This window comes from Streptomyces sp. NPDC034037 (assembly GCF_055575715.1).
Window position 1 is genome coordinate 279323 of record NZ_JBVISC010000001.1, and the last position, 113120, is coordinate 392442.

Annotated in this window: 107 protein-coding genes and 1 riboswitch (1 of these 108 cut by a window edge); of the genes, 35 read left to right on the forward strand and 72 right to left on the reverse strand. The window is 72.3% G+C overall.

All coding sequences use genetic code 11. The annotated features are described in order from the left end of the window. The 6 genes from trpC to hisI form a co-directional block, all read right to left on the reverse strand. Window positions 1-127: the 5' end (the start) of an indole-3-glycerol phosphate synthase TrpC gene (trpC, locus tag ACZ516_RS01300; RefSeq protein ID WP_358583088.1), read on the reverse strand. The gene continues 683 nt to the left of window position 1, outside the view; only the first 127 of its 810 coding nucleotides appear in the window; it begins with the start codon at window positions 125-127; the stop codon falls past the left edge of the window. A gap of 142 nt (window positions 128-269) precedes the next feature. After that, window positions 270-713, reverse strand: coding sequence for a DUF2752 domain-containing protein (locus ACZ516_RS01305; protein WP_361081621.1), 444 nt, complete (start codon window positions 711-713; stop codon window positions 270-272). Window positions 714-839: 126 nt separating this feature from the next. Beyond that, complete coding sequence (locus ACZ516_RS01310) at window positions 840-1064, reverse strand: HGxxPAAW family protein (protein WP_358583091.1); 225 nt, start codon at window positions 1062-1064, stop codon at window positions 840-842. Between the two features lie 106 nt (window positions 1065-1170). After that, a complete protein-coding gene (locus ACZ516_RS01315; protein WP_358583092.1) occupies window positions 1171-1836 on the reverse strand; it encodes a TIGR02234 family membrane protein in 666 nt (221 codons plus the stop codon). Window positions 1837-1843: 7 nt separating this feature from the next. Then, window positions 1844-3352 carry an anthranilate synthase component I gene (locus ACZ516_RS01320; RefSeq protein WP_358583093.1) on the reverse strand — a complete coding sequence of 503 codons (1509 nt, stop codon included), beginning with the start codon at window positions 3350-3352 and terminating at the stop codon, window positions 1844-1846. 11 nt (window positions 3353-3363) lie between these two features. Further along, window positions 3364-3750, reverse strand: a complete 387-nt coding sequence (gene hisI, locus ACZ516_RS01325) for a phosphoribosyl-AMP cyclohydrolase (RefSeq protein ID WP_358583094.1) — start codon at window positions 3748-3750, stop codon at window positions 3364-3366. An 82-nt stretch (window positions 3751-3832) separates the two neighbouring features. On the opposite strand from hisI, the gene ACZ516_RS01330 reads away from it, so the two are divergent. Next, the gene (locus ACZ516_RS01330) at window positions 3833-4468 is read left to right on the forward strand and encodes a TIGR03085 family metal-binding protein (RefSeq protein ID WP_358583095.1); all 636 of its coding nucleotides are present in this window, start codon (window positions 3833-3835) and stop codon (window positions 4466-4468) included. A gap of 30 nt (window positions 4469-4498) precedes the next feature. Here ACZ516_RS01330 and ACZ516_RS01335 read toward each other — a convergent pair whose 3' ends face one another. The 10 genes from ACZ516_RS01335 to hisD all read right to left on the reverse strand — a co-directional run bounded on the left by ACZ516_RS01335 (window position 4499) and on the right by hisD (window position 12221). Then, complete coding sequence (locus tag ACZ516_RS01335; protein ID WP_469007954.1) at window positions 4499-5764, reverse strand: MFS transporter; 1266 nt, start codon at window positions 5762-5764, stop codon at window positions 4499-4501. An 11-nt stretch (window positions 5765-5775) separates the two neighbouring features. Next, the gene (locus ACZ516_RS01340) at window positions 5776-6381 is read right to left on the reverse strand and encodes a helix-turn-helix domain-containing protein (RefSeq protein WP_469007956.1); all 606 of its coding nucleotides are present in this window, start codon (window positions 6379-6381) and stop codon (window positions 5776-5778) included. A gap of 89 nt (window positions 6382-6470) precedes the next feature. Continuing rightward, a complete protein-coding gene (gene hisF / locus ACZ516_RS01345; RefSeq protein WP_358583099.1) occupies window positions 6471-7226 on the reverse strand; it encodes an imidazole glycerol phosphate synthase subunit HisF in 756 nt (251 codons plus the stop codon). Further along, complete coding sequence (locus ACZ516_RS01350) at window positions 7223-7633, reverse strand: RidA family protein (RefSeq protein WP_358583101.1); 411 nt, start codon at window positions 7631-7633, stop codon at window positions 7223-7225. Before ACZ516_RS01350 ends, hisF begins: the two co-directional genes overlap by 4 nt. Further along, entirely contained in the window at window positions 7630-8367 is a 738-nt protein-coding gene (gene priA, locus ACZ516_RS01355) for a bifunctional 1-(5-phosphoribosyl)-5-((5-phosphoribosylamino)methylideneamino)imidazole-4-carboxamide isomerase/phosphoribosylanthranilate isomerase PriA (RefSeq protein WP_361081634.1), read from the reverse strand. Before priA ends, ACZ516_RS01350 begins: the two co-directional genes overlap by 4 nt. After that, window positions 8364-9005 (reverse strand): imidazole glycerol phosphate synthase subunit HisH, encoded by a 642-nt coding sequence (gene hisH / locus ACZ516_RS01360; protein ID WP_358583104.1) that lies wholly within the window; start codon window positions 9003-9005, stop codon window positions 8364-8366. Before hisH ends, priA begins: the two co-directional genes overlap by 4 nt. A gap of 17 nt (window positions 9006-9022) precedes the next feature. Continuing rightward, on the reverse strand, window positions 9023-9187 hold the full coding sequence (locus tag ACZ516_RS01365) for a hypothetical protein (RefSeq protein WP_358583106.1): 165 nt from the start codon (window positions 9185-9187) through the stop codon (window positions 9023-9025). A gap of 3 nt (window positions 9188-9190) precedes the next feature. Then, a complete protein-coding gene (gene hisB, locus ACZ516_RS01370; RefSeq protein ID WP_030783956.1) occupies window positions 9191-9784 on the reverse strand; it encodes an imidazoleglycerol-phosphate dehydratase HisB in 594 nt (197 codons plus the stop codon). Continuing rightward, on the reverse strand, window positions 9781-10893 hold the full coding sequence (locus ACZ516_RS01375; protein WP_358583107.1) for a histidinol-phosphate transaminase: 1113 nt from the start codon (window positions 10891-10893) through the stop codon (window positions 9781-9783). The genes hisB and ACZ516_RS01375 overlap by 4 nt, the downstream gene beginning before the upstream one ends. Continuing rightward, complete coding sequence (gene hisD / locus ACZ516_RS01380) at window positions 10890-12221, reverse strand: histidinol dehydrogenase (protein WP_469007960.1); 1332 nt, start codon at window positions 12219-12221, stop codon at window positions 10890-10892. The genes ACZ516_RS01375 and hisD overlap by 4 nt, the downstream gene beginning before the upstream one ends. Window positions 12222-12456: 235 nt before the next feature. Here hisD and ACZ516_RS01385 point away from each other — a divergent pair, with 235 nt between their 5' ends. The 4 genes from ACZ516_RS01385 to ybaK all read left to right on the forward strand — a co-directional run bounded on the left by ACZ516_RS01385 (window position 12457) and on the right by ybaK (window position 16430). Then, window positions 12457-13971, forward strand: coding sequence for an oxidoreductase (locus tag ACZ516_RS01385; RefSeq protein ID WP_358583122.1), 1515 nt, complete (start codon window positions 12457-12459; stop codon window positions 13969-13971). A gap of 209 nt (window positions 13972-14180) precedes the next feature. Continuing rightward, entirely contained in the window at window positions 14181-15152 is a 972-nt protein-coding gene (locus ACZ516_RS01390; protein ID WP_361081879.1) for a hypothetical protein, read from the forward strand. Between the two features lie 2 nt (window positions 15153-15154). Then, window positions 15155-15901 (forward strand): LON peptidase substrate-binding domain-containing protein, encoded by a 747-nt coding sequence (locus ACZ516_RS01395; RefSeq protein ID WP_361081639.1) that lies wholly within the window; start codon window positions 15155-15157, stop codon window positions 15899-15901. A gap of 31 nt (window positions 15902-15932) precedes the next feature. Next, window positions 15933-16430, forward strand: coding sequence for a Cys-tRNA(Pro) deacylase (gene ybaK, locus ACZ516_RS01400; protein WP_469007962.1), 498 nt, complete (start codon window positions 15933-15935; stop codon window positions 16428-16430). A 72-nt stretch (window positions 16431-16502) separates the two neighbouring features. On the opposite strand, the gene ACZ516_RS01405 is transcribed toward ybaK, so the two are convergent. From ACZ516_RS01405 to ACZ516_RS01420, 4 genes are all read right to left on the reverse strand, one after another. Then, window positions 16503-17135 carry a DUF2567 domain-containing protein gene (locus ACZ516_RS01405; RefSeq protein ID WP_361081643.1) on the reverse strand — a complete coding sequence of 211 codons (633 nt, stop codon included), beginning with the start codon at window positions 17133-17135 and terminating at the stop codon, window positions 16503-16505. Between the two features lie 34 nt (window positions 17136-17169). Continuing rightward, window positions 17170-17994 (reverse strand): ABC transporter permease, encoded by an 825-nt coding sequence (locus ACZ516_RS01410; RefSeq protein WP_469007963.1) that lies wholly within the window; start codon window positions 17992-17994, stop codon window positions 17170-17172. Between the two features lie 364 nt (window positions 17995-18358). Continuing rightward, window positions 18359-19393, reverse strand: a complete 1035-nt coding sequence (locus ACZ516_RS01415; protein ID WP_469007964.1) for an ABC transporter ATP-binding protein — start codon at window positions 19391-19393, stop codon at window positions 18359-18361. A gap of 63 nt (window positions 19394-19456) precedes the next feature. Then, the gene (locus tag ACZ516_RS01420) at window positions 19457-20707 is read right to left on the reverse strand and encodes an NYN domain-containing protein (RefSeq protein WP_358583113.1); all 1251 of its coding nucleotides are present in this window, start codon (window positions 20705-20707) and stop codon (window positions 19457-19459) included. 337 nt (window positions 20708-21044) lie between these two features. On the opposite strand from ACZ516_RS01420, the gene ACZ516_RS01425 reads away from it, so the two are divergent. Continuing rightward, window positions 21045-21224, forward strand: a complete 180-nt coding sequence (locus ACZ516_RS01425) for a hypothetical protein (RefSeq protein ID WP_358583115.1) — start codon at window positions 21045-21047, stop codon at window positions 21222-21224. A gap of 69 nt (window positions 21225-21293) precedes the next feature. On the opposite strand, the gene dnaE is transcribed toward ACZ516_RS01425, so the two are convergent. Continuing rightward, window positions 21294-24836 carry a DNA polymerase III subunit alpha gene (dnaE, locus tag ACZ516_RS01430; RefSeq protein ID WP_469007966.1) on the reverse strand — a complete coding sequence of 1181 codons (3543 nt, stop codon included), beginning with the start codon at window positions 24834-24836 and terminating at the stop codon, window positions 21294-21296. 180 nt (window positions 24837-25016) lie between these two features. Between dnaE and ACZ516_RS01435 the strand changes: the two genes are divergently transcribed. From ACZ516_RS01435 to ACZ516_RS01450, 4 genes are all read left to right on the forward strand, one after another. Continuing rightward, window positions 25017-26345 carry a DUF2252 domain-containing protein gene (locus tag ACZ516_RS01435; protein WP_358583118.1) on the forward strand — a complete coding sequence of 443 codons (1329 nt, stop codon included), beginning with the start codon at window positions 25017-25019 and terminating at the stop codon, window positions 26343-26345. A gap of 77 nt (window positions 26346-26422) precedes the next feature. Beyond that, window positions 26423-27109 carry a hypothetical protein gene (locus ACZ516_RS01440; protein WP_469007969.1) on the forward strand — a complete coding sequence of 229 codons (687 nt, stop codon included), beginning with the start codon at window positions 26423-26425 and terminating at the stop codon, window positions 27107-27109. A gap of 45 nt (window positions 27110-27154) precedes the next feature. Continuing rightward, window positions 27155-27955, forward strand: coding sequence for a DsbA family protein (locus tag ACZ516_RS01445; protein ID WP_358699041.1), 801 nt, complete (start codon window positions 27155-27157; stop codon window positions 27953-27955). Between the two features lie 92 nt (window positions 27956-28047). Further along, the gene (locus ACZ516_RS01450) at window positions 28048-29715 is read left to right on the forward strand and encodes an alkaline phosphatase D family protein (protein WP_469007970.1); all 1668 of its coding nucleotides are present in this window, start codon (window positions 28048-28050) and stop codon (window positions 29713-29715) included. A 62-nt stretch (window positions 29716-29777) separates the two neighbouring features. Here ACZ516_RS01450 and ACZ516_RS01455 read toward each other — a convergent pair whose 3' ends face one another. Further along, entirely contained in the window at window positions 29778-30347 is a 570-nt protein-coding gene (locus ACZ516_RS01455) for a dienelactone hydrolase family protein (protein ID WP_358584277.1), read from the reverse strand. 91 nt (window positions 30348-30438) lie between these two features. On the opposite strand from ACZ516_RS01455, the gene ACZ516_RS01460 reads away from it, so the two are divergent. Continuing rightward, the gene (locus tag ACZ516_RS01460) at window positions 30439-31530 is read left to right on the forward strand and encodes a mechanosensitive ion channel family protein (RefSeq protein ID WP_469007972.1); all 1092 of its coding nucleotides are present in this window, start codon (window positions 30439-30441) and stop codon (window positions 31528-31530) included. A 24-nt stretch (window positions 31531-31554) separates the two neighbouring features. On the opposite strand, the gene ACZ516_RS01465 is transcribed toward ACZ516_RS01460, so the two are convergent. The 5 genes from ACZ516_RS01465 to ACZ516_RS01485 all read right to left on the reverse strand — a co-directional run bounded on the left by ACZ516_RS01465 (window position 31555) and on the right by ACZ516_RS01485 (window position 36425). Further along, window positions 31555-33141, reverse strand: a complete 1587-nt coding sequence (locus ACZ516_RS01465; RefSeq protein WP_361081652.1) for a Na+/H+ antiporter — start codon at window positions 33139-33141, stop codon at window positions 31555-31557. A 72-nt stretch (window positions 33142-33213) separates the two neighbouring features. Further along, window positions 33214-33681 carry a GNAT family N-acetyltransferase gene (locus ACZ516_RS01470; protein WP_469007974.1) on the reverse strand — a complete coding sequence of 156 codons (468 nt, stop codon included), beginning with the start codon at window positions 33679-33681 and terminating at the stop codon, window positions 33214-33216. Further along, complete coding sequence (locus ACZ516_RS01475) at window positions 33678-34619, reverse strand: RluA family pseudouridine synthase (RefSeq protein WP_358584281.1); 942 nt, start codon at window positions 34617-34619, stop codon at window positions 33678-33680. Before ACZ516_RS01475 ends, ACZ516_RS01470 begins: the two co-directional genes overlap by 4 nt. Before the next feature lie 69 nt (window positions 34620-34688). Beyond that, window positions 34689-35300: a signal peptidase II gene (gene lspA / locus ACZ516_RS01480; RefSeq protein ID WP_358698068.1), complete on the reverse strand. Its 612-nt coding sequence runs from the start codon at window positions 35298-35300 to the stop codon at window positions 34689-34691. 78 nt (window positions 35301-35378) lie between these two features. Next, on the reverse strand, window positions 35379-36425 hold the full coding sequence (locus ACZ516_RS01485) for a TraR/DksA family transcriptional regulator (RefSeq protein WP_469007977.1): 1047 nt from the start codon (window positions 36423-36425) through the stop codon (window positions 35379-35381). A gap of 592 nt (window positions 36426-37017) precedes the next feature. On the opposite strand from ACZ516_RS01485, the gene ileS reads away from it, so the two are divergent. Then, window positions 37018-40167, forward strand: a complete 3150-nt coding sequence (gene ileS / locus ACZ516_RS01490; protein ID WP_361081658.1) for an isoleucine--tRNA ligase — start codon at window positions 37018-37020, stop codon at window positions 40165-40167. A 186-nt stretch (window positions 40168-40353) separates the two neighbouring features. On the opposite strand, the gene ACZ516_RS01495 is transcribed toward ileS, so the two are convergent. From ACZ516_RS01495 to rsmH, 16 genes are all read right to left on the reverse strand, one after another. After that, window positions 40354-41454 carry a DivIVA domain-containing protein gene (locus ACZ516_RS01495; RefSeq protein WP_358584285.1) on the reverse strand — a complete coding sequence of 367 codons (1101 nt, stop codon included), beginning with the start codon at window positions 41452-41454 and terminating at the stop codon, window positions 40354-40356. 55 nt (window positions 41455-41509) lie between these two features. Then, window positions 41510-41794, reverse strand: coding sequence for a YggT family protein (locus tag ACZ516_RS01500; RefSeq protein ID WP_358584286.1), 285 nt, complete (start codon window positions 41792-41794; stop codon window positions 41510-41512). A gap of 81 nt (window positions 41795-41875) precedes the next feature. Then, window positions 41876-42511 carry a cell division protein SepF gene (locus ACZ516_RS01505; protein ID WP_358584287.1) on the reverse strand — a complete coding sequence of 212 codons (636 nt, stop codon included), beginning with the start codon at window positions 42509-42511 and terminating at the stop codon, window positions 41876-41878. 124 nt (window positions 42512-42635) lie between these two features. After that, window positions 42636-43355: a YggS family pyridoxal phosphate-dependent enzyme gene (locus ACZ516_RS01510; RefSeq protein WP_361081661.1), complete on the reverse strand. Its 720-nt coding sequence runs from the start codon at window positions 43353-43355 to the stop codon at window positions 42636-42638. A 6-nt stretch (window positions 43356-43361) separates the two neighbouring features. Then, a complete protein-coding gene (pgeF, locus tag ACZ516_RS01515) occupies window positions 43362-44093 on the reverse strand; it encodes a peptidoglycan editing factor PgeF (RefSeq protein WP_361081663.1) in 732 nt (243 codons plus the stop codon). Continuing rightward, on the reverse strand, window positions 44090-45328 hold the full coding sequence (gene ftsZ / locus ACZ516_RS01520) for a cell division protein FtsZ (protein ID WP_358584290.1): 1239 nt from the start codon (window positions 45326-45328) through the stop codon (window positions 44090-44092). The genes pgeF and ftsZ overlap by 4 nt, the downstream gene beginning before the upstream one ends. Before the next feature lie 275 nt (window positions 45329-45603). Next, window positions 45604-46392: a cell division protein FtsQ/DivIB gene (locus ACZ516_RS01525; protein WP_361081665.1), complete on the reverse strand. Its 789-nt coding sequence runs from the start codon at window positions 46390-46392 to the stop codon at window positions 45604-45606. Window positions 46393-46406: 14 nt separating this feature from the next. Continuing rightward, window positions 46407-47501 carry an undecaprenyldiphospho-muramoylpentapeptide beta-N-acetylglucosaminyltransferase gene (gene murG, locus ACZ516_RS01530; protein ID WP_358584292.1) on the reverse strand — a complete coding sequence of 365 codons (1095 nt, stop codon included), beginning with the start codon at window positions 47499-47501 and terminating at the stop codon, window positions 46407-46409. A gap of 6 nt (window positions 47502-47507) precedes the next feature. After that, window positions 47508-48818 carry a putative lipid II flippase FtsW gene (gene ftsW, locus ACZ516_RS01535; RefSeq protein ID WP_467464898.1) on the reverse strand — a complete coding sequence of 437 codons (1311 nt, stop codon included), beginning with the start codon at window positions 48816-48818 and terminating at the stop codon, window positions 47508-47510. A gap of 46 nt (window positions 48819-48864) precedes the next feature. After that, entirely contained in the window at window positions 48865-50304 is a 1440-nt protein-coding gene (gene murD / locus ACZ516_RS01540; RefSeq protein ID WP_361081671.1) for a UDP-N-acetylmuramoyl-L-alanine--D-glutamate ligase, read from the reverse strand. Further along, a complete protein-coding gene (gene mraY / locus ACZ516_RS01545; RefSeq protein ID WP_358584294.1) occupies window positions 50286-51356 on the reverse strand; it encodes a phospho-N-acetylmuramoyl-pentapeptide-transferase in 1071 nt (356 codons plus the stop codon). The genes murD and mraY overlap by 19 nt, the downstream gene beginning before the upstream one ends. Further along, window positions 51353-52768, reverse strand: coding sequence for a UDP-N-acetylmuramoyl-tripeptide--D-alanyl-D-alanine ligase (locus ACZ516_RS01550; protein WP_358700233.1), 1416 nt, complete (start codon window positions 52766-52768; stop codon window positions 51353-51355). The genes mraY and ACZ516_RS01550 overlap by 4 nt, the downstream gene beginning before the upstream one ends. A 4-nt stretch (window positions 52769-52772) precedes the next feature. Next, window positions 52773-54440: a UDP-N-acetylmuramoyl-L-alanyl-D-glutamate--2,6-diaminopimelate ligase gene (locus ACZ516_RS01555; protein WP_469007982.1), complete on the reverse strand. Its 1668-nt coding sequence runs from the start codon at window positions 54438-54440 to the stop codon at window positions 52773-52775. 25 nt (window positions 54441-54465) lie between these two features. Further along, on the reverse strand, window positions 54466-56409 hold the full coding sequence (locus tag ACZ516_RS01560) for a peptidoglycan D,D-transpeptidase FtsI family protein (protein WP_469007984.1): 1944 nt from the start codon (window positions 56407-56409) through the stop codon (window positions 54466-54468). A 6-nt stretch (window positions 56410-56415) separates the two neighbouring features. Further along, window positions 56416-57036: a cell division protein FtsL gene (ftsL, locus tag ACZ516_RS01565; protein WP_469007986.1), complete on the reverse strand. Its 621-nt coding sequence runs from the start codon at window positions 57034-57036 to the stop codon at window positions 56416-56418. A gap of 64 nt (window positions 57037-57100) precedes the next feature. Then, window positions 57101-58060, reverse strand: a complete 960-nt coding sequence (gene rsmH, locus ACZ516_RS01570) for a 16S rRNA (cytosine(1402)-N(4))-methyltransferase RsmH (RefSeq protein ID WP_358584299.1) — start codon at window positions 58058-58060, stop codon at window positions 57101-57103. Between the two features lie 419 nt (window positions 58061-58479). On the opposite strand from rsmH, the gene ACZ516_RS01575 reads away from it, so the two are divergent. The 4 genes from ACZ516_RS01575 (at window position 58480) to ACZ516_RS01590 (ending at window position 64088) form a co-directional block, all read left to right on the forward strand. Next, complete coding sequence (locus ACZ516_RS01575) at window positions 58480-59037, forward strand: beta-class carbonic anhydrase (protein ID WP_358584300.1); 558 nt, start codon at window positions 58480-58482, stop codon at window positions 59035-59037. Window positions 59038-59257: 220 nt separating this feature from the next. Then, window positions 59258-60280 (forward strand): AAA family ATPase, encoded by a 1023-nt coding sequence (locus ACZ516_RS01580; RefSeq protein ID WP_358584301.1) that lies wholly within the window; start codon window positions 59258-59260, stop codon window positions 60278-60280. Next, complete coding sequence (locus tag ACZ516_RS01585) at window positions 60280-61638, forward strand: DUF58 domain-containing protein (protein ID WP_469007989.1); 1359 nt, start codon at window positions 60280-60282, stop codon at window positions 61636-61638. Before ACZ516_RS01580 ends, ACZ516_RS01585 begins: the two co-directional genes overlap by 1 nt. Continuing rightward, window positions 61635-64088: a transglutaminase TgpA family protein gene (locus ACZ516_RS01590; protein WP_469007991.1), complete on the forward strand. Its 2454-nt coding sequence runs from the start codon at window positions 61635-61637 to the stop codon at window positions 64086-64088. Before ACZ516_RS01585 ends, ACZ516_RS01590 begins: the two co-directional genes overlap by 4 nt. Window positions 64089-64224: 136 nt before the next feature. Here ACZ516_RS01590 and ACZ516_RS01595 read toward each other — a convergent pair whose 3' ends face one another. From ACZ516_RS01595 to ACZ516_RS01605, 3 genes are all read right to left on the reverse strand, one after another. Beyond that, window positions 64225-64635, reverse strand: coding sequence for a DUF3040 domain-containing protein (locus tag ACZ516_RS01595; RefSeq protein ID WP_358590675.1), 411 nt, complete (start codon window positions 64633-64635; stop codon window positions 64225-64227). A gap of 271 nt (window positions 64636-64906) precedes the next feature. Further along, window positions 64907-65743, reverse strand: coding sequence for a class I SAM-dependent methyltransferase (locus ACZ516_RS01600; RefSeq protein WP_361081684.1), 837 nt, complete (start codon window positions 65741-65743; stop codon window positions 64907-64909). Window positions 65744-65840: 97 nt separating this feature from the next. Beyond that, window positions 65841-66389: an SAV_6107 family HEPN domain-containing protein gene (locus ACZ516_RS01605; protein WP_469007994.1), complete on the reverse strand. Its 549-nt coding sequence runs from the start codon at window positions 66387-66389 to the stop codon at window positions 65841-65843. Window positions 66390-66552: 163 nt separating this feature from the next. Between ACZ516_RS01605 and ACZ516_RS01610 the strand changes: the two genes are divergently transcribed. From ACZ516_RS01610 to ACZ516_RS01630, 5 genes are all read left to right on the forward strand, one after another. Next, on the forward strand, window positions 66553-67347 hold the full coding sequence (locus ACZ516_RS01610; RefSeq protein ID WP_361081688.1) for an ATP-binding cassette domain-containing protein: 795 nt from the start codon (window positions 66553-66555) through the stop codon (window positions 67345-67347). Then, window positions 67319-69403 (forward strand): YhgE/Pip family protein, encoded by a 2085-nt coding sequence (locus ACZ516_RS01615; protein ID WP_469007996.1) that lies wholly within the window; start codon window positions 67319-67321, stop codon window positions 69401-69403. The genes ACZ516_RS01610 and ACZ516_RS01615 overlap by 29 nt, the downstream gene beginning before the upstream one ends. Window positions 69404-69450: 47 nt before the next feature. After that, a complete protein-coding gene (locus ACZ516_RS01620; RefSeq protein WP_469007997.1) occupies window positions 69451-70071 on the forward strand; it encodes a TetR/AcrR family transcriptional regulator in 621 nt (206 codons plus the stop codon). Window positions 70072-70466: 395 nt separating this feature from the next. Continuing rightward, complete coding sequence (locus ACZ516_RS01625; protein WP_361081692.1) at window positions 70467-71081, forward strand: DUF4126 domain-containing protein; 615 nt, start codon at window positions 70467-70469, stop codon at window positions 71079-71081. 45 nt (window positions 71082-71126) lie between these two features. After that, on the forward strand, window positions 71127-72626 hold the full coding sequence (locus ACZ516_RS01630; protein ID WP_358584181.1) for a phytoene desaturase family protein: 1500 nt from the start codon (window positions 71127-71129) through the stop codon (window positions 72624-72626). Between the two features lie 19 nt (window positions 72627-72645). Here the strand turns inward: ACZ516_RS01630 and ACZ516_RS01635 are convergent, their stop codons facing one another. The 5 genes from ACZ516_RS01635 to ACZ516_RS01655 form a co-directional block, all read right to left on the reverse strand. Beyond that, window positions 72646-73521 carry a hypothetical protein gene (locus tag ACZ516_RS01635; protein ID WP_469007998.1) on the reverse strand — a complete coding sequence of 292 codons (876 nt, stop codon included), beginning with the start codon at window positions 73519-73521 and terminating at the stop codon, window positions 72646-72648. A gap of 52 nt (window positions 73522-73573) precedes the next feature. Beyond that, entirely contained in the window at window positions 73574-74491 is a 918-nt protein-coding gene (gene metF / locus ACZ516_RS01640) for a methylenetetrahydrofolate reductase [NAD(P)H] (protein ID WP_358584185.1), read from the reverse strand. A 137-nt stretch (window positions 74492-74628) separates the two neighbouring features. After that, window positions 74629-75282, reverse strand: coding sequence for a thiamine phosphate synthase (gene thiE, locus ACZ516_RS01645; RefSeq protein WP_469008000.1), 654 nt, complete (start codon window positions 75280-75282; stop codon window positions 74629-74631). A 76-nt stretch (window positions 75283-75358) separates the two neighbouring features. Then, on the reverse strand, window positions 75359-75724 hold the full coding sequence (locus tag ACZ516_RS01650) for an Rv2175c family DNA-binding protein (RefSeq protein WP_361081700.1): 366 nt from the start codon (window positions 75722-75724) through the stop codon (window positions 75359-75361). Between the two features lie 77 nt (window positions 75725-75801). Beyond that, window positions 75802-77037, reverse strand: coding sequence for an NAD(P)/FAD-dependent oxidoreductase (locus tag ACZ516_RS01655; protein ID WP_469008001.1), 1236 nt, complete (start codon window positions 77035-77037; stop codon window positions 75802-75804). Window positions 77038-77167: 130 nt separating this feature from the next. After that, window positions 77168-77280: riboswitch (TPP riboswitch) on the forward strand. On the opposite strand from ACZ516_RS01655, the gene thiO reads away from it, so the two are divergent. The 6 genes from thiO (at window position 77278) to ACZ516_RS01685 (ending at window position 83258) form a co-directional block, all read left to right on the forward strand. After that, the gene (gene thiO / locus ACZ516_RS01660; RefSeq protein ID WP_361081704.1) at window positions 77278-78498 is read left to right on the forward strand and encodes a glycine oxidase ThiO; all 1221 of its coding nucleotides are present in this window, start codon (window positions 77278-77280) and stop codon (window positions 78496-78498) included. It overlaps the preceding riboswitch by 3 nt. Continuing rightward, window positions 78495-78707, forward strand: a complete 213-nt coding sequence (gene thiS / locus ACZ516_RS01665; RefSeq protein WP_361081706.1) for a sulfur carrier protein ThiS — start codon at window positions 78495-78497, stop codon at window positions 78705-78707. The genes thiO and thiS overlap by 4 nt, the downstream gene beginning before the upstream one ends. A gap of 7 nt (window positions 78708-78714) precedes the next feature. Beyond that, window positions 78715-79518, forward strand: a complete 804-nt coding sequence (locus ACZ516_RS01670; RefSeq protein ID WP_361081708.1) for a thiazole synthase — start codon at window positions 78715-78717, stop codon at window positions 79516-79518. 130 nt (window positions 79519-79648) lie between these two features. After that, window positions 79649-81595, forward strand: coding sequence for a Stk1 family PASTA domain-containing Ser/Thr kinase (gene pknB / locus ACZ516_RS01675; protein WP_469008004.1), 1947 nt, complete (start codon window positions 79649-79651; stop codon window positions 81593-81595). 168 nt (window positions 81596-81763) lie between these two features. Next, a complete protein-coding gene (locus ACZ516_RS01680; RefSeq protein WP_467464958.1) occupies window positions 81764-82642 on the forward strand; it encodes a deoxyribonuclease IV in 879 nt (292 codons plus the stop codon). An 82-nt stretch (window positions 82643-82724) separates the two neighbouring features. Then, the gene (locus ACZ516_RS01685) at window positions 82725-83258 is read left to right on the forward strand and encodes a DUF4396 domain-containing protein (RefSeq protein WP_469008005.1); all 534 of its coding nucleotides are present in this window, start codon (window positions 82725-82727) and stop codon (window positions 83256-83258) included. A 12-nt stretch (window positions 83259-83270) separates the two neighbouring features. Here the strand turns inward: ACZ516_RS01685 and ACZ516_RS01690 are convergent, their stop codons facing one another. Continuing rightward, window positions 83271-83903, reverse strand: coding sequence for a sulfite oxidase-like oxidoreductase (locus ACZ516_RS01690; protein WP_358584205.1), 633 nt, complete (start codon window positions 83901-83903; stop codon window positions 83271-83273). A 166-nt stretch (window positions 83904-84069) separates the two neighbouring features. Here ACZ516_RS01690 and bfr point away from each other — a divergent pair, with 166 nt between their 5' ends. After that, window positions 84070-84549 (forward strand): bacterioferritin, encoded by a 480-nt coding sequence (bfr, locus tag ACZ516_RS01695; RefSeq protein ID WP_358584207.1) that lies wholly within the window; start codon window positions 84070-84072, stop codon window positions 84547-84549. Window positions 84550-84571: 22 nt separating this feature from the next. Here the strand turns inward: bfr and ACZ516_RS01700 are convergent, their stop codons facing one another. Then, entirely contained in the window at window positions 84572-84805 is a 234-nt protein-coding gene (locus ACZ516_RS01700) for a (2Fe-2S)-binding protein (RefSeq protein WP_358584209.1), read from the reverse strand. Between the two features lie 165 nt (window positions 84806-84970). Then, window positions 84971-86323 (reverse strand): class II 3-deoxy-7-phosphoheptulonate synthase, encoded by a 1353-nt coding sequence (locus ACZ516_RS01705; protein ID WP_358584211.1) that lies wholly within the window; start codon window positions 86321-86323, stop codon window positions 84971-84973. A 340-nt stretch (window positions 86324-86663) separates the two neighbouring features. On the opposite strand from ACZ516_RS01705, the gene ACZ516_RS01710 reads away from it, so the two are divergent. Continuing rightward, the gene (locus ACZ516_RS01710) at window positions 86664-88562 is read left to right on the forward strand and encodes an anthranilate synthase family protein (protein ID WP_469008007.1); all 1899 of its coding nucleotides are present in this window, start codon (window positions 86664-86666) and stop codon (window positions 88560-88562) included. Here the strand turns inward: ACZ516_RS01710 and ACZ516_RS01715 are convergent. The 5 genes from ACZ516_RS01715 to ACZ516_RS01735 form a co-directional block, all read right to left on the reverse strand. Next, on the reverse strand, window positions 88505-89509 hold the full coding sequence (locus ACZ516_RS01715) for a 2-hydroxyacid dehydrogenase (protein ID WP_358584215.1): 1005 nt from the start codon (window positions 89507-89509) through the stop codon (window positions 88505-88507). The two genes, ACZ516_RS01710 and ACZ516_RS01715, sit on opposite strands and share 58 nt — an antisense overlap. 88 nt (window positions 89510-89597) lie before the next feature. After that, the gene (locus ACZ516_RS01720) at window positions 89598-90635 is read right to left on the reverse strand and encodes a 6-phosphofructokinase (protein ID WP_358584217.1); all 1038 of its coding nucleotides are present in this window, start codon (window positions 90633-90635) and stop codon (window positions 89598-89600) included. 134 nt (window positions 90636-90769) lie between these two features. Continuing rightward, a complete protein-coding gene (locus ACZ516_RS01725) occupies window positions 90770-91423 on the reverse strand; it encodes a response regulator transcription factor (RefSeq protein WP_358584243.1) in 654 nt (217 codons plus the stop codon). An 89-nt stretch (window positions 91424-91512) separates the two neighbouring features. Continuing rightward, window positions 91513-92754, reverse strand: coding sequence for a MacS family sensor histidine kinase (gene macS / locus ACZ516_RS01730; protein WP_469008009.1), 1242 nt, complete (start codon window positions 92752-92754; stop codon window positions 91513-91515). Between the two features lie 87 nt (window positions 92755-92841). Continuing rightward, window positions 92842-93597: a lysophospholipid acyltransferase family protein gene (locus ACZ516_RS01735; RefSeq protein ID WP_358584221.1), complete on the reverse strand. Its 756-nt coding sequence runs from the start codon at window positions 93595-93597 to the stop codon at window positions 92842-92844. A gap of 158 nt (window positions 93598-93755) precedes the next feature. Between ACZ516_RS01735 and ACZ516_RS01740 the strand changes: the two genes are divergently transcribed. Continuing rightward, window positions 93756-94535: an alpha/beta hydrolase gene (locus tag ACZ516_RS01740; RefSeq protein ID WP_358584223.1), complete on the forward strand. Its 780-nt coding sequence runs from the start codon at window positions 93756-93758 to the stop codon at window positions 94533-94535. After that, on the forward strand, window positions 94528-95223 hold the full coding sequence (locus tag ACZ516_RS01745) for a hypothetical protein (protein WP_361081723.1): 696 nt from the start codon (window positions 94528-94530) through the stop codon (window positions 95221-95223). The genes ACZ516_RS01740 and ACZ516_RS01745 overlap by 8 nt, the downstream gene beginning before the upstream one ends. A 23-nt stretch (window positions 95224-95246) precedes the next feature. Here the strand turns inward: ACZ516_RS01745 and ACZ516_RS01750 are convergent, their stop codons facing one another. The 6 genes from ACZ516_RS01750 to ACZ516_RS01775 all read right to left on the reverse strand — a co-directional run bounded on the left by ACZ516_RS01750 (window position 95247) and on the right by ACZ516_RS01775 (window position 100144). Then, window positions 95247-96011, reverse strand: coding sequence for an endonuclease/exonuclease/phosphatase family protein (locus ACZ516_RS01750; RefSeq protein ID WP_469008012.1), 765 nt, complete (start codon window positions 96009-96011; stop codon window positions 95247-95249). A gap of 117 nt (window positions 96012-96128) precedes the next feature. Then, a complete protein-coding gene (locus tag ACZ516_RS01755) occupies window positions 96129-97082 on the reverse strand; it encodes an ROK family glucokinase (protein ID WP_358584230.1) in 954 nt (317 codons plus the stop codon). Between the two features lie 52 nt (window positions 97083-97134). Continuing rightward, window positions 97135-97620: a DUF5304 domain-containing protein gene (locus ACZ516_RS01760; protein WP_361081727.1), complete on the reverse strand. Its 486-nt coding sequence runs from the start codon at window positions 97618-97620 to the stop codon at window positions 97135-97137. 34 nt (window positions 97621-97654) lie between these two features. Beyond that, window positions 97655-98815: an ArsA family ATPase gene (locus tag ACZ516_RS01765; protein WP_469008014.1), complete on the reverse strand. Its 1161-nt coding sequence runs from the start codon at window positions 98813-98815 to the stop codon at window positions 97655-97657. A 41-nt stretch (window positions 98816-98856) separates the two neighbouring features. Continuing rightward, entirely contained in the window at window positions 98857-99297 is a 441-nt protein-coding gene (locus tag ACZ516_RS01770; RefSeq protein WP_358584235.1) for an SRPBCC family protein, read from the reverse strand. 76 nt (window positions 99298-99373) lie between these two features. Beyond that, window positions 99374-100144 (reverse strand): metallophosphoesterase family protein, encoded by a 771-nt coding sequence (locus tag ACZ516_RS01775; RefSeq protein WP_358584237.1) that lies wholly within the window; start codon window positions 100142-100144, stop codon window positions 99374-99376. A 298-nt stretch (window positions 100145-100442) separates the two neighbouring features. Between ACZ516_RS01775 and ACZ516_RS01780 the strand changes: the two genes are divergently transcribed. Continuing rightward, window positions 100443-102239 (forward strand): AMP-dependent synthetase/ligase, encoded by a 1797-nt coding sequence (locus ACZ516_RS01780; protein WP_469008017.1) that lies wholly within the window; start codon window positions 100443-100445, stop codon window positions 102237-102239. 351 nt (window positions 102240-102590) lie between these two features. Here the strand turns inward: ACZ516_RS01780 and ACZ516_RS01785 are convergent, their stop codons facing one another. Next, on the reverse strand, window positions 102591-103733 hold the full coding sequence (locus tag ACZ516_RS01785) for a glycosyltransferase family 4 protein (protein WP_469008019.1): 1143 nt from the start codon (window positions 103731-103733) through the stop codon (window positions 102591-102593). 108 nt (window positions 103734-103841) lie between these two features. Here ACZ516_RS01785 and ACZ516_RS01790 point away from each other — a divergent pair, with 108 nt between their 5' ends. Then, window positions 103842-105089 carry a glycosyltransferase 87 family protein gene (locus ACZ516_RS01790; RefSeq protein WP_469008021.1) on the forward strand — a complete coding sequence of 416 codons (1248 nt, stop codon included), beginning with the start codon at window positions 103842-103844 and terminating at the stop codon, window positions 105087-105089. Here the strand turns inward: ACZ516_RS01790 and ACZ516_RS01795 are convergent. The 5 genes from ACZ516_RS01795 to ACZ516_RS01815 form a co-directional block, all read right to left on the reverse strand. Beyond that, a complete protein-coding gene (locus ACZ516_RS01795) occupies window positions 105046-106257 on the reverse strand; it encodes a hypothetical protein (protein ID WP_469008022.1) in 1212 nt (403 codons plus the stop codon). The genes ACZ516_RS01790 and ACZ516_RS01795 overlap by 44 nt on opposite strands. Before the next feature lie 38 nt (window positions 106258-106295). Then, a complete protein-coding gene (locus ACZ516_RS01800; protein WP_469008024.1) occupies window positions 106296-107321 on the reverse strand; it encodes a C40 family peptidase in 1026 nt (341 codons plus the stop codon). A 211-nt stretch (window positions 107322-107532) separates the two neighbouring features. Next, window positions 107533-108579 (reverse strand): C40 family peptidase, encoded by a 1047-nt coding sequence (locus ACZ516_RS01805; RefSeq protein ID WP_361081739.1) that lies wholly within the window; start codon window positions 108577-108579, stop codon window positions 107533-107535. 268 nt (window positions 108580-108847) lie between these two features. Next, a complete protein-coding gene (locus ACZ516_RS01810) occupies window positions 108848-110197 on the reverse strand; it encodes an NYN domain-containing protein (RefSeq protein ID WP_358584054.1) in 1350 nt (449 codons plus the stop codon). A gap of 33 nt (window positions 110198-110230) precedes the next feature. Next, entirely contained in the window at window positions 110231-110470 is a 240-nt protein-coding gene (locus ACZ516_RS01815; protein ID WP_358584052.1) for a hypothetical protein, read from the reverse strand. 156 nt (window positions 110471-110626) lie between these two features. Between ACZ516_RS01815 and ACZ516_RS01820 the strand changes: the two genes are divergently transcribed. Both ACZ516_RS01820 and ACZ516_RS01825 read left to right on the forward strand, forming a co-directional pair. Continuing rightward, a complete protein-coding gene (locus ACZ516_RS01820; RefSeq protein WP_358584050.1) occupies window positions 110627-111361 on the forward strand; it encodes a rhomboid family intramembrane serine protease in 735 nt (244 codons plus the stop codon). Beyond that, window positions 111358-111639 carry an Lrp/AsnC family transcriptional regulator gene (locus tag ACZ516_RS01825; protein WP_125512351.1) on the forward strand — a complete coding sequence of 94 codons (282 nt, stop codon included), beginning with the start codon at window positions 111358-111360 and terminating at the stop codon, window positions 111637-111639. The genes ACZ516_RS01820 and ACZ516_RS01825 overlap by 4 nt, the downstream gene beginning before the upstream one ends. A gap of 17 nt (window positions 111640-111656) precedes the next feature. Here the strand turns inward: ACZ516_RS01825 and ACZ516_RS01830 are convergent, their stop codons facing one another. Beyond that, window positions 111657-113036 carry an aminotransferase class V-fold PLP-dependent enzyme gene (locus ACZ516_RS01830; protein ID WP_469008026.1) on the reverse strand — a complete coding sequence of 460 codons (1380 nt, stop codon included), beginning with the start codon at window positions 113034-113036 and terminating at the stop codon, window positions 111657-111659. Between the last annotated feature and the right edge of the window lie 84 nt (window positions 113037-113120).

The window sequence follows — 113120 nt, forward strand, 5'->3', positions numbered from 1 at the left end:
CGGCCGCGCCGTCCTTCGCCGCGGGGGCCTTCGCCGCGCGTTCCTTGAGCTCGTCGAGGCTGACGCGCGCCTGCCGCTCCGCGAGGTCGGCACGGACTCCGTCGATGATCTCGTCGAGCACACTCACGCGAGCGGTCCCCTTCCCTGACGGTTGAAGCTGACGTTCAAGCTGGTCACTGCGATGGTATCCGCAGGAGGGCGAAGCCCCCGCATCCGGTTGACGCCCGTCCCACGACCTGGACAGGCGTCACCCGCGTGGCCTGCGGGTTCTAGGGACGCAGCCATGACCCGAACGGCAGATTGCGCACGAGGGTGAAGAGCGTGACCACCGCGCCGAGCGCCCACAGGTGCGCCGGGCCGAGCGCGATCCGCGGCGGCCGTCCGCGCACCGCGTTGACCACCCACACGGCCCACCCGCACGCGAAGAGCGCGAAGGCGACGACGGCGAGCGCGTTGGCGCCGAGCGCCGTGGCGAGGTCGCCGTGGACGACGGCGTGGGCGCTGCGCAGCCCGCCGCAGCCGGGGCAGTACAGGCCGGTCAGGCGCAGCAGGGGGCAGACGGGGTAGTGGCCCGGTTCGTTGGGGTCGACGGCGCCGACGTAGGCGAAGGCGCCGCTGACGCAGGCGAGCAGACCGGCGGGCACCAGGAGGCGGCCCAGGACGGCGGGCGCGCCCTTGCGGGCGGTTCCCGCGCTGTCGGTTTCGGCGCTCATCCGTGCATTGTGCCCGGCGCGGGGGCCGGCCGCCCGGTGGGCGCACGCGAGAAGAGGCGGCTCCGGCTGCTGCCGGACCGCCTCTTTTCCGTACCGGGCGTCGTACGGCGGACCGTACGACACACGTCAGCTCTCGGACCGCACGACCTCGCGCTGCGGGCGCTTGTTCGAGCCCAGACCCGCGGCGCGCATGGCGCCACCGACGATGGCGCCGAGCGCGATGAGGGCCATGCCGGCCCAGAACCCGGGCACGTTGGCCATCACCATGAAGGCACCCGCGACGCAGAAACCGATGAAGGCGATGATGACACCGGTCCAGGCGGCCGGGGTGTGTCCGTGGCTACCCGCCATGACTTGCTCCTCGTTGCTGTATGCGTGGTGGTGGGCGCCAGGCCCACCGCGAGTCGGACGCTCGCCGTCATTGTCCCGTACCCGCGCGTAAGGGGTGAGCGCGGGGTCACGCTTCGCGCGTCGGGTCCTCGCCGCGGTCCAGGGCCTTCCACAGTTCCTCGGGCCGCTCGGGATCGGGGGCCCGGCGGGCCTTGCGGGGGCTCGGCGAGCCGTCGCGTTCGTAGCGGCCCGACATCGCGGGCCAGGAGCGGCCGTAGGTGAGGGCGAGCAGCCCGGCGAGCAGGATCAGCACGCCGGCGGCGGCCGCGGCGTACGGCCATCCGGTGTGGCCGAGGTCGCCGATGGTGGCGGCGGCGTCGCCGGACGCGGTGGCGGCCTTCTCGTCGAGCGCGTCGCGGTCGCCCGCGCCGAGCAGGGCGGCGGCCACGATGCCCGCGCCGCTGAGCGTGAGCAGCACGGAGACCAGGGCGCGGCCGGCGCGGCGGACCGCGAAGACGGCGACGAGCGCGGCGAGGCCCACTATCGCGAGGGCCGCGGGCACGCCGGTGACGTCGCTGCCCGTGACGCTCAGGGGCAGCTCGCCGCCCGCCACCGACGCGGTGCCGCGGGCCCAGGTCTGGCGGGAGGCGAGCAGGGCGAGCGCCGCGCCGAGGGCGCCGAGCAGCAGCGCGGCGGCGATGCTGCGCCTGCTGCCGCGCTGTGCCGGGGTCTCGGCGGGTCCGGCGGGCTCGGGAGGAGTCTCGGAAGAGGGCGGTGGTACTGCGGAAGTCACCTGCCCACTATCCCTCACGGCTCGCGGGGGCGTGCAGGCGGTTGGCGGTGTGGATGGCGCGCAGCACGGCGGCGGCCTTGTTGCGGCACTCGGTGTCCTCGGCGACGGGGTCGGAATCGGCGACGACGCCGGCTCCGGCCTGCACGTACGCCGTGCCGTCGCGCAGCAGGGCGGTGCGGATGGCGATGGCGGTGTCGGAGTCGCCCGCGAAGTCGAGGTAGCCGACGCAGCCGCCGTACAGGCCGCGCCGGGAGGGCTCCAGCTCGTCGATGATCTGCATGGCGCGCGGCTTGGGCGCGCCGGAGAGGGTCCCGGCGGGGAAGCAGGCGGTGAGCACGTCGAAGGCGGTGCGTCCTTCGGCGACCTGTCCCGTGACCGTCGAGACGATGTGCATGACGTGGGAGTACTTCTCGATGGACATGAAGTCGACGACCTCGACGGAGCCCGGCTCGCAGACGCGGCCCAGGTCGTTGCGGCCGAGGTCGACGAGCATGAGGTGCTCGGCGCGCTCCTTGGGGTCGGCGAGCAGTTCGTCGGCGAGCGCCTGGTCCTCCCGCGGGGTGGCGCCGCGGTGGCGGGTGCCGGCGATGGGGTGGACCATGGCGCGCCCGTCCTCGACCTTGACGAGGGCCTCGGGGCTGGAGCCGACGACGTCGAACCCGTCGAGGCGCAGGAGGTACATGTACGGCGAGGGGTTGGTGGCCCGCAGGACCCGGTACACGTCCAACGCGCTTGCCGTGCACGGCGTTTCGAAGCGCTGGGAGGGCACGACCTGGAAGGCCTCGCCGGCCCGGATGCGCTCCTTGATGTCCTCGACGGCCTCCTGGTACTGCTCGCCGCCCCACAGCGCGGTGTACGCGGGCAGCTCGGAGGCCGGCAGCGCGGCCGGGGGCTGGGCGACGGGGCGCGAGAGGTCGGCCTCCATCGCGTCGAGGCGGGCGACGGCGTCGGCGTGGGCCTCGTCGACGCCGGTGTCGAGGTCGTTGTGGTTGATCGCGTTGGCGATCAGGAGGACCGAGCCGTCCCAGTGGTCGAGCACGGCGAGGTCGCTGGTGAGCAGCATGGTCAGCTCGGGCAGGCGCAGGTCGTCGCGCTCGCCGGGGCCGATCTTCTCCAGGCGGCGCACGATGTCGTAGCCGAGGTAGCCGACCATGCCGCCGGTGAAGGGCGGCAGGCCGGTGTCGGCGACCAGGTCGCCGGGGGTGTGCAGGGTCTCGATGGTGGCGCGCAGGGCGGCGAGCGGGTCGCCGTCGGTGGGCACGCCGACGGGCGGGGTGCCCAGCCAGTGGGCCTGCCCGTCGCGGACGGTGAGGGTGGCGGCGCTGCGGACGCCCACGAAGGAGTAGCGGGACCAGCTGCGGCCGTTCTCCGCCGACTCCAGGAGGAAGGTGCCGGGGCGTTCGGCGGCGAGCTTGCGGTAGAGGCCGACGGGGGTGTCGCCGTCCGCGAGGAGCCTGCGGCTGACGGGGATCACGCGGCGGTCGCTCGCGAGCTTGCGGAAGGTCTCCAGGTCCATGGCAGCAGACCCTACTGACCGCGGGCCGCTGCGCCGGCCAGCGGCAGCACGTCGGAGTCGAAGCAGGTGCGGGTGCCCGTGTGGCAGGCGGCGCCGACCTGGTCGACCTGGACGAGGACGGTGTCCGCGTCGCAGTCCAGGGCGACCTCCTTGACGTGCTGGACGTGTCCGGAGGTGTCGCCCTTGACCCAGTACTCCTGGCGGCTGCGCGACCAGTAGGTGCAGCGCCCGGTGGTGAGGGTGCGGTGCAGCGCCTCATCGTCCATCCAGCCGAGCATCAGCACCTCACCGGTGTCGTACTGCTGGGCGATGGCGGGCAGGAGGCCGTCTGGGCTGCGCTTGAGGCGCGCGGCGATCTCCGGGTCGAGGCCGCTGCTGGGCGGGGGCACGCTGGTCATGCGCCCATTGTGCCGCGCCGGGGCGGCCGGTCCGGTGGGCGTCCACTGTCCGGACCGGGGGGAGGGCCGTAGGCTTGCCGGTATGTCGACCCATGCGAAGCGTGAACGACTTCTCCTCGCCGACCTGTTGGAGGCGGAGGGCCCCGAGGCGCCGACCCTCTGCGAGGGCTGGCGGACCCGGGACCTCGCGGCCCACGTGGTGGTGCGCGAGCGCCGCGCGGACGCCGCGGGCGGGCTGCTCATCAAGCAGCTGGCGGGGCGCCTGGAGCGGGTGCAGGCCGAGTTCGCCGCCAAGCCGTACGAGGAGCTGATCCAGCTGATCAGAACGGGGCCGCCGCGGTTCTCGCCCTTCAACCTCAAGCAGGTGGACGAGGCGTCGAACGCCGTCGAGTTCTACGTCCACGCCGAGGACGTGCGCCGCGCGCGGCCGGGCTGGAGCCCGCGTGACCTCGACCCGGTCTTCTCGGACGCCCTGTGGTCCCGGCTGGAGCGCACGGCCCGGCTGCTGGGCCGCAAGGCCCCGGTGGGCCTGGTGCTCCGCCGCCCGAACGGCCAGACGGCGGTGGCCCACCGGGGCACCCCGGTGGTGACGGCGACGGGCGAACCGTCCGAGCTGCTGCTGTTCGCGTACGGCCGCCAGGACGTCGCCGACGTGTCCCTGGACGGCGACAAGAACGCGATCGGCGCCCTGCACGAGACCAAGCAGCTGGGGCTCTGAGGAAGCAGCCGGGACGCTGAGGAAGCCGTCTCAGCGCGGGAGTTCGGCGCGGCGCAGGGGGCGTGAGCAGAGGCCGAGCACGCCCCCGGCCGCGCTGAGCGCCGCGCAGCCGGCGAACACGGCCTCGACGCCCCACGCCCCGATCGCGGCGCCCACCGCGGGGTAGGCGAGCGGGGCGATCCCGAGGGTGAAGAGGCTGCCCACCGCGGTGACGCGGCCCAGGTAGGCGGGGTCGGTGACGGTCTGGGCCAGCGCCCCGCACAGGGCGCCGCTCAGTCCGATCAGCAGCCCCAGGAGGACCGCGGCCACGAGGGCGCCCGCCACCGAGGGCACGAGGCCGAGCGCGGCGAGGGCGGCCGTGCCCGGCAGGGCCGCGAGGGGCAGCACGGTTCCGGCGCGGGGCACGCGGCCCCGCACGGCGAGCAGCAGTGAGGCGAGTCCGGCGCCGGCGCCGAAGCCGGCGAGGATCCAGCCCTGCCCGGAGGCGCCCCAGCCGCGCTCCTCGGCGAGCAGCACGAGCCCGATGTTCGCGGGCCCCGCGAAGCCCAGCTCGATGACCGCGGTCACCAGCATCAGCGGGGCGAGGACCCGGTGGCCCCGGATGTAGCGCAGGCCGTCGCCCAACTCCTTTCCCGCGCCCCCGAACCGTCCGCCGGGCTGCGGGTCCCGCGTCCCGTCCCCGGGCAACTCCCCCACCCGTACGGCGAGCAGCAGCGCGAGGGACACCGCGAAGAGCAGGCCGGCCGCCCCGAACGCCGCCGATGAGCCGCTCGTGGCGACCGCGAGGCCGCCCAGCGGGCCGCCGGCCACCGTGGCGACGCGGGCCGCGACCCCGCGCATGCCCTGCACCCGGGCGAGCTGCCCCGGCGCGGTGATGCGGGCCGGCAGTGTGCCGACGCTCGGCAGGAACAGCGCGTCCACGGCGCCGAACACCAGGGCGACCAGGGTCAGGGCCCAGATGCCGGGGACGGTGAGGAGCAGCAGCGCGGCCACGCCCAGGATCACCAGGCACCGGACGGTGTCGCTGGCGATGACGACGCGGCGCGGCCCGAACCGGTCGGCGACGACCCCGCCGCCGAGCATGAGGACGGCGCGCGGCACGGCTCCCACGGCGAGGACCAGGCCCGCCTGCGCGGGGCTGCCGGTGCGGGTGGCCGCCCAGGACAGGGCCACGAAGTAGACGCTGTCGCCGACCATCGAGGCGGTGTAGGCGCCCAGCCAGCGCAGGACGTTGCCGTCGCGGTGGGCGGGGCGCCCGACGCCGGCGGGGGCCGGGCGTAAGCCGGTGGTGGTCATGGGGCGGCCCCTCAGATCCGGAACGGGAAGCCGGCGAGGTGGACGGCGACGTTCTCGCGGTCCTCGGTGTCGCCCGCCGCCTCGGCGGCCTTGCCCCGCTCCTCGTACGTCTTGATCAGGGCGTGGATCTCCGCGGTGAGGGCGGTGAGTTCGGCCGGGTTGAGCCGGGCCAGGAAGTCCGACTGGTCCGCTGCCCCGCGCCACCGCTCGCCCCAGGCCGCCTGCTGGTCGAGGTAGGTCTCGTACTGCTCGTTGCGGTGGGCGATCAGGCCGCGGACGACGGCCGTGTGCGTGGCCACGCCCTCGGGGGTGTCCTTGAAGTCCTCGTGCCGGAAGCTCAGGGTGTCCTGCGCGGCCTGCCACCAGCGCTCCCGCGCGTCCGCGCTGCGCGCCTCGGCCTCCTCGATCAGGCCGTGCTCGGCGAGCTTGCGCAGGTGGTAGCTGACGAGCGAGACGGCCTCGTCGACCTGCGCGGCGAGCTGCGAGGCAGTCGCGGGTCCGGCCACCCGCACGGCGCCGTACAGCTTCATCCGCAGGGGGTGGCCGAAGGCCTTGAGCGTGCCGACGTCGGTGATGCGGCGGGCAGGGCGGGGCGAGGGCTGCTGAGCGTCGTCCATGACGTCACCGTAGGTACGAAAGAAAAGTTGCGCAATTTATATTGCGCAACTTTTCTTTCGCAGCTCGCCCTGGGGCCTTGGCGTCCGCGCTAGCGCACCGGGTGTCCGGCCTCCCGCAAGGTCTCCTTGACCTCGCCGATCCGCAGGTCGCCGAAGTGGAAGACCGACGCCGCGAGGACCGCGTCCGCGCCCGCCGCGATGGCCGGGGGGAAGTGCTCCAGGCGGCCCGCGCCGCCCGAGGCGATGACCGGCACCGTGACGTGCTTGCGTACGGCCTCGATCATCTCGATGTCGTAGCCGTCCTTGGTGCCGTCGGCGTCCATCGAGTTGAGCAGGATCTCGCCCGCGCCCAACTCGGCGGCCTGATGCGCCCATTCGACGGCGTCGATGCCGGCCGACTCGCGGCCGCCGTGCGTCGTCACCTCGAAGGAGCCGGACGGGGTACGGCGCGCGTCCACGGACAGGACGAGCACCTGCCGGCCGAACCGCTCGGCGATCTCGCGGATCAGGTCGGGGCGGGCGATCGCGGCGGTGTTCACGCCGACCTTGTCCGCGCCGGCGCGCAGCAGCTTGTCGACGTCCTCGGCGGTGCGCACACCGCCGCCGACCGTGAGCGGGATGAAGACCTGCTCGGCGGTGCGGCGGACCACGTCGTAGGTCGTCTCGCGGTTGCCGGAGGAGGCGGTGATGTCCAGGAAGGTCAGCTCGTCGGCGCCCTCGGCGTCGTACACCTTGGCCATCTCGACGGGGTCGCCCGCGTCGCGCAGGTTCTGGAAGTTGACGCCCTTGACGACGCGGCCGTTGTCCACGTCGAGGCAGGGGATCACGCGTACGGAGAGGGTCACCGCGCCTCTCCCCCGGTCGTGGGGGCGTACGCCTCCACCTCGACCTCCACGACCAGGCTCGGGTCGACGAACCCGGAGACGATCAGCATCGAGGCGGCCGGGCGGACCGCGTCGAAGAGTTCCTTGTGGGCACGGCCCACGTCCTCCACGTCGCGCGCGTGCGTGAGGTACATGCGGGTGCGCACGACGTGCTCCCGGCCGAGGCCGAGCTGCCCGAGGGCGTCGAAGGCGACCTGGAAGGCGTTGCGGGTCTGCTCGTAGGGGGTGCCGGCCTCGATCACGCCGTCCACCACGGACGTGCAGCCGGAGACCAGGACGAGACCGTTCGGCAGCGCGACGGCACGCGAGTAGCCGATGGCCTCTTCCCACGGGCCGCCCGAGCCGACGCGGCGTACGACGTCGCTCATGACGACGCCACCGCGGCGAGCGCCTCTTCCAGCGTGAACGCCTTCGCGTACAGCGCCTTGCCGACGATCGCGCCCTCGACGCCGAGCGGGACGAGCTCGGAGATCGCGCGCAGGTCGTCCAGGCTGCTCACACCGCCGGAGGCGACCACCGGGCGGTCCGTGGCCGCGCACACGTCGCGCAGCAGCTCCAGGTTGGGGCCCTGGAGCGTGCCGTCCTTGGCGATGTCGGTGACCACGTAGCGCGCGCAGCCCTCGGAGTCCAGGCGCGCCAGCGTCTCGTAGAGGTCGCCGCCGTCGCGGGTCCAGCCGCGGCCGCGCAGCGTCGTGCCGCGTACGTCGAGGCCGACCGCGATCTTGTCGCCGTGCTCGGCGATGACCTTGGCGACCCACTCGGGGGTCTCCAGGGCGGCGGTGCCGAGGTTGACGCGGGTGCAGCCGGTGGCGAGGGCGGCGGCCAGCGAGGCGTCGTCGCGGATGCCGCCGGACAGCTCCACCTTGATGCCGTCGCCCGCGAGGCTCCCCGCGACCTCGGCGATCAGGTCCCGGTTGTCACCCGTGCCGAACGCGGCGTCCAGGTCGACCAGGTGCAGCCACTCGGCGCCCGACCGCTGCCAGGCGAGGGCGGCCTCCAGCGGGGAGCCGTAGGAGGTCTCCGAGCCGGACTCGCCGTGGACGAGGCGTACGGCCTGGCCGTCACGGACGTCGACGGCGGGAAGGAGTTCGAGGATGCTCACAGGGTTCCGATCCAGTTGGTGAGGAGCTGGGCGCCGGCGTCGCCGGACTTCTCGGGGTGGAACTGCGTGGCGCACAGGGCGCCGTTCTCCACGGCCGCCACGAAGGGCTCGCCGTGCGTGGACCAGGTGACGTGCGGGGCGCGCATCGCCGGGTTCGCGACTTCGAAAGACCAGTGGTGCACGGCGTAGGAGTGCACGAAGTAGAAGCGGGCGTCGTCGTCCAGGCCCTTGAAGAGCGTGGAGCCCGCCGGGGTCTCGACGGTGTTCCAGCCCATGTGCGGGACGATCTCGGCCTTCAGCGGCTCGACCGTGCCGGGCCACTCGTCCAGGCCCTCGGTCTCCACGCCGTGCTCGATGCCGCGTTCGAAGAGGATCTGCATGCCCACGCAGATGCCCATCACGGGGCGGCCACCGGCGAGGCGCCGCCCGACGATCCAGTCGCCGCGCGCGTCCCGCAGGCCCCGCATGCAGGCCGCGAAGGCGCCGACGCCGGGCACGAGCAGGCCGTCGGCGTTCATGGCCCGGTCGTAGTCGCGGGTGATCTCGACGTCGGCCCCCGCGCGCGCGAGGGCGCGCTCGGCGGAGCGGACGTTGCCGAAGCCGTAGTCGAAGACGACGACCTTCTTGGGAGTGCTCATCTGTCGTACGCCTCCCGTCAGTTCCAGTAGTCGAGTCGCAGGACGCCCGCCGCCAGACACATCACCGCGGCGATGGACAGCAGCGTGATCAGGCTCTTGGGCATCCCCTGCTTGACGAAGGAGATGACGCCGCCGATCAGGAAGAGACCGACGACGATGAGGATGGTGTTGAGGCCGGTCATGGGTTACAGCGCGCCCTTCGTGGAGGGCAGGATGCCGGCCGCGCGCGGGTCCCGCTCGGACGCGTACCGCAGGGCCCGGGCGAGGGCCTTGAACTGGCACTCCACGATGTGGTGGGCGTTGCGCCCGTACGGCACGTGGACGTGCAGGGCGATCTGCGCCTGCGCGACGAAGGACTCCAGGATGTGCCGGGTCATCGTCGTGTCGTACTCGCCGATCATCGGCGCCATCTTCTCGGGCTCGGTGTGCACGAGGTAGGGGCGCCCGGAGAGGTCGACCGTCACCTGGGCGAGCGACTCGTCCAGCGGGACCGTGCAGTTGCCGAAGCGGTAGATGCCCACCTTGTCGCCGAGGGCCTGCTTGAAGGCGGCGCCGAGCGCGAGCGCGGTGTCCTCGATGGTGTGGTGGGAGTCGATGTGCAGGTCGCCCTCGGTCTTGACCGTGAGGTCGAACAGGCCGTGCCGGCCGAGCTGGTCGAGCATGTGGTCGTAGAATCCGACCCCGGTCGACACGTCGACCTTTCCGGTGCCGTCGAGGTCGATCTCCACGACGACCGACGTCTCCTTGGTGGTCCGTTCGACCCGTCCTACGCGGCTCATGCGCCGTGCTCCTTCTTGAGTTCGCGTACCGCATCGAGGAACGCGTCGTTTTCGGCCGGGGTTCCCGCGGTGACCCGCAGCCACCCCGGTACGCCGTTGTCCCGGACCAGGACGCCCCGGTCGAGGATCCGCTGCCACACCTCGTGGGCGTCGGGGAACCGTCCGAACTGGACGAAGTTGGCGTCGGAGTCGGTCACCTCGTAGCCCAGCGCGCGCAGCTCGGTGACGAGGCGGTCGCGTTCGGCCTTGAGCTGCTCCACGTACTTCAGGAGCGTGTCGGTGTGCTCCAGGGCGGCGAGCGCGGTGGCCTGGGTGACGGCCGACAGGTGGTACGGCAGGCGCACCAGCTGCACGGCGTCGACCACCGCGGGGTGGGCGGCGAGGTAGCCGAGGCGCAGTCCGGCCGCGCCGAAGGCCTTGGACATGGTCCGCGAGACGACGAGGTTCGGCCGTCCGTCGATCAGCGGGAGCAGCGAATCGCCGTGGCTGAATTCCACGTACGCCTCGTCCACGACGACCATGGACGGCTTGGCGGCCTGCGCGGCCTCGTAGAGGGCGAGGACCGTGTCGGCTGGCACGGCGGTGCCGGTGGGGTTGTTGGGCGTCGTCACGAAGACGACGTCCGGCCGGTGCTCGGCGATGGCCTCGGTGGCCGCCGCCACGTCGACCGTGAAGTCCTCGTGGCGGGGGCCCGAGAGCCAGGTGGTGCCGGTGCCGCGCGCGATCAGGCCGTGCATCGAGTACGAGGGCTCGAAGCCGATGGCCGTCCTGCCGGGGCCGCCGAAGGTCTGCAGGAGCTGCTGGATGACCTCGTTGGAGCCGTTGGCCGCCCAGACGTTGGCGAGGGCGACCTCGTGGCCGGTGGTGCGGGTGAGGTAGCGCGCGAGTTCGGTGCGCAGCTCGACCGCGTCCCGGTCGGGGTAGCGGTTGAGGTCGCGGGCGGCCTCGCGGACCCGCTCGGCGATGCGCTCGACGAGCGGCTCGGGCAGCGGGTAGGGGTTCTCGTTGGTGTTCAGGCGCACCGGTACGTCGAGCTGGGGCGCCCCGTAGGGGGACTTGCCGCGCAGCTCGTCGCGGACGGGCAGGTCGTCGATGCGTACGTCGCTCACTGGCCCGGCACCTGCCATCCGAACCTTGCCTTGATCGCCGCGCCGTGCGCCGGCAGGTCCTCCGCCTCGGCAAGTGTCACCACGTGGTGGGCGACCTCGGCCAGCGCCTCGCGGGTGTAGTCCACGACGTGGATGCCGCGCAGGAACGACTGGACGGACAGGCCCGAGGAGTGGCAGGCGCAGCCGCCGGTGGGCAGGACGTGGTTGGAGCCCGCGCAGTAGTCGCCGAGGGAGACGGGCGCCCAGGGGCCGACGAAGATCGCGCCCGCGTTCCGCACGCGGTCGGCGACGGCGGCGGCGTCGGCGGTCTGGATCTCCAGGTGCTCGGCGCCGTACGCGTCGACGACCCGCAGGCCCTCTTCCAGGCCGTCGACCAGCACGATCGCGGACTGGCGGCCCTGGAGCGCGGGCACGATCCGGTCCTCGACGTGCTTGGTGGCGGCGATCTGCGGCGCCAGCTCCTTCTCGACGGCGTCCGCGAACGCCACGGAGTCCGTGACGAGGACGGCGGCGGCGAGCGGGTCGTGCTCGGCCTGGCTGATCAGGTCGGACGCGACGTGCGCCGGGTCGGCGGTGTCGTCGGCGAGGACCGCGATCTCGGTCGGGCCGGCCTCGGTGTCGATGCCGATGCGGCCGGTGAAGTAGCGCTTGGCGGCGGCGACCCAGATGTTGCCGGGGCCGGTGACCATGTTGGCCGGGGCGCACGTCTCGGTGCCGTAGGCGAACATCGCGACGGCCTGGGCGCCGCCGACCGCGTACACCTCGTCGATGCCGAGGAGCGCGCAGGCGGCGAGGATCGTGGGGTGCGGGAGCCCGCCGAAGTCGGCCTGGGGCGGCGAGGCGAGGGCCATCGACGCGACGCCCGCCTCCTGCGCCGGAACGGCGTTCATGATCACGGAGGAGGGGTAGACGGAGCGGCCGCCGGGGGCGTAGAGCCCGACGCGCTCGACCGGCACCCACTTCTCGGTGACCTTGCCGCCGGGCGCGACCCGCACGGTGTGCGGGGCGCGGCGCTGCTCGCGGTGGACGGCGCGGGCGCGGCGGATCGACTCCTCCAGGGCCTCGCGCACGACGGGGTCGAGACCGGCCAGGGCCTCCTGGAGGGCGGCGGCGGGCACCCGCACCCGGTCGAGCCGGACGCCGTCGAATTTCTCCGCGTACTCGATCAGCGCCGCGTCGCCGCGATGATGCACGTCTTCGCAGATGGGCCGCACCTTCTCCAGGGCGGCCGCGACGTCGAAGTCGGCACGGGGCAGCAGGGCGCGAAGGGCGGACCCCGACGGAAATTCCGTGAGGGCGTCGCCGCGCAGATCGATTCGAGAGATCACATGGCCAATTCTCTCAGACCTTCTTTCGACGTCGGTCGCCCGTATCACTGGCTGATATAGATCTCGCGTGGCCCGTTCACCCCAGGCGTTCAGCCGGTCACGGAGCGGGCATGAAACAGGTGTACGAGGCAGGTGCGCGAGGCATGGGCGCGCCGCGACGGGGAGGAAGACAGCAGTGGTCGACGACGCCGGTGCCGGTGACCCGCCGGACGGGCTGACCGCCGCGGAGATCGGCATGTGGCAGGCCTTCCGCAACGGCAGTGTGTACGACCTCAGGTCCGGTGACGCCGCGGTGGACGATCCGCACGGCGGCCACCCCTGGGGTCCCGAGCGCAGCGTCCGGGCGCGCATCGTGTGCTGGCTGCTGCTGGACGGGCCGCCCGCGCTCGCGGGCCGCGTCTCCTCGCTGAAGCTGGCGGGCGTGCAGATCACCGACGTGCTCGATCTCGCGGGCGGGACCGTCGTGCCGTACACGGAGTTGAAGCACTGCCGCTTCGAGAAGGAGGTGCTCCTGCCGGAGACCCGCTTCGCGACGCTGCGGCTCGTAGACTGCTCGATCCCGCGCCTGGAGGCGGCCCGGCTGCACACGGAGGGCGACCTGCACCTGCCGCGCTGCCGGGTCCACAACGGCATCCGGCTCACGGACGCCCAGATCGGCACGGACCTGCTCCTGAACCAGGTGGTGGTCTACCGCGACCGGCGCAGCCGCTCCATCACCGGCGACGGGCTCACCGTCGGGCAGGACCTCCAGGCCGAGATGATGGAGTCGCACGGCGAGCTGAGCATGCGCGGCGCGAAGGTCGGCGTCTCGCTGAGCCTGCGCGGCAGCCGGCTGATCAACCAGTACGGGCGGTACGCGCTCAACGCCCCCCAGCTCACCGTGGAACGAACGCTCTACTTAACCCCGGCGGCGGTCGGCAATCCGCCGCAGACGAGCGGTACGACGCCGGCGCGCGGCACCCGTGTGCAGCGCTTCGAGTGCGAGGGCGGCATCCGGCTCGACGACGGCCGCTTCGGCGACGCGATCGACTTCGCGGCGGCCCGTTTCACGCTCCAGAACGACCAGGAGATCTCGCTGCGCCGCGTGCAGACGCCCGAGCTGCGCTTCCTCGGCGAGGCGCCGGCGCGCGGCAAGGTCGTCCTGTCCGGCGCCAAGGTCGTGAACCTCATCGACCGGGCGACGAGCTGGCCCGGTCCCGGCGGCCTCCAGATGGGCGGCTTCACCTATGAGAACCTCGTCCCGCAGGGCAGTTTCCCGCTCGCCCTGCGGCTGAGCTGGGTAGCGGCCGCGACCGCCGAGTACAACCCGGAGCCGTACGAGAAGCTCGCCGCCGTCCTGCGCAACGGCGGCGAGGACGCCGACGCCCGCGAGGTCCTCCTCGCCAAGCAGCGCCGACGCCGCGAGACGCTGCCGCTGGCGGCGAAGCTGTGGGGGTACGCGCAGGACTGGACGGTCGCGTACGGCTACCGGCCGGGCCGGGCGGCGGTGTGGATGGCCGTGCTGTGGGCGGTCAGCGCGGTGGCCTTCTCGCACGCCGACCACCCGGCGATCAAACCGGGCGAACACCCGCACTGGAACCCGGCGCTCTTCTCCCTCGACCTGCTGCTGCCCGTGATCGACCTGGGCCAGGACAGCTACTGGCAGCTGCGCGGCGGCTGGCAGTGGTTCTCGACGGCGCTGATCCTGCTCGGCTGGGTCCTCGCGACCACAGTGGCGGCGGGCGCCACACGCCTGCTGCGCCGCAACTGAGGGGCGGCGGGGCGCGGGTGGCGGCCGAACCGTTATCCGGTCGTGGGCAACCTTCTCCGCGCTGTGGCCGTCCTTCCTGCGCGACCAACAATCGGGCGACCGATGACGACCGATTGAGCGACCACGACGGTGACCGGCCCCCGCGCGAGCGGCGCCGGTCGAGGCAAAGGAGGGCACGGGTGCTGCGTGCCTTCGTCCGGACCGCCCGCATGCTCCGGCACACCCCGCGGCTCGCCGCCGGCCTGCCGCCGGACGAGGAGGTGCTCCTCGACGTGCCCGACGAGCAGCTGGCCCCCGCGCTCGTCGCCGCGGGCCGGGGCGATCACGGCCCGGCGGCCAAGCTGCTCGCCACCAGCCGCGAGGCCGCCGAGTGGGAGAACCGCGACCGCTACACCACCCGGCTCGCCGCCTTCGCCCGCTCCCGCCCGGAGTGGTTCGACAACTGGCTGGAGGCGTCCCCGCACGACCCGGACGCCCTGCTCGTCAAGGCCGAACTGGCGGTCGTGCGCGGCTGGGAGTCCCCGGCCCGCGCCGAGCTGCTGCGCGAGATGAGCCCGCTGCTCGCCGCCGCCGCCGAGGCCGCCCCGCGCGACCCGGTGCCCTGGCGGATCGCCCTGGACCACGCGCGGGGCACCCACGCCCCGCACACCGTCTTCGAACAGCTCTGGGCACAGGCGGTGCGCCGCTCCTCGTACCACTACGGATGCCACGCCTCGGCCCTGCAGTACCTGTCGGCCGCCTGGTACGGCTCGCACCGCGAGTGCTTCGACTTCGCCGAGCGCGCCGCCGCGGACGCGCTGCCCGGCTCGCTGATACAGGTTCTCCCGGCACGGGCCGCCTTCGCCTATCTCACCAGCCCCTCGGGGAAAGTGCCGCGCGAGCGCCTGGACGCGGCGGCCGACCTCGCGATCGGCCTCTCCCGCGAGTACGAGGCCTGCGACCCCTGGCCCGCCGAGGTCCGCAACCTCCTCACCTACGTCCTGGTCCGCCTGGAACGCTGGGAGGACGCCCTGGAGCAGCTGCGCCTGATCGGCCCGTACGCGACGTCCTTCCCCTGGGACCGGATGGCCGACGACCCCCTGGGCCAGTTCCTGGAGCTGCGCGACGGCGTGCGGATAGAAGTGGCCTCGACGACGCCTCTGCGGCCGCCGCGCGGACGCGCCGGCGCCGACGAGCATTAGGCTTGCCGGTCGTGACCATCCGGCTTCCGCTCTTTCCGCTCAACTCGGTGCTGTTCCCCGGCCTCGTGCTGCCGCTGAACGTCTTCGAGGAGCGCTATCGCGCCATGATGCGCGACCTGCTCAAGACCCCCGAGGAGGAGCCGCGCCAGTTCGTCGTCGTCGCCATCCGCGACGGCCTGGAGGTGGCGCCGAGCGCGCCCGGCCTCCCCGACCAGACCGCGCTGCCCGAGCACGGCCCCGCCGCCGGCTTCGGCGACGACCCGCTCAAGGCCTTCCACGCCGTCGGCTGCGTGGCGGACGCCGCGACGATCAGGGAGCGCCCCGACGGCGGCTTCGAGGTGCTGGCCACCGGTACGACGCGCGTGCGCGTCGTGTCGATCGAGGCTTCCGGGGCCTACCTGACCGCCGAGGTCGAAGAGGTGCCGGAGGAGCTGGGCGAGGGGGCGGGCACGCTCGCCGACGGAGTCCTGCGCGCCTTCCGCTCCTATCAGAAGCGGCTGGCCGGGGCGCGGGAGCGGTCGCTGACGACGGGCGCCGAGCTGCCGGACGAGCCGTCCGTGGTCTCGTACCTGGTGGCCGCCGCGGCGGTCCTGGACACCCCGACGAAGCAGCGGCTCCTGGAGGCGCCGGACACCGCCTCGCGGCTGCGCGACGAGCTGGGGCTGCTGCGCGCGGAGACCGCGATCATCCGCAATCTGCCGTCGCTGCCCGCGACGGAGCTGACGCGCGGGACGACCAGCCTCAACTGATCCACGGCCGAGCGAGGTAAGGCGAGCACCTTTGGCGAAGAAGCAGAAGAAGCAGGCGGCCGGCACCCCGGCGACGGTGGCGCTCACCGCGGCGGGCACCGCCTTCACGGTGCACTCCTACGAGCACGATCCCGCCCGGACCTCGTACGGCGAGGAGGCCGCGCAGGCCATGGGCGTCCCGCCCGACCGCGTGTTCAAGACCCTGGTCGCGGAGGTGGACGGCGAGCTGACCGTGGCCGTGGTGCCGGTCGCGGGTTCCCTGGACCTGAAGGCGCTGGCCGCCGCGGTCCACGGCAAGCGCGCGGTGATGGCCGACCCGGCGGCCGCCGAACGCACCACGGGCTATGTGCGGGGCGGCATCTCCCCGCTGGGCCAGCGCAAGAAGCTGCGCACGGTCCTGGACGAGTCGGCGTCGGCCCACGCCACCATCCATGTCTCCGCGGGCCGTCGCGGCCTGGAGGTCGAGCTGGCGCCGGACGACCTGGCGAAGCTCACGGAAGCGGTGCTCGCGCCCATCGGCAGGGCGTGAGGCCGCCGCCTGCCCGTACGACGTGACAGTCCCGCGAAGAAGCGCGGGGCCGGTCACGGCAGGCAACACGCCCTAGGCCGGCGGGTACGGGTACGGGTCCGGGTCGCGCGGTCCGAACAGGGCGGTGAGGCCGAGGTGGACGGCCAGCGCGGCCACCGGCCAGGTGAGGAGAGTGCCCTTGGCCTTGAGTTGCAGGGGCGCGTTGAAGACGACGCCCTTGCCGACGGCCTTGGCGTGCGCGACGACGTCCGTGTCGGGTCCGAGCAGGCCCCCGAGCTTCCAGGCCAGCAGGGCGCCCAGCAGGCTGCCCACCGCGAGCCCCGCGACCATCGGGACACCCCCGCTCCTGCGCACCAGGAAGGCCACGACGCCACTGACGGCGCCGAAGGCGAGCGAGAGCAGAGTGAACGTTCCGTCGACACCGATCGCCTGCTCGCCCTCGGTGTCCTTGAGGTACACCGCCTCGCCGTCCGAGATGAGCGGGATGCGCGGCGCCAGCCAGATCCACAGCGCACCGAGCACCAGGCCGCCGAGAGCCACCAGGACCATGATCGCCGCGGCCTGCAGCAGTTCCTTCTTCATGCCGGGCCCGTCCTCCTCGTGACCGTACGGGGGCAGCGCTCCGTACGGCTGCGCGGGTACCTGCCAGGGGTCGTGCGCGGGTCGGTCGTGCGGCGGTTGGGAGGGAGTCAGCGGTGCGGTCACCCACACATCGTGCCAGCACTCCCTGTGCGGCGCGTCACCGGACGGCCGCCCGGCGGTACGCCCACGTGGCGGCCGCGAGCGAGGCGACGCCGACCCCCGCGCAGACCGCCAGATCGAGGGCGACGACGGCCCAGTCCGGGTTTGGATCGAACGTACGGGCGAAGGCCTCCACTCCGTACGTGGACGGCAGCAGGTCGCGCGCGTACTGGAGCAGCGTGGGCATCCGCTCGGCGGGCAGCACGCCGAGCAGCAGCGCCGCCGACATGCCCAGCTGGCCGAGGAGGGTGGCCAGTTCGGGCCGCGGCGCGAGCAGCCCCAGCGCGGCGCCGAGGCCCGCGAGGGCGGCGCCGGCCAGCGGGATCACCGCGACGAGCACCCACAGGTGGGTCAGCGGCAGCCCGAAGAGCCCGCATCCGACGACCGCCGTGACGAGGGTGCCGGGCACCGTGAAGGAGGCGTACGCGGCCGCCGCGCCCAGCACCACGGAGGCGGGCGGCACGGGCAGCGTGGCGTAGTGGTCGAGCCCGCCGTCGGCCCGGAGCCGGCCGAAGTACTGCGCGAGGAGGTTGAGCGCGACGAACGCGACGACGAGCACGGAGGACCCGGCGACGACCGCGCGGGCCTCGCCGCCGCCGTCGACGACGCCGCGCATCAGGATCATGATGCCGATGGACTGGAAGGTCGCCACGAAGAGCAGCGGCATCCGGGCGACCCGCGCGCGCGAGAGCTGGGCCCGGTAGACGGCGGCGAGCGCCGGCAGCAGCCGGGCGCGCGGCCCGAGCACCGCGGACCCTTCGACATCCTGCCCCGCGTGCGCACTGTCGCCCCGCACGGCAACCTCCAGAGGAACCGCGCTCACCAAACACCCTTCCCACACAGAGCCGCGCCCCTAAGGGCCCCTACCCCGCGACCCGCCGCGGGCAAAACCCACCCCACCCCGGCCCGGTGACCCGACGCGGACAAAACCCGCCCCACCCCCGCCCGGCGACCCGACGCGGGCAAAATCCGACCCGTCCGCGCCCGGTGACCCGACGCGGACAAAACCCGCCCCACCCCGGCCCGGTGACCCGACGCGGGCACAGCCCGACCCACCCCCGCCCGGCGACCCGACGCCGGGCAAACGGGTGGGTGGGTGGGAGACATCCGCCGCGAAGCGGCGGCACAGCCAGACCCCCACGAACCCGCACAAGAACCCACAGCCGAACCAGAACCCGAAGCCACCGTCACGCCTTCACCAGCCCCCGCCCACTCCCACCCAACGCGAGATAGACGTCCTCAAGACTGGCCGTGGCCACGGTGAAGTCATCCAAGGCCCCAAAGGCGACCCCGCCAGTAACCGCCGCGACAGCCGCCCGAGCCTCATCGGGCGCGAGCCGCAAGGACCACCGCCGCCCCGTCTCGACGGCGAGGGAGCGGAGCGCGGCCACCTCGGGGACGCCGATCGGCGCTCGCTCCCGCCACACCAGCTCCACCCGCACCTCGTCGGCGACCTTCTCCTTGAGCCCGGCCGGGGTGTCGCAGGCGATGACCCGCCCCCGGTCGAGGACGGCGACCCGGTCGAGGACGGTCTCCGCCTCGATGACGTTGTGCGTGACGAGCAGCACCGTCGTCCCCCGCTCGGCCCGGCGCCGGTCGATCGCCGCCCACACGGCACGCCGCGCGACGGGGTCCATCCCGGTGGTCGGCTCGTCCAGGACGAGCAGCGGCCGCTCCCCCACCAGCGCGGTGGCGAAGCAGGCGAGCCGCCGCTGTCCGCCGGAGAGCTTCTTCAGCGGCCGTGAGGCCAGCCCTGTGAGCGCCAGCTCCGTCAGGACCGCGTCCCGCTCGGCGCGGGCCCGGCGCACGTCGAGCCCGCGCAGCCGCGCGGTCGTCTCGACGGCGAGCGACACCGTCAGCTCGTCCAGTGCGGTGGACTCCTGCCCGAGGTAGGCGAGGATCCGCGCGGCCCGCTCGGGGTGGCGCACGATGTCGTGCCCGAGGATGTCGACGGCGCCGCTGTCGGGCCGCATGAGCCCGGTCAGCTGGCGTACGAGGGTGGATTTGCCGGCGCCGTTGGGTCCGAGCAGACCGAAGATCTCGCCGCGCCGCACCGTGAGGCAGATGCCGTCGCTGGCGCGGACCTCGGGCGTCGCGGGCCTGCCGCGCCTGCCACGGGCCGCGGGGTAGGTCTTCACCAGGTCGCGCACCGCGCAGACGGCGTCGCTGCCGTGTTCCTGACGGAGTCCCTGTCGGACTGCCGGTGCCGGGCGCGTACTCACGAAGGACGAGCCTACGGGGTCCACGGGGCGAGATGACGCCCGGGGCGCCCCGTACGCCCCGTATCAGTCACCTGCCCGGTCCCCCGCGGGCGCGTGCTCGGTGGCCGTCCGCCCGTCGATCTCCCGCCAGAAGCCGGCCCGGATCGCGTACCGGTCGTGCTCGTCGATCTGGTCGTCCTTGTGGGCGAGCAGGCCGAACCGCGCGGCGTAGCGCAGCAGCTCGCCGTCGATGCGGTGCGGGATGCGCGGGTACATCGTGGACAGTTTCTGGAGGTTGTGCTGTTCGGGGAGGCGGGCCGTCCAGCGCCGGGCGAACACCTGTCCGACCTCGTAGGGGTCGCCGCCGACGGTGGTGATGTCCTCCTCGCGGTCGGCCCAGCGCTGCTCGGCGGTGGTCAGCTGGGCGAGGGTCGGCAGGGCGGCGGCCTCGGGGCCCTCGGGGGCGCCGCCGGGCCGCTCGACCCAGCCCTTGTCGGAGGACCACCGCAGCGTCGCGTTCGTGGGGTGCTGCGCGGTCTGGGTGCCGGGGCCGCGCAGGGCGGCCAGGTCCTTGGGGGTGGGCACGCCCTTGCCGGAGGGGCCGCGGTGCTCGCCGGGTTCCCGGCCGTTGGAGGGGGTGTCGCCGTTGGGGGCGGGGGTGGTGGTCGCCTCCTCCTCGGCGCGCTGGGCGGCGGCGGCGAGGGCGGACTCCGGGAGCGGCGCGGAGAGGATCGCGGCGATCTCGGGGCGCGGCGCGGGCGGCGGGGCGCCGCAGATGCCGGAGAGTTCCTTGGGGCGTACGGCCTTGGTGATCCACGCCCGGTCGAGCACGCGCCGCTCGTCGGCCTCGGCGACCAGGTCCTCGGACTGGTTGTAGTCGCCGTCGGCGGCCTGGACGGCCCACAGGTGGACGGCGACGCCGTGCTCCTTGGCGGCCATCATGCCCGGCAGCAGGTCGCCGTCGCCGGTCACGAGCACGATGTCGGAGCAGGCGCGGTTGCGGGCCAGCTCGGTCAGCTCGGCGTGCATGGCGGCGTCCACGCCCTTTTGCGCCCATCGCCCGTCGCTGCGGGTCAGGGCGCCGAGCCGGACGGTGACGCGCGGCATGACGCGCAGGCGCCGGTGCTCGGGCTGGGGCACGCGGTCGGGCGCCCCGTCGAACCAGTAGATGCGCAGCAGCGGGCGCTCGGTGTCGGCTTCCGCGCGTTCGCGCAGCCCCCGGATCAGGGCGGAGTGGTCGACGGTGATCCGGGACCTGGAGGGTTCCCCCGCGAGGAGACTCGCGGCGGCACCCAGCAGATACCCGGCGTCCACCAGGACGATGCAGCGGTCCACGCGATCCACCCTCTTTCCCTGGAGGTTCTCCGGCCTTCGGCGGAAGTCCCTGAAAAGTGCCCGGAGGTTCCTGGACGTTCCCTCGATGGCCCACGAACACACCCTGTGACGGAAACGAGTCAGGGGTGCGGGTGCGGGGCCGCCTCGGGTTCGCTTCGAGTCTGCCCGACCCGGCGGAGGTTAACGGCCGGAACTCGATCTTCGGCGTGGCGTATGGGCGCATCTCGCGGAGGCGGGCCTTATTACACACGGTAATTGCCCGAAATGCGCGGCTTGTCGACGTATGTGAACCTGATCGCGTCATGGCCCCCAGGTCCCCCTCAGGAGGAAGATCACCATGGCCAAGAACAAGAATCGCAAGCAGGGCAGCCAGGAGAACCGCGCCTCGGCGGCCGAGCGGGCATCGGAGCAGGCCAAGTCGGCCGCCGTCGAGGCCCAGTCGCCGATGGAGACGCAGGCTCAGGGCAGCCCCGCTGATGTTGCCCGTAAGCACCAGCGCCGCTTCGGCCACAACTGACGCACAGCGAGGCACACATGAGGGGCGCACCCGCGCGGGTGCGCCCCTCATGCTCTGCCGAGTCCCGGCTCAGCCCGCCAGGCAGGACGGGCCGAGCAGCACCTTCAGATCGCCGAAGAGGGCCGGGTCCGGCTTCACGCGGTGCCGGTCGAGCCGCAGCACGGTGGTCTTCTGCGCCCCCTGGAGCTTGATCCGCACCTCGCTGTTGCCGCGGTGGTGGCTGAGGACCTCACCGAGGCGGGTCACCATCGGCGGGCTCACCTTGACGGTCGGGATGGTGATCACCACGGGCGCGTTGGTGCCCGCGTTCGACAGGTCGGGGACCTGGAGCTCCATCGCGACGAGCCGCGGCACGTCCTCGCGCTTGTCGAGGCGCCCCTTGACGAAGACGACCGCGTCCTCGACGAGTTGGGTCGACACCAGCTGGTAGGTCGCCGGGAAGAACATGCACTCGATGGAGCCCGCGAGATCCTCCACCGTGGCGATGGCCCAGGCGTTGCCCTGCTTGGTCATCTTGCGCTGGAGGCCCGAGATGATGCCGCCGATGGTGACCACCGACCCGTCGGAGAAGTCGCCCCCGGTGAGCTGCCCGATGCCCGCGTCGGCCTTGTCGGACAGAACGTGCTCCAGGCCGAAGAGCGGGTGGTCGGAGACGTACAGGCCGAGCATCTCCCGCTCCTGGGCGAGCAGGTAGGTCTTCTCCCACTCGTCCTCGGAGAACTCCACGTCGAGCCCGAAGCCCGGCTCGTCGCCGGCGCTCTCGTCGCCCATCCCGCCGAAGAGGTCGAACTGGCCCTCGGCTTCCTTCCTCTTGACCGCCACGACGTTGTCGATCATCGGTTCGTACTGGGCGGTCAGGCCCTTGCGGGTGTGCCCCATCGTGTCGAACGCGCCCGCCTTGATGAGCGATTCGGTGGTGCGCTTGTTGCAGGCGGCCGCCTCGACCTTGTCGAGGTAGTCGGGGAACGAGGTGAACTTCCCCTTCGCCTTGCGCGAGCGGATGATCGACTCCACCACGTTCGTACCGACGTTGCGGACGGCCTCCAGGCCGAAGAGGATCACGTCGTCGCCCTGGGCGGCGAAGTTGTGCACGGACTCGTTCACGTTCGGCGGGAGCACCTTGATGCCCATGCGCCGGCACTCGTTCAGATAGACGGCCGACTTGTCCTTGTCGTCCTTCACCGAGGTGAGCAGCGCGGCCATGTACTCGGCCGGGTAGTTCGCCTTCAGGTAGGCGGTCCAGTAGGTGACCAGGCCGTACGCGGAGGAGTGCGCCTTGTTGAACGCGTAGCCGGCGAAGGGGACCAGGACGTCCCACAGTGCCTGGATGGCCTCGTCGGAGTAGCCGTTCTTCCGGGCGCCCGCCTGGAAGAGGACGAAGTTCTTCTCCAGCTCCTCGGGCTTCTTCTTGCCCATCACGCGGCGCAGGATGTCGGCCTCGCCGAGGCTGTAGCCCGCGACGATCTGGGCGGCCTTCTGCACCTGCTCCTGGTACACGATGAGGCCGTAGGTCAGGCCCAGCGTCTCCTTCAGGGGCTCTTCGAGCTCCGGGTGGATCGGCGTGATCTCCTGGCGGCCGTTCTTGCGCTCGGCGTAGTTCGTGTGCGAGTTCATGCCCATCGGGCCCGGCCGGTACAGGGCCGAGACGGCGGAAATGTCCTCGAAGTTGTCGGGCTGCATCTGGCGCAGCAGGGAGCGCATCGGGCCGCCGTCGAACTGGAAGACGCCGAGCGTGTCGCCGCGGCAGAGCAGTTCGAAGGTCTTCGGGTCGTCGAGCGGCAGGGAGAGCATCTCCAGCTCGACGCCCTTGTTCGCCTTCACCATCTTGACGGCGTCGTCCATGATGGTGAGGTTGCGCAGGCCCAGGAAGTCCATCTTGAGCAGGCCGAGCGACTCGCACTGGGGGTAGTCCCACTGCGTGATCGTCACGCCGTCGGTGTGCCGCACCCAGATCGGCGCGTGGTCCACGATCGGCTCGCTGGACATGATCACGCCGGCCGCGTGCACACCCATTTGCCGGACCAGGCCCTCGACGCCCTTGGCGGTGTCGATGACCTTCTTCACGTCCGGCTCGTTCTCGTACATCCCCCGGATCTCGCCCGCCTCGCTGTAGCGCGGGTGCTTGGGGTCGGTGATGCCGGAGAGGTCGATGCCCTTGCCGAGGACGTCGGCGGGCATCGCCTTGGTCAGGCGGTCGCCCATCGCGTACGGATATCCGAGCACGCGCGCGGAGTCCTTGATGGCGTTCTTCGCCTTGATCTTTCCGTACGTGCCGATCATGGCGACCTTGTCGGCGCCGTACTTCTCCGTCACGTACCTGATCACCTCGACGCGCCTGCGCTCGTCGAAGTCGATGTCGACGTCGGGCATGGAGACGCGCTCGGGGTTGAGGAACCGCTCGAAGATCAGGCCGTGCGTGATCGGGTCGAGGTCGGTGATGCCCATGGCGTACGCGACGATCGAGCCGGCCGCGGAGCCTCGGCCGGGGCCCACCGCGATGCCGTTGTTCTTGGCCCACATGATGAAGTCCGCGACGACCAGGAAGTACCCCGGGAACCCCATCTGGATGATGATGTCCATCTCGTACTCGGCCTGCTTCTGGCGGTCCTCGGGGATGCCGTCCGGGTAGCGGCGCTCCATGCCGCGGCGGACCTCCTCCTGGAACCAGGTGACCTCGGTGAAGCCCTCGGGGATGTCGAACTTCGGCATCAGGTCGCGCTTTTCGAACATGCCCGTGGTGTCGATCTGCTCGGCGACCAGGAGCGTGTTGCGGCAGCCCTCCTGCCAGGCGTCCGAGGAGTCGATGGCGTACATCTCGTCGGTCGACTTCAGGTAGTAGCCGGTGCCGTCGAAGCGGAAGCGGTCCGGGTCCGAGAGGTTCTTGCCGGTCTGGATGCACAGCAGGGCGTCGTGGGCGGTCGACTCGTGCGCGTACGTGTAGTGCGAGTCGTTCGTCACCAGGGGCGGGATGCCGAGCTTCTTGCCGATCTCCAGCAGACCGTCGCGGACCCGGCGCTCGATCTCGATGCCGTGGTCCATCAGCTCCAGGAAGTACCGGTCCTTGCCGAAGATGTCCTGGTATTCCGCGGCGGACTTCAGCGCCTCGTCGAACTGGCCGAGCCGCAGCCTGGTCTGCAGCTCGCCCGAGGGGCAGCCGGTGGAGGCGATCAACCCCTCCGACCACTGGGAGATCGTCTCCTTGTCCATGCGCGGCCACTTCTGGAGCCAGCCCTCCGCGTACGCGTCCGAGGAGAGCCGGAAGAGGTTGTGCAGGCCCGTCTTGTTCGCCGCCCAGATCGTCTTGTGGGTGTAACCACCCGAACCGGACACGTCGTCGCGCTTCTGGTGCGGCTGGCCCCACTGGATCTTCCGCTTGTTGCGCCGCGACTCCGGCGCCACGTACGCCTCGATCCCGATGATCGGTGTCACGCCCGCCTTCTGCGCCGAGTGGAAGAAGTCGTACGCCCCGTGGAGGTTGCCGTGGTCGGACATGGCGATGTGCGTCATGCCCATCTCATTGCACGCGTTGAACATGTCCTTGAGCCGCGCGGCACCGTCAAGCAGCGAGTACTGGGTGTGCACGTGCAGGTGCGTGAAGGGCGGCTTGGTCACGGTGGGAGGCCTCCGGGAAACGGTCGGTGAAGGGCTGCGGGCGGTCCGGGGGGACAGCGGGGAAGTCTAGTCCGCGGCAGTGACAGCCGACGGGCACTCGGGGGTACCGTCGTGCGTTGGACCGGTCGGGAACCTGTCCCAAATGTCACCGCCCCACCCCGCACCAGGAGGCACCCCGCGATGTCCGTCCCGCAGCCCACGGCCGATGAGCGCGGCGAGCAGATCCTCGCCGTCTTCGGCACCGCGTTCGGCGAGCTGCTTGCCGCGGACCCCGCCGCTTTCCGCGTGAAGTTCCGGAAGATGGCCTCCTCCGCCTTCGCGTTCTACCGCGGCACGGCCTGCCTGTTCTACGCCGACCTGGAGCGCGAGCAGCACGGCGGGCCGTACCTGGACGAGCGTACGGGCCGGGTGTGGATCCACGGCGACCTGCACGCCGAGAACTTCGGCACGTACATGGACGCCCAGGGCCGTCTGATCTTCAACGTGAACGACTTCGACGAGGCCTACGTCGGCCCCTTCACCTGGGACCTGAAGCGCCTCGCCGCCTCCCTGGCCCTGATCGGCTACTCCAAGGCGCTCAGCGACGAGCAGATCTCCGACCTGGTGCGGATCTGCGCCGCGGCCTACCGCGAGCGGATCCACGAGCTGGCGACGGGCGCCAAGAGCGACGAGGTGCCGCCCTTCACGCTGGACACCGCCCAGGGCCCCCTCCTGGACGCCCTGCGCGACGCGCGTTCCCTGACCCGGTTCGGGCTGCTCGACTCGATGACCGAGATCCGCGACTTCGAGCGCCGCTTCGCGCCCGGCGGCGGCTCCATCGAGCTGGACGCCGCCACCCGCTACAAGGTCCTCGCGGCCTTCGACGGCTATCTGGAGACGCTCCCGGACTCCTCGCTGACCCGCCCCGACTCCTACCGCGTCAAGGACGTCGTGGGCCGGCGCGGCATCGGCATCGGCTCCGCGGGCCTGCCCTCGTACAACATCCTCCTGGAGGGCAACAGCGACGCCCTGGAGAACGACGTCGTGATCTACCTCAAGCAGGCGCAGACCCCGGCGGTCTCGCGGCACATCACGGACCCGGCGGTGCGCGGCTACTTCCGGCACGAGGGGCACCGCACCGTCATCTCCCAGCGCGCCCTGCAGGCGCACGCCGACCCGTGGCTGGGCTGGACCGAGCTGGACGGCGCCGGGCAGCTCGTCGCCGAGGTGTCGCCGTACGCGGTCGACCTGGACTGGTCGGACATCGACGACCTGGAGGAGATCTCCCTGGTCGTCGCGGACCTCGGCCGCGCCACGGCCACGATGCACGCCGCGGCGGACGACGAGAGCGGCCACTCGGAGCTGGTGCCCTTCTCCACGGAGCGCGCCATCGACGCCGCGATCGCGGCCGACGAGGACGGCTTCGGGGACCTGCTCGTGGACTTCGCGCACAGCTACGGCGCGCGGGCGCGCGGCGACCACCAGATCTTCGTCGACCTGTTCCGCAACGGCGCCATCCCCGGCCTGTGAGCCCCCGCGGCCCGCTGCGGAACTCTTAGGGACCCTTTAGGGACCGCCTACAGGAACTCGTGGCACACTCCTCCGCGATGGACATATCCGGGACCCGACTCAGAGCCGTGCGCGCGGCGCTGTTCACGGCACTCGTCGTGACGCTCTCCGCCGCGTCGCACGTGCTGCTGTCCCGGGCCCCCCTGCCGCCGGCCACCGTCGCGGCCATCGCCGCCGCCGTCTTCGTCCTGGCGTACGCCCTGGCGGGACGCGAGCGCGGTTACGGGCGGATCGCCGCCCTGCTGATCCCGTCGGAGCTGGCCGCCGACACGGTGTTCACCGCCGGGCAGCACGTCTGCTACGGCGAGGCGGGCGGCCCGGTGGCGGGCCCGCTGCGCTCCGTCGGCTTCGACGTGCTGTGCGGCGGCACGCCCGTCGGGACCCCGCTGGCCCGGATGACCGCCGACGGCCACGGCGGCGCCGCGGCGCTGCTCGCCGACGCCGAGCCGAGCGCCGCCTGGCTGCTGCTCGGAGCGCACGTCGCGGTGGGTCTGCTGGCGGCGGCCTGGCTGCGGCGCGGCGAGCGGGCGTTGGCCCAGCTGCTGCGCGCGGTCGCCGGGGCGACGTTCCGGCCGCTGCTGCGCGCGGTCGCCTCCGTGGGCGCCACGCGCCCGCCCGAGCTGCGCCTGCCGCGCCCCGAGCGCCGGGCGCATGTGCCGCGCACACGCCTGCTGGTGCACTGCGTGGGGCGGCGGGGGCCGCCGTGCTCGGCCGTCTTCGCCTGAGCACGACGCACCCCCACGCAGTTCACCAACACGGAGAAAAAGATCATGAGCCAGCGCAACAGCCAGGCCGCCAAGTCCGCCGCCCGTGAGCGGATCCGCCTCCAGCAGGAGGCCGAGCGCAAGCGCGAGAAGCGCAAGCGCGCGATGATCGTCGGTGTCTCGATCGTCGCGGTCCTCGCCATCGCCGGCGGCGTCGGCTACGCCGTGATGCAGTCCAACCAGCCCTCGAAGTGGGAGGAGGCCGCCGACGCGAAGGTGGTCGCCCCGGCGAACTCCTCGGGCACGGACGGCACCAAGGTCACGATCGGCGAGTCCGCCGCCAAGAACACGGTCCACCTGTACGAGGACCCGCGCTGCCCCGGTTGCGCCGCCATGGAGCAGTCCATCGGCGACGCGATCGACAAGGGCATGAAGGACGGCGACTACAAGCTGACCTTCACCATCGGGACGTTCCTCGACAACAACCTCTCCGGAGAGGGGTCGAAGAACGCCCTCAGCGCGCTCGGCGCCGCCCTGAACGTCAGCCCCGAGGCGTTCCTGGAGTACAAGACCGCCCTGTACTCCGCGAAGTACCACCCCTCGGAGTCCACCGACAAGTTCGCCAAGGACGAGTACCTGATCAAGGTGGCGAACACCGTGGACGCCCTCAAGAACAACAAGAAGTTCCAGAGCGCCGTCGAGAAGGGCACCTTCGACCCCTGGGCCCTGAAGATGAGCGACTCCTTCCAGTCGGCCGAGGGCGTGGAGTCCACCCCCACCATCAAGATCAACGACAAGGTCGTCGAGACGCCGAAGACCGACGACGCCTGGAAGGCCGCGCTGAAGAAGGCGGGCGTCACGAAGTAGCGGCAGGCCTTCGCGCCCGCCCTGGCTGGAAGGGGGGCGAACCTGGCCGGTTCGCCCCCTCAAGTGGTTACCGATCAGTATCGTGATCACCCGTGACCAGTCGAAACCAAGATCACCTGCCGCTCGACGCCCCGTCCCCGAGCCGCCGTACCGTCGTCAAGGCCGCGGCCGCCACCGCCGCCCTCGGCGCCTCGCTCACCGCCGTCCCCGCGCACGCCGCGGACGGGCCGGCCTTCCACCACGGCGTCGCCTCCGGGGATCCGCTGCCCGACGGCGTCCTGCTGTGGACCCGGGTGACGCCCACGCCGGACGCCGTGCCCGGGTCGGGCAAGGGGCCCGACACCGAGGTGCGTTGGGAGATAGCCGAGGACAAGGGCTTCTCCAGGGTCGTCGGCCGCGGCAGCACCACGGCGCGGGCGGAGTCCGACCACACGGTCAAGGCCGATGTAAGGGGCTTGCTCCCTGCGACCACCTATTACTTCCGCTTCTCCGCGGGCGACGCCTCCCAGGTCCACTCCCCCGTGGGCCGCACCAGGACCACCCCCGCGTACGACGCCTCGGCGCACGGCGTCCGGTTCGGCGTGGTGTCCTGCGCCAACTGGGAGGCGGGCTACTTCTCGGCCTACCGCCACCTCGCGGCCCGCACCGAACTGGACGCGGTCCTGCACCTCGGCGACTACCTCTACGAGTACCGCAGCGGCGAGTACCCGGCCGCCGAGAACGTCGTACGCCCGCACGAACCCCGGCACGAGATCGTCACGCTCGCCGACTACCGCGTCCGGCACGGCCTGCACAAGACCGACCCCGACGCGCTGGCGATGCACGCCACGCACCCGGTCATCGCGATCTGGGACGACCACGAGTTCGCCGACAACGCCTGGTCGGGCGGCGCGGTGAACCACTCCGCCGGGACGGAGGGCCCCTGGGCGGCGCGCATGGCCGCGGCCAAGCAGGCCTACTTCGAGTGGATGCCCGTACGCCCCTCCACCGAGGGCACGGTCTACCGCCGCGTCCGCTTCGGCAAGCTGGCCGACCTGCACCTGCTCGACCTGCGCTCCTTCCGCTCCGAGCAGGCGAGCGCCGGCAGCGGCGCGGTGGACGACCCGGACCGCACGCTCACCGGCCGCGCGCAGCTCGACTGGCTCAAGTCGGGCCTCGCGGCCTCGGACGCCGTCTGGAAGCTGGTCGGCACCTCGGTGATGATCTCGCCGGTGGCCTTCGGCGCCCTGCCGGCGCACGTCCTCAAGCCCCTCGCCAAGCTGCTGGGCCTGCCCCAGGAGGGCCTCGCCGTCAACGTCGACCAGTGGGACGGCTACACGGACGACCGCAGGGAACTCATCGGTCACCTGCGCGACAACGGCATCCGCAACACCGTCTTCCTGACCGGTGACATCCACATGGCGTGGGCGAACGACGTGCCGGTCAAGGCGGCCACGTACCCCCTGAGCCACTCCGCGGCCACGGAGTTCGTGGTCACCTCGGTGAGCTCCGACAACATCGACGACATGCTCCACGTCGCCCCGCACACGGTCTCCCGGGCGGCCGCGCTCGCCCTGGAGGCGGCCAACCGCCACGTGAAGTGGCTGGACATGGACTCGCACGGCTACGGCGTCCTGGACATCACCGCGGAGCGCTCGCAGATGGACTACTACGCCCTGTCCGACCGCACCGACCCCGCGGCGACCTCGTCCTGGCTGCGCTCGTACCGCACGCGCAGCGGCACGCAGAGGGTCGAGCGGGCGTACGAGCCCGTGCGCTGACCCACTGACGGTCTTTCCTGGCAAACGATGCCCCGACGGCCCCCCGTCAGTGCGTCACCGCGTCACAGCGTTTCCAGGAAGCCGATCGCCGTGCGCCACGTGTCCTCGGCGGCCGCCGCGTCGTAGTCGTCGAGGCCGGGGTCGGTGTAGAGGTGTCCCGCGCCCGGGTAGCGGTAGACCTCCACGTCGGCCCCGGCCCGGCCCATCCGGAGGTACCAGGCGCTGAGCCAGTCGTCCGTCTCGAACGGGTCGGGCTCCGCCACGTGCAGCTGCACCGGCAGCTCGTCCACGGACACGTTCTCCGCGATGTCGGACGTGCCGTGCAGGAGCAGCAGGCCGCGCGCCTTCTCGTCGCCGAGCGCGAGGGTCTGCGCGGTCGCGGCGCCCAGGGAGAAGCCCGCGTACACCAGGCCCCGCTCGGAGTAGGGGGCGGCGGCGAGGATCGCCCGCTTCAGGAGTTCGTCCTTGCCCAGCTCGTCCTGGAAGGCCCTTCCGTCCTCGACGTCGTCGAAGGTGCGTCCGCCGAACAGGTCCGGTGTCCAGACCTCGTGCCCCTCGGCGCGCAGCCGGTCCGCCGCCGCGTGGACCGCGGGCCGCAGCCCGTACGTCGAGTGGAAAAGCATGATGTTCATGGTGACATCGTGCCATCCGTCCCCGCCCCCTCCCGCCGAGGTCACGGGGGCCGTGCCGAGGGCGGCACCGAGTGCCCCTACCCTCGATGGCATGGAGAACGTACTGCGTCCGTTGATCGTGATCGGCGGCTCGGTCGTGCTCACAGTGGTGGTCGGCTGGTTGGTCGACTTCGCTTTGCGCAGGGCCGACGAACGGCATCACGAGACCCCGCTGTGGGGCCTGCTGCGCCGCTGCCGGGTGCCCTTCCACCTCGTCCTGTGGACCGCCCTGGTGAGAGGCTCCTACGGGCAGGCCGAGATCGCCAAGGACAACACGGCGGCCGTCGAGCGCGGCCTGTCCCTCATCCTCATCGGCTCCACGGCCTGGCTGGTCGTGCGGATCGCCGCGGCGATAGTGGAGTCCTCCTACGCCCGCTACGCCGCGGTCCACCGCGACCCGGCCCGGGTCCGCAGGGTCCGTACGCAGGTGACGCTCATCCAGCGCGTCGTCTCCGCGATCGTCGGTGTCGTGGCGGTGGCCGCGATGCTGCTCACCTTCCCCGCCATGCAGGCGGCCGGCACCTCGCTGCTGGCCTCGGCGGGCATCCTCGGCATCGTCGCCGGTGTCGCCGCCCAGTCCACCCTCGGCAACCTCTTCGCGGGCCTGCAGATCGCCTTCGGCGACATGGTGCGCATAGGGGACACCGTCGTGGTGGACGGCGAGTGGGGCACCGTGGAGGAGATCACCCTGACCTTCCTCGCCGTACGCACCTGGGACGAGCGCCGGATCACGATGCCCGTGTCGTACTTCACGTCGAAGCCGTTCGAGAACTGGTCCCGCGGCGGCGCGCAGATGACCGGCACGGTCTTCTTCCACCTGGACCACTCGGCGCCGGTCCACCAGATGCGCGCCAAGCTCCGGGACATCCTGCGCGACTGCGCGGCCTGGGACGGCCGGGACTGGGGTCTCGCCGTGACCGACACGACACCGAGCACCCTCCAGGTGCGCGCCCTGGTCACCGCCAAGGATGCCGACGACATCTGGACCGTCCGGGTCACCGTGCGCGAACAGCTGATCCAGTGGCTGACGGAACACCACCCGTACGCCCTGCCGAAGATCACCACGGCCTCGGCCCAGCCCACGCCGAACGGCCACCGCCCGCTGCACCTGACGTCGAAGGCGCCGCGGACCGGCCGCGGCTGACCCGCCGGGCAGCGCGGGCGGGGGTCAGCGCAGGCTGCGTACGTCGAGGTGGTGCAGCACCCGGTCGACGACCTCCGGGTCGGCGCCGGGCTCGCTGCGCGCGGCGAGGACCTCGTGGCGGGCGGCGGACATCATCTCGCGCTGGATGCGCTGGACGGCCTTCATGCGGTCCACGCGCTTGGCGTACCGCTCCCGCCGTTCCTCGTCGACCACGTCCGGGCTGATCCTCGCCCCGATGTCGAACGCGCCGCGCAGCAGCCGCTCGGAGATCTCCTCCGGGAGCTCCTCGACCTCCTCGATCTCCTTCAGGCGGCGCTTGGCGGCCTTGGCGGCGCGCACCGCGAGCGCCCGTTCCAGCTCCCGCTCCGCGTCGGTGTCGGCCCGCACCCCGAGCCTTCGCACCAGCCAGGGCAGCGTGAGCCCCTGGGCGACGAGCGTCGCCATGATCACGCAGAACGCGATGAAGATGATCTCGTCGCGGGCCGGGAACGGAGCCCCGTCGTCCGTCTTGAGCGGGATGGCGAGCGCCAGGGCCACCGACGCCACGCCGCGCATGCCGGCCCACCACATGACGACGGTCTCGCGCCAGGTCGTCGGGATGTCCTCGTCGTAGTCCCGGCGCTTGTGCAGGCGCTTGGCGAGCCAGGTCGCGGGCAGCAGCCACAGCAGCCGTACGCCGACGACGACCCCGACGACCGCCGCGCCCCAGCCGAACATCTCCCACTCGCGGCCGCTCGCGATGCCGAAGACGTTGTGCAGCTCCAGGCCGATGAGCCCGAACGCGGCGCCGGTGACCAGGGTGTCGACGATCTGCCAGAAGGTCTGCCCGGTGATGCGGCCGAGCACGTCGTCGGCGTCGACGGCGTTCTCCGCGAGGTAGAGCGCGGTGGTCAGGACGGCCAGCACCCCGGAGCCGAGCATCTCCTCGGCCAGCACATAGCTGACGAACGGCACGAGCAGCGTCAGGCCGGTCTGCAGGACGGCGTCGCCGAGCAGCCCCATGAGCTTGTTCGTCACCCAGCCGAGCGCGAGCCCGACGAGCACGGCCACCACGGCGGACAGCACCAGCTGCCCGGCGGCGGACGGCCAGGAGAACGTCCCGCTCACCGCCGCCGCGATCGCCACGTGGTAGAGCACGATCGCCGTGACGTCGTTGAACAGGCCCTCGCCCTCCAGGATCGACACGAGCCTGCGGGGCAGCCCCAGCGAGCCCGCCACGGCGGTCGCGGCGACGGGGTCCGGCGGCGCGACGAGCGCCCCGAGCGCGACGGCCGCGGCGATCGGCAGCCCGGGGACGATGGCGCTCGCCATCGCGGCGACGGCCGCCGTGGTCACGAAGACCAGCGCCACGGCGAGCAGGAAGATGGGCCGCCGGTTGGCCGCGAACTGGCGCCACGAGGTGCGCTGCACGGAGGCGTAGAGCAGCGGCGGCAGGATCAGCGGCAGGATGTAGTCGGGCGGGATCTCGACGTTCGGCACGAACGGCAGCAGGGCCATGCCGATCCCCGCCAGCGTCATCAGGATGGGCGCGGGCAGGCCGAGCCGCTCCCCCAAGGGGACGGTGACCACCGCTCCCAGCAGCAGGACGAGCAGCAGCGCCAGTTGATCCACGGTGCGCCCTCCGGGCGGTCGAGACTCCAACGATCAAGACTCAACCCTGCCACGCGGCGGCGCCCGACGCGTTCAGCGCAGCGGCTTGCGCATGGCCCTATGTGGAATCCCGGCGTCGGGGAACTCCGGTCCGTACGCCTCGTACCCCAGGCGTTCGTAGAACCCCACGGCGTGGGTCTGGGCGTGCAGGTCGACCGCCGTCAGCCCACGCGCGCGTGCCGCGTCCTCGATGGCCCCGACGAGGGCCGCGCCGACACCGAGGCCGCGTGCGGTCGCCGTCACCGCGAGCCGGCCGAGCGCGCCCACCCCGGCGTCGCCGCCGTTCTTGGCGGCCGCCGCCTCGCCGGTCAGCAGCCGGCCCGTGCCGAGCGGGACGCCGTCCTCGTCCACGGCCAGGACGTGCACCGCCCCGGCGTCGTAGGCGTCGTACTCGATCTCCTCGGGCACCTGCTGCTCGGCGACGAAGACGGCCTTGCGGACCGCGAAACAGGCCTTCAGATCGGCGGCCTCCCGCGCGACCCGGATCGTCACACCGGTCACGAACTCTCCGCCCGCACCCGGTCCAGCGCCTGCTGGAGGTCGTCGGGGTAGCCGCTCTCGTACTCCACCCACTGGCCGTCGCCCGGGTGCTCGAAGCCGAGCCGGACGGCGTGCAGCCACTGGCGGGTGAGGCCGAGCCGCTTGCCGAGCGTCGGGTCCGCGCCGTACGTCAGGTCACCCACGCAGGGGTGGCGGTGCGCGGACATGTGCACGCGGATCTGGTGGGTGCGGCCCGTCTCCAGCTTGATGTCGAGCAAGGAGGCGGCCCGGAAGGCCTCGATGAGGTCGTAGTGCGTGACGGAGGGCTTGCCCTCGGCCGTGACCGCCCACTTGTAGTCGTGGTTCGGGTGGCGGCCGATGGGGGCGTCGATGGTGCCGCTCATGGGGTCGGGATGGCCCTGGACCAGCGCGTTGTAGCGCTTGTCGACCGTGCGCTCCTTGAACTGGCGCTTCAGCGAGGTGTAGGCCCGCTCCGACTTGGCGACCACCATCAGGCCGGAGGTGCCCACGTCCAGGCGGTGCACGATGCCCTGGCGCTCGGCGGCACCGGAGGTCGAGACGCGGTACCCGGCGGCGGCGAGGCCGCCGATCACGGTGGTGCCGGTCCAGCCGGGGCTCGGGTGCGCGGCGACGCCGACCGGCTTGACGATCACGACGATGTCGTCGTCGTCGTGCACGATCTCCATGCCCTCCACGGGCTCGGCCACGACCTGCACCGGAGCGGGTGCCTGGGGCATCTCCACTTCCAGCCAGGCGCCGCCGTGCACCCGCTCGGACTTGCCGACCACCGAGCCGTCGACCGCGACCTTCCCCGCCGCGGCGAGCTCGGCGGCCTTCGTACGGGAGAAGCCGAACATGCGCGAGATGGCGGCGTCGACGCGCTCGCCCTCCAGGCCGTCCGGCACGGGCAGGGTGCGGATCTCGGGAATCGTGCTCACCCATTGAGTATGCAGGAGCCCACCGGCCCCCCGGCACCACGGGCCGTCGCCCCGACCCCCGGAGCGGGCTCAGTCCTTGTGGACGGTGCCGTCCGGGTCGAGTCCCCGGAAGGACAGCAGCACGATCAGGATGCCGCCGCAGACGATCGCGGAGTCCGCGAGGTTGAAGACCGCGAAGCCCTTGGGGGCGATGAAGTCGACCACCGCGCCCTCGAAGACGCCGGGCGCGCGGAAGATCCGGTCGGTGAGGTTGCCGAGCGCGCCGCCCAGGAGCAGGCCGAGCGCGATCGCCCACGGCAGGCTGTAGAGCTTGCGGGCGAGCCGGGCGATCACCACGATGACCGCCGCCGCGATGCACGTGAAGATGATCGTGAAGGCCTCGCCGAACCCGAAGGCGGCGCCCGCGTTGCGGATCGCGGTGAAGCGGAGCCAGTCGCCGAGGACGTCGATCGCGTCGTGGTGCTCCAGCTTCGCGACCACGATCATCTTGCTGACCAGGTCGCAGGCGTACGCGAAGGCGGCCACCGCGAACAGCACGGCGATCTTGCGCCTGCCCTTGGGCCGGTCGCCGCCCTCGCCCGCGTCCGCCGTCCCGTCGGAGACCGAGCCGGACCGCTCCGGCTCGTCCCCGGCCGTCTCAGGGATGTCCGGCGTACCGATGATGCGCTCCGCCTCTGCCACGTGAGTCCCTCAACCTAGGTACCTGACTGGGGACGAGGGTACGGCACACGCATCCGGGGGCAGGCGTCCAGCCCACGCTCAGGAGCGCCGTTCCTGCTTCTGCTTGCACTCCACGCACAGGGTCGCGCGCGGGAAGGCCTGCATCCGCGCCTTGCCGATCGGGTTCCCGCAGTTCTCGCAGAGGCCGTACGTGCCCGCGTCGAGGCGTTCCAGGGCGCGCTCGGTCTGGTCGAGCATCTCGCGCGCGTTGGCGGCCAGGGACATCTCGTGCTCGCGGGTGATGTTCTTCGTGCCGGTGTCGGCCTCGTCGTCGCCCGCGCCGTCGCCGGAGTCCCGCATCAGGCCCGCGAGGGCCTTCTCCGAGGCGGCGATCTCCGCGGTCAGCCGCAGCGACTCGCTTTGGAGTTCCGCGCGGGCCTCCGCGACCTCCTCCGGGGTCCAGGGGTCCTCGCCCGCGCGGACCGCGAGCCCGCCGGGCCCCGCCGCGACGCCGCGCGCCTTGGGCACTGCCGTCGACTGCGCCTCGGCGGTCGCCGTGCCCGGAGTCTTCTTCGCAACCACTGTCGTGGCTCCCGTCGTCTCCGCGGCCTCAGCCGCATCCTCGGCCGCGGACGCGACCGTCTTCTTGGCCGTGCTCTTCTTGGCCGTGCTCTTCTTAAGTGGGCTCTTCTTGGCCGTGGTCTTCTTCCCGGCCGCCGGCCTTCTCGCCGGGGACGACTTCTTGGCAGCGCTCTCAGCGACCGCGTGCGGGTCCGTCACCGGCTCGTGTGCGGCCTCCGCCTCCGAGGGGGCAACCGTTTCCTCGCCGGCCGCTTCCCCGGGCCCGGTCTCCTTAGCGGTGCTCTTCTTAGCGGTCACTTTCTCAGCGGCCATCTTCTTAACGCTCGCCTTCTTAGCCACCGCTTTCTTGGCGGTGGCTTTCTTGGCGGGCGCCTTCTTGGCCGTGGCTTTCTCAGCGGTGACCTTCTTGGCGACGGCCTTCTTCACGGCGGTCTCCTTGGCCACCGCCTTCTTCGCAGCGCCGGACACCGCCTTCTTGCCGCTCACATCCTTGGCCGTCGCCCCGGCCGCGCCTGTGGATCTGCCGGACGCCGACTGCTGTACGGCGGTCTTCTTCGCCACCATGGCCGCGGCCCCTTCACATATTGTGATCTTGCACGCGAATCGTGCTGGGACGATAAATCGACTCCAGGCCCGCGGCAACGGGGCACGCCGCCCGATCCGCCCGCCGCACCGGTCCCGCGCGGCGAGTCTGCAAGCGTTGTGCCCAACTCCCCGCGGGGTAATCCGCCGACCGGCGCGCGCGGGGATCCACTCGCCCCCGTGTGACCATTCGGGTCACGCCGGCTCTTCGCGGACCGCCCCGCGACGGCCCGCGAAAACCGGTCGGCCGCCCCTGCCCGGGCGCCGTACACTGGGCTGCAGCGAGAAGCGTGGATGGGGACGAGTAGCGGCGTACGCGGCCATGAGCGACCCGGGGACGGTGTGAGCCCGGGGGCGAGCGCGCCGTGAAGATCACCCCGGAGCCGCCGGAAGAAAGCCGAGGCCCGCGGGCCCCGGTCGGTAGACCCGGTATCGCGACCCCAATGAGGGGGCTCACCGGCGCGGACCCCGCCCCGGAGGGCCAAGGAGGGTGGTACCGCGGGAGCGCGCCGCACCAGGCGCACACAGCTCTCGTCCCTCCGACGGAAGGCAGCACATCCGCCGGAGGAGCTCGTTGAATACGCCGCCGCAGTACCGCCAGGTGCCCGCCCAGGTCGACCTGCCCGCCCTCGAGCACGCCGTGCTCGACTTCTGGCACGAGCAGAAGATCTTCGCCAAGAGCCTGGAGCAGTCCGAGGGCCGCCCCGAGTGGGTGTTCTACGAGGGCCCGCCCACCGCCAACGGCATGCCGGGCGCCCACCACATCGAGGCCCGGGTCTTCAAGGACGTCTTCCCACGCTTTCGCACCATGCGGGGCTATCACGTGGCCCGCAAGGCCGGCTGGGACTGCCACGGCCTGCCCGTGGAGCTCGCCGTCGAGAAGGAGCTGGGCTTCAACGGCAAGAAGGACATCGAGGCGTACGGCATCGCCGAGTTCAACGCCAAGTGCCGCGAGTCCGTCACCCGGCACACCGACGCCTTCACCGAGCTGACGACCCGCATGGGCTACTGGGTCGACCTGGACGACGCGTACCGGACGATGAATCCGGAGTACGTCGACTCGGTCTGGTGGTCCCTGAAGGAGATCTTCAAGAAGGACCTCCTCGTCCAGGACCACCGCGTCGCCCCCTGGTGCCCGCGGTGCGGCACGGGCCTGTCCGACCACGAGCTGGCGCAGGGCTACGAGACGGTCGTCGACCCGTCCGTCTACGTCCGTTTCCCGCTCACCTCCGGTCCCCTGGCCGGCGAGGCCGCCCTCCTGGTCTGGACGACGACGCCCTGGACGCTCGTCTCCAACACCGCTGTCGCCGCGCACCCCGACGTCACCTACGTCGTCGCGACGAAGGGTTCGGAAAATCCCGAGAAGCTGGTCGTCGCCCAGCCGCTCGTCGAGAAGGCCCTCGGCGAGGGCTGGCAGACCACGGGCGAGACCTTCACCGGCGCCGAGATGGAGCGCTGGACCTACCAACGCCCGTTCGACCTGGTGGAGTTCCCGGCTCCGGCGCACTTCGTGGTCAACGCCGAGTACGTCACCACCGAGGACGGCACCGGCCTCGTCCACCAGTCCCCCGCCTTCGGTGAGGACGACCTCAAGGTGTGCCGCGCCTACGGCCTGCCGGTCGTCAACCCGGTCCGCCCCGACGGCACTTTCGAGGAGGACCTCCCCCTCGTGGGCGGCGTCTTCTTCAAGAAGGCGGACGAGACCCTCACCAAGGACCTCGCCGACCGTGGCCTGCTCTTCAAGCACATCGCGTACGAGCACAGCTACCCGCACTGCTGGCGCTGCCACACGGCCCTGCTCTACTACGCGCAGCCGTCCTGGTACATCCGCACCACGGCCGTCAAGGACAAGCTCCTCCAGCAGAACGAGCGGACCAACTGGTTCCCCGACTCGGTCAAGCACGGCCGGTTCGGCGACTGGCTGAACAACAACGTCGACTGGGCACTGTCCCGCAACCGCTACTGGGGCACCCCGCTGCCCATCTGGCGCTGTGAGGAAGGCCACCTCACCTGCGTCGGCTCGCGCGCGGAACTGGGCGAGCTGACCGGCACCGACCAGTCGGGCCTCGACCCCCACCGCCCGTTCATCGACGAGGTCACGTTCGCGTGCCCCGAGTGCGACGGCACGGCCACGCGCGTGCCGGAGGTCATCGACGCCTGGTACGACTCGGGCTCGATGCCGTTCGCGCAGTGGGGATACCCGTACAAGAACAAGGAGCTGTTCGAGAGCCGCTACCCGGCGCAGTTCATCTCCGAGGCCATCGACCAGACCCGCGGCTGGTTCTACACGCTGATGGCCATCGGCACCCTGGTCTTCGACAAGTCGTCCTACGAGAACGTGGTCTGCCTCGGCCACATCCTCGCCGAGGACGGCCGCAAGATGTCCAAGCACCTGGGCAACATCCTCCAGCCCATCCCGCTCATGGACCAGCACGGCGCCGACGCGGTGCGCTGGTTCATGGCGGCCGGCGGCTCCCCGTGGGCGGCCCGCCGCGTGGGCCACGGCACCATCCAGGAGGTCGTCCGCAAGACCCTCCTCACGTACTGGAACACGGTCGCCTTCCAGGCGCTGTACGCCCGTACGTCGAAGTGGGCCCCGAGCGACGCCGACCCGGCGCCCGCCGACCGCCCGCTCCTGGACCGCTGGCTGCTCAGCGAACTGCACGCGCTCACCGACCAGGTCACCCAGGCCCTGGAGGGCTACGACACCCAGCGCGCGGGCAAGCTCCTGTCCGGCTTCGTGGACAACCTCTCCAACTGGTACGTACGCCGCTCCCGTCGCCGCTTCTGGCAGGGCGACAAGGCGGCCCTGCGCACCCTGCACGAGGCCGTCGAGACGGTCACACGCCTGATGGCCCCGCTGACACCGTTCATCACCGAGCGCGTCTGGCAGGACCTGATCGTCCCGGTGACCCCGGACGCCCCGGAGTCCGTGCACCTGTCCTCCTGGCCCGAGGCGGACCTCTCCGCCATCGACCCGGAGCTGTCCCGGCAGATGGACCTCGTGCGGCGCCTGGTCGAGCTCGGCCGTGCCTCGCGCGCCGAGTCGGGCGTCAAGACGCGCCAGCCGCTGTCGCGCGCGCTGGTCGCGGCGTCCGGCTTCGAGGCGCTGGGCACCGAGCTGCGCGCGCAGATCACGGAGGAGCTGAACGTCTCCGCACTGGCGTCGCTCTCCGAAGTCGGCGGTTCACTGGTCGACACGACCGCGAAGGCCAACTTCCGCGCGCTCGGCAAGCGTTTCGGCAAGGGCGTCCAGGCGGTCGCCAAGGCCGTCGCCGAGGCCGACGCGGCCGCGCTGTCGCTGGCCCTGCGCGAGGGCACGGCCTTCGTCGAGGTCGACGGCGAGAAGGTGACGCTCGCCCCCGACGAGGTCATCATCACGGAGACCCCGCGCGAGGGCTGGTCGGTGGCGTCCGACTCCGGTGCCACGGTCGCCCTGGACCTGGAGCTGACGGACGAGCTGCGCCGTGCGGGCCTGGCCCGGGACGCCATCCGCCTGATCCAGGAGGCCCGCAAGAACAGCGGCCTGGACGTCGCGGACCGGATCGCCCTGCGCTGGACCTCCACCGAGCCGGCGGTGAGCACGGCCCTGGCCGAGCACGCGGGCCTCATCGCGGACGAGGTGCTCGCCACCGACTTCGCCGAAGGTGAGGCGGACGACACATTCGGGCAGCCGTTCACGGACGACTCCCTGAAGCTGACCTTCCGCCTCCGCAAGGCGTAAGGCTCGCACGAAGGCCCGGTTCCGCCGAAGATCTCGGCGGGACCGGGCCTTTCGCGTACGCGCCCGCGTCGGGCACGCGGCTGCGCGCGAGGGACGGAAAAGCACGGGACGGAAAAGGGCCGGGCCCCCGGAAATCCGGGGGCCCGGCCCTGAACGCTGCCGACGCCTAGGGCGTGGTCCCGCCCGTCAGTTGTCGTCCTCGTCGATGAGGAAGCCACGCATCGGCGACGGAGCCTGCTGCATGGGCTGCTGCCCCTGCGGCCGCACCGGCGCCATCGGCTGGGTCATCGCCGGGGACATCTGCTGCTGTCCGCCGTAGGACGGACCGCCCTGGCCCTGGTTGCCACCCATCGACTGGTTGCCGCCGTAGGACGGGGCACCCGCGCCGGCCGGAGCCATCGACGGCGCCGGGGACGGCGGCAGCGAGGCGGTGGCCGGAGTGCGCGGCGGGGCCAGCGAGTCGTCGGCCTGGGTCTCCAGCTGGCGCAGCTGCGACTCCAGGTAGGACTTCAGACGCGTGCGGTACTCGCGCTCGAAGCCGCGCAGGTCCTCGACCTTGCGCTCCAGCGTGGCGCGAGCGGACTCCAGGGAGCCCATCGCGACGCGGTGCTTCTCCTGCGCGTCCCGCTCCAGGGCGTCGGCCTTGGCACGGGCGTCGCGCTCCAGGCCCTCGGCGCGCGAACGAGCCTCGCCGACGATCTTGTTGGCCTCGGAACGGGCCTCCGCGATCGCCTGGTCGGCGGTCTGCTGCGCCAGGGACAGCACGCGAGCGGCACTGTCACCGCCGGGGCCCTGACCACCCTGCGACATCTGCGGACCGTGGCCGCCCATGGGACCACCCATGGGGCCGCCCATCGGACCCTGGCCCATCGGGCCGGGACCCTGCGGACCACCCTGGGGGTGTCCCTGGCCGTGGCCGCTGGGGCCTGCGGGCAGCTGCGGTGCGCCGCCGGGCAGCTGCGGCGGGCCGCCCATGGGGCCACCCATCTGCTGCTGCGGCGGGACCGGCTGCGGACCCGATATAGCGGCGGGCACCGGGGCACCGGGACCTCGCTGGTCCTGCGGCCCGTCGGGACCCTTGCGCATTCCGCCCTGCTGCTGGTTCTGCGCGGCGGCGCGCGTGGCGGCCGCCAGCTTGGCGCGCAGGTCCTCGTTCTCGCGGAGCAGGCGGGTCAGTTCGGCTTCGACCTCATCGAGGAAGGCATCGACCTCGTCCTCGTCATAGCCTTCTCGGAGGCGGACGGTCGTGAACTGTTTGTTCCGCACGTCCTCGGGGGTCAACGGCATCTCTTCACCTCAACGTAGTCGTCGGCATTCGGCAAGACCGTATTAGACATCGCGCTCACAGCTGACTCACGACGTGGATCAGGATGTAGACGATGATCATCAGTACGAAGAAGGACAGGTCGAGCGCCACGCCCCCGAGACGCAGCGGCGGAATGAACCGCCGCAAGAGCTTGAGCGGTGGATCAGTGACAGTGTAGGTGGCCTCCAGAACGACCACCATCGGCTTGCCGGGTTGCCATGAGCGGGCGAACTGGAAGACGTAGTCCATGACCAGTCGGAAGATCAGCACGATGAGGAAGCACATCAGCGCGATGTAAAGCACCTGCACGACCACGCTCATGTCCGCGGTTCCCTCTCCCCTGTTACTCGTGCTTCGTCGTTCCGGTACTGCGTCTACGGCAACTACTGCGTCACTTACGTCTCAGCTCTGGTTGAAGAACCCGCCCTCTGCGATGCGAGCCTTGTCCTCCGCCGTTACATCGACGTTAGCAGGCGACAACAGGAACACCTTCTGCGTCACTCGTTCAATGCTGCCATGCAGACCGAAGACCAGACCGGCGGCAAAGTCGACAAGTCGCTTCGCGTCGGTGTCGTCCATCTCGGTCAGATTCATGATCACCGGAGTGCCCTCGCGGAAGTGTTCCCCGATGGTACGGGCCTCGTTGTAGGTCCGCGGGTGCAATGTGGTGATGCGGTAGGGCTCCCGCTCGGACACGACCTTGGGCATGATCACCGGTGCGTTCTTCTCCAGGCTCTGACGTTCAGGTGTGATGGATGCCACGGGGGCGATTCGTGCCGGACGTCCGGATTCCGCGGCCAGCGAAGTGGAATGGGCCGCCGGTTCACGGGGGGCGGGTGGTTGCACCACTCGTACCGATTCGTCCCGTTGCGGCTGGTGAGCCTGGTGCGACTGGTGGGGCGGTTCATGCCGCCTGCGGTCGCGCTCCGGCTCCGGCTCGGGTTCGAACTCGTCATCGGGGTCGAACCCCGGACCGTCGTACCCATCGTCCTCCACGAGGCCGAGGTAGACCGCCATCTTGCGCATCGCGCCGGCCATGCTCTGAGTCCTCCGCTCTGTGGTGGATCGGCTGTCGTCACCAACTGCCCGCGATCCACGAGGTATCCCCGCTCAGCAGCGGGAATGACCATATTTTCTGCTGTGGTCCGACTTCTTGGCGACGTTACCCGAGCCCGGGGCGCACTCCGAGTACCGCCGTACCGACGCGCACATGTGTCGCCCCGGCCGCAACGGCCTGTTCGAGGTCCGCGCTCATCCCTGCCGACACCATGTTCGCAGCAGGATGGTTCGCGCGCATGAGGGTTGAGAATTCCACCAATCGCTCGAAGGCCGCCCGCTGCCGGCCGGCGTACGGTCCGGTGAGCGGGGCGACGGTCATCAGACCGTCCAGCCGCAGTCCCGGCGCCGCCGCCACGAGGTCGGCCAACTCCTCGATCCCGCCCGGGCCCACGCCCCCGCGCTCCCCCCGGCCGTTCTCCCCGGCGTCGAGCGCGACCTGGATCAGGCAACCCAGCTCCCGCTCCGCGCGCACCGCCGCCGCCGAGAGCGCGGTGACGAGCCTCGGCCGGTCGACGGACTGCACCAGATCGGCATAACCGACCACGGAACGGACCTTGTTGGTCTGCAACTGGCCCACGAAGTGCCAGGAAAGGGGGAGATCCGTGCACTCGGCCGCCTTCGGCGCCGCGTCCTGGTCGCGGTTCTCCGCGACATGACGCACGCCCAGTTCCGAGAGAATCCGCACATCGCTCGCGGGGTAGGTCTTGGTGACCACGATGAGGGTCACCTCCTCGCGCGCCCGCCCGGCCGCCGCGCACGCCGCGGCGATGCGCTCCTCGACCTTCGCCAGGTTGTCGGCGAGTTGCTGCTTACGGTCCGTCATTTCCTATCAGTCCAGCCAGACATAGCCCGCGAGCCGACCGGTCGTACGGTCGCGGCGGTAGGAGAAGTGGTCGCCGGATTCCCGGGTGCACACCGGCGAGCGCGCCCGGTCGCGCACCCCGAGCCGCTCCAGTTGGGCGTGCACCCCCGCGCTCACGTCGAGCGCCGGCGTGCCCCAACTCGTCACGGCGTGCGCCGCGGGCTCGACGGCGGCGACCTCGGCACGCATCGCCTCGGGCACCTCGTAACAGTGCCCGCAGACGGCGGGTCCGGTGCGGGCGAGGATCCGCCCCGGGTCCGCGCCGAGCCCGACCATGGCCTCGACGGCGGCCGGCACGACGCCCGCCACCATGCCGGGACGCCCGGCGTGCGCCGCCGCCGCGACCTTGGCGACCGGGTCGGCGAGCAGGACCGGCGTGCAGTCGGCGGTCAGGACGGCGAGCGCCACTCCCCTGCGGGCACTCACCACCGCGTCGACGGCCGGAATCTCGGCGTCCGAGCCCCAGGGGCCGTCGACCACGACGACGTCGCGGCCGTGCACCTGGTTCATCCACACGACCCGGGCCGGGTCGAGGCCGAGGGACGCGGCGACCAGCGTCCGGTTCTCCCGCACGGCGCCGGGGTCGTCGCCGACCGCGCCGCCGAGATTGAGCTCCTCGTACGGAACGGCGCTCACCCCGCCCCACCGGTCGGTGAAGGCGAAGTGCGCGCCGCTCTCGGTGCTGTGCTCGCTTATCACTTCAAGAAGTCCGGCACGTCCAGCTCCTCGGCCTGGCTGTCCTGGTAGGGACGGGCCGGCGGAACCTGCGGCGGGGCGGCGGGCGTGGCCGGGGCCTCGCTCGCCGGGGCCGACTCCGCGGGCTCCGGTGCCGATGGCTGCTCGTCGCGCGTGGTGACGCTGCCGAGTCCGCCGAAGGCCGGGCGGGGCGATTCGGCGGCGGGACGCGTGGGCGCGGAGGGCGCCGGCTCGTCGCGCTTGGCCGATCCGGACGCCGAGCTGAGGACGGTGTCCCGCTTGGACGGCGGCTGCCCGCCGTCGAAGCCCGCCGCGATGACGGTGACCCTGACCTCGTCGCCGAGCGCGTCGTCGATGACCGCGCCGAAGATGATGTTGGCCTCGGGGTGCGCGGCCTCGCTGACCAGTTGGGCCGCTTCGTTGATCTCGAAGAGGCCGAGGTCGGAGCCGCCGGAGATGGAGAGCAGCACACCGCGGGCGCCGTCGATGGACGCCTCCAGGAGCGGTGAGGAGATCGCCATCTCGGCCGCCGCGACCGCGCGGTCGTCGCCGCGGGCCGAGCCGATGCCCATGAGCGCCGAACCCGCCTCCGACATGACCGACTTGACGTCGGCGAAGTCGAGGTTGATCAGACCCGGGGTCGTGATGAGGTCGGTGATCCCCTGGACGCCGGAGAGCAGGACCTGGTCCGCCGACTTGAAGGCGTCGAGGACGGAGACCTGGCGGTCCGAGATGGACAGCAGTCGGTCATTGGGGATGACGATGAGGGTGTCGACCTCTTCGCGCAGCTCCGCGATGCCGTCCTCGGCCTGGTTGGCGCGGCGGCGGCCCTCGAAGGTGAAGGGCCGGGTGACCACACCGATGGTGAGGGCGCCGAGCGAGCGCGCGATGTTGGCGACGACAGGTGCGCCGCCCGTTCCGGTGCCGCCGCCTTCGCCGGCGGTGACGAAGACCATGTCGGCCCCCTTGAGGACCTCCTCGATCTCCTCGCGGTGGTCCTCTGCGGCCTTGCGGCCGACTGCCGGGTTGGCGCCGGCGCCGAGGCCGCGGGTGAGTTCACGGCCGACGTCGAGCTTGACGTCGGCGTCGCTCATCAACAGGGCTTGCGCGTCGGTGTTGATGGCGATGAACTCGACGCCCTTGAGACCGACCTCGATCATCCGGTTGATGGCATTGACACCACCGCCGCCGACACCGATGACTTTGATGACTGCGAGGTAGTTCTGCGGTGCTGCCACGTCGAAGGCCTCTCGCCTCGAGTTACGTGTCGCCGTTTCGCAGGTGTGCGAGGCGGCGACTGATGCCGAATGGGACGGTCCGAACGCCGACCCGAACCCTAACGCTGAAGTTTAGGGTTACCAGTGTGTCTGTTCTCTGGACTCTTCCGAACAGGACACTAAGTCGACAAGTGGCGCACGTTCAACGAACACGCCGAACCTCCCGTTTTTCTTTTCACCCTATGTGATCAGCCGTAGCAGTGCCGAACCAGGGTGCTGGCCTGCACAGATACACGTCAACTCCCTGATGACGCAGGGGCCGTGGGGACGCTCACATCGAAGTGCCGTGCCTTGGGTGCCGCTTTCATCAGCGCGCTGAGGGTAGTGGCTTTCGTGCGCCCCTTCTCGCCACTGCCCCAGACGACCGTGCGAGCGCCGCTCAACTCCAGCGAGATGGAGTCGTACGAACGGACCTTGACCTCGCGGGTGTCACGGGCGACGGCTTCGGGCAGGTCACCGGTGACCCGCACCGCCTCGCGCAGCAGCCGGTCGGTGCCGAACCGGCGCAGGCTCGCGGCCGCGCCGCGCCGATCCGGCGTCAGTTCGAGACGCGGGACGCCCTCGGGGGCGTGCTCGACCGTGGCGAATCGCACTCCCTGGCCGTCCACTTCGACGAACTTTCCTCCCTTTTCGATGACAAGGGCGGGCTTGCGTTCCGTCACTTCGAGACTGATGTCGTGCGGCCAGGACCGGACGGCCTCGACCGAGTCGATACGGGGCAGTTCCGAGCGGAGCCGGCTCTCCAGGGCGTCCGTGTCGACCGAGACCAGCGGGTCCCCGACCGGGGCCCGCGCCGCGTCGAGCACCTCCTGGGCCGTGAGCACCCGGGTGCCCGAGACCGTCACCCGCTCCAGGCGCAGCCACTGCGAGCCGTAGAGCACCCACAGGGCCCCGGCCGTGACGAGCGCGGCGAGGACCCCGCCCGCGATCAGGGCGCGCGAACGCGGCGTCAGGCGCCGGACGCGCTGCGGGCGGGGCGGGCCGGACTTCTTCTGCTGCCGTTCGGCGGTGATCGGTCCGGCCACGGTCCCCTGCCCTCTCACGCGTTGCGGCGTGCCGCAATCGCCTCGTAGACCATGCCGACGAGCAGCTCGTCGGCGTCCCTGCGGCCGAACTCCGAAGCCGCGCGGGACATCTCGTACAGCCGGTGCGGATCGGCCAGCACGGGCAGCACGTTGCCCTGCACCCACTCGGGCGTCAGTTCCGCGTCGTCCACCAGCAGTCCACCGCCCGCCTTGACCACCGGCTGGGCGTTGAGCCGCTGTTCGCCGTTGCCGATCGGCAGCGGTACGTAGGCGGCGGGGAGCCCGACGGCGGAGAGTTCGGCGACGGTCATCGCGCCCGCGCGGCAGAGCATCATGTCGGCCGCCGCGTACGCGAGGTCCATCCGGTCCACGTACGGTACCGGGATGTACGGGGGCATCCCCGGCATCTGGTGCACCTGCGGCAATTCGTTCTTCGGGCCGACCGCGTGCAGGATCTGGATGCCCGCGCGCTGGAGCACCGGGGCGACCTGCTGGACGACCTCGTTCAGCCGCCGCGCGCCCTGGGAGCCGCCGGAGACGAGCAGGGTCGGCAGGTTGGGGTCGAGGCCGAAGGCGGCGCGCGCCTCCGGACGGACCCGGGCCCGGTCGAGCGTGGCGATCGTGTGCCGCAGCGGGATGCCGATGTAGCGGGAGTTGCGCAGCTTGCTGTCGGGGGTGGCGACGGCCACCCCGTGGGCGTACCGCGAACCGATCTTGTTGGCGAGTCCGGGCCGCGCGTTGGCCTCGTGCACCACGATCGGCACCCCGGCCCGCTTGGCCGCGAGATAGCCGGGCAGCGCCACGTAGCCGCCGAAGCCGACCACGCAGTCCGCCTTGGTGCGCTCCAGGATCTGCTCGGCCGCCTTGATGGTGCCGCGCAGCCGTCCCGGGACGGTGATCAGCTCAGGGGTGGGCTTGCGGGGCAGGGGGACGGCCGGGATCAGCGCGAGTTCGTAGCCCCGCTCCGGTACGAGCCGGGTCTCGAGTCCGCGCTCCGTGCCCAGGGCCGTGATGCCCACGGTCGGGTCCTGCCTCCGCAGGGCGTCCGCGAGGGCGAGCGCGGGCTCGATGTGGCCGGCGGTCCCCCCGCCGGCGAGTACGACATGCACCGAAATTCACCGCTCTCCGGACGAACGCGCCTTGACGCGCCGTCGCATCGTGTTCCATCTCACCCGAGGTTGCCGCATGGCCAGGGCCGCCTTCGCAGCGGGGTCCGATCGCGCGAAGGCGATGAGGAGCCCGATGGCGAACATGGTCGGCAGCAGGGCCGAACCCCCGTAGGAGAACAGCGGGAGCGGGACACCGGCGATCGGCAGCAGACCGAGCACCGCACCGACATTGATCACGGCCTGCGCCGTGATCCAGGTGGTCACGCCTCCCGCGGCATACCTCACGAAGGGGTCCTCCGTGCGTCCGGCCACGCGGATACCCGCATAGCCTAGAGCCGCGAACAGGGCGAGCACCGACAGTGTCCCCGCAAGACCGAGTTCCTCCCCGGTGATGGCGAAGATGAAGTCGGTGTGGGGTTCAGGAAGTTGACCCCATTTTTCCACACTCGCGCCGAGGCCGGAACCGAAGAATCCGCCGGAGGCCAGGGCGTAGATGCCGTGCACGGCCTGCCAGCACTGGTCGCCGGGGCCCGGGTCGGTGGCGCCGATGCAGGCGAGCCGCGCCATGCGGTTGGGGCTCGTCTTGATGAGGATCACACCGAGCAGGGCGGCGACGCCGAGCACGCCGGCGAACAGCCGGGTGGGCGCGCCCGCGAGCCACAACAGGCCGAAAAGGATCGCGGTGAGAATGATCGCGGTGCCCATGTCGCCGCCGAGCATGATGAGCCCGAGCAGCATGAAGGCGACCGGCACGAGCGGCACCAGCATGTGTTTCCACTGGGTCAGCAGCCGCTTGTCGTGCTTGCGCGCGAGCAGGTCGGCGCCCCAGAGCACCAGGGCGAGCTTGCCGAACTCACTGGGCTGGAGCTGGAAGGGGCCGCCCAGGTAGATCCAGTTCTGGTTGCCGTTGACGCTGCGCCCTATCCCCGGGATCTGCACCAGGACCATCAGGAAAACGGTCACGGCGAGCATCGGATAGGCCAGTGCCCGGTGGAGTTTGACGGGCATCCGCATCGCGAGCAGCAGCAGGATCGCACCCAGTACGGCGGCGACGAACTGCTTGCGGAAGAAGTACGAGGCGGGCAGGTCGAGCTGGAGCGCCTGGATCATCGACGCGGAGTAGACCATCACCAGGCCGAGCACGGTGATCAGCAGGCTGCTGCCGAAGATCAGGTAATACGCCGTGAGCGGACGGTCCCAGGCCCGGCGGACCCGGTGGAAGAGCCGCCGGGGCCCGCTCTCGCCCGGGGGGTGACAGGCGCCTTCGGGGCGTACCGGAACCGGTCGTCTGGCGACCCTCACGGAAGACCTGGCCACGTTCCCCTCCCAAGGGTGTGCCCGGCGCCGGCCGGGCGCGGCCCGGTCAGGCGCGCGTGGAGCCGAGTTCGCGGACGGCGTCCGCGAACGCTTCACCACGCTCGTTGTAGTTGGTGAACATGTCCATCGACGCACAGGCCGGGGCCAGCAGTACGGTGTCCCCCGGCCGGGCCAGCTGTGCCGCCCGGCGTACCGCCTCGGACATCGCCCCAGTGTCGGTCCGGTCGAGGTCGACCACCGGGACCTCGGGGGCGTGTCGCGCCAGCGCTTCGCGGATCAGCGCGCGGTCGGCGCCGATCAGCACGACCCCGCGCAGCCGCTCGGCCGCCCCGGCGACGAGTTCGTCGAAGGTGGCGCCCTTGGCGAGGCCGCCCGCGATCCACACGACCGACTCGTAGGCCGCCAACGACGCCTGTGCCGCGTGGGTGTTGGTGGCCTTGGAGTCGTCGACGTAGGCGACCTCGGCGACGTCGGCGACGTGCTCCACGCGGTGGGCGTCCGGGCGGAAGGCCCGCAGGCCCTCGCGTACGGCCGTCGCCTGGACGCCGAAGGCACGGGCGAGGGCCGCCGCCGCCAGCGCGTTGGCGATGTTGTGCGGGGCGGGCGGCTCGACGTCGGAGATCTCCGCGAGCTCCTGCGCCTGCTTGTGGCGGTCCGGCACGAACGCACGGTCGACCAGGATGCCGTCCACGACGCCCAGTTGCGAGGGCGCGGGCGCGTTCAGCGTGAAACCGATGGCCCGGCAGCCCTCTTCGACGTCGGCGCCGCGGACCAGGTCCTCGGTGGCCTGGTCGGAGACGTTGTAGACGCAGGCGACGCGGTTGCCCTCGTAGACGCGGCCCTTGTCGGCGGCGTACGCCTCCATGGAGCCGTGCCAGTCGAGGTGGTCGGGCGCGAGGTTGAGGACCACCGCGGAGTGGGCGCGCACGGAGGGCGCCCAGTGCAGCTGGTAGGAGGACAGCTCGACGGCGAGCACGTCGTAGGCGTCGTCGCCCTCCTGGATCACGTCCACGATGGGGGTGCCGATGTTGCCGACGGCGGCGGTGCGCAGGCCGCCCGCGGTCAGGATCGAGGCGAGCATCCGCGTCGTCGTGGTCTTGCCGTTGGTGCCCGTGACGGCGAGCCAGGGGGCCGCGCCCGGGCCGCGCAGCCGCCAGGCGACCTCCACGTCCCCGACGACGTCCACGCCCGCCTCGGCGGCCGCCGCGAACAGCGGCGAGGACGGCTTCCAGCCGGGCGAGGTGACCACGAGGTCGGTGCCCTCGGGCAGCGTCTCGGCGTCACCCAGGCGTACAAAGACGCCCTCGGCCCGCAGCGGGGCGGCGCGCTCCTCGTGCGCCGCTCCCGAGCCGCCGTCCACGACGGTGACCCGCGCGCCGAGGCCGGCCAGGGCGCGGGCGGCGCTGATGCCGCTCACGCCGAGACCGGCGACGGTGATGTGCTTGCCCTGCCAGTCGGAGGCGGTGGTCACTTTTCGGCTGCCCATCCCGCGTAGAAGAGACCGAGGCCGACGATCACGCACATGCCCTGGATGATCCAGAAGCGGACCACCACAAGGACCTCGGACCACCCCTTGAGTTCGAAGTGGTGCTGGAGTGGCGCCATGCGGAAGACCCGCTTGCCGGTCATCTTGAAGGAGCCGACCTGGATGACGACCGACATGGTGATCATCACGAAGAGACCGCCGAGCAGCGCGAGGAGCAGCTCCGTGCGGGAGCAGATCGCGAGGCCCGCGAGCGCGCCGCCGAGGGCGAGCGAACCGGTGTCGCCCATGAAGATCTTGGCGGGCGAGGTGTTCCACCACAGGAAGCCGAAGCAGGCGCCCATCAGCGCGGAGGCCACGACCGCGAGGTCGAGCGGGTCCCTGACCTCGAAGCACGCCTGGGGGTTGGTCAGCGTCGTCGCGTTGGCGCAGGACTCCTGGTACTGCCAGACACCGATGAAGGTGTAGGCGCCGAAGACCATCACCGAGGCGCCGGTGGCGAGGCCGTCCAGGCCGTCGGTGAGGTTCACGCCGTTCGACATCGCGAGGATCATGAACAGCGCCCAGACCACGAACAGGACCGGGCCGATCGACCAGCCGAAGTCCGTGACGAACGACAGCTTGGTGGAGGCCGGGGTCTGGTTGCGGTTGTCCGGCCAGTTCAGCGCGAGCACGGCGAAGCCGATGCCGACGATCAGCTGGCCGGCCATCTTCGCCTTGGCCCGCAGGCCGAGCGAACGCTGCTTGACGATCTTGATGTAGTCGTCGAGGAAGCCGACGAGGCCCATGCCCGCCATCAGGAAGAGCACCAGCAGGCCGGAGAGCGTGGTCTCCGTGCCCGTGATGATCTTCGTGAGGAAGTAGGCGATGAGCGTGGCCAGGATGAAGGCGATACCACCCATGGTCGGCGTACCGCGCTTGCTGTGGTGCTCGCGCGGGCCGTCGTCCCGGATGAACTGGCCATAGCCCTTGCGGGCCAGGAGCTTGATCAGCAGAGGAGTGCCGACCAGGGTCAAGAAGAGCCCGATCACACCCGCGAAGAGGATCTGCCTCATCGGCCGGAGACCTGCCCCTCGGAAGCCACCGCGGCGTCTTCGAGCAGCGCCGAGGCGACCCGCTCCAGACCGACCGACCTGGACGCCTTCACCAGCACGACGTCTCCCGGGCGCAGCTCGCTGCGCAGCAGGTCGATCGCCGCCTGTGCGTCGGACACGTGCACCGACTCCTCACCCCACGAACCCTCGTTGTATGCGCCCAGTTGGAGCCAGGACGCTTCCCTGCCCCCGACTGCCACGAGCTTGCTCACGTTGAGCCGGACGGCAAGGCGTCCGACCGCGTCGTGCTCGGCGAGACCCTCGTCCCCGAGCTCGGCCATCTGACCGAGCACCGCCCACGTACGGCGCCCCTTGCCGATCGCCGCGAGCGCGCGCAGGGCGGCTCGCATGGACTCGGGGTTCGCGTTGTAGGCGTCGTTGACGACCGTCACACCGTCCGGGCGCTCGGTGACCTCCATACGCCAGCGGGACAGCGTGCCCGCCTCGGAGAGCGCGAGGGCGATCTCGTCGACGGACATGCCCAGCTCATGGGCGACGGCGGCCGCGGCAAGCGCGTTCGACACGTGGTGCTCACCGTACAGCCGCAAGGTCACTTCGCTGCACCCGGAGGGTGTGTGCAGCGTAAAAGCGGGCTGCCCGATCGTGGTGAGCCGGACATTCTCGGCACGTACGTCGGCGTCCTCGGCCTCTCCGAAGAGCAGCACGCGCGCTTTCGTTCGCGAGGCCATGGCGCGTACGAGCGGGTCGTCGGCGTTGAGGATCGCGGCGCCTTCGGCGGGCAGCGCCTCCACCAACTCGCCCTTTGCCTGCGCGATCTGCGCCCGGCCGCCGAACTCGCCGATGTGGGCGGTGCCGACGTTCAGGACGAGGCCGATCTTCGGCGGTGTGAGCTCGGTGAGGTAGCGAATATGGCCGATTCCGCGCGCTCCCATCTCCAGGACGAGGAAGCGCGTCTCGTCCGTGGCGCTGAGCGCGGTCAGCGGCAGGCCGATCTCGTTGTTGAGGGAGCCCGGCGTGAAGACCGTGGGTGCCTTGCGCCGCAGTACCTGCGCGAGCAGGTCCTTGGAGCTGGTCTTGCCGACCGAGCCGGTCAGCGCGACCAAGGTGGCGCCGAGCCGCTCCACGACGTGGCGTGCGAGGGCGCCGAGCGCCGCCTGCACGTCGTCGACGACCACGGCGGGCACGCCGACCGGCCGCGAGGCGAGTACGGCGACCGCGCCCGCGGCGACCACGTCGGCCGCGTAGTCGTGGCCGTCGACACGCTCGCCGACGAAGGCGACGAAGAGGCTGCCGGGCTCCACTTCACGGGAGTCCCGGACGACGGGTCCGGTGACCTGGACGGCCGGATCCGGTATGTCGTACGTCTGCCCGCCGACGACGCTGGCGATCTCGGCGAGGGAGAGGGCGATCACAACTTCATCCCTGGGTTTGCTGGATAGCTTCGCGAAGCACCTGGCGGTCGTCGAAGGGACTCACCACCCCGGCGATGTCCTGCCCCTGCTCGTGTCCCTTGCCCGCGACCAGGACGGTGTCGCCCGGTCGCGCGCGGACGACGGCCGCGCGGATGGCGGCGGCGCGGTCCTCGAAGACGGCGACGTCGCCGCGCTCGTGGGCCGGCACCTCGGCGGCGCCGGCGAGCATCGTGGCGAGGATCGCGAGGGGGTCCTCGCCACGGGGGTTGTCCGAAGTCAGTACGGCGGTGTCGGCGAGGCGGGCCGCGGCCGCGCCCATCGGCATCCGCTTGGTCTTGTCCCGGTCGCCGCCGCAGCCGAGGACGATGTGCAGCTTGCCCTCGGTGACCTTGCGCAGCGCGCGCAGCACCGACTCGACGGCGTCCGTCTTGTGGGCGTAGTCCACGACGGCGAGGTAGGGCTGGCCCGCGTCGACACGCTCCAGGCGGCCCGGCACGCCCGGCACCGCGGCGATGCCGTCGGCGGCCCGCTGCGGGTCGATCCCGGCGACCGCCAGCGAGACGATCGCGGCGAGGGTGTTGGCGACGTTGAACGGGCCGGCCAGCGGCGACTTCGCGGTGACGCGCTCGCCCTTGGGTCCGACGGCGACGAACGTGGAGTCGAGCGGGCCGACCTCGACGTCCTCGGCGCGCCAGTCGGCGTCCGGGTGCCCCTCGGCGGAGAAGGTGACGACCGGCACCTCGGACTCGGTGACGAGGCGGCGCCCGTACTCGTCGTCGAAGTTGACCACACCGAGCCGCGAGCGCCGCTTGGTGAACAGCTGCGCCTTGGCCTGGAAGTAGTCCTCCATGCCGGAGTGGAACTCCATGTGCTCCGGGCTGAGGTTGTTGAAGACGGCGACGTCGAAGACGCAGCCGTCCACCCGCCCGAGCACCAGGGCGTGGCTGGAGACCTCCATGGCGACCGCCTCGACGCCGCGTTCGCGCATCACCGCGAACAGGGCCTGGAGGTCGGTGGCTTCGGGGGTGGTGCGCTCCGACTTGATGCGCGTCTCACCGATGCGCATCTCGACCGTGCCGATCAGGCCGGTCGCGCGCAGCCCCTTGAGTCCGCCCTCGACGAGGTAGGCGGTCGTGGTCTTGCCGGACGTGCCGGTGATGCCGATCTGGAGCAGATCGCGGCCGGGATGGCCGTAGACCGTCGCGGCCAGCTCACCCATCCGGTCGCGCGGGCTGTCGACGACCAGGACCGGCAGGCCGGTCGTGGCCGCGCGCTCGGCGCCGGTCGGGTCGGTCAGGATCGCGGCGGCGCCGAGGTCGGCGGCCTGGGCGACGAAGTCGGCGCCGTGCATGCGGGCACCGGGCAGCGCGGCGTAGATGTCACCGGGGCGGACCGCGCGAGAGTCGTGCGTGATGCCCGTGATCTGTGTGCCGCCGGTGTCCCCGGCCGCTTCGACGGCGACGCCCAGCTGGCCCGCCAGGTCCGTCAGTGAGGCCGCGGAGACCTGTTCCGGCCGCGGCGGTCCCGGGTAGGTCACGGGAGCGCCCTTCTGGGTGATTTGGGACTGATCAGCGTGTGGCACGGCGGTGAGCGTACCGGGCGTACCCCTCTCGGAGCGAAGTGAGGGGCGTGGCGGCGGGTGGTTCCCGGGGCCGGGGGTGATCGTTGTCACGGGCGGTTCCTGGTGGGTCTCAGGGCTAGAAGGTGACGGGGAGGCGGGCGGGACCGCTTCCCGTCGGCGGGACTTGGAGCGTCTTGAGGGCGAACTCCATGACTTCCTTGTAGATGGGGCCGCAGATCTGGCCGCCGAAGTAGCTGCCCTTGGTGGCGTTCTGGATCGCGCAGTAGACGGTGACGCGCGGCTTGTCGGCGGGGGCGAAACCGGCGAAGGAGGAGGTGTAGCCCTTGTAGCGGCCGGTCGCCGGATCGACCCGGTTGGCCGTACCGGTCTTGCCCGCCACCCGGTAGCCGGGGATGCGGGCCTTGGTGCCGGTGCCCTCCTCGTCGTCGACGACGGATTCGAGCATCTGCGCGAGGGTCCGGGCCGTCTTGTCGCTCACCACCCGGGTCTTCCTGGGCTTCGGGGCGGGGGTGAAGCGGCCGTCGGGGCCCTTCGTGCCGCGCACCAGGGTGGGCTCGACGCGTACGCCGCCGTTGGCGATGGTCGAGTACACCGAGGCCGCCTGCATGGCGTTGATCGACACGCCCTGGCCGAAGGGGATCGTGAACTGCTGCGAGGTGGACCACTTCTCGGGGGGCGCGAGGATTCCGGACGTCTCGCCGGGGAAGCCGAGCCCGCTCTCCTTGCCGAGGCCGAACTTGCGCAGGTAGGAGTAGAGGACCTTGTTGGCCTCGCGCTGCGTCTTGCCCAGTTCCCCGGTGGCGAGGATGGTGCCGATGTTCGAGGACTTGGCGAGCACGCCGTTGAGGGTCAGCTGCCAGGTGGGGTGGTCGATGTCGTCCTGGAAGAGGCGGTCGCCGCGGTGCAGCCGGTTGGGCACCGTCACATGGGTGCCCGGCGTGGCCACGTTCTCCTCCAGGACCGCCGCCATCGACATGACCTTGGCGGTGGAGCCGGGCTCGAAGGCGTCCTGGAGCGCGGCGTTGCCGAGCGCCGTGCCGCTGGCCTTCGAGAGGTCGTTGGGGTCAAAGCCCGGGGCGTTGGCCATCGCGAGGACCTCGCCGGTCCTGCTGTCCTGCACTATCACGTAGCCGCGGTCGGCCGCGGACTTCCGGACCTGCTCGGTGATGGCGTTCTGCGCGGCCCACTGGATGTCGCGGTCGATGGTGAGTTCGATGTCGGAGCCGGGCACGGCGGGCGTCTCCGTGGAGCCCGCGGTCGGCACGCGCCGGCCACCGGACTGGGCGTAGCGGATCTTGCCGTCCTCGCCCGCCAGCTGCTTGTCGAGCTGCCGCTCCAGGCCGCCGCCGCCCTCGCCGTCGGAGTTGACCCAGCCCAGTATCCCGGCGGCCAGGTCGTGGTTCGGATAGACGCGCTTGCTGCTCGGGTCGGCGAGGACGCCGGCCAGGACGTTGGGCGAGTTCGGGTCGGTGCCGGCCTTCTCGGCGAGCGCGCCGCGCAGGTCCTTGATCTGCTTCCAGACCTGGGGGGTCTGGCGCGTGGCGAGCAGGACGTAGCGCGTGCGGGGGGTCTTGAGCTGCTTGGCCAGCGCGGTGGCGTCCTTGCCGAGGATGGGCGCGAGGAGCGCGGCCGCCTGCTCGGGCGCGTCCTTGGTCTTCGTCTCCTTCGGCGTGAACAGGGTGGGGTCCGCCGTGATGTCGTACGCGTCCACGCTGGCGGCCAGTTCGACGCCGCCGCGATCGGTGATGCGCCCGCGCTCGGCGGCCAGGGTATGCGTGGAGTAGCGGTTCTTCTCGGCCTTGGCCGCGTACACACTGGCGTCCACGGCCTGCACCTGGAGCAGGCGTACGACGAAGGCCAGCATCACCAGCGTCAGGCCCAGGCTGACCATGCGAAGGCGCGGGCGGGGGCTGCCCAGGCGGATCGTGCGCGGCCGGGCCTTCGGCGCGGGACGGCGGGCGGCGGGGCGCCCCGAGGGGGCCGGGCGGCGGGGCGCGGCGGGGCGGGCGGGCCGAGCGGGCCCTGGCACCCGGCGCCGCGGGGGTTCCCTGTCGGACACTTAACGTCACCTGCCGGAGGTCGTCGGGGGGCCGGGCATCGCGGGCCGGGGGGTCGTGGGCCGGACAGTCGTGGGTCGGACATTCAGGGGCCGAGGAGTCGTGAGCCGGGCCGGGGGCTCCGCGCGCGCGGGTCCGGAGGCCGTGGCCGTGGGCGCGGAGGCCGACGCCGAGGCCGAGGCTGAGGCGCTTGCGGAGGCCGGCGCGGAGGGCCGGACGGTGAGCGCCGGGGGCGCCGCTTCCTGGGGGCGCGGCGCGGGCCCGGCGGCGGCGCCGGGCACTCCGCGCACGGTCCCGTCGGGGTTCAGGAAGGCCGGGTCGCCGCCGGGGACCAGGCCGAGTTCGGCGGCGCGCCGCTGGAGGGCGTCGGGGGCCGCGAAGCCGTCCACGTCGCGCTGGAGCTGCTGCTCCTCCTCGGTGAGGTCCTTCGTCTCCTTCTTCAGCTCGCTCACCTGGAACGAGCCTTCGTTGAGCGAGGAGTTCAGGATGAGCAGCGTGATCAGGCCGCCGCCGAGGAGCAGGACGACCAGCAGGACGAAGGGGGTGCGGGCCGCCTGGTTGGAGCTCTGCGGCAGCAGTCGCGCGAGGCGGGCGGCTCTCCCCCGCAGCTCGGGCTTCTTCTTGCTCATAAAGCCTCCTCGCGGACTCGGCTCGGCAAACTCGGGCTCAGGGGCCGTGCGGCGGGGCCGGGCGTCAGCCGACGTCCTCGCGGATGCGCTCCGCGCCGCGCAGCCGGGCCGGGGCCGCCCTGCGGTTCTCGGCGATCTCCTCCTCGGTGGGCAGTTCGGCGCCCCGGGTCAGGAGCTTGAGCCGCGGCTGGTAGCGCTCGGGGACGACGGGCAGGCCGGGCGGGGCCGTGTTCGCCGCACCGGCCGCGAACACCTGCTTGACCAGGCGGTCTTCGAGGGAGTGGTACGACAGGACGGCGATCCGGCCGCCGACGGCCAGCGCCTTGACGGCCGCGGGCACGGCCCGTTCCAGGACGCTCAGTTCGCCGTTGACCTCGATGCGCAGGGCCTGGAAGGTGCGCTTGGCGGGGTTGCCGCCGGTGCGCTTGGCGGCCTGCGGCAGGGAATCGCGGATCAGTTCGACGAGCCGCGCGCTGTTGCTGAACGGCTCCTTGTCGCGCTCGCGCACGATGGCGCTCACGATGCGCTTGGCCTGCTTCTCCTCGCCGTACGCGCGCAGGATCCGCACCAGTTCGCCGGGCGCGTAGGTGTTGAGGACCTCGGCCGCGCTGATGCCGGTCGTCTGGTCCATGCGCATGTCCAGGGGGGCGTCCTGGGCGTACGCGAATCCCCGGTCGGCCTCGTCCAGTTGCATGGAGGAGACCCCGAGGTCGAACAGGACGCCCTGGACGCGCCGGACGTCCAGGCGGTCGAGCACCTCGGGCAGCTCGTCGTAGACCGCGTGCACCAGGGTGGCCCGCTCGCCGTAGGGGGCGAGCCGCTCGCCGGACAGGCGCAGCGCCTCCTTGTCGCGGTCCAGGGCGATGAGGCGGGCTGCGGGGAAGGTGGCGAGGAGCGCCTCGCTGTGACCGCCGAGGCCGAGGGTGCAGTCGACGACGACCGCTCCCGGCTCGGCGAGGGCGGGGGCCAACATGTCCAGGCACCGCTGGAGCATCACCGGGACGTGTCGGCTGTTGTCGGTCAAGGGGCCCTCTCAGGTCCGGCGCGGCGCTCGTACGCACTGCCGGGTCCCCGCCCGCTCCGTGAAGGGGAATGGTCCGCCGGCGCCGGGAAAGTGGCGTCAGCCGACCGGGAGCGGGAGGAGGCCGAGCCGTACGTACGCGCCGCGCACGTGGGGATTCAGGGAATCTCCGGGATGTGCGGTCCAGCGGGGAGCAGGTCACGTCTCCCGCTTCGCGTCACTTTAGTCCACCGTGTCGCCCGGTCAATCAACCGGCCTGCGCGTCGCGGACCGGTCCGGGGAGAGCGGGGAGAGGGCGCGGCTCACCCGTTCGGACGGGGCGCGGCAAGCCCCTGTGGGGTACCTCACAACAAGAGTCTTTGACATTTTTTGTCCCTTCTCGCGACGGGCCAAGACGATCAGTGAGCACTAACGTCATAGCCATGTCGACTTCCGCATCCCCTTCCGGCCCCACCCCCACAGCGCCGAACGGTGACCTGGCCGCCGACGCGGTCACCGACCGTCTGGTGGAGGCGAACGTGCGCTACGCCGCCGGCTTCACCGATCCCGGCATGGATGCCCGCCCCGTGCTGCGCGTGGCCGTCGTCGCCTGCATGGACGCGCGCCTCGACCTGCACGACGCGCTCGGTCTGGAGCTGGGCGACTGCCACACCATCCGCAACGCGGGCGGTGTGGTCACCGACGACGTCATCCGCTCCCTGACCATCAGCCAGCGGGCGCTGGGCACCCGCAGCGTGGTCCTCATCCACCACACCGGCTGCGGCCTGGAGTCCCTCACCGAGGAGTTCCGCCAGGACCTGGAGACCGAGGTCGGGCAGCGGCCGACCTGGGCGGTGGAGTCCTTCCGCGACGTCGACCAGGACGTACGCCAGTCGATGCAGCGCGTGCGGACCTCCCCGTTCCTGCTGCACACCGGCGACGTCCGCGGCTTCGTGTTCGACGTGACCACGGGTCTGCTGAGGGAAATCGACCCTGCGTGACGGACAAAAGTCACTGAGACCCCCCAAAGCGTCGCCAGTTATCCACAGGCGAGTGACACGACCCGCTACGCCCAACAACAATGCGGGGTGACACCACACCGACCGTTCAGGCGTGGTGTCGGTGAATTCGTGTGGACCGGGTCGCGCGCGTGAGCGGCGGCCCGGACACGGGGTATCCCCTGCTCCTCAAGAGCTTCGGGGAAGGGCCGAGGAGGGCCGGGTGACGACCTATGACGATCGAGCGAGCCTCACAGACCTGACCACCACAGCGGAGCGCGTCCGCAGGTCGGTGGAGGGTGTGATCGAAGGCAAGCCGGAGGTCGTACGGCTTTCGCTGACGGTGCTCCTCGCCGAGGGGCACCTGCTCATCGAGGACGTGCCGGGCGTGGGCAAGACCATGCTCGCCAAGGCGCTCGCGCGCTCCGTCGACTGCTCGGTGCGGCGCATCCAGTTCACGCCCGACCTGCTGCCCTCGGACATCACCGGGGTGTCGATCTTCGACCAGCAGCGCCGGGACTTCGAGTTCAAACCCGGCGCGATCTTCGCCCAGATCGTGATCGGCGACGAGATCAACCGCGCCTCCCCCAAGACGCAGTCCGCGCTCCTGGAGTCCATGGAGGAGCGCCAGGTCACCATCGACGGGCAGACCTACGAACTGCCCAGCCCCTTCATGGTGGTGGCCACCCAGAACCCCGTGGAGATGGAGGGGACCTACCCCCTGCCCGAGGCGCAGCGCGACCGTTTCATGGCGCGGGTCTCGATCGGCTATCCGGGCCCGGAGGCCGAGCTGCGGATGCTCGACGTGCACGGCGGCGTCTCACCCCTGGACGACCTCCAGCCGGTGGCGCACGCGCACGACATCGTGAAGCTCATCGACGCGGTCCGCACGGTCCACGTGGCCGAGTCCGTGCGGCGGTACGCCGTGGACCTCGTCGCCGCCACCCGCAGCCACCCGGACCTCAGACTCGGCGCCTCCCCGCGCGCCACGCTGCACCTGGTGCGCGCCGCCAAGGCCTCCGCCGCGCTCAGCGGCCGGGAGTTCGCCCTGCCGGACGACGTGCAGGCCCTGGCCGTCGCGGTCCTCGCGCACCGCCTGCTGCCCACCGCGCAGGCCCAGCTGAACCGCCGCACCGCCGAATCGGTCATCCTGGAGATCCTCCAGCACACGCCCGTCCCCGCCGCCGCCCCACCGGGCGCCGGCGCCTTCTTCGACCAGCGGCCGCCCGGCACCCGGGGGCTCTGATGACGGCCGGGGGGATGCCGGCGGGGCCCGCGCAAGGCGACAGCGCCGGGCTGCGCACGGCTCTCGCGGGCCTGACCACCCGCGGACGCTCCTTCCTGGCGGCCGGGGTCGCCGCCGCCATCTGCGCCTACGTCCTCGGCCAGGCCGACCTGCTGCGCGTCGGGCTGCTGCTCGCCGTGCTGCCGCTGGTCTGCACCCTGGTCCTCTTCCGCACCCGCCACCGCGTGGCGAGCAGCCGCAGGCTCTCCCCCGCGCGCGTGCCCGCCGGTTGTGAGGCCCGGGTGCACCTGCGGATGGACAACGTCACCCGGCTGCCCACCGGACTGCTGATGCTCCAGGACCGGGTGCCCTACGTCCTCGGTCCCCGGCCGCGGTTCGTGCTCGACCGCATCGAGGCGGGCGGACGCCGCGAGGTGTCCTACCGCGTCCGCTCCGACCTGCGCGGGCGCTATCCGCTGGGACCGCTGCAACTGCGCCTGACGGACCCCTTCGGCATGTGCGAGCTGACCCGCTCCTTCTCGACGTACGACACCCTCACCGTCATCCCGCGCGTGGAGGCACTGCCCCCGGTGCGGCTCACCGGCGAGGCCAAGGGGTACGGCGAGGGGCGCAACCGCTCGCTGGCGCTCGCCGGCGAGGACGACGTCATCCCGCGCGGCTACCGCCACGGCGACGACCTGCGCCGGGTGCACTGGCGCTCCACCGCGCGCTACGGCGAGCTGATGGTCCGCCGCGAGGAGCAGCCGCAGCGCGCCCGCTGCACGGTGCTGCTGGACACCCGGGGCGCCGGCTTCCGGGGCGCGGGGCCCGACTCGGCCTTCGAGTGGGCGGTGTCCGGCACGGCCTCCGCCCTGGTGCACATGCTGGAGAGGGGCTTCTCGGTACGGCTGCTGACCGACACCGGCACCTCCGTGCCGGGCGAGGGCTCCGACGGCTTCGCGGGCGCGAGCCAGGAGTCGGCGGACGCGGCCGGCCTGATGATGGACACCCTCGCGGTCGTCGACCACTCCGACGGGGCCGGGCTCTCCCGCGCGTACGACGTGCTGCGCGGCGGCAACGAGGGCCTGCTCGTCGCCTTCCTCGGCGACCTCGACGAGGAACAGGTGGCGGTGGTCGCCAAGATGCGCCGCCGCAGCGGCGCCGCGGTCGCCTTCGTCCTGGACGGCGCGGCCTGGGCGCGGGGCCCCGGCGGTGTGCCCTCCGGCGCCGGTGAGGCGCGGGTGCGGATGCTGCGCGAGGCGGGCTGGACGGCGCTGCCGGTGCCCCCGGGGGCGAGCCTGGCCGACCTGTGGCGGCAGGCGGACCACGCCCGCGCCGCCGGATCGCACGGGGGTACGACAGTGGGGGGATGGTCATGAGTGGACGCGCGCGGCTCGCGCTGTGCGCCACCGCGGCCACGGTGCTGGCGTCGAGCGCGCTGCTGCCGCTCGTCGACCCGGCGACGTGGTTCCTGCAGGCGGTGCTCCTGCTCGCCCTGCAGAGCGGGGTGGGCGCGCTGGCCCGGCGGGCGCCGCTTGCCAGGCCGCTGACCGTGGCCGTCCAGGCGCTGGTGACGCTGCTGCTGCTCACCCTGGTCTTCGCCCGCGAGCAGGCGCTCGCGGGGATAGTGCCCGGGCCCGAGGCGTTCCGCCGCTTCGGCGTGCTCCTGGAAGCGGGCGGCGCCGACGTCGGGCGGTACGCGATCCCGGCGCCGCTCAGCGACGGCATCCGGTTGATGCTGGTGGGCGGGGTCCTGGTGATAGGCCTCGCGGTGGACGCGCTCGCGGTGACCTACCGCACGGCGGCCCCGGCCGGGCTGCCACTGCTCGCGCTCTACTCGGTCGCGGCGGGGCTCTCCGGGAGCGGCGCCGGATGGCTGTGGTTCCTGTTCGCCGCCTGCGGCTATCTGCTGCTGCTCCTGGCCGAGGGGCGGGACCGGCTCTCGCAGTGGGGCCGGGTGTTCGGCGGGGGCGCCCCGCGCTCTCCGGGACGGGTCTCCGGCGGGCTGGAGACGCGTGGCGGGGCGAGTGCGCCCGTGCGCACCGGGCGGCGCATCGGCGCTCTCGCGCTGGGGGTCGCCCTGGTGGTGCCGCTCGCGCTGCCGGGCCTGGACGGCGGCCTCCTGGGCGGCACCGGGGGTCCGGGCGGCAACGGCACGGGCGGCGGCGGGACGATCTCCGCCGTGAACCCCCTGGTCGCGCTCCAGGACAGCCTGAACCAGCCGGAGGACCGGGAGGTCCTGTCGTACCGCACGAACACCGAGCAGGGCGAGGAGCTGTATCTGCGGATCGTCTCGCTCGACCAGTTCGACGGCACCACCTGGAAGACCACCGTCCGGGGCATCGAGGACGTGCCCTCGCCGCTGCCCGATCCCCAGGGGCTGTTCCCCGACGTCCGCAGGACCGAGATCCGCACGAAGATCTCGGCCGCCGACGGCTACGCGCAGAACTGGCTGCCCATGCCGTTCCCCGCCAGCCAGGTGGACATCGGCGGCCGGTGGCGGTTCGAACCGGTGGGCCGCGCTCTGGTCGGCGACCGCGGGCAGACCACGCGCGGCGTCGACTACGAGGTCAGGAGCCTGGTCGTGGAGCCCACGGCCGCCCAGCTGGCCAACGCCTCCTCGCCCCCGGCGAACCTGCGGCGGGAGTTCACCAAGGTGCCCGACTCGCTGCCCGCCATGGTCGCGGACACCGCCCGCCGGGTCACCAAGGGCTCCGCGAACCCCTACGAGCAGGCGGTCAAGCTCCAGGACTACTTCGCCTCGGACGGCGGATTCACGTACAACACGCAGGTCAAGGCGGGCAGCGGCCCGTCGGCGATCGAGAAGTTCCTGAGGCAGAAGGAGGGCTTCTGCGTCCACTTCTCCTTCGCGATGGCCTCCATGGCGCGCACGCTCAGCATACCGGCCCGGGTCGCGGTGGGCTTCACGCCGGGGTCCGCGCAGGCCGACGGCACGATGTCGGTCGGGCTGCGGGACGCGCACGCCTGGCCCGAGCTGTACTTCGAGGGCGTGGGCTGGACCCGTTTCGAGCCGACGCCCAACCGCGGTTCGGTGCCCGACTACACCCGCTCGGACACCCCTTCCGGTGATACGAGCGACGCGGACACCCCGGAGCCGTCCCGTACCTCCGAGCCGTCCGCCGCGCCCTCGGCGTCCGACAGCTGCCCGCCCGAGGTGCGCAAGCAGGGCGGGTGCGCGAGTGCCGCGCCGCAGGTTGCCGCCGGTTCGGGCGGCGACGGCCCGCCCGTCGGGACGATCGCCCTGGTGGCCCTCGCCGCGCTGCTCCTGCTCACGCTGCCGCTGCTGCCCCTGCTGTGGCGGACCCGGGTGCAGACGGTGCGACTGGGCCCGGCCGGTGTCGTCGAGGGCGGCGCGGCCCTCACGCCCGCGGTCGCCGCGCCCCGGACCCTGGGCGCCTGGCTGGAGGTGACCGACACGGCGTGGGACCTCGGCATCGAGCCGGACGAGTCGCAGACGCCCCGCAGGGCCGCCGAGCGGATCATCCGCGTCGGGCAGCTGTCCCCCGACCCGGCACAGGCCCTCCACCGGGTGGCGACCGCCGTGGAGCAGGTGCTCTACGCGCCCACTCCGCAGCCGCCGCCGGCCGGGCTGCTCGACGACGTGCGGCGGGTGCGCGCGGGGCTGCGGGCCTCGGCGAGCCGGCCGGCCCGGCTGCGGGCGACACTCGCGCCGCGTTCGGCCGCCCGGGTGGTGTGGGCGCTCTCCGGGCGCTGGACGGCGTTCGGCACCCGCTGGAGCGAGCGGGCCGCCGAGCGGTGGGCGGCCCTGACCCGCAGACTGCCGCGGCGGGCTCCGCGCCAGGGATGAGGCGCCGCCAGCCCTGGCCTGCGCACGGGTGAGAGGTGCACACGCAGGAGAGGGGCATACGTGTGAGGGGTGGCCGCCGTGGGCGGTCACCCCTCACATGGTCACGGTCTGGTGTGGCGGCCTCGCGGGGACGAGCTCACTGACCACCCTGCTGTTCGTCGCGGCGGCGCTGCCACCGCTGCTCGATGCGGTCCATGACGGAACGGCGCTGCCTGGTCTGCCGATGAGCCTGCGCTCCACCCTGCGCGGCCGCGCCCGAGGGCTGCTCGCCCGGCTTCGGGGCCTTGCGCCAACCGGTGACGGCGAGCACAGCGCAGCCCAGCATGACGAGGAATCCCACCACGCTGATCCAGATCTGCTGGGCGACCATTCCGGCCATGAGAAGGGCGATGCCCACCAGGAAGCCGACGACCGCTTGGTAGACCCGCTTCCGGGTGTACGTACGCAGCCCGCTTCCCTCAAGCGCTGTCGCGAACTTGGGATCTTCGGCGTACAGCGCTCGCTCCATCTGCTCGAGCATGCGCTGCTCGTGCTCCGAGAGCGGCACGGAGTCCTCCTCATCGTGCAGTCGCCGGGGCGACCGGGGGTCCCCTTCAGGATAGGCAGGGAATCGCCCCCGTGAAACCCGCCCCTCTGCGCCAACTTCGCCAAACCGGGCCAACACATCGCTCCGGCTCGCTGAAGCGTGCATTCCCCGGCGGCCGAACCGTCATGCGGGACGGTGTCCCTCGATCATACGGCGCCGGTCACCCGTTCGGGGGGCCTGTGGCGTACTCCATGTGCCGCCGCGCCGCTGATCAGCGGCGGGGCGGGGTCCCTCAGGGCTGGTCCGTACCGCGCGCCTGCCCCAGGACGTGGAGCTGGGTGGCCACGGAGTGGAAGGCGGGCAGCTCGGCGGCGGCGGCCTCCAGCTCCAGGAGGGCCTCCATGGCACCCGGCTCGGTGTCCACCAGGACGCCGGGGACGAGGTCGGCGAAGACCCGCACGCCGTGCACCGCGTCGACGCGCACACCGGCGGCCTCGACCAGCTCGGTGAGCTGCTCGGCGGTGAAGCGGCGCGGCACGGGGTCGCCCGCGCCCCAGCGGCCCGCCGGGTCGGTGAGCGCGGTCCGCGCCTCCTTGAAGTGCCCGGCGAGGGCCCGCGCGAGCACGGCGCCGCCGAGGCCGGCGCCGAGGAGGCTGAGCACACCGGCGGGGCGCAGCGCGTCGACGGCGAGGCGCACGCCCTCGGCCGGGTCGTCCACGTACTCCAGGACGCCGTGGCACAGGACGGCGTCGAAGCCGCCGCGCTCGACCACGTCGAAGAGGCCGAGGACATCGCCCTGGACCCCGCGCACACGCTCGGCGACGCCGGCCTCGGCGGCCCGGCGCTCCAGCGCGAACAGGGCGTTGGGGCTGGGGTCCACGACCGTGACACGGTGGCCGAGGCCGGCCACGGGCACCGCGAAGTTGCCGCTGCCGCCCCCGGTGTCGAGCACGTCCAGCCCGGTGCGCGACTGGCGGCCGACGGCCTCGGTGCGGCGGTCCAGGGCCTCCTTGAGGACGTCCCAGACCACGGCGGTACGCAAGGAAGCGCGCGGGCGAGGGGAGTCGGAGCGCAGCGACGCCGCTTGGGGGCGGTGGGGGGAGACGGGCGGGCGCATCGGGTCCGACACGGCAGTTGACTCCTCGGCGCGTGGGTGGGCGATCGTCCCCACCCTATTGCCTGTCGCCCGGTGCCCCGCCCACCCGTCCCGGGCGACGAGCCGCCGGTCAGCCCACGTTCGGCCGCTCCTCTCCCGCCTCCACCGGCTCGGGCCTCGGCTGGGGCAGGACGGGCTGGAGGACCAGCATCCGCTCGACCAGGCGCAGGAACATCGCCACGTCCCGCACGAGGTCGTCGGCGTCGCGGCCGGTGGCGGCCCCCCGGATGCCCGCCTCGGCGCGGGCCCGGCGGGCGGCGCCGGAGGCGAACAAGGCGCTCCACTCGGACAGTTCGGGCGCGATCTCGGGCAGGACCTCCCAGGCGCTGCGGATGCGCTGCCTGCGGCGCGGGGTCGGCTCGGGCCTGCCGCGGGCGGCGAGGACGGCGGCCGCGGTGCGCAGGGCGGCCAGGTGGGCGGTGGCATAGCGCTCGTTCGGGGCGTCCAGGCGGGCGGCCTCGTCGATTCCGGCGCGGGCCTGGGCGAGGAGTTCGAGGGCGGCGGGCGGGGCGGTCGCGCGGCGCAGGACGGGGTGGACGTCGCTCGCCGGGCCGTTCAGCGCGGGTGCGGGGCGCATGGCGCTGTGCCGGTGTGCTGCTGCCGCGGAAGTGCTGGCCATGACGAACCTCCTGTCGTCGTGTGACGGCACTGTGGCCGTATGTGCCCATCGTGGGCCACGCCACTGACAATCGGCTCTGACCTGGACCTTTGCGTCGAGTGGGGGTTCGGGCCTACTTTTGTACTGACTGGTCAGTTCAAAAACCGGGTTGTCAGGGGGGATTGTGGACGGTTCGACCGAGGCCGCTCGTGGAGTCGCCGTCGCCGCCGAGGGGTTCGGGCTCAAGGGCCCGCGCGGCTGGGCGTTCCACGGCATCGACATCGACGCCGGGCCCGGATCGCTGATCGCTCTGGAGGGCCCGTCCGGCTCGGGCCGCACCTGCCTCCTGCTCGCTCTGACGGGACGTATGCGCGCGACCGAGGGCCACGCACGCGTGGCGGGCTTCCGCCTGCCCGAACAGCTGGCCTCCGTGCGTCGGATCAGCGCCCTGGGACCCGTGCCCGGGGTCACCGATCTCGACCCGGCGCTGACCGTCGCCGAGCATCTGCACGAACGGGCGCTCCTTGAGCGGCGGTTCGGCGGTCCGCTGCGGGGCCTCTTGCGGCCGCGTGCCGAGCGGCGCGAGGAGACGCGGTTGCGCGTGGCCGCCGCGCTGGCCGCCGCGGGGCTCGACCTGGAGTCGCTGCCCAAGGGGCGCAGGACCTCCGTACGCGATCTGGAGCGGCTCGAGGCCCTGCGCCTGTCCGTGGCCCTCGCGCTGATCGGCCGGCCGCGGCTGCTCGGGGTCGACGACACCGACCTGAAGCTCTCGGATGCCGAACGCGGCGAGGCCTGGGACCTGTTGAGGTCCCTCACGGAGAGCGGCACGACCGTCGTGGCGGTGTGCAGCGAGGCGCCCGAGGGCGCGGTCGTGGTGCGCACCGGCGCCCGGCCGGTGCCGGACACCGAGCGGGAACAGCACGGTGGCGACGACGACAAGGAGACGGCGGATGCGCTCGCCCAAACTGGCCTCGCTTGAACTGAGGCGCTTCGGCAGGGGCAAGCTGCCACGGGCCGCGCTCGTCGCGCTCCTGCTGCTCCCCCTGCTGTACGGCGCGCTGTACCTGTGCTCCTTCTGGGACCCGTACGGGCGTCTCGACCGCATACCCGTCGCGCTCGTCAACGAGGACGAGGGGGCCACCGCGCAGGGCAAGAAGCTCCGGGCGGGCGACTCCATCGTGCACAAGCTGCACGACAGCAAGACCTTCGAGTGGCACGAGGTCACCGACGCCGAGGCTCGCGAGGGCGTCGAGGACGGGAGGTACTACCTGTCGCTGACCATGCCCTCGGACTTCAGCAAGCGCATCGCGTCCAGTTCCGGGGATTCCCCGGAGACGGGCGCCCTGCGGGTGCGTACGAACGACGCGAACAACTACATCGTCGGGCAGATCTCGCGGACGGTCTTCTCCGAGGTGCGCAGGGCCGCGTCGACCAAGGCCTCGCGCTCCTTCCTCGACAAGATCTTCATCTCGTTCTCCGACATCCACGACAAGACGCAGCAGGCCGCGGAGGGCGCGGACAGGCTCGACGGCGGCATCGGCAAGGCCAAGAAGGGCTCCACGGACCTCGCGAAGGGGCTCGGGGACGCCAAGGAGGGCAGCGCCGAGCTGGCCTCGGGCGTCAAGAAGCTCCACAAGGGCGCGGGCGACCTGAAGAGCGGCGCGCGGCAGGTCGCGGACGGCACCCACCGGCTCGCCGGCAAGGTCAACGGCACCGCGGACAAGGTGCGGCCCTTCCTGAAGGACAACGGCAAGACCATCGGGGACACCGCCCAGTTGGTCGCCGACACCTCCAAGGCGATGCGCCGCGACCTGGACGACTGGGTCAAGCTCGCCCCCGGGGCCGCCAAGGGCGCCAAGGAGGGCTCCAGGATCATCGGCGACTTCTATGCGAAGCACTGCGAGAACGCAGCGGTGCCCGATCCCGGTTGCCCCAAGTTCAAGGAGGCCAAGGAGGCCGCCGAGAACGTCTCCACCATCGCGGACGACATGAACACCGTGATCAAGGACCAGCGCGGCGACGCCAAGCGGCTCGACAAGCACCTGGCCACCCTCCAGAAGAAGTCGCAGGCCCTCGCCGACCGCGCCCCGCACCTCGACGAGGACCTGGACAAGGCCGTCACCCAGATCAACGAACTGGACAGGGGCGCCGGCAAGGTCGCCGACGGCGCCAAGAAGCTGCACACCGGCCTCGGCACCGCCAAGACGGGCGCCAGCGACCTCGACACGGGCATCGGCAAGTTGGAGACGGGCGCGAGCGACCTCAAGGGCGGCATGTTCAAGCTCGCCGACGGCTCGGCGAAGCTGTCCGGCGGGCTGCACGACGGCGTCAAGAAGATCCCCGACTACGGCAAGAAGGACCGCGACGCCCGCACCGACGTCATGGCCGACCCGGTGCAGCTCGCCTCGCGGTCACTGCACAAGGCGCCCAACTACGGCACGGGTTTCGCGCCGTACTTCATCCCGCTGTCCCTGTGGGTGGGCGCGATGGTGGCGTACATGCTGATCGCGCCGCTCAACCGGCGCGCGCTCGCCGCGGGCGCGTCCGCGTGGCGCATCGCGCTGGCCGGCTGGCTGCCCGTGGTGGCCCTCGGGGTGCTCCAGGTGGCGGCCCTCATGTCGGTCCTGCACTGGGGGCTCGGCCTCCAGATGGCCAGGGCGGCCGGCACCATCGGCTTCCTGTGCCTGACCACGGCGTGCTTCGCGGCCATCGTGCAGTGGCTCAACGCCCGCTTCGGGGCGGCCGGGCGCATCCTCGTCCTGGCCGCGCTCATGCTCCAGCTGACGTCGGCGGGCGGCACCTATCCCGTGCAGACGAGCCCCGGCTTCTTCGGGGCGATCCACCCCTTCCTGCCGATGAGCCATGTCGTCGACGCGCTGCGCAGGCTGATCACCGGCGGCGGCCTCGGGCCCGTCTGGCAGGCGTGCGCGGTCCTGGCCGCCTTCACGCTGGGCGCGTTGGCGCTCACCGCGCGCTCCGCGCACCGCAAGCAGGTGTGGACCCTGGAGCGGCTGCACCCGGAGCTGAGCCTGTGAGCGCATCGAGGACGGGTGGCCCCGCGGGACCTGTGAGAATCAAGGTCATGGACAGCAGTGCAGGCAGCTCCCGGCGCGAGGCCACCCGGCAGAAGCTCTACGAGGCGGCCGTCACGCTCATCGCGGAACAGGGCTTCTCCGCCACGACGGTCGACGAGATCGCCGAACGGGCCGGGGTCGCGAAGGGCACGGTCTACTACAACTTCGCGAGCAAATCGGTCCTCTTCGAAGAGCTGCTGCGGCACGGCGTCGGTCTGCTGACCGCCTCCCTGAGGGAAGCGGCCGAGGAGACGCGCGCGAGCGGCGGCAGCAATGTCGACGCCCTCGACGCGATGATCAGGGCCGGTCTCGTCTTCATCAACCGCTACCCCGCCTTCACCCAGCTGTACGTCGCCGAGCTGTGGCGCACGAACCGCGCCTGGCAGTCCACCCTGCTCGTGGTCAGGCAGCAGGCCGTCGCGGTGGTCGAGGACGTGCTGCGGGCGGGCGTCGCCGGCGGGGAGCTGAGCGATGAGATCGACATCCCGCTGACGGCCGCGGCGCTCGTCGGGATGGTGCTGGTCGCCGCCCTCGACTGGCAGGCCTTCCAGCCGGAGCGTTCCCTGGACGACGTGCACGCGGCGCTCTCGCGGCTGCTCCAGGGCCGGGTCAGCGGCACGCGCGCGTAAGGCGGTCGGCAGCCAGGCACGCGCGCGTAGCGGTACGGCAGCCCGGTACGCGCCCGTACGAAGGCGCCGGTCCGGTGCCCCCTGTTCGCCAGGCGGCACCGGACCGGCGCCTTCTTCGTGTCCCCCGTGACCCCCGTGCGTCCCCCGTGTGGTCGCCCCCCCGAGTCACCTCGCTCCCGCCTCGCGGCGGAAGGAGCGGCCAAGGGCCCGGCGCGGTTCCGCCGCCCCGTGTCGGCGGTACCGGCGCCGTGCCCTTCTCCGTGGCCCCCACTCTGCCGTCTTCGCAGGTGGGGGCCTATCCGCGCGCGTACTCATCTCCGCGGATAGGTACGGATACTCAGACGTGCGCGCCGATGCCCGGGCCGCGCCGCCCGACAGTGGTTACGATCGCGTCCGTGTCCGTACTCCCCCTGGTGTTCACCAGCGGCTGGGCGAGCGGGATCAACGCGTACGCCGTTGTCCTGCTGCTCGGCGTCTTCGGCGCCACCGGCGTCAGCGACGAGGTGCCCGAGGCGCTTCAGCGGCCGGACGTGCTGATCGCCGCCGGGGTGCTCTTCCTCTGCGAGGCCGTCGCCGACAAGATCCCCTACGTCGACTCCGTCTGGGACTCGGTGCACACGGTCGTCCGGCCGGTGTCCGGCGCCGTGGTGGGCGCGCTGCTCGCGGGCCAGAGCGGGTCCCTGTCGGACCTCGCGGCGGGCGCCGTGGGCGGTTCGACGGCGCTGGCCAGCCATGCGGTGAAGGCCGGCACCCGGATGGCGATCAACACCTCGCCCGAGCCCTTCAGCAATGTCGTGATGAGCACGGCCGAGGACCTCGGGGTCGGCGGGCTCATCTCCTTGGCGATGTTCCACCCCGAGGCCGCCGCCGTCATCGCGGCGGTGCTCCTGCTGCTCGGCCTGTTCCTGCTGTTCTTCCTCCTCTCGCGCATCCGCCGGTTCCTGCGGCGCGGGGCGCAGCGGCGCGAGGAGAGACGGCTGGCCGGACGGGACGGGCCGCCCGCGCTCTGAGGCCCTGCGGCACGGCTGTCGGTGGTGGCCGATAAAGTCCCTGGCATGGCACGGATTGTGGTGATCGGCGCCGGGATGGGCGCCATGACGGCCGCCGCCCGGCTGGCCGTCGCGGGCCACCGGGTGGTGGTGTACGAACGCGGGCGGACCTACGGCGGCGCGCTCGGCCGCGTCGAGCGGGACGGGTTCGCCTTCGACACCGGGCCCGGCCTGCTCCAGCTCCCCGCGGTCTACCGCGACGTGTTCGTCAAGACCGGCAAGGAGCCCCTGGAGCAGTGCGTCGAGCTCTCCCAGGTGGAGCCCGCCGTGCGCCACGTCTTCGCCGACGGCACCACGACCGACCTGCCGAACGCCTCGCGCGCGGGCGTCGGCGAGGCCCTGGACGCGGCCCTCGGCGCCGGCGCGGGCGCCCGCTGGGCGGCGTTCATGAACCGCGCGAGGGAGACGTGGGACCGCACCCGCCGCCCCCTCCTGGAAGAGCCCCTGTACCCGAACTGGCAGGTGCTCGGCGCCCGCGAGCCGTACCCCGCCGTGCCCCACAAGCGCCTGCTGCGCCGTGAGCGCCGCGCGGGCACCCTCAGTGAGATCGGCGAGCTGGAGCTGGGCGGCGACGCCCGGCTGCTGGCGCTCCTGGAGCAGTTCGCCCTCGCGCAGGGCCTCGACCCCCGGTCGACCCCGGCGAGCGCGGCCGTCCTGCCGTACCTGGAGCAGACCTTCGGCACCTGGTCGGTGCGGGGCGGCCTGCGCGCGCTGGCCACGGCGGTGTACGAGCGGTGCCTGGCCCGCCGGGTGGAGTTCGTGTTCGACACGGCGGTGGTCCGGATCGTCGAGAAGGACGGCCGGGCGGCGGGTGTGGAGCTGGCCGACGGCTCGACGGCCGACGCCGACTTCGTGGTGGCCGGTGTGGCACCCACCGTGCTGGACGGGATGCTCTCCGGTGTGGAGATACGGGCGCGGGACGACGTCCCCGCGCGCGCCGGGCTGCCCAGCCGCCTGACGGTCCTGCTGGCCCTGTCGGGCGCCCGCCCCGAGGGCGCCCCGCACCGGACGGTGCTGCACTCCCGCGACCGGCAGGACGAGCTGGAGCGCCTCTTCGGGGAGCGACCGGGCCTGCCCGCCTCCCCCACCGTGACGGTGCTGCGCCCCGACGACCCGAGCCTGACGCCCGACGGCGCGCACGAGGCGGTGACGCTGACAGTGACGGTGCCCGCGCGCCTGGAGGTGGGCCCGGCCGACGTGGAGCGGGTGATCTCCCGGGCCGAGTCCGTCCTCCCGGGGCTGCGCGAACGCCTCCTGTGGCACGGGACGCACACCCCGGCCGACATCGCCGAGGCCACCGGAGCCGACGGCGGCGCGGTCCCCGCCCCGGCGCTCGCGGCGGCCGGCGGACGGCTCCTGCACCCGTCCAACAGCACCCGCCTGCCGGGCCTCTTCGCCGTCGGCGGCTGGTCGCACCCGGGCGGCGGCCTGCCCCACGCCGGCATGTCGGGCGCGCTGGTCGCGGGGCTGATCGTCGAGGGCCCCGACTTCCGGGGCTCCCAGTGACCCTGACCTCCGCAGGGGGTCAGTAGCGGTACTGCTGCTCGTTGTAGCCCGAGTTGTCGTGGCCGTCGTGGCCGTCGTGGCCCTCGTGGCCGTCGGCGTGTCCGTTCTGGGGCGGGTAGGGCTGCTCCGCCGGGAGTTCGCCGCCGTACTGCCCCTCGGTGGAGCGCTGGTGCGGCACCCAGACGCCGCCGGGCGGGGTGTCGTCGTAGACCTCGCCGGGCCCGCCGTAGGTGTCGCCGCCGTACGGGGCGTAGCTCTGCTGGTCGCCGTAGCCGGCGTAGCTCTGTCCCGCGTCGTAGGTCTGGGTGCCGACGTACGGGTCGGAGTACGCGGCGTACTGCTGGTGCCCGGTCTCGTCGTAGCCGTAGTGCTGCTGGTCGTAGCCGGGGAAGGGCGCGGCGTCGAAGTCGTTCCCGGCAGCCTGCGGAGCGGCGGGCGGGGCGGGCGGGGCGTACGGCGTGTCGCTGTAGACGCCGTACTGCCCGGTGTCGTCGGGCAGGGGCTGCGGTTCGTGGACCGCCGGGTCGTGCGCGGGAGGCGGCGGGACCTGCTCGTACTCCAGGTCGGACACCTGGAGCGCCGGTTCCCGCACGTCCGCGGCGGGCCGGGACGGCTTCTTGCGGCGCTTGCTGAGGCCTGGTTTGCCGCCGAGCGCCCAGCCGGTGGAGAAGCCGCGGCGGAACGACAGCGTCACGTACGTCTGGCCGACGGCGAAGGCGATGGCGCCGGCCGCGATGACCAGGACCGAGGAGAGCACCACGCCGACGACGACGCCCAGGAAGCCCACGAAGGCCAGCAGGCGCCAGCGCAGCCTGGCCTTGTACTGCAACAACACCTCGCCGAGCAGCCACAGCGCGACGAATCCGAACGCGATGTAGAGGACCGTCCAGCCCATGTACGCCCCACTCCCCTACGGCCGCCGCCCGTGGGTACGGGGGTACTGCCGTTCAGGCCTGTTCGTGCAGGCCCAGATTCTCGTAGATTTCCAGCGTCGCCGTGGAGTTGTTGAGCGTGATGAAGTGCAATCCCGGCACGCCTTCGGCCAGCAACCGCGCGCAGAACTCCGTCGCGAACTCGATGCCAATGGAGCGTACAGCGGCGGGATCGTCTTTGGCCGCGAGGATCCGCTCTTTCAGCCTGTCCGGGACCACGGCGTTGCTGAGCTGGGGCAGCCGGTCGAGCTGGCGGACGTTGGTGACCGGCATCATCTCGGGGATGATCGGCGTCGCGCAGCCCGCCGCCTCGACGCGGTCGCGCAACCGCAGGTACTCCTCGGGGTCGAAGAACATCTGCGTGATGGCGTAGTCCGCGCCGGCCCGGCACTTGTCGATGAAGTGGCGGGTGTCGGACTCCCAGTCGGGCGAGCGCGGGTGCATGGCGGGGAAGGCGGCGACGCCCACGCAGAAGTCGCCGGACTCCTTGATGAGTTCGACCAGTTCCGAGGCGTAGGTGAGGCCCTTGGGGTGGGCGATCCACTCGCCGAGCGGGTCGCCCGGCGGGTCGCCGCGGACCGCGAGCATGTTCCGGATGCCGGCGTCGGCGTACTGCCCGATGATGTTGCGCAGCTCCGCCACGGAGTGGTCGACCGCGGTCAGGTGTGCGACGGGCGTCAGCGTGGTGTCGGCGACGATCTGCTGGGTCTCCTTGACCGTGCCGGTCCGGGTCGAACCGCCCGCTCCATAGGTCACGGAGACGAAGTCGGGGGCGACCGCCTCGACCCGGCGCAGCGCGTTCCACAGATTCCGCTCGCCCTTCGGGGTCTTCGGCGCGGAGAACTCGAACGAGTACGTCGTCTTGCCGGTCGCGAGCATGTCGCGCACGGTGCGCGCGCGGTCCGTCCTGGTGGAAGCTGTGCCTAGGGCCATATGGGCAGGTTAGCCAGGCCCCGGCGGTCCCCCAACCGGACCTGGCGATTTCAGGGCATTTGTCGGGGGTCTTGTCCACGGACCGGACACGGCCGCGCCCCGGTCACACCACGGCCGCGCCACGTCCGCGCCACAGCTCAGCCGGCCGTACGCAGCCGCTTCGCGAAGTCCGCGGCGGCCGCTCCGGGGTCGTCGGCCTCGGTGATCGCCCGTACGACGACCACACGGCGCGCGCCCGCTTCGAGGACCTGGTCGAGATTGCCCGCGTCGATGCCGCCGATGGCGAACCAGGGGCGGTCCGTGCCGAGGGAGGCCGTGTACCGGACCAGGTCCAGGCCGGGGGCGTGGCGGCCCGGCTTGGTGGGGGTGGGCCAGCAGGGGCCCGTGCAGAAGTAGTCCACGCCCTCCTGGGCGGCGGCCGCGGCGGCCTCGGACTCGGCGTGCGTGGAGCGGCCGATGAGCACGTGCCGGCCGAGGATGGCGCGGGCGGCGGGGACCGGCAGGTCGCCCTGGCCGAGGTGGAGGACGTCGGCGCCGATGGCGTGCGCGATGTCCGCCCGGTCGTTGACCGCGAGGAGCTTGCCGTGCCGCCGTGCGGCGTCGGCGAAGACCTCCAGGTGCGCCAGCTCCTCGCCGGCCTCCATGTCCTTGTCGCGCAGCTGCACGATGTCGACGCCGCCCGCGAGGACGGCGTCGAGGAACTCGGGGAGGTCGCCCTGGCGCCTGCGGGCGTCCACGCACAGGTAGAGACGGGCGTCGGCGAGCTGGGCGCGCGGGTGGTCGGCGGCCATGGAGAGATCCCCCCGGTGTGGATGGGCGACGCGGGCCGCGCGCGAACGCGGCCCGCACCCGAAGCGGTGTGTTCGGTCAGACGGCGAGCGCCTGGGCGCGGCGCTTCACCTCCGTGCCGCGATTCTCGCTCAGGGCCTGCGCGGGGGTGCCGGGCAGGGAGGGGTCGGGGGTGAAGAGCCACTCCAGCATCTCTTCGTCGGAGAAGCCGTCGTCCCGCAGCAGCGTCAGAGTGCCGACGAGGCCCTTGACGATCTTGTCGCCGTCGATGAAGGCGGCCGGCACCTGGAGCGTGCGGTTCTCACCACGGCGTACGGCGATCAACTGGCCTTCCTTGACCAGCTGGCGTACGCGCGTCACCTCGACGTCGAGCATTTCGGCGATGTCGGGGAGGTGGAGCCAGGCGGGGACGAGCGCGTCGGTCTTTGAGTCAATCTCGGTCACCGCCCCAGCGTATCTCTGGCCGGGGGCCCGGGCGTGCCTGGCTCTCCCCGGTGGCGTCCCGCAGCGCCGCCTTCTTCCTACAGTGCCGCCTTCTTCAGCGGCACCGACGGGTCGGCCGCCAGGACCGGGTCCAGGTGGGTGCCCGCCTCGATCAGCTTGCGGCCCTGGGCCAGGTCCCTGGGGCGGCCCACCGCGAGGACCGCCGCCAGGGCGCCGCTCCTGAGCCAGCACACCGACCAGGCCACCCCCGTCGGGTCGCCGCGCCACACCAGCTCGTCGGTCGCCGTGTGGTGGCCCGCGTACTGCACGAAACGGCCGAACTGCTCCGACCAGAAGTAGGGCACCGGGTCGTACGCCGTCGGGGTGTCGCCGATGATGTCGGCCGCCACGGCGCGCGGGCCCTGGAGGGCGTTGTCCCAGTGGTGGACGAGCAGGCGCTCGCCGTACCTGGCGGAGGGGAAGGACGCGCAGTCGCCGACCGCGTACACGTCGGGCGCCGAGGCGCGCAGGTGGTCGTCGGCCACGACCTCCCGGTGGGCGCCCAGCTCGATGCCGGAGCCGGCCAGCCAGCCCGTCGCGGGGCGCGCCCCGATGCCGACGACGACGGCGCCGGCGGGCAGCCGGGTCCCGTCGGAGAGGAGCACCGCACCGGGCTCGACGCGGTCCACGCGTGCGTGGGTGCGCAGAGCGGCTCCGGAGTCCGCGTACCAGCCCGCCATGCGGGCGGCGACCTCTTCCGGCAGCGCTCCGGCGAGCGGCCGGCCCGCGGCCTCGACCACGGTGACGGCGCAGCCCGCCTCGCGCGCGGCCGTCGCGAACTCCGCGCCGATCCAGCCGGCCCCCACGACCACGATGTCGTGCTGCGCGGCGAGGACCGGCCGCAGTCGCTCGGCGTCGTCCAGGGTGCGCAGCAGGTGGACGCCGGGGACGCCTTCGGTGCCCGGCAGCCGGATCGGTTCGGCGCCCGTGGCGAGGACCAGGACGTCGTAGCCGACCGGTCCTTCGGCGGTGTCCAGCACGTGGTCGGCGGGGCGCACCCCGGTGACCTCGCGGCCCAGGGTGAGGTCGATGCCGAGGGCCTCGAAGTCGATGTCGAACGCGGAGCCCTCCGCCTTGCCGAGCAGCACCGCCTTGGACAGCGGCGGCCTGTCGTAGGGCTGGTGCGGCTCCGCCCCGATGAGGGTGACCGTGCCGGCGAAACCCTGCTCGCGCAGGGCCACGGCGGTCTGCACCCCGGCCATTCCGGCGCCGACGATGACGACGCGCCGCCCGGCCTGCCCCTGCTGCCCGCTCTGCCTCTGCTGCTCGCTCACCCGATCACTGTAGGGCGGCGGGCGGGGCTGTCCTCAGAGGCCGGTAAGGAGATCTCTGACACAACGTCACCGGCCATGCCCGGACAGCTCCCCTACTGCGTCACCGGGCGACGGGCTAGGGTGGTCGGCGCAGAGCACTCGCGGGAGCCCGGACGCACCGGGCTGAGAGGGAGGCTGGACGGCCTCCGACCGTACGAACCTGATCCGGGTCATGCCGGCGAAGGGAGGGGCTGGACGCCCATGCAGCCACGTACATCGGCACACGCGCCACCGGCGCGGTCCACGGGTCCGACGGACGTCCTCGTCGTGGGGGGCGGCATCATCGGCCTGGTCACGGCCTGGCGGGCCGCGCAGCGCGGCCTCTCGGTCGCCGTCGTGGACCCCGAACCGGGCGGCGGCGCCGCGCGGGTCGCGGCCGGCATGCTGGCCGCCGTCACCGAACTGCACCACGGCGAGCAGACCCTGCTGGGGCTCAACCTCGCCTCCGCGCGCCGCTATCCGGACTTCGTCGCCGAACTGACCGAGGCGAGCGGCCGCGACGTCGGCCATCGCGCGTGCGGCACGCTCGCGGTCGCGCTCGACGCCGACGACCGCGCCCATCTGCGCGAGCTGCACGCCCTCCAGCGCCGTTCCGGCCTGGAGTCGGAGTGGCTGAGCGGCCGCGAGTGCCGCCGCTTGGAGCCGATGCTGGCCCCGGGCGTGCGGGGCGGGCTGCGGGTCGACGGCGACCACCAGGTCGACCCGCGCCGGCTCGCGGCGGCGCTCCTGGTGGCCTGCGAGCGGGCGGGCGTCGCCCTGCACCGCGCGTGGGCCGAGCGGCTGTCGGTCGCGGGCGAGCGGGCCCGGGGAGTGCTCCTCGGGGACGGCACCGAGCTGCACGCGGGGCAGGTGGTGCTCGCGGCGGGCAGTCTCAGCGGGCGCCTGGCGGGCGTGCCGGACGACGTGCTGCCGCCCGTGCGGCCGGTGAAGGGGCAGGTGCTGCGGCTGAGCGTGCCGAAGCCGTACGCGCCGTTCCTGAGCCGCACCGTGCGCGCGGTCGTGCGCGGCAGCCACCTCTACCTCGTACCGCGCGAGAACGGCGAGCTGGTCGTCGGCGCCACCAGCGAGGAACTGGGCTGGGACACCACGGTCACGGCGGGCGGTGTCTACGAACTCCTGCGGGACGCCCACGAACTCGTGCCCGGCATCACGGAGCTGCCGCTGACCGAGACCCGCGCAGGCCTGCGCCCGGCCTCCCCCGACAACGCGCCGCTGCTCGGCCCGACCCGGCTGCCCGGCCTGCTGCTGGCCACCGGGCACTACCGCAACGGCGTGCTGCTGACGCCCGTGACGGGCGACGTGATGGCGCACGCCCTGACCACGGGAGAACTGCCCGACGAGGCGCGCCCGTTCACCCCGCGGCGCTTCACCGGGCCCTCCCCCGTCCCCCCTACGCAGTCGTTCACGGAGCAACCCGCATGAGTACGAACATTTCCGTCTCCGTCAATGGAGAGGCGCGCGAAGTGGCCCCGGGCACCACGCTCGACGTCCTCGTCGCCACGCTCACCGCGGCGCCCTCCGGTGTCGCCGCCGCCCTCAACGAGACCGTCGTCCCGCGCGCGCGGTGGACCGGCACGGCACTCGCCGCCGGCGACCGCGTCGAAGTGCTCACCGCCGTCCAGGGAGGCTGATCCGACCATGGCAGACGACCCCTTCGTCCTCGGCGGGCTCACCCTCTCCTCGCGCCTGATCATGGGCACGGGCGGGGCGCCCAGCCTCGACGTCCTGGAACGGTCCCTGGTCGCGTCCGGCACCGAGCTGACCACCGTCGCGATGCGCCGCCTCGACCCGGGCGTGCAGGGCTCGGTGCTCTCCGTCCTCGACCGGCTCGGCATCCGCGTCCTGCCGAACACGGCGGGCTGCTACACCGCCGGTGAGGCCGTCCTGACCGCCCGCCTCGCGCGCGAGGCGCTCGGCACGGACCTGGTGAAGCTGGAGGTCATCGCGGACGAGCGGACGCTGCTGCCCGACCCGATCGAGCTGCTGGACGCCGCCGAGACCCTGGTCGACGACGGTTTCACGGTCCTGCCGTACACGAACGACGACCCGGTGCTCGCCCGCAAGCTGCAGGACGTGGGCTGCGCGGCGATCATGCCGCTCGGCTCGCCCATCGGCTCGGGGCTCGGCATCCGCAATCCGCACAACTTCCAGCTGATCGTGGAGCACGCGCGCGTGCCGGTGATCCTGGACGCGGGCGCGGGCACGGCGTCCGACGCCACGCTCGCGATGGAGCTGGGGTGCGCGGGCGTGATGCTCGCCTCGGCGGTGACGCGGGCGCAGGAGCCGGTCCTGATGGCGGAGGCCATGCGGCACGGCGTCGAGGCGGGGCGCCTCGCCCACCGGGCCGGGCGGATTCCCCGGCGGCACTTCGCGGAGGCGTCCTCTCCCGCGGAGGGCATGGCCAGGCTCGATCCGGAGCGGCCGGCGTTCGGGACGCCCTGAGAAGGGCGGGGCTCTGGGCGCTCGCGGCTGCCCGCCGGGGGCCCGTCGCCCGTCACAGCTCGGCTGCAGTCCGGCCGCGGGCAGGACCGGCCGGGACGAGGTGTCGGTGGCGGCTCGTAGACTCCCCTGCGTGGACACGACCCTTCAGGACCCCCTCGTCGGGCAGCTGCTCGACAGCCGTTACCGGATCGAGGGGCGCATCGCGGTGGGCGGGATGGCCACGGTCTACCGGGCCGTGGACACCCGTCTCGACCGCGTGCTCGCGCTCAAGGTGATGCACCCCGCGCTGGCGGCCGACGCCTCCTTCGTGGGCCGTTTCATCCGCGAGGCCAAATCGGTCGCCCGCCTCTCGCATCCGAACGTGGTCGGCGTCTTCGACCAGGGCACCGACGGGTCGTACGTCTATCTGGCGATGGAGTACATCGCGGGCTGCACCCTGCGCGACGTCCTGCGCGAGCGCGGCGCGCTCCAGCCGCGGGCCGCGCTCGACATCCTGGAGCCGGTCCTCGCCGCCCTAGGTGCCGCGCACCGCGCCGGGTTCGTGCACCGCGACATGAAGCCGGAGAACGTCCTGATAGGGGACGACGGCCGGGTCAAGGTCGCCGACTTCGGGCTCGTCCGCGCGGTGGACACCGTCACGAACACCACGGGCACCGTCCTTGGCACCGTCTCCTATCTCGCCCCCGAGCAGATCGAGCACGGCACGTCCGACACGCGTGTGGACGTGTACGCGTGCGGCGTCGTGCTCTACGAGATGCTGACCGGCGCCAAGCCGCACTCCGGGGACTCCCCCGCCCAGGTGCTCTACCAGCACCTCAACGAGGACGTGCCGCCCCCGTCGGCGGCCGTGCCCGGGCTCGCCCACGAACTCGACGGGATGGTGGCCCACGCCACGGCCCGCACCCCCGACGCCCGCCCGTACGACGCGGTGGCGCTCCTCGCCCGGCTCCGGGAGGCCCGGGCCGCCCTGAGCGAGGAGCAACTCGACGCGGTGCCGCCGCAGGCGCGCACGACGGAGCACGACAACGCCGAGGACCGCACCAGCGTCATCCCGCGCGCGGCCCGCTCCGGCCGGCTGCCGCTGCCCGCCGAGGGCGGCGACGGGCAGGACCCGCTGAACCGCACGAGCGTCCTGCCGACCCCGCCGGCCGCGCCCGCCGCGCCCGCCCGGCCGGGGCGCCGCCGCCTCGATCCGCGCCGCCGCACGCTCGCGATGGTCGCCGCGGTGCTGCTCGCCCTCGGCCTGGGCGCCGGGGTCTGGTACATCAACTCCGGGCAGTTCACGGAGGTCCCGCCGGTCCTGGCGAAGACAGAGGCGCAGGCCAGGAAGCGTCTGGCGGACGCCGGTCTGGAGGTGAAGGAGGTCAAGCGCGCCTACAGCGACACGGACAAGCGCGGCACGGTCATGGACAGCGACCCCGAGGCGGGCGACCGCATCCGGCAGAACGACCAGGTGACGCTGACCGTCTCGCGCGGCCCGGAGAAGGTGAAGGTGCCGGACGTCAAGGACATCCCGCTGGCCAGGGCGAAGCAGGAGCTGAAGAACTCCGGTCTCGCCCCCGGCATGGTCACCAAGGGCTTCAGCGACAGCGTCGAGAAGGGCTCCGTGATCAGCACGGACCCGAGGGCGGGCTTCACCCGCAAGGCGGACTCGGCCGTCGCCCTGGTGGTCAGCAAGGGCCGCGCGGTCCAGGTGCCCGACGTGACGGGTGACTCCGAGGCCGACGCCACCTCGGAGCTGGAGGACGCCGGGCTCAAGGTGAGGATCGATCCGAACCGGAAGCACTCCGACGAGGACAAGGGCGCCGTCGTCGAGCAGTCCCCCGGGGCGGACAGGCAGCTCGCCGAGGGTGACACCGTCACGCTGGTCCTCTCCAAGGGCCCGCCGATGGTCGAGGTCCCGGATGTGACCGGGATGAGCGTGGACGACGCCGTGGACGCGCTGGAGGACGCGGGCTTCGACGTGGACAAGGACCGCGGTCTGCTCGGCCTCTTCGGGGACACGGTCAAGAAGCAGTCGGTGGACGGCGGCGACAAGGCCCCCAAGGGATCGACGATCACCATCGAGATCCGCTGAGGTCATCGAACTCTCCTGACCCACCCGCGAGGCCGCCGACGGCCCGTCGCTCTCCTCAGGGACGGGTGGATGTTCCGTCGGGGGCCATGACCAATCCCACCCCCGCTGCTGTCCGCGCGCCCCCGCGTGCGTGCCACCCTTGACGGTGTGAGCAGCGACAACACCCTCCTGACGGCGTCCCGCGGCGCCGCGTCCCGCAATCCCGTCGGCGGCCATGTGCCCGTGGCCGGCGGTCTGGCCTCCGTGGGGCTTTCCTACGCCCGGGACATCGGCGCCGAGGCCGTCCAGGTCTTCGTGGCCAATCCGCGCGGCTGGGCGACTCCCCCGGGGAACCCGAAGCAGGACGAGGCGTTCCGCGCGGCCTGCGCCGCCGAGAACATCCCGGCGTACGTCCACGCGCCCTACCTCATCAACTTCGGCTCGCACACCGGGGCGACCGCCGAGAAGTCCGTGGACTCCCTGCGCCACTCGCTGCGCCGGGGCCGCGAGATCGGCGCGCTCGGCGTCGTCGTGCACACCGGTTCCGCGACCGGCGGACGGGAGCGCGGGGTGGCCCTGAAGCAGATGCGGGAGCTGGTGCTGCCCCTGCTGGACGAGCTGACGCACGACGACGACCCGTACCTGCTCCTGGAGTCGACCGCCGGCCAGGGCGCCTCGCTCTGCTCCCGCACCTGGGACTTCGGGCCGTACTTCGCGGCGCTGGACGCCCACCCGAGGCTGGGCGTGTGCCTGGACACCTGCCACATCTACGCCGCCGGACACGACCTGGCGGGCCCCGGCGGCATGAAGCAGACCCTCGACCTCCTGGTCGACACGGTCGGCGAGGGCCGGCTGAAGCTCGTGCACGCGAACGACTCCAAGGACGTCGTCGGCGCCCACAAGGACCGGCACGAGAACATCGGATCCGGCCACATCGGCGAAGAGCCCTTCCGCGAGCTGATGCTCCACCCCGCCACCGAGGGCGTACCGCTGATCATCGAAACGCCCGGCGGCAAGGACGGGCACGCGGCGGACGTGGCGCGGCTCAAGGGGCTCAGGAGCAGCTAGAAAACACTTGAAGAGTACCCCTGGGGGGTATACGGTTCCTGTCTGGCGGCAGGAACCGTTGCCTTACGTTGGGGAGCCAGTCATGCAGCACGAGACAGACGCCGAGCACACGCACCAGCACCACCAGCACCACGACCACGCCCCGCAGGGCCACGCGCACCACCACCCGCAGGGCGGCGGGGTCAGCTGGCGCATGGCCGCCCAGGCGACGTTGCACTGCCTCACGGGCTGCGCCATCGGCGAGGTGCTCGGGATGATCATCGGCACCGCGCTCGGTTGGGGCAACGTGCCGACGATGATCCTCGCGATCGTCCTGGCCTTCGCCTTCGGTTACGCCCTGACGCTGCGCGGCATCCTCAAGGCGGGCGTCGACTTCAGGACCGCCTTCCGCGTGGCGCTCGCCGCCGACACGCTCTCCATCGCCGTGATGGAGCTGATCGACAACGGCGTGATCGCGCTGTGGCCCGGCGCCATGGACGCGCACCTGGGCGACCCGATGTTCTGGTGGATCCTGGCCATTGCCCTGGGCGCCGCGTTCGTGGTCACCACCCCCGTGAACAAGTGGATGATCGGCCGCGGCAAGGGCCACGCGGTGGTGCACCAGTACCACCACTGAGCAGGTGAACCCTTAGAGCTCGGGGCCGTCCCCGGGCTCTTCCTGGTAGGAGTAGCGCTGCTCCCGCCAGGGGTCGCCGACGTTGTGATAGCCGCGCTCCTCCCAGAAGCCGCGGCGGTCGGCGGTCATGTACTCGACGCCGCGGACCCACTTGGGGCCCTTCCAGGCGTACAGATGCGGCACGACGAGCCGCAGGGGGAAGCCGTGCTCCGCGGTGAGCAGTTCGCCGCCCTTGTGGGTGGCGAAAATCGTGTCCTCGGCGGCGAAGTCCGCCATCCGCAGATTGGAGCTGAAGCCGTACTCGGCCCAGACCATGACGTGGGTGGCCTCGGGGGCGGGCGGCGCCAGCTCCAGGAGCGTGCGGGCGGGCACGCCGCCCCACTCGGCGCCCAGCATGCTGAACTTCGTGACGCAGTGCAGATCGCCGACGACCGTGGCGTAGGGCAGGGCGGAGAACTCCTCGTGGGTCCAGCAGTGCTTCTCGCCGTCCGCCGTGGCCCCGAAGACCCTGAACTCCCAGCGCTCGGGGCGGAACTTCGGCACCGGACCGTAGTGCGTCACCGGCCAGCCGCGCTGCAGCCGCTGACCCGGCGGAAGCTCCGACTCCGCCGCCTGTCGAGATGCGCGTTCCGCCGGCTGACCCATGACTCCATCCTGACAGACGGGGGACAGTGGGAGTGACCAGACGAAGTCTGACAGATACGGATTCGGGCAACTCCTACTAAGCGTGCACTTACTGGACGGCTTCCGAACACCGGTGCAAAGATGCGCGCTACCTGCCCAGTTCACCCCCGTGGAAGGAGCCTCTGCGATGCAGGGCGACCCCGAGGTCCTCGAATTTCTCAACGAGCAGCTGACCGCCGAGCTGACGGCGATCAACCAGTACTTTCTCCACGCCAAGATGCAGGAGAACTTCGGCTGGACCAAGCTCGCCAAGTACACCCGCGCCGAGTCGTTCGACGAGATGAAGCACGCGGAGACGCTGACCGACCGGATCCTGTTCCTCGACGGTCTGCCCAACTACCAGCGGCTCTTCCACGTCCGGGTGGGCCAGAGCGTCACCGAGATGTTCCAGGCGGACCGGCAGGTCGAGGTGGAGGCGATCGACCGTCTCAAGCGCGGCATCGAGGTCATGCGGGCCAAGGGCGACATCACCTCGGCCAACATCTTCGAGTCGATCCTCGCGGACGAGGAGCACCACATCGACTACCTCGACACCCAGCTCGAACTGGTCGAGAAGCTGGGCGAGCCGCTCTATCTGGCGCAGCTCATCGAGCAGCCGGAGAGCTGAGGCCCGCGGGCCCCGGCGGGGCTCAGGCCGCCTCCTCCAGCGCGGCGAGCGCCGGTGTCCCCTGGTCGACCAGCTCGCGGCGGGGGCACGCGCCCCTGCCGAGCAGTGCCTGGATGCGCCGTACGCATGAACCGCAGTCCGTGCCCGCCTTGCAGGCCGAGGCTATCTGGCGGGGGGTGCAGGCACCGGCCTCCGCGTGCTTCTTCACCTGCGCCTCGGTGACCCCGAAGCAGTTGCAGACGTACACGCGGCTCACCTCCCGGACGGGGGACGGACAGGACTCATCAGCGGCGCCGTCCCGATTGATCGGTGAGGCTAACCTAACCTTACCCATGACTCGGGGCCCACAAAAGCCCCCGATACGCCGGTGGGGCGCGGATCACATGGATCCGCGCCCCACACGTACGTACGTCCCAAGGACCTACTGGTCGCGGTACATCTCCGCCACCAGGAACGCCAGGTCGAGCGACTGGCTGCGGTTGAGCCGCGGGTCGCAGGCCGTCTCGTAGCGCTGGTGCAGGTCGTCGACGAAGATCTCGTCGCCGCCGCCCACGCACTCGGTGACGTCGTCACCGGTCAGCTCCACGTGGATGCCGCCCGGGTGGGTGCCGAGGGCCTTGTGGACCTCGAAGAAGCCCTTGACCTCGTCCAGCACGTCGTCGAAGCGGCGGGTCTTGTGGCCGGAGGCCGCCTCGTAGGTGTTGCCGTGCATCGGGTCGGTGATCCAGGCGACGGTCGCGCCGGAGGCGGTGACCTTCTCGACCAGCTCGGGCAGCTTGTCGCGGACCTTGTCGGCGCCCATGCGGACGATGAAGGTCAGCCGGCCGGGCTCGCGGTCGGGGTCGAGGCGCTCGATGTACTGCAGCGCCTCCTCGGCCGTGGTGGTCGGGCCGAGCTTGACGCCGATCGGGTTGCGGATCCGCGCGGCGAACTCGATGTGCGCGTGGTCGAGCTGGCGGGTGCGCTCACCGATCCAGACCATGTGGCCCGAGGTGTCGTACAGCCGGCCGGTGCGGGAGTCGACGCGGGTCAGCGCGCCCTCGTAGTCGAGCAGCAGCGCCTCGTGGGAGGCGTAGAACTCGACGGTCTTGAACTCCTCCGGGTCGGTGCCGCAGGCCCGCATGAAGTGCAGCGCGTTGTCGATCTCGCGCGCCAGCTGCTCGTAGCGCTGGCCGGACGGGGAGGACTTCACGAAGTCCTGGTTCCAGGCGTGCACCTGGCGCAGGTCGGCGTAACCACCGGTGGTGAAGGCGCGCACCAGGTTCAGCGTGGAGGCGGAGGCGTGGTACATCCGCTTCAGGCGCTCGGGGTCCGGGATCCGGGCCTCTTCGGTGAAGGCGAAGCCGTTGACGGAGTCGCCGCGGTAGGTCGGCAGCGTCACGCCGTCGCGGGTCTCGGTCGGCTTGGAGCGCGGCTTGGAGTACTGCCCCGCGATGCGGCCCACCTTCACGACGGGCACGGACGCCGCGTACGTGAGGACGGCACCCATCTGGAGCAGGGTCTTCAGCTTGTTGCGGATGTGGTCGGCCGACACGGCGTCGAAGGCCTCGGCGCAGTCGCCGCCCTGGAGCAGGAACGCCTCTCCCTTGGCGACGGAGGCCAGTCGGGCGCGCAGCTGGTCGCACTCGCCCGCGAAGACGAGCGGCGGATACGACTCGAGGTCCGCGATCACATCGCGCAGAGCCTCGGCATCGGGGTACTCGGGCTGCTGCGCCGCGGGCAGGTTTCGCCAGGTGTTGCCACCGGTTGCGGTGGTCTTAGCGTTCACGGTCACCTCGTCAACATTACGGGGTCGGACGCACCGGTCCATTCACCCGCTCACCAAGTGAGACGGAGCAGACACGGAAGAGCGGGCGCCCCGCGCGGCCCGCCCGCGTACGGCGCCCGTCCCGGCCGGCGCCCCGATCCGCCGACGATGCGCCGCCGATGCGCTAGGGTGCCGGACATGCACGCGCAGACGACGACGCGAAACTGGTGGTGGCCCGCTCATCCGGCGGCCCACTGACTGCGCGTACGCACGACTCGCGAAGGCCGCCCGAGGGGCGGCCTTCTGTGTTTCCCGGCGCTCGCCGGGGCCGGGCCGTTCCTCCTTCGAGTGAGAAGGAACCCGACCCATGCAGCAGACCGTCCTCACCGACCTGCTCCGCCACGACCGCCCGTTCGCCCTGCTGCGCCGCCGCACGCCGGGCCGCGACCACGACACGGTCGAGGTCCTCATCGGCCCGACGGGCACCTACGACCGCCTCGCGGACATCCCCGAGGGCCTCGCGCTCGTGCCCTTCCGGCAGATCAGGGAGCGCGGCTTCGACGTCCGCGACGACGGCACGCCGCTGACCGTCCTCACCCCCGAGGAGACGTACGAACTGCCGCTCGACGCGGCCCTGGCTGCGCTGCCCGCGCACGACGTGCGGGTCGAGGGCGGCGCCTTCGACGTGGACGACGCGGCGTACGCGGACATCGTCGGGCGCGTCCTGCGCGAGGAGATCGGGCGGGGCGAGGGCGCCAACTTCGTCATCCGCCGGACCTACGAGGGGCAGATCCCCGGGTTCGGCAGAGCGGACGCCCTCGCGCTCTTCCGGCGGCTCCTGGTGGGCGAGCGGGGGGCGTACTGGACGTACGTCGTGCACACCGGGGAGCGCACGCTCGTCGGGGCGAGCCCCGAGGTGCATGTGCGGATGTCGGGCGGGACGGTCGTCATGAACCCGATCAGCGGCACCTACCGCTATCCGGCGAGCGGGCCGACCGCCGACGACCTGCTCGCCTTCCTCGCCGACGGCAAGGAGATCGAGGAGCTGTCGATGGTCGTCGACGAGGAGCTCAAGATGATGTGCACCGTCGGCGACCGGGGCGGGGTCGTGATCGGGCCGCGCCTGAAGGAGATGGCCCACCTCGCGCACACCGAGTACGAGTTGCGCGGCAAGTCCTCGCTGGACGTGCGGGAGGTCCTGAAGGAGACCATGTTCGCGGCGACCGTCACCGGGTCGCCGGTGCAGAACGCCTGCCGCGTCATCGAACGCCACGAGGCCGGGGGCCGGGGCTATTACGCGGGCGCCCTCGCGCTCGTCGGCCGGGACGCGGGCGGCGCGCAGACCCTGGACTCCCCCATCCTGATCCGCACCGCCGACATCTGTGCCGCCGGGAGGCTGCGGGTGCCGGTCGGGGCGACGCTGGTGCGCGGCTCGGACCCCGCGGGCGAGGTCGCGGAGACCCACGCCAAGGCGGCGGGCGTGCTGGCCGCCCTCGGCGTGCGCCCCGGGCGGCCGCGCCATGAGGACGTGCGCCCCGCCCTCGCCGACGATCCCCGCGTGCGTGCCGCTCTGGACGGGCGGCGCGCCCATCTCGCGCCGTTCTGGCTGCGGATGCAGGAGCCGGCCCAGGAGCTGACCGGGCACGCGCTCGTCGTGGACGGCGAGGACACGTTCACCGCGATGCTCGCGCACGTCCTGCGCTCCCTGGGGCTCCAGGTGTCCGTGCGGCGGTACGACGCGGCGGGGCTGCGGGAGGCGGTGCTCGCGCACCGGGGTCCGGTCGTGCTCGGTCCCGGGCCCGGCGACCCGTCCGACCTCGCGGACCCGAAGATGCGGTTCCTGCGCTCCCTGACGGCGGAGGTGCTCGCCGGCCACGGGCACGGCGTGCTGGGCGTCTGCCTCGGGCACGAGCTGATCGCGGCGGAACTGGGCCTGGAGATCGTCCGCAAGGACGTGCCGCACCAGGGCGCGCAGAGCGAGGTCGACCTGTTCGGGCGGACCGAGACGGTGGGGTTCTACAACAGCTTCGTGGCGCACTGCGACGACGCGGGGGCGGCGGAGCTGGCCGCGCGCGGCGTGGCGGTCAGCAGGGACACGGCGAGCGGCGCGGTCCACGCGCTGCGCGGGGCCTCGTTCGCCGGTGTGCAGTTCCATCCGGAGTCGGTGCTGACGCTGCGCGGCACCGAGGTCGTGCGGGAGCTGCTCGGTCAGGTCCTGTCGACGGCGGGGACCAGGACGTTCTCGCCGCGGCGGCCCTCGATGTAGTCCAGGACGTTGGCCAGGGTGGTGTCGATGATCTGACTGACGGCGTCCGCGGTGTAGTACGCCTGGTGGGACGTGACCAGCACGTTCGGGAACGTCACGAGGCGGGCCAGGGTGTCGTCCGCCATGGCCTCCAGGGACTTGTCGAGGAAGAACAGGCCCGCCTCCGCCTCGTACACGTCCAGGCCCACACCCGTGAAGCGCCCGGCGCGCAGCTCGGCGACGAGGGCCTCGGTGTCGATCAGTCCGCCGCGGCTGGAGTTCACCAGGATCGCGTCGTCCTTCATCGCCCGCAGCGCCGCCGCGTCCACGAGGTGCCGCGTGGAGGGGAGCAGCGGCACGTGCAGGCTGAGCAGATCGGCCTCGGCGAAGAGCCGGTCCTTCTCCACATAGGTCATGCCCAGCTCGACGCAGGCCTGGTTGGGCGCGGCGTCCCAGCCGAGCAGGCGCATGCCGAAGCCGTGCGCGATGCGCGTGAACGCCTCGCCGATCCTGCCGGTGCCGAGGACGCCGACGGTGCGGCCGCGCAGGTCGCGGCCCATCAGCCCGTCGAGGCGGAAGTCGAAGTCGCGGGTGCGGTTGCTCGCCCGGACGATGCGGCGGTTGACGGCCATCGCGAGCGTCCAGGCGAACTCGGCCACGGAGTAGGGCGAGTAGGACGAGACGCGGGCGACGGTCAGGCCGAGGCGCTCGGCGACCTGGAGGTCGATGTTGTTGAACCCGGTGGAGCGCTGGGCGATCATCTGCGTCCCGCCGGCCGCGAGGGTCTGCAGGACGCGGTTGTCCAGGGTCGCGTTGACGCTGGAGGAGATGATCTCGTAGCCCGCGGCGATGGGGGCGGTGTCCTCGTCGAGGAAGACGTCGAGGCAGCGGACGTCGTGGTGTCCCTCGAAGGCCTTCTCCAGCAGCGGCTTCTCGTCCGATTGCACGCCAAATGCGAGGATTTCCATGGGTGTGAGTCTATTGAGCGCCGATCGGGACAGCACACCGGCCCCGCCCGGAGCCGTCCCGGTCGGGCCGGTGGGGGTGCCCTCGCCGTCAGCCGAAGAAGACGCCGACCTCCTCGTACAGTGCCGGGTCCACCGTCTTCAGGCGGGCCGTGGCCTCCGCGATCGGGACGCGGACGATGTCCGTGCCGCGCAGCGCGACCATCTTGCCGAAGTCGCCGTCGCGCACCGCCTCGATCGCGTGCAGGCCGAAGCGGGTGGCGAGCCAGCGGTCGAAGGCGCTCGGGGTGCCGCCGCGCTGGACGTGGCCGAGGACGGTGGTGCGCGCCTCCTTGCCGGTGCGCCCCTCGATCTCCTTGGCGAGCCATTCGCCGACCCCGGAGAGCCGGACGTGCCCGAAGGAGTCCTGCGTACCGTCCTTGAGGACCATCTCGCCGTCCTTGGGCATCGCCCCTTCCGCGACGACGACGATCGGGGCGTACGACGCCTTGAACCGCGAGGTCACCCAGGCGCAGACCTGCTCGACGTCGAAGCGCTGCTCGGGGATGAGGATGACGTTGGCGCCGCCGGCGAGGCCCGAGTGCAGGGCGATCCAGCCGGCGTGCCGGCCCATGACCTCCACGACGAGGACCCGCATGTGGGACTCGGCGGTGGTGTGCAGGCGGTCGATCGCCTCGGTGGCGATGCCGACGGCGGTGTCGAAGCCGAAGGTGTAGTCGGTGGCGGAGAGGTCGTTGTCGATGGTCTTCGGGACGCCGACGACCGGGACGCCGTACTCGTCGGTGAGGCGCGCGGCGACGCCGAGCGTGTCCTCGCCGCCGATCGCGACGAGGGAGTCGACCTCGTGCTTGGCGAGGTTCTCCTTGATGCGCCGCACGCCGTTCTCCGCCTTGAACGGGTTGGTGCGCGAGGAGCCGAGGATGGTGCCGCCGCGCGGCAGGATGCCGCGGACCGCGGGGATGTCGAGCGGGACGGTGTCGCCCTCCAGCGGACCGCGCCAGCCGTCCCGGAACCCGACGAAGTCGTAGTCGTACTCCTGCACGCCCTTGCGGACGATGCCCCGGATGACGGCGTTGAGCCCGGGGCAGTCGCCGCCGCCGGTCAGTACGCCGATTTTCTTGGCCCCCATGGAAGAGTCCCTTCGCCTCAGTGACCTGACGCGAGTCACGCTAATGGTGATCCAGGTCACCCGGGGACGGGGCGTACGGTCAATTCCCCGCCGGGATACGGGAGTTGATCAGGGGCGTTCACTCGTACGAGGGGTCAGGCGTCGCCGCCCCTGTCGATGCCGCGCTCGATCGCGTACCGCACGAGCTCCACCCTGTTGTGCAGCTGGAGCTTGCCCAGGGTGTTCTGGACGTGGTTCTGCACGGTCCGGTGGGAGATGACCAGGCGCTCGGCGATCTGCTTGTAGCTCAGGCCCTTGGCGACCAGGCGCAGGACCTCCGTCTCCCGGTCGGTGAGGCGCGGCGCCTTCGGGTCGTCCGGGGTGCCGGCCGCGGGCTCGGTGGCCAGCCGGCGGTACTCGCCGAGGACCAGGCCCGCGAGGCCCGGGGTGAAGACCGCGTCGCCGACGGCCGTGCGGCGCACGGCGTCGATCAGCTCCCGCGTGGACGCCGACTTCAGGAGATAGCCGGTGGCCCCGGACTTGACCGCCTCCAGGACGTCGGCGTGCTCGCCGCTCGCCGACAGGACGAGGACGCGCAGCGCGGGGTTGGCGGCGACCAGCTCCTTGCAGACCTGGACGCCGGGCTTGAGCGGGAGGTTCAGGTCCAGGACGAGCACGTCGGGGGCGGCGGCCTGCGCGCGGCGGACGGCCTGCTCGCCGTCCCCGGCGGTGGCGACCACGTCCAGGCCCGCCTCGGCGAGATCGCGGGCGACCGCGTCGCGCCACATGGGGTGGTCGTCGACGACCATGACCCTGATGGCGGCGCCCCCCGCCGTCCGTCCGGGGCCGCCGCCGGCCTCCGCGGGCACCGGCCCGGCCTGCTGTCGCTGCTGCTCGCTCATCGTGTCCTTCCTGCCTTCCCCCGTGTGTCCCGTGCCGCTTCGCGCGGGACCCTCAATTCCACTTCCGTGCCCTGGCCCGGTACCGAGAGCAGCTCCGCCGTGCCCCCGATGTCCCGCAGCCGCCCCCGGATCGACAGGGCGACGCCGAGGCGCCCCTCCCCCTCGGCCTCGGCGAGCCGGCCCTCCGGGATGCCCGGCCCGTCGTCCCGGACCGTCACGATCACCTCGCCCGGCTCGTCCTCGACCAGGATCCAGGCGTGGGCGTCCGCTCCGGCGTGTCTGCGGACATTGTCCAGTGCGGCACCGACAGCGGCCGCCAGCTCCCGGGCGGCGGGCGGCGCGAGGAGCACCGGGGCGCCCGGTTCGGACAGGGTCACCTTCGCCCCGGCGTGCGGGGCGAGGAGGGGGCGCACATCGCGGGGCGCCGTGTCGTCGGGCTCCTCGTCGGCTTCCTCGACCAGGCGTACGAGCGCGCCCTGGGCGGCGTCCTCCGAGGCGCGCGAGGCGGGCACCAGGCCGCCGGCGACCAGGGTGCGCAGCGCCACTTCCTGCTCGCCCGCCAGCCGGCCCAGTTCGGCGGCCTCGCCGCCGAGGGCGGTGCCGCGCCGCTGCACCATGGCGAGGACCTGCAGGACGCTGTCGTGGATGTCGCGGGCGAGGCGCTCGCGCTCACGGGTCGCGGCCTCGATCTCCAGGGCGCGTGCCAGGGTGCGCTCGGAGGCGCGGGCCACCTCCACGACGTAGCCGATGGCGATGGAGGCGATGCACACGAGCAGGACGTTGTGCACGGTGTCGCGGCTGAACGCGCCGCGCTGCACGACGTTGGCGACGCCCACCAGCAGCGAGGCGAGGGCCGCCCAGCGCCAGCCGCCCTTGATGGCGAACGCGAGGACGGCGCCGGCGGTCCATATGGAGGGCAGCGTCGGGCCGCCGTCGACGATTCGCTGGTGCGCGTAGGCGAGCGGCGTGAGCAGGATGCCCGCGAGGGCCACGGTCAGGTCGGTGACGAGGAATCGCCGGGTGCAGCTCGCGGCGCCGGCCACGCGGGGCAGCGAGCCGAGCGTCCAGCCGGCGAGCACCACGTAGTACGCGATGGCCACCCAGGGGCGCTCGGCCCGCTCGTGCGCCGTCGAGAAGAGGCCGATCGCGTAGAGCATCGTCAGGACGCGGTAGCCGGCGAGCGCGCGCCAGAGCGGCTGCTCGACCGACATCCTCATGACTCTCTCGCGCCTGACCACGACCCCGTCCCCCCGCGTCCCCGTGCCCCGGCGCCGTCCCCCGCCGCCGTCTTCCCCGCCGTCCTCCCGCCCCCTGAACGGACGCCGCTAGGAGCCGGAGCGTTCCTCGTCCTGCCGCTGCTTGTCCGCCGCCTTGTCGGCCGCCGCCTTCTCGGCCGCCTTGGCGGCCTTCGCGGCGTCGGCGATCTGCCGCTTCGCGGCCGTCGCGTACATGTCGACGTACTCCTGGCCGGAGAGCTTCATGATCTCGTACATGACCTCGTCCGTCAGCGCCCGCAGCACGAAGCGGTCCTGCTCCATGCCCTGGTAGCGGCGGAAGTCGAGCGGCTTGCCGATGCGGATGCCCGGGCGCATCAGCTTGGGGAGCACCTTGCCGGGCGGCTGGATCTTCTCCGTGTCGATCATGGCCACGGGCAGCACCGGCGCGCCGGTGGCGAGCGCCACGCGCGCGAGGCCGCCGGGCTTGCCGCGGTAGAGGCGGCCGTCGGGCGAGCGGGTGCCCTCGGGGTAGATGCCGAACAGCTCGCCGCGCTCCAGGACCTCGATGCCGCTCTTGATGGCCGCCTCGCCCGCGCCGCGCGCTCCGGAGCGGTCGACGGGCAGCTGGCCCACGCCCTTGAAGAAGGCGGCGGTGAGCTTGCCCTTCACCCCGGGTGAGGTGAAGTACTCCGCCTTGGCGATGAAGGTGACCTTGCGGTCGAGGACCGCGGGGAGGAAGAAGGAGTCCGAGAACGAGAGGTGGTTGCTCGCGAGAATCGCGGGCCCTTCGGCGGGGACGTTCTCAAGGCCCTCCACCCAGGGCCTGAAGCCGAGCTTCAGCGGCCCTCCGATGGCAACCTTCATTGCGCCGTAGATCAAACCGAGTGCCTCCTGTTTCTGTGGATCAGACCTTAACCCGGGGTACGGCCAATGGGCCCGACGACCCTGGTCGGTGTCAGTCCGGTCGCGTACGGTGAGGTACTCCTCACCCCCCTTGCCACATCTCACGAAGGAGACCGAAGGTGCCGGTCCTCCCCGGAGCCGAGCCGTACCGCCACGATGGCGGCGAGGTCGGCGTCCTGCTCTGCCACGGCTTCACCGGATCCCCGCAGTCGCTGCGCCCCTGGGCCGAGTTCCTGGCCGAGCGGGGTCTGACCGTCTCGCTGCCGCTCCTTCCCGGGCACGGCACCCGCTGGCAGGACATGCAGGTCACCGGCTGGCAGGACTGGTACGCGGAGGTGGAGCGCGAGCTGCGCGTCCTGCGGGAGCGGTGCTCGCGGGTCTTCGTCTGCGGCCTCTCCATGGGCGGCACGCTCACGCTGCGGCTGGCGGCCAGGCACGGCGACGCGATCAGCGGCATCGTCCTGGTCAACCCGGCGAACAAGCTGCACGGCCTGTCCCCCTACGCGCTGCCGGTCGCCCGTCACCTCGTACGGACGACGAAGGGCATCACCAGCGACATCGCCAAGGACGGCCCGGTGGAGATCGGCTACGACCGGGTGCCGTTGCACGCCGCGCACTCCATGCGCCGCCTGCTGCGGCTGGTCGACGGTGAACTGCCGCAGGTGACCCAGCCGTTGCTGCTGCTGCACAGCCCGCGGGACCACGTGGTGCCGCCCGTCGACTCGGCCCGCGTCCTCAGCCGCGTCTCGTCCACGGACGTCACCGAGATCCTGCTGGAACAGAGCTACCACGTGGCGACGTTGGACCATGACGCGGACCGGATCTTCGAGGAGAGCCACGCGTTCATCGACCGGCTCGCCCCCAGCGTCGGCAAGGAAGGGACGGCCACCGGTGGCTGAGCACGAGGCGGACCGCGACGAGAGCCGCGACGAGAGCCGTGAGGGGAAGCGCGAGCAGAACCGCGACGGCGCTCGCGGGCCCGACCGGAGCGAGCCCTCCGGCGACGGGCTGCCGCTGGACGAGGACGCCGCCTGGCAGGCGATCGTCGCGGCCTACGGCGAGGAGCCCGCGGACCCGCCGGGCGCGAAGCCCTTCAAGTCGGTCGAGGACCTGGCGCTCATGGAAGCGGAGTCCAACGGCCCGGCGGACGGCCCCGCGAGCGCCGGCCCCAAGGGCCCGGGCAAGGACGCCGAGGACGGCCCGGCCGCGAAGGACGACACCGGCTCCGGCGCGGGCAAGGCGCTCGGCAGCTCCGTCTCCTTCGCGCCCGGCGTCGGCGGCCCCCGCGACCACACCCTCGCGCAGCCCTCCGAGGACGACTTCGACGCGGACGACGAGGGTCACTTCGTACCGCCGGAGCCGCCGCCGCTGCCCGAGGCCGACGTGACCGCCAAGTTCGCCTGGCTGGCCGTGCTCGGCGGCCCGCTGCTCATCCTGCTCGCCGTGCTGCTCGGCTGGCAGATGACGTGGTGGCTGACCACCCTCGGCATCGGCGGCTTCCTCGGCGGCTTCGCCACGCTCGTGGTGCGGATGAACGGCGGGGACGACGAGGAGGACGACGACCCGGGGCGCGGCGCGGTCGTCTGAGGACCGGGCCGCCGCCGGGTGCCCTATCGGGCGGGCGGCACCCTGAGGGCGGCCAGGACCGGCAGATGGTCCGTGGCCGCCCTCAGGTCCGTCGCGCTCACCCCGGGCAGGTGCGAGGGCACGCCGCAGCCGAGGACCTCGATCCCGGGCGTCGCGAAGATCGCGTCGATGCGCTGGTGCGGGTCCTTGGGGGTCGAGGTGTGCTCGCCGCCCCAGGGGTTGGCCGTCCAGCAGTCCCGCAGCTCGGCCGCGAGCCCGCGGAACGTCCGCCCCTGCGGCCGCTCGTTGAGGTCGCCGCCCGCGACCGCGTGCTCCACTCCGAGAGCGGCGAGGCGCTCGAGCAGCATCCCGCCCTGGGCGCGGCGCTCCTCGGCCTGGAGGCTGAGGTGGCAGCTCAGGACGCCGAGGCGGGCGCCGCCGAAGCGGACGACGGCGGTCGCGAAGCCGCGCCGGTGCAGCCCCGGCGTGAGGGGCAGCAGGACGTCCTCGGTCCGTTCGACTCCCGCCCGCAGCGAGCAGAGCAGCGCGGGCCCGGCCGCGGAGCCGCCGCCGGAGAGGACCACCAGGTCGGCGGCGTGCGCGAGCCGGGCGAGCTTCTTGCGCCAGCGGAAGAACCGCGGCGCCTCCTGGATCAGGACGAGATCGGGGGCGCAGGCGGCCATGACGCGGGCGAGCGCGTCGGTGTCGTCGCGCATCGAGCGGATGTTGTAGCTGAGCACCCGGACGACGGCCGAACCGTCCCCTTCGGTGCGCGAGTCGGGCAGCGTACGGGTCGGGCTCGTCGACATGGCGATCAAGATACGCGAACGCCGGGCAGGCGGAGGTCTCCGGCCTGTCCGGCGCTCGTTCGCGCACGGGTACGACGGGGGCGCGCGGCGCGATCGGCCGCGCCCCCCGGCGCGGGGTCACATGACCGGGTCGGGCTCCCGCGCCAGGTCCGCCGCGCCGACCAGGCCCGCCTTGTTGCCCAGCTGGGCGGCGATGACCTGGGCCTCGGGGCGCCAGGCGGCGCCGACGAGCCAGCGCTTGAAGGACTTGCGGATCGGGTCGAGGACCAGCTCGCCCTCGTCCGAGAGGCCGCCGCCGACGATGAACGCGGACGGGTCGAACAGCGAGGCCAGGTCGGCGAGACCGGCACCGGCCCAGCGGGCCAGCTCGCGGTAGGAGTCGATGGCCACGGCGTCGCCCTGGCGGGCGGCCATCGAGATGTGCTTGCCCTCGATGCCCTCGGGCGTGCCGTCCCCCAGCGAGAGCAGGAACTCGGCGTTCTCGGGGGTCGCGTTGGCCCGCTGGCGCGCGTAGCGCACGAGGGCGCGCCCGGAGGCGTACTGCTCCCAGCAGCCCTGGCTGCCGCAGCCGCAGAGCAGCCCATCCGGCACCATCCGGATGTGGCCGAACTCGGCGGCCACGCCGAAGTGGCCGCGGCGCAGCTTGTTGCCGATGATGATGCCGCCGCCGAGGCCGGTGCCCAGCGTGATGCAGATGACGTTGCGGTGGCCCTTGCCGCCGCCGAACTTGTACTCGCCCCAGGCCGCGGCGTTGGCGTCGTTCTCCACGACGACCGGCAGGCCCACGCGCTTTTCGACCTCGTCCTTGAGCGGCTCCTGCCGCCAGTCGATGTTCGGCGCGAAGTAGACCGTGGAGCGCTGGCGGTTGACGTAGCCGGCGGCACCGATGCCCACGCCGACGATGTCGTGACCGGCCCGCGCGCCTTCCACCGCGGAGGCGATCGCGTCGACGATGGCCTCGGAAGTACCAGGGGTCGGCACCTTGAACGTCGAGAGGATGTTGCCGTCCTCGTCGACCACTCCGGCCGCGATCTTGGTGCCGCCGATGTCGACGCCGATGGTGAGTCCCATGAATCCCTCAGTTCGATCGAGCCCCGCTACGGCCCACCGTACCCGAGGGGGGTCAGTCGAGATCGATGTGTTCCGCGGCCGGGGGCTCCTCGTCGCCGCGGTCCGTGCCGCGCTCGCGCTCCGGGGCCCGCGGACCCTCGCCCCGCGTCCAGCGGCCCTCCTGGCCGCGGGCGGCCGAGCGGTAGGCGGCGAGCAGCTCGGATCCGGCGGCGGCCAGGTGGTCGAAGACGTCGGGGTTGCGCTCGATGACCGGCTCGACCGCGGCCTTCGCCTGCTGGACGACCTGCCGCACGGTCTGCTCGACGGCGCCCTGCGCGGCCGCGCCGAGCAGCGGCGCCTGGAGCCCGGCGAGCTTCTCGGAGACGGCGTCGACGAGCTTGCGCAGCTCCTCGGCGGCCGACCCGGGCGGCGTCCCGTACTGGGCACGGCGGCGGGCCCGCTCCGCCGCGAGGTCCTCGGCGCACGCCTGCTCCCAGGCGTCGGCGTCGACGTCCGGTCCGGCAGCTTCGGGGACTTCGCGCTCGCTGGCATCGCTCATACCACTCGACGTTACCCGAATGGCGGCATCCCGTTCACCGTCCGCGCGGCCACAGCTGGGGGTCGGGTGTGAACCGCACGCGCAGCTCCCCCTCGTGCAGCCCGGCCCCGGCGACGGTGCAGCGGCGCAGCGCGGACGGCAGGGCGACGATGCGGCGGTGGGCGCCGGCGGTGACGACGAGTTCGTCGCCGCGCCGGATCAGGCCCAGCTCCTCGCGCACGGCGCCGGGCAGCGGGATGTGCCATACGTACGTGTGGCCTCCCTCGCCGTCGGCCGCCTCGGTGACGGGCCACTCGGCGGGGGCGGGTGCGACGGCGGGGGCGGGCACGCCGAGGGCGGCGAGGTCGTCGGCGCCGCGCGGGTCGCGCCCGAGGTGCGGGATGCGGGCGACGGGCTCGTACGCGCTCTCCCAGGCGGCCAGCGTCTTGTGCTGCTGGGCGCAGAGCCCCGCGAGCCAGGTGTCCGCGGAGGTGTCGGGCAGCAGCCGGTTGGCGAGCAGGCAGTCGGTGCGCAGGCCCTGGAGGGCGAGGCCGGTGACGGTGGAGGCCACGGCGTCGGCGCCCGCCGGGCCCGGTTCGGCGACCAGGCGGACAGTGGTGCCGGGGGCCTCGATGACGGCCTGGGCGGCGGTCAGTTCGTCCTCCCAGCGGGCGGCGGTCCCATACAGCCAGGCGGCCGGCATCGGGACGCCCGCGAGGCGGCCGAGCATGGGGCGCAGGGCGCGGGCGGCCTGCCGCTCGGGCGGCAGCAGCCTGCGCAGGTAGCGGCGGAGCTGCTCGGGCAGGGCGAGCACCGCGAGGGCGGTGGGGGTGGGGGGCAGGTCGAGCACCACGGTGTCGTGGGCGTCCTCGCGGGCGGCGTCGCGCAGGGCGCGCAGCAGGGCCAGCTCCTCGGCGCCGGGCAGCGGGGTCAGCTCCTCGCCGTCGAGCCGTTCGGCGCCGAGCAGGTCGAGGCCGGCGGCGGCACGTTCCTGCAGGGCGAGCAGGTCGTCCCGGAAGCGGTCGTCGGGGGCGGGGCGTCGCACGGTGAGGTTCGGATGCGGGGCCGGGCCGCCGAGCACCGCGGTGAGGGTGTCGGCGCGGTCGGCGCCGATCACGAGCGTCCGCCGGCCGGCGCGGGCGGCGGCGAGCGCCGTGGCGGCGGCGACGGTGGTCCGTCCGGAGCCGCCGGGGCCGGTGACGAGGAGGGTGCGCATAGGGGTGAACGCTACGTCAGCGGCCCTGCCGGGCCGCCGGCTCACGCCTCCTTGGACTCGACCCGCTTCTTCAGCCCGGCGAGCGCCCGGTCGATGATGACCTTCTCTGCCTTGCGCTTGATCATGCCGAGCATCGGGATCTTGACGTCGACGGTCAGCCGGTAGGTGACCTCGGTGCCGGTGCCGGCGGGGCGCAGGAGGTAGGAGCCGTCCAGGGAGCGCAGCATCTGGGACTTGACGAGGGTCCAGCTGACCTGGTCGTCGCCCGTCCAGGTGTAGCCGAGGGTCTGGTCGTCCTTGATGGCGCCGGCGTCCATGACGAGGCGGACCTCTTTGGCGCGGCCGCGTTCGTCGGTGGCGAGGACCTCGGCCTCCTTCACCTCTCCCGTCCAGTCAGGGTAGCGGGCGAAGTCGGCGATCACTCCCATGACCTCGGCGGGGGCCGCCTCGATCATGATGGTCGAGCTGGTGTGTTCCGCCATCGCTGTGGCTCCTCCAGATGCGGTCCGGGTCCGGGACGGGACGTCTGCCGCGTGAAGGCTACCGCGCGCCGCCGGCTCACCACTCCAGGGCCCAGGGCCTGCCGGACCCGGCGAAGTGGCCCACGTTCACGCACTCGGTGGCGCCAACGCGCATGCGCCGGACCAGGGGCTGGTGGACGTGGCCGAAGAGCGCGTACTTGGGGCGGGTCCTGCGGATGGCTTCGAGCAGGGCCCGGCTGCCGCGCTCGAAGCGGCGGGCCACGGTGTCGTAGAGCAGCTCGGGGACGTCCGGGGGGATGTGGGTGCACAGGACGTCGACCTCGCCGACGGCCTCGATCTTGGCGGCGTACTCCTCGTCGCCGATCTCGTAGGGCGTGCGCATCGGGGTGCGCAGGCCGCCGCCGACGAAGCCGAAGACGCGGCCGCCGATCTCCACGCGCTCGCCGTCCAGGACGGTGGTGCCGGGACCGGCGTATTCACGCCACAGGGTCGGCATGTCGACATTGCCGTAGGTGGCGTACGTAGGGGTGGGGAAGGCGGCGAACAGTTCGGCGTACTGCTTGCGGACCGCGCGTTCGATGGCCGGGACGCGGTCGACGCCGGCCCACAGTCGCGCGCCGAACGCCCTGGCCTCCTCGAAGCGGCGGGCGGTGCGCAGCTCGACCAGCCTGCTCGCGTTCCGCGCGCCGAACAGGTCGGGGAAGATGCCGCGCGAGTGGTCGGCGTAGTCCAGGAAGAGGACGAGGTCGCCCAGGCAGATGAGCGCGTCGGCGCCGTCCCCCGCGCGGGCGAGGTCCGCCGCGTTGCCGTGCACGTCACTGACCACATGGACCCGGAAAGCTGGCATGCGGATCACCCTAGGACGGCCGCCCGGGCGGCGGTAGGGCCCGGCCCCACGGCCGGACCTGCGGTTACTTCCGAGTCGGGAAGGGGGTGGCGTACTGTGCGGTTCAGACCAACGGCGACGTGTGACGCACCGAACATCTGGGCCCGCCCCCCTACCGAACAAGCCATACCGGTGGGTAACGTCCGGGCAGTCCAGTAGTGCTCAGCCCCCCACTCGACTGAGCACCTGCCCGATCTTGGACCGCACCGTCGCAGCACACAACGTCGTGGCGCCGGCGCCCTATGTAGGAGCAGCAGTCTTGCGCGAGTTCAGCCTTCCGGCCCTGTACGAGGTCCCCGCGGACGGCAATCTGACCGACATCGTCCGTAGAAACGCCGCGCAGCACCCGGATGTCGCCGTCATCGGCCGCAAGGTCGGCGGCAGCTGGCAGGACGTCGACGCCAGGACCTTCCTCGCCGAGGTGCGCGCCACCGCCAAGGGGCTGATCGCCGCCGGCGTGCGGGCCGGCGACCGCGTCGGCCTGATGTCCCGTACCCGGTACGAGTGGACGCTGCTCGACTTCGCCATCTGGAGCGCCGGCGCGGTGACCGTGCCGGTGTACGAGACCAGCTCGGCCGAGCAGATCCAGTGGATCCTCGGCGACTCCGGTGCCGTGGCCTGCGTCGTCGAACTGGACGCGCACGCCGCCGCCGTGGAGTCCGTCCGCCACGGGCTGCCCGCCCTCGCCCACGTCTGGCAGATCGACAAGGGCGGCGTCGACGAGCTGAACCGCGCGGGCGCCGAGGTCTCGGACCAGACGGTCGACGAGCGCAGCGCGGTCGCCAAGGCCGACGACCCGGCCACCATCGTCTACACCTCCGGCACCACGGGCCGCCCCAAGGGCTGCGTCCTGACGCACCGCAGCTTCTTCGCCGAGTGCGGCAATGTGGTGGAGCGCCTCAAGCCCCTCTTCCGCACGGGCGAGTGCTCGGTCCTGCTCTTCCTTCCCGTGGCCCACGTCTTCGGACGCCTGGTCGAGGTCGCCGCCCTGATGGCGCCGATCAAGCTGGGCCACGCGCCCGACGTGAAGAACCTCACGGAGGAGCTGGCCTCCTTCCGGCCGACCATGATCCTGGGCGTCCCGCGCGTCTTCGAGAAGGTCTACAACTCCGCCCGCGCCAAGGCCCAGGCCGACGGCAAGGGCAAGATCTTCGACAAGGCCGCGGACACGGCGATCGCCTACAGCCGCGCGCTCGACACCCCCTCGGGGCCCTCCCTCGGCCTGCGGATCAAGCACAAGGTCTTCGACAAGCTGGTCTTCAGCAAGCTGCGCGCGGTGCTCGGCGGCCGCGGGGAGTACGCGATCTCCGGCGGTGCCCCGCTCGGCGAGCGCCTCGGCCACTTCTTCCGCGGCATCGGCTTCACGGTCCTGGAGGGCTACGGCCTGACCGAGTCCTGCGCGGCCACCGCCTTCAACCCGTGGGACCGCCAGAAGATCGGCACGGTGGGCCAGCCGCTGCCGGGCTCGGTGGTGCGGATCGCCGACGACGGGGAAGTACTGCTGCACGGCGAGCACCTGTTCTCGCGGTACTGGAACAACGAGGGCGCCACCGAAGAGGCCCTCGCCGACGGCTGGTTCCACACCGGCGACATCGGCACGCTCGACGAGGACGGCTACCTGCGCATCACCGGCCGCAAGAAGGAGATCATCGTCACCGCCGGCGGCAAGAACGTCGCCCCGGCCGTGATCGAGGACCGCATCCGGGCGCACGCGCTGGTCGCCGAGTGCATGGTCGTCGGCGACGGCCGCCCCTTCGTGGGCGCGCTGGTCACCGTGGACGACGAGTTCCTCGGCCGCTGGGCCGCCGAGCACGGCAAGCCCGCCGGGTCGACGGCCGCGTCCCTGCGCGAGGACGCGGATCTGCTCGCGGCGATCCAGAGCGCGGTGGACGACGGCAACGCGGCGGTCTCCAAGGCGGAGTCCGTACGCAAGTTCCGGGTGCTGGCCTCGCAGTTCACGGAGGAGTCCGGGCATCTGACGCCGTCGCTGAAGCTGAAGCGGAATGTGGTGGCGAAGGATTACGCGGACGAGATCGAAGCGATTTACCGCGGGTAGCGTTGGCGGGTGCGCCCACTCGCCGTGGGGGGACCTGTCGTCTCGCGGCTTGCGGAGTTCTGTGGTTGCTCGCGCCGTTCCCCGCGCCCCTGGGAAGCGGGCTGCGCCCGCTTTTCTGTTGGCGGGGCGGTGGTCCTGCCTTAGGGGCGCGGGGAACTGCGCGAGCGGCCCACGACGGCCGTCGGGTGAGTGACAACTTCTGGCTGCGGCTCGGGGCGCCCACTCGCCGTGGGAGGCCTGTCGACTCGCGGCTTCCGGGCCTCTCCTGGTTGCTCGCGCCGTTCCCCGCGCCCCTGAAAGACGGGCTGCGCCCGCTTTCCCGTTGGGGCGCGGGGAACTGCGCGAGGACCCTTAGAGGAGGGCGCGGAGTCGGTCCGCCAAGAGGTCCCAGCGCCATTTTTCCTCTACCCAGGCGCGGCCCCGCTCGCCCATGCGGGCGCGTAGCTCCGCGTCTGCCAGCAGCGCGGTGACGCGGTCCGCCGCCTCCTCGGGGGCGCCGCCCCGGACGACCCAGCCCGTCTCCCCGTCCAGGACCGCGTCCGGCGCCCCGCCGGAGTCACCGGCGACGACGGGCAGCCCGGTCGCGGACGCCTCCAGGTAGACGATGCCGAGGCCCTCGACGTCCAGGCCCCCGCGCCGGGTCCGGCACGGCATGGCGAAGACGTCACCGGCGCCGTAGTGCGCGGGCAGCTCCTCCCACGGCACCGCCCCGGTGAAGCGCACGGAGTCCGCGACGCCGGTCTCGGCGGCCAGCTTGCGCAGGTCGCTCTCGTAGGGGCCGCCGCCGACGACCAGGAGCACCGCCTCCGGCTCCGCGGCGAGAATCCTCGGCATGGCGAGGATCAGCGTGTCCTGCCCCTTGCGCGGCACGAGCCGCGAGACGCAGACCACGACGGGACGGTCGCTCAGGCCGAGCCGGGCCCGCACAACGTCGCCCCCGGACCCCGGGTGGAAGGTCTTCTCGTCGACCCCGGGCGGCAGTTGGACCATGCGCTCCGCCGCGGCCGGCGTCAGCGCGGCGGCGATGCGCGAGCGCGTGTACTCGCCGAGATAGGTGATCGTGTCCGTCGACTCGCCGATCCGCCGCAGGAGTTGCCGCGAGGCGGGCAGCTGGGCCCAGCCGGCCTCGTGGCCGTGCGTGGTGGCGACGAGCCGCGTGGCGCCCGCCCTGCGCAGCGCGGGCGCCATGAGCCCGAGCGGCGCGGCCGCCCCGAACCACACCGACGTACAGCCGTGTTCGCGCAGGAGCGACACGGCGCGGCGGGTGGCGCGCGGGGTGGGCAGCAGCATCGTCGTGGGGTCCCGGACGACCTTGAAGGGCTGCTCGGCGTCGAAGGCCGCGGTGGCCTCGGCGCCCTCGCGGCCGCGCTTCCAGGTGGAGGCGTAGACGACGAGCCGCTCGGGGTCCAGGCGCAGCGCCATGTTGTGCAGGAACGCCTGGATGCCACCGGGCCTGGGCGGGAAGTCGTTCGTGACGATCAGGGTCTTGTGCATCGCGCACGACAGTACCGAACGGCCCGGCCTCTTCGTCCGCCGCCGGTCCCACCCGGCATCATGACTCCACGAATCACGACGAAGCATGTGAAAAGGGGCAAGGAGCGCATGACAGGCACAGCACGCGTCCTGACCGTCTGGGCCCCGACCAGGATCCTCCTGCTGCTCTGCGTCTTCCGGGTGCTCGTCGTCCCGGGCCCGGACGTCACGAGCGATGTCTCGGTCATCTATCAGGGCTGGTACGAGGTCCTGCGCACCGGCACCTTCCCGCTCGACGACGTCACCTGGCAGTACCCGCCCGCCGCCGCCCTCGCCGTCCTCTCCCCCGCCCTGCTGCCCTTCCTCGGCTACGCCTCGGCCTTCTTCGTCCTCGCCTTCCTCGCGGACACGGCGGTCTGCGGGCTGCTCCTGTACGCGGGCCGGCGGCCCGGCAAGTCGTCGCGCGGGCTGTGGGTGTGGGTCGTGGGCGTGCCCCTGCTCGGCCCGACCGTGTACGCCCGCTACGACGTGATGGTGACCGCCGTCGCGGTCGCCGCGCTGCTCGCGGGGACCGGGCGGCCCCGGGTGGCGGGGGCCCTCGCCGGGTTCGGGGCGCTGCTCAAGGGGTGGCCGGTGCTGCTGCTCGTCGGCACCCCGCGCGGGCGGGCGACGCGGCGGTCCTGGTCCGCCGCGGCGGGCACCGCGCTCGGCGCCGCGCTGGTGTTCCTCGTGGCGATGCCGGGGGCGCTCGCGTTCCTCACCTTCCAGCGTGACCGCGGCACCGAGGTGGAGTCCCTCGGCGCCCTCGTCTTCCATGTCGGGCGCCACCTCGGCTGGCGGGGCGAGGTCCGGCTCAACTACGGCTCGGTGGAGTTCCTCGGCCCGTACGTCCCCCTGGTGAGCGCGGCGGCGCAGCTCCTGTCGGCGGCGGCCCTGAGCTGGCTCGTGGCGTGGCGGCTGTACGCCCGGGCCTGGGCGGCGAACACCCTCGCGGACGCGGCCTTCGTGGCGGTGCTGCTCTTCACCGTGACGAGCCGGGTGATCAGCCCGCAGTACATGCTGTGGCTGGTCGGCGCGGCCGCCGTGTGTCTGGCGTTCCGCACGAGCCGCATGGAGCTGCCGGTGCGCTTGGTGCTGGTGGCCACGTTCGTGACGTTCCTGGAGTTTCCGGTGTGGTTCTCGCACGTCGTGGTCAGCGACCCGCTGGGCGTCGCCCTGATGTGCGTACGCAACGGCCTGCTGGTGGCGGCGACGCTGCTGGCCTGCCGCACCCTGTGGCGCCAGACCCTGTCCGAACCGCGCGAGCGGTCGGGCGGGGCCGCGCCGGGGCGGGTCAGCCCAGCTCCGAGCGCAGATAGGTGCGCCAGCGCGCCGTGAAGTCGCGCGGTGTGGTGTGCAGGACGTCCCGCAGCGCGTCCCGGACCGCGCCCGCCCGCCGGTCGTGCTCCCCGACGGCCCGGTAGAAGTCGGTCAGCCGCCGCTCGCCCCACCGGTCGGCGATCATCCGGCAGGCCAGCCACGCGCCCTCGTACGACTGGGCGAGGCGCCCGGCGTCGCCGGCGAACCCGAAGTCCTCGTCCTCGGGCAGCGCGCCGGGCGGCGAGCCGCCGCGCACCGCCCGCCGCAGCTCGGGCGCGGCCTGCCGCGCGGTGCGGCCCGTGCCGCGGTAGCCGACCCAGTCCGCGAAGCCCTCGGAGAGCCAGAGCGGGGTGGCATCGGAGGTGTGCGCGCGGGTCGCCACGTGGGCCGTCTCGTGGGTCAGGACGACCTGTTTGCCGAGGTCCCCGAGGATGCCGTACGCCTCGGGGTTGACGAGGATCCGGTCCGCCGGGGCGCGCCCCGAGCCGCCCGCCTCGCCCGTGGTGACCGCCGCTATCCCCCGGTAGCCGGACACGGGCGCGCCGAGGAGGTCCGCCATGTCCTTCAGGGAGCGGGGCACGATGACGACGACCTTCCCCGCCCACGCGCCCGGCCAGGCGTCCCGCACGGCGGGCACCGCCCGGTCGGCGGGACCGGCGAGGCCGCGCAGCTCCGCGGTGCTGTGCCCGACGCCGAGGACGAGGCTGTGCCGGCCCCGCACGACCGCGACGCGCCCCTGGTCCCAGAGCTGCTCGCCCGCCTGCCGCGCGGGCCGCTCGGAGGTGACGTACCACTGTCCGCCGTGCCGTTCCAGCGTGAGCGTGCGCGCGGCGGTGCGCGGGGCGCGGTCGTGGCCCTTGAGGCGGTAGCGCAGTTCGGCGCTCGCGGTGGCCCGGGACCCGGTGCGGTCCAGGCTCTTGAGGCGGTACTCCCAGGAGTCCAGCGGCAGGGCGCGCACGCGGGCCAGGAGATCGGGCGGACGGGGCGCGCCGGCCGCCCGCCGCTCGGTGCGGTCGTAGGCCTGCTCGTCCCGGTCGAGGACCGCGTGCGCGCGCCGGTCCAGGAGTCTGCGGACGTCCCCTGCGGCGGTGTCCGGTACGGGGTCGGCGCCGCAGCCGGACAGCACGGCGAGGCAGAGCGCGACGCACAGCGCCACCGCCCACGACCCACGCCCGCCACCGGCCATCTTCCCGATCGTACGGGGCGGCGGCGGGCGCCCCTCGGTCAGATCCGGGTCACGGAGGAGACCGGCATCATGCCGACGGGGTCGTAGCGGACCGGCGCGCCGGGGTGCGGCGCGTGCACGACCTGGCCGTTGCCCACGTACATCCCGATGTGGCTGGCGTCGTCGCGGTAGGCGACGAGGTCACCGGGGCGCGCCTGGGCCAGCGGCACCTGCCGTCCGGCGTACCGCTGGGCCTGCGAGGTGCGCGGCAGGCCGACGCCGGCCTGGGCGTAGGACCACTGCATGAGGCCGGAGCAGTCGAAGCCGGAGGGGCTGTTGCCGCCCCACACGTAGGGGCGGCCGATGGCGGACCGGGCGGCGGCGAGGGCGGCGGCGGCCCGGGCGGAGGGGGCGGCGCCGGGCGGTGGCAGGTCCTCGCGGCCGCTGGTGCGTGAGGACCTCTCGCGGGCCTCGCGCTCCTTGGTCGGCAGCGCGTTGAGCAGCCGCCTGGCCTGGGCGAGCTTGTGCTCGACGGTGCGCTTGTGGCGGGCGACGACGGCGCGGCTCTTCTCCAGCTCGGCGAGTTTGCGCCCGGCCTCGGCGCGCTGCTGGGCGAGGCCGCGCTGCGCCCGGCTGAGGTCGGCGAGGCGGCCCGCGTGCCGGGTGCTGACGCGGTCCAGGGCCGTGGCCTTGTCGAGGTAGCCCTCCGGGTCGGAGGAGAGCATCAGCTGGAGCGTGGGGTCAATGCCGCCCTCGCGGTACTGCGCCCCGGCGAGCGCGCCGAGCGAACCGCGCATCTCGTTGATCCGCTGCTGGCCGCGCGCGATGCGGTCCCTGGCCCGCTCGACCTGCGCGCGCAGCCTGTCCGCGCGCTCGTCGGCCTTGTTGTAGGCCTCGGTCGCCCGCTCGGCCTGTTCGTACAGCCGGTCCACCCTGGAGTGGGCGTCGGACGGCTTGTCCCGCGGCGCCGCGTCCGCGGGCACACCCCCGAGGGCGACGGCCGCGGTGGCGGCGGCGGCCGTGAGGACGGTGGCGCGCGTGCTCCGGTCGATGCCGGGCTGGGCGGGACGGCGATGGGACACCACGGGTAGCCGCTCTCCCTTCCGCTGGAGGCCCCCCGGCCGGCCCGGGGGAACGCGCGCCGACAGTAGCCGTGCGCATCCCCGGCGGCCAACGACCCGGATGGGTGCGGACAGCGCGACGCCCCGCCTCAGACGCAGGTCATCAGCGGGGCGCGGGGGTCAGCGCGAGGTGCCGTAATTCGCCCGTTCGGACGGTTCGGCACCCGTGTTGACGTCAGGCGACGCGGACGCCGAACTGGAAGTCGCCGAGGTACTCCATCGCCTCGTAGCGCACCACGGCGCCCGGCTTGGGGGCGTGCAGCACCTGGCCGTTGCCGGCGTAGAGGCCGACGTGCGCGAGGTTGTTGAAGAACACCAGGTCGCCGGGCTTGAGTTCACCGCGGCCGATCTTGGTGCCGTCGTTCTGCTGCGTGTACGTGGTCCGGGTGATGGAGACGCCGGCCTGGGCGTACGACCACTGGGTAAGGCCCGAGCAGTCGAAGGAGTTGGGGCCGGTGCCGCCGGAGACGTACGGCTTGCCGAGCTGGGTGGCGGCGGCGTTCAGGGCGGCGGCGCCGCGGCCGGAGGCGGGGGCCTCCTTGCCGAGGTCCGCGGGCTTGTCGGCGGCGCGGTCGGCGGCACGGCTCGCGCGCTGCTTCTCCTTGGCGGCCAGGTCCGACTTCTCCTTGGCCGTCAGGGTGTTGAGGAGCTTCTGCGCCTCACCGAGCTTGCCCTGGACCTCGCGCTTCTTCTTGCCCAGTTCCGTACGGGTGTCGGCGAGGTCGTCCAGCTTGCCGGCGGCCTCCTTGCGCTGCTGCGCGAGGTCCCGCTGCTTCTTCTGGATCTTCTTGAGCGCCTCGACCTGCTGGCTGCTCAACTGGTCCAGGGTGGACGCCTTGTCGAGGTAGTCGTCCGGGTCGGAGGAGAGGAACAGCTGGAGGGAGGGGTCGATGCCGCCGGAGCGGTACTGGGCGCTGGCCATCGTGCCGAGGCCGTCGCGCAGGTCGTTGAGCTGCTCCTGGCCCTTGGCGACCTTGTCCTGGAGAGCGTCGATCTGCTTCTCCAGCTTCTCCTGCTTCTCCTTGGCCCCGTTGTACTTGTCGGTGGCCCGTTCCGCGTCCTCGTAGAGCTTGTCGACCTTGGACTTGACCTCGTCCTTGCCCGGCTTCGGCGCGGCCTGGGCGGCACCCTGCGAGGTGAGGGCCACGGCAGCGGCGGCGGTCGCGGTGAGCACGGTCACGCGAGTGCGGCTCGGCTGCTTGGGTCGACGGTGGGACGCCACTCGGGCGGCTCCTTCTTCCTCCAGCCGCCTACCGAGACGCGGCGGGCGGGTACCACCGCCGCCACCCCGGATGGGTGATCAACCGAGCGGGGGTTCGAAGGGTGACCCTAGTGACCTTCTTGTGATCAGTTCAAATCACGTCGGCAAAAAATCGGTCGCGAAGCGCATTCTTTACCGATAAGGCACAGCCGGTGATGACCTTCTGACGCTACGCCACTCCGGTCGACGCTCAATTCGGGCATACGACCCAGGAGTTGCACCAGGCACGTTAGCCCCGCGAAAGCCTCTTCAGCAGGACCGCCGAAGCCACCGGCCGCGCGCCCGCCTTCGCGATCCCGTCGGCCACCTCACGGTCGGTCGACACGACGACCACGGGCCTGCCGGGCGGCTCGGCGCGCACCAGCTGGCGGATCAACTCGTCCGCCGTGACACCGGGCTTGGAGAACAGCACCCGCACCCCGCGCGGCGGCGCGAGCAGCACCGGAGCGGCCAGCTCCGCGCCGTCGAAGACGCAGGTGACCTCGGCGCCCGACTGCAGGGCGAGCTGCGAGAGCGAGCCGAGCAGGCGCAACCGCTGCTTCTCCAGCGGCATGGTCGGATAGCCCGTCTTGGTGACGTTGTAGCCGTCGACGACCAGATGCGCCTGGGGCAGCGCGAGCAGTTGGTCCAAGATCGCCGGATCGTTCTCCGAGAGGGCGCGGGCGGCGATGTCCTTGGGGGACATCCGGCCGGGCTCCACGGCGTCCACGGTCTCGGCGGGGCGCACGGAGACCGGCGGCAGGGCCAGCTCGCGCCGCAGCCCCTGGGCCGACTCCAGGACCGTGTCGAGCAGCAGGCGCACCCGCATGTCCTCCACGCTGCGCCCCTCGCGGACGGCCCTGCGGCTGGCCTCCAGGGCGGCCTCGGTCTCGCCGAGCCGCGCCTTGAGCCGCCGCGTCTCGCTCTCGGCGGCGGACAGGAGCGCCTGCTGCTCGGCGCGGACCGCCTCGGTCTCGGCGGTCGCCTTGCGCAGCGCCGCCTCGCCGCGCTTGACGTCACTGAGCGCGCCGCGCAGCTTGCGGTGCATCGACTCGGCTTCCCTGCGCGCCGCGTCCAGCTCCGCGCGCAGCCGCTCGGTCTCCGCCCTGGTCTGGCCGCGGGCGGCGGCCAGCTCCTCGCGCAGCCGCTCCAGCTCGGCCCTGGTCTCCTCCTGCACGCGCTCGGCGTCCGCCCGCTGGGCCTCCTCGCCCGCGGCGGTCACCAGCTTCACCCAGCCGGGCGGGCGCAGCACGAAGGCCGCGGCCGCCACGTCCAGGGGGTCGGCGGCCGGCGGCGGGGTCCCCGCGTCCAGGGCGGCGGCCAGCTCGGCCTGCGCCTCCCTGAGGCGTTCACCGATGCGCTGGCGGAAGAGGGTGTCGCCCTCCAGGGCCGCCGCCATGGCGTTGGCCGCGAACTTGGCGCGCCGGGTGGGCGTGAAGCGGGCGTACTGCCTCAGCTGGGCGGGCAGTTCCGCCATCGTCAGCCCGCCGAAGCCGTCCGAGACGATCTGCACGACCCGTCGGCGCACCCCGTCGGGCAGCGGACGGTCGAGCACCTCAGCGGTGCCGTCGTCCGGCTCCCCGCCCGCGCTCTCCACCATCCGTCACCCCACTAGCCGTGCGGGCCCGCTCCCTCAGGAGTCGGTGCCCGGCCTGTCCACGAGTTCCACCTGATCCACCGCGTTGCACCAGCGGCAGCGCACCGACTCGATGGTCTCACTGACCACCTCGCGTTCCTCGACGTTCGACTCACCGGCCAGGTCGAGATGCACATACTCGACGACCTTGGAGGTGCGGGTCACGTCGAAACGCGTGAGATTGCCGCAGAGCGTGCAGCGCCACCGGGTGGTGGCGGTCGGCAGGGGAACCGTCATCGTGGCTGTTCGCTTTCCTCGGTGGCCGTGCCCGCCCGCGGTGCTCGGCGAGGCGCATCGCCCGTAACCCTAAGGCCTGTAAGGGTCGCCGTGCGGCGGTGTCCGGCCCGGCATGGCGGTCTATGCCGGTAGCTCCCGTTACGTCATGCTCTGCCCATGATCAAAGCATGGAGCCCGAAGGCGGTCCGGCTGCTGGGGGGCCGGTCGGCCCCGATGACCCATGGCCTGATCGCCGTCTGCTGCCTGATCTTCGTGATCTCCCCGGTCTCCGGGTTCAACCCCGCCCACGGCACCGGCGACCAGCTGCTCGCCGCGCAACAGGCCTACTTCGAACGCTGGGGCGTGGTCCCCGCCGAGCTGTTCAGCGGCGTCCCACGGGCCGCCCTTGGCCCGTTCACCGCGCTGTTCGTGCACGGCAGCTGGGTGCACCTGCTCGGGAACATGCTGTTCCTGTACGTCTTCGGGGCCATGGTCGAACAGCGCATGGGGCACCTGCCCTACGCACTCTTCTACGTCGTCTGCGGCTATTTCGCCCTGCTCGCCTACGCGGCGGCGCACGCGGGTTCCGGCCAGACCCTCGTCGGGGCCTCCGGGGCGATCTCCGCCGTCCTCGGCGCGTTCCTGCGCCTCTTCCCGAAAGCGCGCGTCACCAGCCTCTTCCCGTTCCTGTTCTTCCTGCCCCTGCGCTTTCCCGCCTGGCTCGTGCTGCCGTTCTGGGTGACGCTCCAGTGGCTGGCGGCGGGGCAGGCCGGCAAGGGCACCGGAGTGGCCTATCTGGCCCACCTCGTCGGCTTCTCCCTGGGCTTTCTCTACGCCTGGGGGTGGTCCGCGCGGAAGGCTAAGGTGACAGGCACAGCAGTACCGGCCACCGAGGGAGACAGCCAGCCGTGATCACCGCGATCGTGCTCATCAAGACCAGCGTGGACCGGATTCCGGAGATCGCCGAGTCGATCGCCGCGCTCGACTCGGTCAGCGAGGTCTTCTCCGTGACCGGCACCTACGACCTGATCGCGATGGTGCGGGTGCCGCGCCACGACGACCTCGCGGACGTCATCCCCGGGCGGATCAGCAAGATCCCCGGCGTGGAGGCGACGGACACCCACGTGGCGTTCCGCACGTACTCGCAGCACGACCTGGAAGCGGCGTTCGCGATCGGCCTCGACTCCTAGCCCCCCCGTGGGGCCTCTCAGGCGGCGCCGGTGTCCGGCACGCAGCGGCCGTCCTGCGTGCGGTAGCTCCAGCGCGCGCCGTCGGCCACCAGCTCCTTGACGGCGCCCACGAACCGCTCGACGTGCTCGTCCGGGGTGCCCGCGCCGAAGCTCACGCGGATCGCGTTCAGGGACTTCTCCCCCGGCGCGGCCTCGGGGGCGCCGCACTCGCCGGGCTCCTCGCTCTCGGCGCCGAGCAGGGTGCGCAGCAGCGGGTGGGCGCAGAACAGGCCGTCTCGTACGCCGATGCCGTACTCGGCGGAGAGCGCGGCGGCGAAGTGCGAGCTGTTCCAGCCGTCCACCACGAAGGAGATGACGCCCACGCGCGGCGCGTCGTCACCGAAGAGCGAGAGGATCCGCACGGCGGGCACCTCGGCGAGCCCCTCGCGCACCTTCCCGATCAAGTGCTGCTCCCGGGCGACCAGCTCCTCGAAGCCGGCCTCGGTGAGCGCCTTGCAGGCGGAGGCGATGGAGTAGACGCCGATCACGTTCGGCGAGCCGGCCTCGTGGCGGGCGGCGCTCTCGTGCCACTCGACGTCCACGCCGCCGCCCGCTTCCTTGGGGCGCCGCGCCACCTTGCGCGAGGCGCCGCCGCCCGCGAGGTAGGGCTCGGCCGCCCGCAGCCAGTCGGAGCGTCCCGCGAGCACGCCCGAGCCGAACGGCGCGTACAGCTTGTGCCCGGAGAAGGCGACCCAGTCGACGTCCAACTCCCGTACGGAGACCGGGTGGTGGGGGGCGAGCTGCGCGGCGTCCAGGACGATGCGGGCGCCGTGGGCGTGCGCGGCGGCGGCCAGCTCCCGCACCGGCCACAGCTCGCCGGTGACGTTCGAGGCGCCGGTCACGCACACCAGGGCGGGCCCGTACGGTTCGCGGTCGGCCAGGGCCCGCTCCAGGGTCCGCACGGCCTCGGCGTGGGTGCGCGGCGCGTCGAGGTAGGTGACGCGGGCGTCCCGCCAGGGCAGCAGCGAGGCGTGGTGCTCGGTCTCGAAGACGAAGACCTCGCAGCCGGCGGGCAGCGCGGCGGCGAGCAGGTTCAGCGAGTCGGTGGTGGACCGGGTGAAGACGACCTGGTCGTCCGGGCGGCAGTCGAGGAACTCCGCGACGGCCGTACGGGAGTTCTCGAAGAGGTCGGTGGACAGCTGCGAGAGGTATCCGGCGCCGCGGTGCACGCTGCCGTAGTACGGCGCGTACGCGGCCACGTCGTCCCACACCCGCTGGAGCGCCGGCGCGCTCGCCGCGTAGTCGAGGGCGGCGTACGTCACCTCGCCGCCGGTGACGAGCGGCACGGTGACGTCCCGGCCGAGGACGGCCAGCGGGGCGCAGACGGACGAGTCGGCGGCAACGGCGGAAACAGACATGGCGAACTCCCGTAAGAGACAAGTGAGTTCACTGCGTCGACGCGCGTACGGCAGAGGTACGGCGGTGCAGTGACGAAAAGAAGA

What these genes read in the sequence shown, in the direction of transcription:
- ACZ516_RS01765 (WP_469008014.1), bottom strand. Translation starts at nt 98,815, where the DNA reads ATGCGCACCCTCCTCGTCACCGGCCCCGGCGGCTCCGGACGGACCACC.
- ACZ516_RS01320 (WP_358583093.1), bottom strand. Translation starts at nt 3,352, where the DNA reads ATGGACCTGGAGACCTTCCGCAAGCTCGCGAGCGACCGCCGCGTGATC.
- ACZ516_RS01455 (WP_358584277.1), bottom strand. Translation starts at nt 30,347, where the DNA reads ATGAACATCATGCTTTTCCACTCGACGTACGGGCTGCGGCCCGCGGTC.
- ACZ516_RS01775 (WP_358584237.1), bottom strand. Translation starts at nt 100,144, where the DNA reads ATGCCAGCTTTCCGGGTCCATGTGGTCAGTGACGTGCACGGCAACGCG.
- ACZ516_RS01685 (WP_469008005.1), top strand. Translation starts at nt 82,725, where the DNA reads ATGCAGCACGAGACAGACGCCGAGCACACGCACCAGCACCACCAGCAC.
- ACZ516_RS01755 (WP_358584230.1), bottom strand. Translation starts at nt 97,082, where the DNA reads ATGGGACTCACCATCGGCGTCGACATCGGCGGCACCAAGATCGCGGCC.
- bfr (WP_358584207.1), top strand. Translation starts at nt 84,070, where the DNA reads ATGCAGGGCGACCCCGAGGTCCTCGAATTTCTCAACGAGCAGCTGACC.
- ACZ516_RS01590 (WP_469007991.1), top strand. Translation starts at nt 61,635, where the DNA reads ATGAGTGGACGCGCGCGGCTCGCGCTGTGCGCCACCGCGGCCACGGTG.
- metF (WP_358584185.1), bottom strand. Translation starts at nt 74,491, where the DNA reads ATGGCCCTAGGCACAGCTTCCACCAGGACGGACCGCGCGCGCACCGTG.
- ACZ516_RS01505 (WP_358584287.1), bottom strand. Translation starts at nt 42,511, where the DNA reads ATGGCCGGCGCGATGCGCAAGATGGCGGTCTACCTCGGCCTCGTGGAG.
- hisH (WP_358583104.1), bottom strand. Translation starts at nt 9,005, where the DNA reads ATGAGCACTCCCAAGAAGGTCGTCGTCTTCGACTACGGCTTCGGCAAC.
- ACZ516_RS01440 (WP_469007969.1), top strand. Translation starts at nt 26,423, where the DNA reads ATGGACATATCCGGGACCCGACTCAGAGCCGTGCGCGCGGCGCTGTTC.
- ACZ516_RS01725 (WP_358584243.1), bottom strand. Translation starts at nt 91,423, where the DNA reads ATGGTCGTCGACGACCACCCCATGTGGCGCGACGCGGTCGCCCGCGAT.
- ACZ516_RS01605 (WP_469007994.1), bottom strand. Translation starts at nt 66,389, where the DNA reads ATGGCCAGCACTTCCGCGGCAGCAGCACACCGGCACAGCGCCATGCGC.
- ACZ516_RS01575 (WP_358584300.1), top strand. Translation starts at nt 58,480, where the DNA reads ATGTCGACTTCCGCATCCCCTTCCGGCCCCACCCCCACAGCGCCGAAC.
- ACZ516_RS01510 (WP_361081661.1), bottom strand. Translation starts at nt 43,355, where the DNA reads ATGACGGACCGTAAGCAGCAACTCGCCGACAACCTGGCGAAGGTCGAG.
- thiE (WP_469008000.1), bottom strand. Translation starts at nt 75,282, where the DNA reads ATGGCCGCCGACCACCCGCGCGCCCAGCTCGCCGACGCCCGTCTCTAC.
- ACZ516_RS01620 (WP_469007997.1), top strand. Translation starts at nt 69,451, where the DNA reads ATGGACAGCAGTGCAGGCAGCTCCCGGCGCGAGGCCACCCGGCAGAAG.
- ACZ516_RS01585 (WP_469007989.1), top strand. Translation starts at nt 60,280, where the DNA reads ATGACGGCCGGGGGGATGCCGGCGGGGCCCGCGCAAGGCGACAGCGCC.
- ACZ516_RS01390 (WP_361081879.1), top strand. Translation starts at nt 14,181, where the DNA reads ATGCTCCGGCACACCCCGCGGCTCGCCGCCGGCCTGCCGCCGGACGAG.
- ACZ516_RS01690 (WP_358584205.1), bottom strand. Translation starts at nt 83,903, where the DNA reads ATGGGTCAGCCGGCGGAACGCGCATCTCGACAGGCGGCGGAGTCGGAG.
- ACZ516_RS01790 (WP_469008021.1), top strand. Translation starts at nt 103,842, where the DNA reads ATGACAGGCACAGCACGCGTCCTGACCGTCTGGGCCCCGACCAGGATC.
- ACZ516_RS01830 (WP_469008026.1), bottom strand. Translation starts at nt 113,036, where the DNA reads ATGTCTGTTTCCGCCGTTGCCGCCGACTCGTCCGTCTGCGCCCCGCTG.
- hisB (WP_030783956.1), bottom strand. Translation starts at nt 9,784, where the DNA reads ATGAGCCGCGTAGGACGGGTCGAACGGACCACCAAGGAGACGTCGGTC.
- ACZ516_RS01330 (WP_358583095.1), top strand. Translation starts at nt 3,833, where the DNA reads ATGTCGACCCATGCGAAGCGTGAACGACTTCTCCTCGCCGACCTGTTG.
- ACZ516_RS01810 (WP_358584054.1), bottom strand. Translation starts at nt 110,197, where the DNA reads ATGGTGGAGAGCGCGGGCGGGGAGCCGGACGACGGCACCGCTGAGGTG.
- ACZ516_RS01485 (WP_469007977.1), bottom strand. Translation starts at nt 36,425, where the DNA reads ATGGTGGCGAAGAAGACCGCCGTACAGCAGTCGGCGTCCGGCAGATCC.
- ACZ516_RS01460 (WP_469007972.1), top strand. Translation starts at nt 30,439, where the DNA reads ATGGAGAACGTACTGCGTCCGTTGATCGTGATCGGCGGCTCGGTCGTG.
- ACZ516_RS01820 (WP_358584050.1), top strand. Translation starts at nt 110,627, where the DNA reads ATGATCAAAGCATGGAGCCCGAAGGCGGTCCGGCTGCTGGGGGGCCGG.
- ACZ516_RS01500 (WP_358584286.1), bottom strand. Translation starts at nt 41,794, where the DNA reads ATGAGCGTGGTCGTGCAGGTGCTTTACATCGCGCTGATGTGCTTCCTC.
- ACZ516_RS01785 (WP_469008019.1), bottom strand. Translation starts at nt 103,733, where the DNA reads ATGCACAAGACCCTGATCGTCACGAACGACTTCCCGCCCAGGCCCGGT.
- hisI (WP_358583094.1), bottom strand. Translation starts at nt 3,750, where the DNA reads ATGACCAGCGTGCCCCCGCCCAGCAGCGGCCTCGACCCGGAGATCGCC.
- ACZ516_RS01350 (WP_358583101.1), bottom strand. Translation starts at nt 7,633, where the DNA reads ATGAGCGACGTCGTACGCCGCGTCGGCTCGGGCGGCCCGTGGGAAGAG.
- ACZ516_RS01495 (WP_358584285.1), bottom strand. Translation starts at nt 41,454, where the DNA reads ATGCCGTTGACCCCCGAGGACGTGCGGAACAAACAGTTCACGACCGTC.
- ACZ516_RS01435 (WP_358583118.1), top strand. Translation starts at nt 25,017, where the DNA reads ATGTCCGTCCCGCAGCCCACGGCCGATGAGCGCGGCGAGCAGATCCTC.
- ACZ516_RS01425 (WP_358583115.1), top strand. Translation starts at nt 21,045, where the DNA reads ATGGCCAAGAACAAGAATCGCAAGCAGGGCAGCCAGGAGAACCGCGCC.
- ftsL (WP_469007986.1), bottom strand. Translation starts at nt 57,036, where the DNA reads ATGAGCAAGAAGAAGCCCGAGCTGCGGGGGAGAGCCGCCCGCCTCGCG.
- ACZ516_RS01750 (WP_469008012.1), bottom strand. Translation starts at nt 96,011, where the DNA reads ATGTCGACGAGCCCGACCCGTACGCTGCCCGACTCGCGCACCGAAGGG.
- murD (WP_361081671.1), bottom strand. Translation starts at nt 50,304, where the DNA reads ATGGGCAGCCGAAAAGTGACCACCGCCTCCGACTGGCAGGGCAAGCAC.
- ACZ516_RS01720 (WP_358584217.1), bottom strand. Translation starts at nt 90,635, where the DNA reads ATGGGGGCCAAGAAAATCGGCGTACTGACCGGCGGCGGCGACTGCCCC.
- ACZ516_RS01670 (WP_361081708.1), top strand. Translation starts at nt 78,715, where the DNA reads ATGGCAGACGACCCCTTCGTCCTCGGCGGGCTCACCCTCTCCTCGCGC.
- mraY (WP_358584294.1), bottom strand. Translation starts at nt 51,356, where the DNA reads ATGAGGCAGATCCTCTTCGCGGGTGTGATCGGGCTCTTCTTGACCCTG.
- ACZ516_RS01795 (WP_469008022.1), bottom strand. Translation starts at nt 106,257, where the DNA reads ATGGCCGGTGGCGGGCGTGGGTCGTGGGCGGTGGCGCTGTGCGTCGCG.
- ACZ516_RS01735 (WP_358584221.1), bottom strand. Translation starts at nt 93,597, where the DNA reads ATGAAGGTTGCCATCGGAGGGCCGCTGAAGCTCGGCTTCAGGCCCTGG.
- ACZ516_RS01770 (WP_358584235.1), bottom strand. Translation starts at nt 99,297, where the DNA reads ATGGCGGAACACACCAGCTCGACCATCATGATCGAGGCGGCCCCCGCC.
- ACZ516_RS01305 (WP_361081621.1), bottom strand. Translation starts at nt 713, where the DNA reads ATGAGCGCCGAAACCGACAGCGCGGGAACCGCCCGCAAGGGCGCGCCC.
- ACZ516_RS01710 (WP_469008007.1), top strand. Translation starts at nt 86,664, where the DNA reads ATGCAGCAGACCGTCCTCACCGACCTGCTCCGCCACGACCGCCCGTTC.
- ACZ516_RS01335 (WP_469007954.1), bottom strand. Translation starts at nt 5,764, where the DNA reads ATGACCACCACCGGCTTACGCCCGGCCCCCGCCGGCGTCGGGCGCCCC.
- ACZ516_RS01630 (WP_358584181.1), top strand. Translation starts at nt 71,127, where the DNA reads ATGGCACGGATTGTGGTGATCGGCGCCGGGATGGGCGCCATGACGGCC.
- ACZ516_RS01310 (WP_358583091.1), bottom strand. Translation starts at nt 1,064, where the DNA reads ATGGCGGGTAGCCACGGACACACCCCGGCCGCCTGGACCGGTGTCATC.
- ACZ516_RS01365 (WP_358583106.1), bottom strand. Translation starts at nt 9,187, where the DNA reads ATGACCGGCCTCAACACCATCCTCATCGTCGTCGGTCTCTTCCTGATC.
- thiO (WP_361081704.1), top strand. Translation starts at nt 77,278, where the DNA reads ATGCAGCCACGTACATCGGCACACGCGCCACCGGCGCGGTCCACGGGT.
- ACZ516_RS01445 (WP_358699041.1), top strand. Translation starts at nt 27,155, where the DNA reads ATGAGCCAGCGCAACAGCCAGGCCGCCAAGTCCGCCGCCCGTGAGCGG.
- ACZ516_RS01340 (WP_469007956.1), bottom strand. Translation starts at nt 6,381, where the DNA reads ATGGACGACGCTCAGCAGCCCTCGCCCCGCCCTGCCCGCCGCATCACC.
- ACZ516_RS01635 (WP_469007998.1), bottom strand. Translation starts at nt 73,521, where the DNA reads ATGGGCTGGACGGTCCTCTACATCGCGTTCGGATTCGTCGCGCTGTGG.
- ACZ516_RS01760 (WP_361081727.1), bottom strand. Translation starts at nt 97,620, where the DNA reads ATGAGCGATGCCAGCGAGCGCGAAGTCCCCGAAGCTGCCGGACCGGAC.
- thiS (WP_361081706.1), top strand. Translation starts at nt 78,495, where the DNA reads ATGAGTACGAACATTTCCGTCTCCGTCAATGGAGAGGCGCGCGAAGTG.
- ACZ516_RS01615 (WP_469007996.1), top strand. Translation starts at nt 67,319, where the DNA reads ATGCGCTCGCCCAAACTGGCCTCGCTTGAACTGAGGCGCTTCGGCAGG.
- ACZ516_RS01815 (WP_358584052.1), bottom strand. Translation starts at nt 110,470, where the DNA reads ATGACGGTTCCCCTGCCGACCGCCACCACCCGGTGGCGCTGCACGCTC.
- ACZ516_RS01385 (WP_358583122.1), top strand. Translation starts at nt 12,457, where the DNA reads ATGTGGCAGGCCTTCCGCAACGGCAGTGTGTACGACCTCAGGTCCGGT.
- ACZ516_RS01715 (WP_358584215.1), bottom strand. Translation starts at nt 89,509, where the DNA reads ATGGAAATCCTCGCATTTGGCGTGCAATCGGACGAGAAGCCGCTGCTG.